The sequence below is a fragment of the Streptomyces sp. NPDC048664 genome (genome assembly GCF_040650555.1).
Classification (GTDB): domain Bacteria; phylum Actinomycetota; class Actinomycetes; order Streptomycetales; family Streptomycetaceae; genus Streptomyces.
Genome location: NZ_JBEZHK010000008.1, coordinates 1 through 113,508, shown reverse-complemented (window position 1 = coordinate 113,508; position 113,508 = coordinate 1). Strand labels below are relative to the sequence as shown.

Below are 113,508 nucleotides of genomic sequence, written 5' to 3'. Positions count from 1 at the left end.
TGACCTGCGGCTGCTCGCCGCTAGCGCGGCGGCGCTGACGGCCGGGGCGCCCTACCGGGCCGAGCAGCTTCTGGACCAGGTGTCGCCGGATCACGGGGTGCCCGCTCTCGACGCCCACGCGCAGCGGTTGCGCGGCCTGATCGCCGTCATGCTCGGCCGGGGGAACGCCGTGGGCAGGCTGCTGGCCGCCGCCCGCATCCTGGCCCCGACGGATCCGCCGGCCACCCGCGACACCCTGCTGGAGGCCGTGGACGCCGCGTGCGTGGCTGAGCGGGCCGAGACCGGGGCGGGCGCGCTGGAGGTGGCCCGCGCCGCGCTCGACGCGCCGCCCGTGCCGGGCGAGCCGGGCGTGGCGGACCTGCTGCTGGCCGGGCACGCCCGGCTGATCGCCGTCGGCCATCCGGCCGCGGCGCCGCTCCTGTGCGACGCGCTCCTCGCCATGCGGGCGGACCGGGCCGAGTTCGGCGACGCCGCCCGGTGGATCCTGCTGGGGATGATCAGCGCGATCGAGCTGTGGGACCTGGATGCCCTGGGCGCCTGCGCCCGCCGTTACGCGCACGCGGCACGCGGTCAGGGCGCCCTGCGGATGCTCCAGGTCGCGGCCCACGCCTCGGCGACCTGGGAGACGTTCCGGGGGAATCTCGGCGCCGCCGAGGAGCACTTCGCCGAGTTCAAGGACGTGTCGGAGGCGACCGGCGCCGACCCGCGCCGCTCCCATCCCAGCGATGTCATGCTGCACGCCTGGCGGGGCGACGAGGAGCGGACGCGGGCTGCGGTGGCGGCCCAGGCGGGGCCCGGGGCCGACCGCCCCGGCGGCATCCAGGCCGAGTTGGCGCGGGCCGCGCTGGCCCTGCTCGAACTCGGCCGCTGCCGCTACCGTGAGGCGCAGGCGGCGGCGCAGACGGTGTTCGAGCAGGACCCGCCGCACTTCGGCGGGCTCGCCCTGCCCGACCTGGTCGAGGCCGCCGTGCGCAACGACGACCGGGACATGGCCGGGCGGGCCCTGGACCGGCTCGCCGAACGGGCGGTGGCGAGCGGGACGCCCTGGGCGCTGGGGGTGCTGGCCCGCAGCCGGGCGCTGCTCGCGTCCGACGAGGCGGCCGAGGAGCTGTTCACGCGGGCTCTCGGCCATCTGACCCCCGGTGGCCCGGCCACGGAGGTGGCGCGGACCCGTCTGGTGTACGGGGAGTGGTTGCGTCGCCGTCGCCGGCGGCAGGAGGCCCGGGACCAGTTGTCGCAGGCCCATGAGCTGTTCACCGGGATGGGCGCGGCGGCTTTCGCCGAGCGGGCCCGGGTGGAGCTGACCGCGACGGGCGGCCGCCCCCACCCGCGGGCCCCCGGGGCCGGTCACGGGCTGACGCCGCAGGAGGCTCGGGTGGCCCGGCTGGCCGCCGAGGGCGCCACCAACCAGGAGATAGCCGCCGCCCTGTTCCTCAGCGCGAGCACGGTGGAGTACCACATGGCCAAGGTGTTCCGGAAGCTCGGCATCGGCTCCCGGCGCAGTCTGCGCCAGGTGCTGCCCCGGTGACGGCGGGGGCGGCGGTCAGTGGTCGCCGCCCGCGTGCGGTTCGGCGACGTAGCCGCCCGGGAACCTCACCATGGCGGTGGAGCGGCCTTCGGTGGGGCCCGTCGGGCTGTCGGCGCACCGTCGTTTTCTCCTCAGTGCACGGGCGGATCGTGCGCGGTGAGGACAACTCGCGTGCGTTCGCGGGCAATCGGGGTGCCCCTGCCGCGGCTAGCGTGACGCGCGACCACCGCACTCCGGGAATTTTCGTCGGGTCCTGCTCGATGAGACTGCCGAGTGCCTGATGTCCTTCGATCCAGCAGGAGTTGCACATGTCCGACGCGTTCACGCCGGTGGAGCCGGTACTGGAGCCCGCCGCCGCGGCGTTCGCCGCGGCGACCGCCAACCCCCCGTATCTGTTCGACCTGTCGCCGGCGGAGGGACGCAAGGCGGTCGACGACGTGCAGTCGGGCGACATCGACAAGCCGGCGGTCGACGAGGAGTGGGTCACCGTCCAGGGCGGCCCCACGGGAAATGTCCGGGCGCGGATCGTCAAGCCCGCGGGCGCCACCGGGACGCTTCCGGTCATCGTCTACATCCACGGCGCCGGCTGGGTGTTCGGCAACGCGCACACCCACGACCGCCTGGTGCGTGAGCTGGCGGTCGGCGCGGACGCCGCGGTCGTCTTCCCGGAGTACGACCTCTCCCCCGAGGTCCGCTACCCGGTCGCGATCGAGCAGAACTACACGGTCGCCCGGTGGGTCCTGGACGAGGGCGCCGCCCACGGCCTGGACGCCACGCGGCTGGCGGTGGCCGGTGACTCGGTGGGCGGCAACATGACGGCCGCGCTGACCCTGATGGCCAAGGAGCGCGGCGGCATGCCGATCGCGCAGCAGGTGCTGTTCTACCCGGTCACGGACGCGAACTTCGACACCAACTCCTACCGCCAGTTCGCCACCGGGTACTTCCTGCGCCAGGACGGCATGCGCTGGTTCTGGGACCAGTACACGACGGACGAGGCCGAGCGCGCCCGGGTCACCGCCTCCCCGCTGCGTGCGAGCGTCGAGCAACTGCGTGATCTGCCCCCCGCGTTGGTCATCACCGCCGAGGCCGACGTGCTGCGTGACGAGGGCGAGGCGTACGCCAACAAGCTGCGCGAGGCCGAGGTGCCCGTCACCGCCGTGCGCTTCCAGGGCGTCATCCACGACTTCGTGATGCTGAACGCCCTGCGCGGCACTCACGCGGCCGAGGCCGCCATCTCCCTGGCCGTGCGCACGCTGCACGCGGCCCTGCACACCGCCTGACCGCGTCCGGACCGCCCTGCCCGGCGGGGCGGTCCTGCCCGGCGGGGCACGCGGGCCCGGGTCAGCTCCAGGTCATGGTGATCTCGCGCCCGAACTCGACGTACCCGGCGCGCCGGAACGCCCTCGCCATCGGCACGTTGCCGAGATCGGTGGCGGCCCGGACGCGGGGGACGTCCTGCTCGGCCAGGAGGCGGGTGCCGTGGGCGAGGAGGGCGTCGATGTGCCCCTTGCCCCGGTGGGCGGGCAGGACCGCGATGTAGGCGATGACCGGGTTGTACCCGTTGTGGGCCGGGATGACGAAGCCGACCGGCTCCTTGTCGGGGAGGGTGGCGACGCACCACCAGTCACGCGGGCTGGTGAAGCGGGCGAGTTCGTCCTCGTAGTGCCGCACGGCCGCCTGCCGGGCGGACATCCGGGTCAGGTCGTCGCGGCCGTGGGCGTCGAGTGTCCCGGTGAGGGCCGAGGTCATCAGGTCGATCAGTTCCCCGGTGCCGTCGACCGGCCGGAACGCGAGGTGCCCGGCGGGAGCGGGAAGGGGTGAGGCCCCGGGGCGCCACTCCAGGCGCAGCCGTTCCACGAACAGCTCGGCGCCGGTGCGCCGCAGGATCGCCATGCGGTCCTGGACCGTTCGTGCGGATGCCGGGGTGTCCCGCCAGTCGGGGGCCACGAACCGGCCGTACTCGGGGGGCGTCGAGCCGGCGGGGAGGACGGCGCTCATCGCGGTGCGCAGCAGCAGCTCGCCGACGTCCAGGCGGTCCGGTCCCGGGGCGCCGCCTCGCCGGGCGTCGTCGCCGCCGTCCAGGACGTCGAGGATGTCCAGGCGGTCCGGCACCAAGTCGCCCGGCCGGCTCCACCAGGCGACGCGGGCCAGGACGCGGTCGCCGCGCCGGGCGATCCACATCCATTCCGGGCGTCGGCGGCGCTCGGCGAGGTCGTCGGCGAGTTCGTGGTCGAGGACGTAGGGCAGTTCGCGGAAGAGGTCGAGTTCTTCGGGCCCGGTGATCGGGCGGATGGTCAGGTCGTTCGGCGTGAAGGGCACAGCACACTCCCGTGGGTGGTCGCGCGCCACGTCTATCCGACGGCCGAACCGAGCCGCAATCAGGTTTTCGGCAACCGCCCTCCCCAGCACCGGAGATCACGTCGCGTACGGTGGGTGCATGGTTGAGCATCGAATGGTTGACGTGAACGGCATTCGGCTCCACGTGGCGGAGCAGGGCAGCGGTCCCCTTGTGGTGCTCCTGCACGGCTTCCCCGAGTCATGGCACTCCTGGCACCGCCAGTTCGGCCCGCTGGCCGAGGCCGGCTACCGCGTGGTGGCTCCCGACCAGCGCGGCTACGGGAGCAGCGACCATCCCGAGGACGTGGACGCGTACAGCATCTTCCATCTGGTCGGGGACGTCGTCGGCCTGATCCGGGCCCTGGGCGAGGAGAAGGCGTACGTCGTCGGGCACGACTGGGGCGCGCCGGTCGCCTGGCACACCGCGCTGCTGCGGCCGGACATGGTGCGCGGCGTGGCCGGGCTGAGCGTGCCGCCGCCGACCCGGCCGAAGGAGCCGCCGCTCGTCACGATGGAGGAGCGGTTCGGCGGCCGTTTCTACTGGAACTACTTCAACCGCCCCGGTGTCGCCGACGCCGAGTTCGCCCGGGACACCCGCACCACCCTGCGGAAGTTCTTCTACTCGGCCTCCGGCGACGCCGCCCGCTCCGGCGAGGTCAAGCAGCCGCTGGTGGACCCGGACAAGGGCTGGCTCGACTCCATGCCGGACCCCGAGGTGCTGCCGGAGTGGTTCAGCGAGGCGGACCTGGACGCGCTGACCGAGAGCTTCTCCCGGGGCTTCACCGGCGCCCTCAACTGGTACCGCAACCTGGACCGCAACTGGGAGCTCACCGCCCCCTGGCAGGGCGCCCGGGTCACCACGCCCGCCCTGTACATGTACGGCGACCGGGACGTGGTGCCCGCCTTCCCCGGCACACCCGAACTGATCCGGAAGCTCCCCGCCCTGATGCCCAACCTGTGGCGTGATCCCGTGGAGCTGGCGGGCTGCGGGCACTGGACCCAGCAGGAGCGCCCCGAGGAAGTGACCTCCACGCTCATCGAGTTCTTCAGGGCCTGCGCCTGAGCACGGTGCGACGGGTGCCGGAGGGCACTCAGCGGCGGGCCAGCGGGTTGGGCAGGGGCAGATAGCGGGCGTCCGCTCCGTCGGCGCCCGTCCAGCGCAGCAGCAGGTTCGTCTTGCCGGGCAGGGTGGGCGAGGCGAGCAGGCCCGGGACCTCGGGGACGGGGTGCCGGGCCAGCTCCGCGCGGGCGGCGGGCCAGGGGTCCCAGCCGGGGCGGTGTTCGCCCAGCAGCGCGGCCACTTCCGTCAGGTTGTTGACGACCAGGCAGTACACGAGCCGCTCCCAGCCCGCCTCGCGGGACACGTCGGCGAGGAGCTTGAGCCCTTCCGCGTCGCGGAACAGCGCCTGCACCGGAAGACCGCCGGCGGCCACGGCGACCAGGGTGTTCTGCAGGTGCGCCTCCAGGACGACACCGTGCTCCTCGAACGCCTCCAGGACGGGGGGCACGACCTGGCGCAGGTACGCCTCCCACCACGGGGCGGGGTCGGCCGTCGCGGTGAGCGGACTGCCCTCGAATCCCTCCACGAGGGCCGCGGCCAGAAGCGGTGTGGCACCGGGCAGGACGTGCGGGCGCAGCCCGTCGCGGACCAGAACGGCGAGTTCCTCGAAGGCGAAGTCGGCCGTGCGGTAGCCCCGGTCGCTCAGCCAGGCCGCCGGGCCCTGGCCCCGCGAAGCCCCGCCCCGCGACGCCCGGTCCCGCGACGCCCGGAACGCGTGGACCGCCGCCGCGTCCTTGCGGCGCAGGGCGAGCAGGTCGTGGCGCCACAGCCGGCGGATGTCGTTGGTGATCCGCACCTCCAGGCTGAACTTGAGGAACAGGTCGTCGTCGGGGGCGTAGACCGTGCGGATCGCGGCCGTGGGAACGACGGGGCCCGCGCTCTCGCCCAGCCGCAGCAGCCGCCCGTCCTCGAACGCCGCCCTGATGTCGGGGCGGCCGGAGACCAGGTCCAGCTGCCAGGGGTGCGCGGGCAGCAGCCGGTAGCCGCGCGGGGCGGTGCCGAGCGCGTCGAGCGCCGTCAGGTCGCCCTCCTCCACGACCACGTCCTCACGCACGCCCAGGAGGGTGAGCGGGAAGCGGGCGTACGCCTCCGGAGCGTACGGCAGCCAGCTGGTGACCGGGCCGCCGCCGCGCGCCTTGGGGGCGGGATGGCAGGGGTGCCCGGTGATCAGTGACTGCTCGGAGCGCAGGTACAGGTCGTCGGGCGGCGTCGCGCGGGCCCGGGCGGCCAGGATCGCCGCCACCGCGTCCCTGCTGTCGAGCATCTCGACGGGCAGTTCGGGATTGGACAGTCCGGTCGCGGCACGCAGCTCGTCGGCGATGATTTTGACCAGTTCGGCGTGGGTGAGCGGCTGCCAGGCGCCGTCGGCGCGCACCTCCGGGTCGCGGGGCCGGCGGCCCCCGCGTACGCGCAGCAGTACGCCGCTCGCGCGCAGGCGGTGGACGCCGGGCTCGCCGGTGGGGTCCGCCGCCTCGCGCAGCAGGCAGGTGAGCAGGGGGGCCGCCGCGTAGGCGTCGGCCTGCTCGGGGACCTCGTCCCTGGGGTGCATGGGGTACCCGCGATCCCTTCGTTCCGTACGGTGCACTGGCATCCAGTATGTCCGTGGTGATCTTCCACCAGGCGATCTGGTGATCTGGTGATCTTTCACTACGATCCACTCCGTGAGGAGCCCGACCGTGTATCCATCCTGCTCCGCCGAGGCACAGCTCGCCCAGGAACTCGATGCCCTTCGGCCGAGCCTCGCCGCGTCGTACGCGGCCGCGCTCTCCGGCGCGCGCGCCGCCGTGCTGACGCGCCTGTGGCGGGCGCTGGCGCACGAGCCCCTGCCGTGGATCGCCCGCCGGGAGGCGGTGGCCGACGGGCTCGTCCTGCGCCTGGTGGACGGCCGGCGCCTGCACGGCCCGGCGTGCGACCCGTTCGCCACCACCGCGTACGTCACCGAGGTACGGCTTCAGGGGGAGCCCCACGACCGGCCGGCGCGGCTGATGACGGCGCTCGGCGTCCCGCACGGCGCCGACTTCGCCGTCGAACTCGACCACAGTACGGCGTCGTTGGCCCTGTCCCGGGCCGGGCAGCCGGAGCCGGGCGCGGCCGTGCCGACATCGAGCGGGGAGTGGGAGCAGCGGGTGGTGGACGGGCATCCGTACCACCCGGGCTGCCGTTCACGGCCGGGTTTCTCCGTGGCCGAGCAGTTCGCGTACGGTCCCGAGCACCGGCCCGTCGTACGGCTCGGGCTGCTGCCGGTCGACGACTGCCTCGTACGGGGCGAATGGCCCAAGTGGCTCCGGGACGGGGAGCGTCCGCTGGTCCCGGTACACCCCTGGCAGACGGAGCACGTGCTCGGTGTGACGGCGCAGGACGGGCCCGACGCGCGCCCGCTGATGTCGCTGCGGACCCTCGCCCTGCCCTACGGCGGCCTGTACGAGGGCCTGCATGTGAAGACGTCGGTCAGCGCGCGGCTGACGTCCTCCGTGCGGGACGTCTCGGTCGGCTCGGTCGAGACCGCGCTCGCGGTGTCCGCTTTCGCGGAGTCGATCGCGGCGCGCACCGACGGCCTGCTGCACGTCACCCGCACCCTGGGGGCCGCGAGCGCCCACTCCCCCGACCTGGCGGCGGTCCTGCGGGAGCCGCCGGAGGTGTACGCGGACACGGCGGCCGGGGAGCGTGTCGTCCCCGTGGCCGCCCTGCCCCTGACCGGACTGCCCGACTCCCCGGCCTGGTCGGCCGACTTCGCACGGCTGGCGCTCACCGTGGGCCTGCGGCTGCTGGAGACGGGGGTGGCGCTGGAGGCGCACGGCCAGAACCTGCTGGTGGTGCTCGCGCCCGACGGTTCACCGCGCCGGCTGGTCTACCGCGACCTCGCCGACATCCGGGTGAGCCCGGCCCGCCTCGCCCGACACGGCGTGACCGCCCCGGAGTTGCCCGCCCGGATCGTCACGGACGACGAAACGGCCCTGCGCCGCAAGCTGTTCGGTTCGCTCGTGGCGGGGGCGCTGGCGTCCACGGCGGGTTCGGCCGAGGCTCTGCGGGCGGCGCTCGCGGGGGCCGCCGGGGATCTGCCGCGCACCCCCGACGCGGCGGCGCTGCGCGAAGCCCCGCTGCCCACCAAGGCGTTGACCCTCATGCGGCTGTCGCCCCGGCAGCCGGGAGACCAGTGGACCCTGCTGCCGAACCCCCTGGCCTGAGGCGCACATGTGACCACCGGTTTTGGAGCCCGCCCCTCCGGTCAATAAGATCCGCCGATGATCACAAGTAAACGGCTGGCTGTCGGGGTCTGCGCCCTGCTCGCCGCCCTGGCGGCCGGGATGGCGGTCCCCGCGGGCGCCGTCGCCGACGAGACGACCGCCCAGGACGCGCCCAAGGTCGATCTCGTTCTCGACGTCAGCGGTTCCATGCGGGCCAAGGACATCGACGGTGGCTCCCGCATGGACGCGGCCAAGCAGGCCTTCAACGAGGTCGTGGACTCGACGCCGCAGGAGGTGCAGCTCGGCATCCGGACGCTGGGGGCCAACTACCCGGGCAACGACCGCCAGACGGGCTGCAAGGACACCGCGCAGCTCTACCCGGTGGGGCCGCTCAACCGTGACCAGGCCAAGTCGGCCGTGGCCACGCTGCAGCCCACCGGCTGGACACCGATCGGACCCGCCCTGCTGAAGGCGGCCGGCGACCTGGGCGGCGGCAACGGCACGCGCCGTATCGTCCTGATCAGCGACGGCGAGGACACCTGCGCTCCGCTGGACCCCTGCGAGGTGGCCCGGGAGATAGCCGCCAAGGGCATCGGGCTCACCATCGACACGCTGGGCCTGGTCCCGGACGCCAAGCTGAACAAGCAGCTGAGCTGCATCGCCGAGGCCACCGGCGGCACCTACACCTCGGTACAGCACAAGGAGCAGCTCTCCGACAAGGTCAACCAGTTGGTGGACCGGACGGCGCACAAGGTGGTCACCCCGGTCGCCGTGGACGGCACCGCGCAGTGCGCCACGGCCCCCACCCTCAAGTCCGGTCTGTTCACGGACCGCGAGGAGTTCGCGCAGCACCGCTTCTACCGGGTCGAGGTGAAGCCCGGTCAGGAACTGCGCGCCTCGGTGAGCGTCTCGGACGACCGGCAGGTCAACCCGGACTACGGGGTGACGATGCGGGCGCTGACCACGCACGGGCGTGAGATCGTGCGCGGCGAGTCGACGGGCTCCGGCCGCACCGACGCGATGTCGACGGGGCTGCGCTACCCGAAGGCGGAGAGCGACGACGAGGACGCGCCCGCCGAGACGGTCTGCCTCCAGGTCGCCAACTCCTTCTCCCCGGCGGCCGGTGTGAAGACCACGCCGGGTCTGCCGATGGAGCTGACGGTCGACGTCGTCGACGGTCCCGACCAGGCGGCGGACGTGGCGTCCTTCGGTCTCGGACGCGGCTGGTGGCTGCTCGGCACGCTGGTCCTCATCGGATTCCTCGCGGGTCTGGTGTGGGGCTGGGTGTCGCGCTGGCGGATCGCGGTCTGGAGGACCAACTGATGGGTGGCCGACTGATGGGTGACCGACTGATGTACGACCGTCCGGCGGGTGAGCGGCCGCGGGGTGTCTCGCGGCTCGGGCGGGCCGTGACCGCGGCCGCCCTGCTGGCGGGCGCCGCGCTCGCCGTCGCCGCCTCCCCGGCCGCCGCCGACGACCCCTCGCCCTCCGCGAGCCCGTCGGGCGACAGCGCCGCGCCGACCTCGGCCGGTACGTCGTTCCGTACGGCGACGGAGATCACGCAGGGGCAGCAGGCCACGGCGAACGCCTCCACCGGCGACTACCTGTACTGGTCGTTCCCGGCGGACTCCGGTCAACGGCCCACCGTGAAGGCGACGGTGAAGCTGCCGTCGACGTCGCGCGGCGGCACGCAGACCTGGCAGGTGGACGTGTACGACGGTCTGCGGCGCCGTCAGGCCTGCCAGTACGGCGTGCAGACCCGCACCGCCGCCCAGGACGCGACGTCCGTCGACCTGTCCTGCACGCTGCGCACGGTCCGTTCCTGGGCCGAGCCGTGGGACGACGCCCCGCTGCCGGGCACGTACTACATCCGGCTGACGGCCGTGGACCTCGGCTCGGCCGACCTGGGACAGCCCGCGAACGCCCAGGTCCAGGTGGACTCCAAGGACATGGGTGGCGCGGCGGCGGTGGACGGTTCGCTGTCCCAGCCGGTGGTGCCGGGCATCGCGACCACCTCGCAGGACTCCGACGGCAAGAAGTCGGCCAAGCTGTTCTCGCTCAAGCCCGACGACGGCTGGGCCTCCGGCTGGTGGTCGGACCGCTGGGTGTGGACCGCGCTCGGCGGCGTCCTCGCGGCGCTGGCCGGGATCGGCGGCTACGCGCTGACGCGCGGCTCGGGACGGCCCCACCGGCTACCGCCGGGCGCCTGACCCGCCCCCGCCCCCCGCGAGAGGCCCGCCGTAACCGTCCGGTACGGCGGGCCTTCGCACAACTTGGCGCGGCTCGATACGACTTGACTCGACTCGCCCCGACTGGGTCGGCTCAGCTCGCGGACGTGGGCGCGGCGGGGAGCGGTCGCCCGCGCAGCGCGTCGGCGAGGGCACCCTCCCCCGCCATCACCACCATGCCGTCCAGCACGGCCTGATCGAGCGTCAGATCCCCGCCACCGAGCCGCGCACACGTGTCCATGTCGAGGTCCAGACGGAGGTCGGGCTCACGCGGCGCGGCGCCGTCGCCGTACGCCGCCCCCTCCCCGGCGCCCACCCACAGGTGGAACACCCCTTCGTCCAGACGGACTTCGACGAGCCCTTGCTGCCCGCGCCCCGCGTTCCCCTCGATCAGGCGCAGCAGCGGCAGCGCGAGCCAGTGCGCGCGCACCGCGTCCGTCGGGCTGCGCTCGGCCGGCACGGCCGCTCCCCAGCCCCCGAGCGCCTGGAGCACCGGCAGCAGGTCCCGTCCGCGCGGGGTGAGTTCATACACGGAGGCCGCCGCGGGCGGGGGAAGCCGGCGGCGCGTGGCGATCCCGTCGCGCTCCATGTCCTTCAGCCGGGACGCCAGGACGTCCGTGCTCACCCCGGGCAGGTCCGCGTGCAGGTCGGTGTAGCGGCGCGGTCCCGCCAGCAGCTCCCGGACGATCAGAAGGGTCCAGCGGTCACCGACGGCGTCCAGCGCGCGGGCCGTGGAGCAGTGCTGGTCGTAGCTTCGGCGAGGTGACATGGGACGCAGTCTAGACGCGTTGTTGGACTTTCCAAGCTGCCACTTGGTAAAACCAAGCATCAACGGTCGGCGGAGGGGAAGCGTCTCATGGAGTTCCGGCAGTCGAGCAAGCTCAGCGAGGTCTGCTACGAGATCCGGGGCCCGGTGATCGAGCACGCCGACGCGCTGGAGAAGGCGGGCCACAGCGTGCTGCGCCTGAACACCGGCAACCCCGCGCTCTTCGGCTTCGAGCCGCCCGAGGAGATCCTCCAGGACATGATCCGGATGCTCCCCCAGGCACACGGCTACACGGACTCCCGCGGCATCCTCTCCGCCCGCCGCGCCGTGGCCCAGCGCTACCAGGAGCGGGGCATCGACGTCGGCGTGGACGACGTCTTCCTCGGCAACGGCGTCTCCGAACTCGTCTCGATGGCGGTGCAGGCGCTGGTGGAGGACAGCGACGAGATCCTCATCCCGGCCCCCGACTACCCCCTGTGGACGGCGGTGACGACCTTCGCCGGGGGCCGCGCGGTGCACTACCGCTGCGACGAACAGGCCGACTGGTACCCGGACCTGGACGACATGGCGTCGAAGATCACGGACCGCACGAAGGCCGTGGTCATCATCAACCCCAACAACCCCACGGGCGCGGTCTACCCGAAGGAGGTCCTGGAGGGCATCCTCGACCTCGCCCGCAGGCACGGCCTGATGGTCTTCGCCGACGAGATCTACGACCAGATCCTCTACGACGACGCCCTGCACCACTCGGCCGCCGCCCTCGCCCCCGACCTCGTCGTCCTCACCTTCTGCGGCCTGTCGAAGACCCACCGGGTGGCGGGCTTCCGCTCCGGCTGGCTGGTGGTGAGCGGCCCGAAGCAGCACGCGCGCGACTACGTGGAGGGCCTGACGATGCTGGCCTCCATGCGGCTGTGCGCCAACGCCCCCGCGCAGTACGCGATCCAGGCCGCACTGGGAGGCCGCCAGACCATCGGCGAGCTGACCGCGCCGGGCGGCCGGCTGCGCGAACAGCGCGACCGCGCCTGGGAGAAGCTCAACGAGATCCCCGGCGTCACCTGCGTCAAGCCGAAGGGCGCGCTGTACGCGTTCCCGCGCATCGACCCGAAGGTGCACCCGATCCACGACGACGAGAAGTTCGTCCTGGACCTCCTTCTGCGCGAGAAGATCCAGGTCGTCCAGGGCACCGGCTTCAACTGGCCGACGCCCGACCACTTCCGCATCCTGACCCTGCCCCACGCGGACGACCTGGAGGCGGCCATCGGCCGCATCGGCCGCTTCCTGAGCGGGTACCGCCAGTAGGCCGCTAGTCGAGGGCGATCTCGCACCAGACGGTCTTGGTGTAGGGGTCCGAGCTGGTCGCCCCCCAGTGGGTGGCCAGCGCCTCGACGACGAGGAGTCCCCGACCTCCCTCCCTGTCGGCTGCGACCGGCGTCAGGTTCCCCGGGCCGGGCGGTCGGCGGCCGGGGCGCGCGTCCGTCACCTCGACACGGAGCGTGGCGCTCTCGGGGTAGAGGGTCAGACGCAACCGGAAGTCCCGCCCCACCACCCTGCCGTGCCGTACGGCGTTCGAGGCGAGCTCCGAGACGAGCAGGGTGACGGTGTCGTTGGCCCCGGTGCCGTACGGCCGTCCCCACTTGTCCAGTTGCTCCGCGGCCAGGTGACGCGCGAGGCGCGCGCCTCTGGGGGTGGCCGAGAGGCTGATGGTGAAGTGGCGTGCGGGGGCGGAGGGGTCGGGGCGCGCCGCCGGGGCGGAGGCGATGTCTGCGTTCACATCACCCAGCGTGGCCACCCGACCCTACTCTGGCCAGTAGCGACGGCAGTACTCAGTGTGAAGTGTCCGGTTGCTGTCCGGTGTTGTCCGGGCTACGACGCGTTACACGGCGGGCATGGAGGAGTTGAGTACGGGCAGCACGAGGAGGTGCGGCGCATGGGCGCTATGGGGCAGGGGTCGTCACCGGCCGACGACGGTACGGAGCCGTACGACTGGGACGAGGAGTCCTCGGGGGTACTGCGGGCCGTCGGCAAGGTCATCAAGATGTACCGCGAGCGGGTGGGCATGACCCAGGCCGACCTCGGGTCGGCCATCGGGTACAGCGAGGAGCAGGTGTCCTCGGTGGAACGGGGGCGGAGGGCCCCGAAGGCCGTCTTCCTGGAGCGGGCGGACCAGGTACTGCAGGCGGGCGGGATGATCACGGCCCTGAAGAGGGACGTGGAGGAGGCGAAGTACCCGAAGAAGGTTCGGGATCTGGCGAAGGTGGAGGAGGGGGCGGTTGAGATCTGCGCGTACGACAACTCTGTCGTCCACGGCCTGCTACAGACGCCGGAGCATGCCAGGGCACTGTACGAGACGCGCCGTCCACCTCTCTCCGAGGACAAGGTGGAACAGCTCGTCGCCGCGCGACTGGCACGCCAAGGCCTGTTTGACCGGCCATCGGCCCCCGTCTTCAACTTCGTTCAGGAAGAGGCGACGCTGCGTCGCCCCATCGGGGGGAAGATGGTGATGCGGAGGCAGCTTGAGCACATGCTGGAGATGGGCCAGCGACGGAATGTGGGGATCCAGGTGATGCCCACGAATCGCGAAGAGCACGCGGGTCTCGCGGGGTCGTTCAAACTGCTGCGACTCAAGGAGGGAAGGACTGTGGCGCACAACGAAGTCCAGCTCGTCAGTCGTCTCATCTCCAACCCCAAGGAGATCGCGGTCCTTGAGATCCGCTATGGCATCATCCGTTCTCAGGCCCTCACTCCGCGCGAGTCGCTGGGCTTCATCGAGGACATCCTTGGAGAGACATGAGCGTGCACGCCTCGGCTGGTCACGGATCCGAGTTGAACTGGTTCAAGAGCAGCTACAGCACCAACGATGGCCCGGACTGCGTAGAGGTGGCCATCACCCCGAAGACGATCCACGTCCGCGACTCCAAGAACCTGACCGGACCACAGCTCACCTTCGACGCCACCGGCTGGGCAGCATTCGTCTCGTACACCACCAAGCACTGACGCGCAGCAGGCTGGAGGGAGCACGGTGACGGCTCTGGAGTGGTTCAAGAGCAGCTACAGCTCGAACGACGGCCCGGAGTGCGTGGAAGTGGCCGTCACCCCGAAGACGATCCACGTCCGCGACTCCAAGAACCTGACCGGACCGCGGCTCGCCTTCGACGCCACCGAGTGGGCGGCGTTCGTCTCCTACGCCACCGAGCGCTGACCGGAGGCGGGGCGCGGCCGTCTGGCTCAGTCCGGGCTGCGCCCCGCCTCCGGTCGTGTCACCGTGCTGGGGAGCGGACCTGGAGGCGAGGGCAGGGAGCAGGCGTGGGCGATCTCCTTCTCGTGCGGCATGGCGAGACCGAATGGTCGCTGTCCGGGCGGCACACGGGCTGGACCGACATCGCGCTGACCGACAACGGCCGCGAGCAGGCGCGCCGGCTCGCCCCGCTGATCGCGCGGCACCACATCGCGGCGGCGTTCGTCAGCCCGGCTCAGCGTGCCGTCGAGACGGCGCGGCTGGCCGGGATCGGCGGGGCGCGGATCGACGCGGACCTGGCGGAGTGGGACTACGGGGGCTACGAGGGGATCACGACCGTCGAGATCCACCGGACCCAGCCGGACTGGTTCCTGTTCCGGGACGGGGTCGCGCCCGGGCCGCCGGAACATCCCGGCGAGAGCGCCGAGGAGGTCGGGGAGCGTGCGGAGAGGGTGCTCGCGAAGGTCGACGCGGCGCTCGGTGACGCGGAGGGCAGCGTGGTCGTCGTGTCGCACGGGCACTTCCTGCGCGTGCTGACGGCCCGGCGGCTCGGGCTGCCCGCGTCGGCGGGGGCCCTGTTCCAGTTGTCCACCGGGACGATCAGCCGTCTGGGGACGGAGCATCGCCGCCATGTCGTGTCCGGCTGGAACGTACGGCCCGAGGCCTGTTCCGACGGCCACTGACCGACGGGGTCCGGATCTTCCGCGAGGGGACGCCTACGCCCGTGTGGGATCGAGGGCCTTGGCCATGACCAGTTCCCTGCGCACGCCGTCCGGCAGCAGGTCGCCCGGTTCTCCGGTGTCCCTGAAGCCGTGGCGCTCGTAGAGCGCGATGGCCGCGCGGTTGTCCGGCATCACCGACAGCCGCAGGCTGGTGGCGTTCCCGTCGGCGGCAGCCCACCGCGCGATCTCGCCGACGAGGAGGTCTCCCACCCCGTGGCCCCGGGCCTCGGGACCGACCCACATCGAGATCACCTCGGCGGCGCCCGGACGCTCGTCGGGGACCCCGCTGGCCATCCCGAGCGCCCGGCCGCCCGCACCGACCGCGACGACGTTGTACGAACCGGGGATGGCCAGCCGGGCCCGCCACCGCTCCTCCCGGTCGTTCTCCCCCTGCCATTCGGCGAGCGTCGACCCGAAGGCGTACGGCGCCTCGGCGAGCGCGGCGAGCCGCAGCTCACGCCACACCGGCCACTCGTCGGGACTGAGAGAGCGCAGTTCGATCACAGGACGACGATGCCCTCGGGCGCCACCGGCCCGCAACGGGGTTTCTTCGTCGGGCGCGGCCGACGCGGGCGGCGTTGTCGGACCTCGGCCGTAGCCTTCGATCGACGGGGAAGGGGAGGCGGGATGACGGGACGACCGAGTGCGGCGCAGCGACGCGTGATCGAGGCCGCGGATCCGGTCACGGGCCGGCTGCGCGGTACGGAGGCGCAGTTGGCGGCGCTGGTGAAAGGGGGCCTGGCCTTCCGGCATCCGCGCCCGCCCCACGCGTACTTCCTGACGCCGGCGGGCCACCGCATACGGGAGTCGCCCACGGAGGACACCCGCGCGGACGCGAGCGCGACCATGGACACCGACTCCGACTCCGGTTCCGGCTCCGGCTCCGGCTCCGGCTCCGGCTCCGGCGTGTTCACCGCGCGTGTGGGCGGCGAGGAGTCGGACGACACGAGCCCCGCCCGCCGGCGCGACGTGCGTACGGCCTGGGAGGGTCTGGTGGAGCTGCGTCGCATGACCAACCCGGACGCCGCCACGGACCGCCCGTGCGCCTGGGAGCGCACGAACCTGGTACGGGCCGCCGCTTTGGCCCTGGAGGCCGCGGGCCACCGCCCGGCGACCGGAGAGGCGCCGGGCGACGGCTACCGCGTCCGCGCGACCCCGCAGCCGGAGGCGGTGGCGATCCACGAGAGGGAGGCGGCGGGGCTCCGGGCCTGCGCGGCGACCCTGGACAAGGCAGGCTGGCAGGTGAGCGAACACACGGACCCGAGGACAGGCACGAGATACGCCCTGGCCTCACCACGCCGCGCGTGAGCCCCGCGGGGCGGGCAGGTCGGCCCGCCCCGTCCGGTCTCACCTCACCGGCGTCGCCGGCCGGGAGTAGGACAGGATCCCGGAGAGCAGGATGCGCAGCACCTCGCGCAGTTCGATGTGGAGCGGGACGCGGGGTTCCGGGCTCTGGGACCAGCGGTAGAGCAGGCCCAGATAGGAGTCGCGCAGGATGTTGCCGACCCGCATGGGGTCGATGTCGACGGCGATCTCTCCACGCTCGCGCCCCAGCTCGATGATGGTCGCGAACACCTGCCCCGCGTAGGGCTCCTCCAGCAGCGGGCGCCCCGCCTTCACCCAGGCCTGGAGCATCGCGGACGTGATCTCCCGCTCCGTCTCGTTGAACTCGGCCAGGGCCAGCATGCAGCGTTCCAGATGGACCGTGACGCCGTCGTCGCGGGCGTGCAGGGACGCCTCCATGCACGCTTCCAGACGCTGTTTGCGGGCCTCCGCCCAGGCGGTGACCAGGTCTTCCTTACGCTGGAAGTAGTTGAAGAAGGTCCCGCGCGCCACGTCCGCGTGCTCGGCGATCTGGTCGATCGTCGTGCCGTCGTAGCCCTGCTCGGCGAACAGGGTGAGTGCGGAGGTGTAGATGCGGTCCCTGATCCGCTGCTTGCTGCGTTCACGGCGCCCGAGGGGGGTCGGTTCGACGGTCATGTGCTCCTCACTTCTCACGGCTCTGTGAGATCCCCCGGCCTCAAAATTTATACCACAGTACATGAATGCATCAGAGGCTACATACCACCGTGGCCACGGAGGCCGCGATGTCCCCGACCGGCTCGGGCCCGAGCAGCCGCCGGGCCGTGACGTCCACGCCGAGGTACTGGTGCAGCCGTGTCCTGAGCTCCGCGGCCAGCAGCGAGTCCAGGCCCAGGCTGCGCAGCGACCGGCGCGCGTCCAGTCGCGAGGACGGGACGCCGAGCACGGTCGCCGCGTGCCGCAGCACGTCGGCGTCGGAGACCTCCCGCGCCCGGGGCTGGGACGGCACGGCGGCCGCGGGGCCGGTGTGGGCGTGCCGCGTACGGGGCTGGTGGGGCACGTCGTGCGCGAGCGCGCCACGGGTGGCCGGTGACCGGCCCGTGGCGGTGTGGGCTGCTCCGCCCCGGACGGCGCGGCGACCGGGGACGGCGGGCGCCTCCGCGACCGGGCCTGCGGTGCCCCCGTGCCCGCTCCCGGCCGGCCGGCCCGCGGCACCGGCCGCCTCCCGCGCCCGCGACGCCGTGCGCGGCGGGAGCGGGCGCAGGCGGATGCCGAGGAACTCGGCTATCAGCCGCCCGTCCGGCGCGAGGAGCCGGACGTCGCAGTGCGCCTCGCCACCCCCGGGAGCGGGGGTGCGGCGGGCCAGGACCCAGTGGTCGTCGCCCAGCGCTCCGGCGTCGGCGACGTGGACCCGGCCGAAGGACACCGGCAGGAAGGAGCCGGACGGGCCCGCGGCGGCAGCCCCCGGCCAGGTGGCCGTCATCGTCAGCAGGGCCGCCTCCAGCGCCGCGGCGGTGCCGGAGCCGGGGACCCGCCCGGTCGCTCCGCGCATCCGGGTGACGCTCTCGCCGTCGGCGAGCCACAGCTGGGCGGCCGTGCGCAGCGCGTCGTCGACCGCCAGGCCCCGGGCCCGGACGCGCCGGTAGAACTCGGTGGCGGGCACGTACTCCCCGCACCGGGTCAGCGCGTCGTCGAGCGCCTCCCGGCCCCGTCCGCGCTCGGCCTCGCCGTCCGGCGCCGGCCCACTCGCCGTCAGGAGCCGTCCGGTCAGCAGGACGTCGCCGTCCCGGCCGTCCTCGGTGCGCGCGGCGGTGACGGTGAAGGCGAACTCCCCCTGGCCGGGCAGGGCGGTGAGGTCCACCCGCACGGCGGCGTTCCGCGCGCGCTCCAGGTCCAGCGGCCGGGAGGCGAACTCGACGTCGGCGAGCGCGCAGTCCCGGCCGCCGACGGCGTCGTGGGCGGCCCGGCGCGCCGCCTCCAGGTACAGCACCGCGGGCACCGAGGCCCCGTCCGCGCCGCGCACCGCGGCCCCCATCGCGGGCAGCCCGAGGTCGAGAAGGGGGAACTCGTGCGCGGGACGGGCGGACGGGGCGGTCGCGGCCGGGGCGCGGCGGAACCGCTCGATGTCCCAGGCGTACGTGGGCAGCGGAACGAAGGCCTCCGGGTCCTGGCCGCCGCTTCCGTAGCAGCGGTCCCGGTCGACGCGTCCGCCCCGCGCGAAGATCCGGCCCAGCGCGCGCAGCAGGCTCTCGGGTTCGGGCTGGCCGCGCTTGAGCGTCGCCACGGCGGACGGCTGCCCGCCGCGTTCGTCCAGGACGTCGTCGACGGCCTGGGTGAGCAGGGGATGGGGGCTGATCTCCACGAAGACGGTGTCCTGCGGCCCGGCGGCCTCCCGGACGGCGTCCACGAAGCGCACGGGTTCGCGCAGGTTGGCGGCCCAGTAGTCGGCGTCCAGCTCGGTGCCGTCGACCGGCGCGCACCGGACGGTGGACAGCATCTCCACCGTGCCGCGGCGGGGCGTGAGGCCGGGGAGGGCGGTGCGCAGATCCGCCAGCACCTCGTCCATCAGCGGGGAGTGGGAGGCGACGTCGACCTTCACGCGACGGCACGGGACGTCGTCCCGCTCCAGCCGGGCGGCCAGGCGCGTCAGTTCCTCGGACTCACCGGCGAGGACCGTGGAACGGGGGGCGTTGCGGGCGGCCACCGACACGGCGCCGGCATGGGGCGCGGCGGCACGGGCGGCCTCGTCCGCGTCGAGGTCGACGACGAGCATCGCCCCACGCCCGGCGAGCCGGGCCATCAGGGCGCTGCGCCGGCAGATCACCGCCGCCGCGTCCCGCGTCGACAGCGCGCCCGTCGTCCGAGCGGCCGCCACCTCGCCCATGCTGTGGCCGAGGCAGAGGGCGGGCTCGACCCCCTTGGCGCGCAGTGCCGCCGCCAGCGAGACCTGGACGGCCCACAGCAGCGGTTGGACGACGGCCACGTCCCGCCAGGGCTCCGCGCCGTCCCCGCCGCCCTCACCAGCCTCACCGGCCTCACCGCGCTCACCGGCCTCACCGCGCTCACCGGTCAGGACCTCGATCACGGACCAGCCCCGTTCCGCGCGGACGGCGGCGTCGCACTCGGCCATGGTCCGGCGGAAGTCCGCGTCCTGCTCCAGCAGGCGACGCGCCATGCCCCGCCACTGCGCGCCCTGCCCGGGGAAGACGAAGGCGACGCGGCGGTCCCCGTCGAAGGGCGCCTCGCCGAAGCCGCCGTCGGCGCTCTCCTCACCGCGCGCCAGGGCGCGCAGGGTGGCGGCGAGTTCCTCGTGGGTGGCGCCGACGGCCCACAGGCGGTGCGGGTGGACGTCGCGGCGGGTGGCGGCGGCGCGGCACAGGGCGTCCAGTCGGTGGGCGTGCCCGGCGCCCCCGGGCTCCAGGTGGGCCGCGTAGCGTTCCGCGAGTCGGCGCAGCGAGTCGGGGGTGCGGGCGCTGAGCAGGAGCAAGCGGGGCTCCTCCGCGTCCCGTCGCCGTGCGGGACGGCTCGTCCGCGGGGCCCGGCCCGGGGCTGTCTCGGGGTGACCGCCCACGATCACCTGCGCGTTGGTGCCCGACAGGCCGAAGGAGGACACGCCGAGGACGGCGGCCTCGCCGGCCGGCTCCAGCGGGGTGTTGCGCGGGACGGCCGCGAGCGGCACGCCCGGCTCGGCGAGGACCGGGTGCGGTGAACGCTGGTGCAGTGAGGCGGGGATCACGCCGTGCCGGGTGATCAGGACGGCCTTGATCAGGCCGGCGATCCCGGCGGCGGCCTCGGTGTGTCCGATGTTGGTCTTCACCGAGCCGACGCGCAGCGGACGGCGGGCCGTCGGGTCCTCGCGCAGCACGTCGGCGAGGGCCCGCAGCTCCACCGCGTCGCCGACGCGGGTGCCGGTGCCGTGGGCCTCCAGGTAGTCGAGCCGGCCGGGGGTGATGCCCGCGCTGCGGCAGGCGGCGTCCAGCATGCGGGTCTGGCCCGGCACGGCGGGCTGGAGCAGGAGGCCGCTGCCGGCGCCGTCGTTGGTGACGGCGCTGCCGCGCAGCACGGCGAGCACCGGATCGCCGTCGCGCAGGGCGTCGTCCAGCCGCTTGAGGATCACGGCGCCGACGCCCTCGCTGCGCACGAAGCCGTCACCGGAGGCGTCGGCGAACTTGCAGCGGCCGTCGGGGGCGAGCATCCCCCCGCGGGAGTAGGTGACCGCGTCGTCGGGCGACATGATCAGGTTCACCCCGGCGGCGACGGCCAGGTCGCTCTCGCCGCTGAGCAGGCTCTGCCGGGCCAGGTGCACCGCCACCAGGGAGGAGGAGCAGGCGGTGTCCACGACCAGGCTGGGGCCCCGCAGGTCCAGCGCGAACGACACCCGGCCCGCGGTGACGGCGCGCAGCCGGGCGCCCGCCATGCCGTGCACGTCCACGGGCGCGTCGCCGGCCTGTTCCCCGTACTCGGCGGTCGCCTGCCCCACGAACACCCCGGTGGAGCTGCCCGCCAGCGAGGAGGGGCGCACTCCCGCGTTCTCCAGCGCCTCCCACACGACGTGCAGGAGGAGCCGCTGCTGCGGGTCCATGGCGAGCGCTTCGCGCGGGGCGATGCCGAAGAAGGCGGCGTCGAAGCCGAAGGGGTCGTCGAGGAAGCCGCCGTGCGGGGAGTCGGCGCGGGCTGACGGCGCCGCCTCGGGTCCCTGCGGGCCGGTCGGGTCGAACCGGTCCGCGGGTACGGGCGTGACGGCGTCGGTGTTGTCCAGGAGAAGCCGCCAGTAGGCCTCGACGTCGTCGGCTCCCGGGAACCGGCACCCCATCCCGATGACCGCTGTCTGTGCCGTGCCACTCACACGCATCGCCCCCGTCGCTAGCTGGTTCGGCATCCAAAAATATACTGGAGACTATCGATCTGTCGGGGGATTATCGGTGGCCGACGATCTTCGGCCGGGAGACGACCCCTCCGACTCGGAGCGGACACGAGTAAACAGGAACATCAGTGAGAAATCGACCACGGCATCGATGCAGCGTGCAACAAAAATTCGCGCTAACGTAACGTCAAAAGTGGCTTCGGATACATGAATGAACTGATACACATGCTTGGGTTACTCGTTCGGCCACCGGACAAGGAGGAATGACCATGATCGCCAGAGTGCTCGGACCACTCCGGGTCACGGTGAACGGCAGTTCGGTGGTCCCGACCGCGGTGAAGGCGAAGAAGCTGATGGCGATGCTCGTCCTCAGCCGCGGGCGGGTGGTGCAACGCGCCACGATCGAACGCGAGCTGTGGGACCTGGACGCTCCCAGGAGCGCCTCCACCGGCATCCAGAACTGCGTCATGTGGATCCGCAAGGGCATCGGGCGCGCCCAACTCGGCGACGCCGACCGTGCCGCGAAGCAGACCCTGGTCACCGAACCGACCGGCTACCGGCTGGACGTGCCGGGAGACCAGTTCGACGTGGTCCGGCACCACGGTCTCGTCGCCCAGGCGGGCGCCGCCGAGGCCCAGGGGGACTTCACCGAGGCTTCCGCCCTGCTGAACGCCGCGCTCAACCTGTGGCGCGACGCCCCCCTGGCGGACGTGCCGGCGGGCCCCGTCCTGCAGGCCCATGTCCGGCGCCTGGAGGAGGACCGCAAGACCGCGCTCACCCAGCGTCTCGCCCTGGATCTGCGGCTGCACCGCTACGCCGAGGTCGTCGGCGAACTCCACGCGCTGGTCGCCCTGGACCCCTACGACGAGGTGCTCTACGAGTATCTGATGCTCGCGCTGTACCTCTCGGGCCGCCGCAACGACGCGCTCACCGCCTACCAGCGGGCCCGCGCCGCGCTCGCCGACGGGGTGGGCCTGGAACCCTCGCACCGGCTGCGGGGCCTGCAGGAGCGCATTCTCGCCAGCGACGAGGCTCCGGCCGACGTGCTGCCGGGCCGACCGAAGCTCATGGCGGAGTCCGTCAGGAGGTGAGTCCCGCCCGGGGGCCGGCCGGCCGGAGGCGGAGGAACGCCCCGACCTCCTCCAGCACGGCCTCCTGGCCGGCCGCCGTGAACGGAAGGAAGTGGCCGGCCTCGATCACCCGCGACCGGAACGCGCCACCGGTCAGCCGGGCCCAGAGCGGCAGTACGGCCGACGGGACGAGCGGGTCCTGATCGCCCGCCAGCGCGGTCAGCGCCACGTCGGCGCGCAGCCCGTCCACGGCGATCAGCGCCTCCTGGGCGAGGGCCAGGTCATGGGCGAGGGCGCTGCGTCCTGGGGACAGCGAGGGGTCGTCCAGGGCGTCCGGGGACAGCCCGTGCCGCGCCAGAACCGCCGACAGACCCTCGCGACCGCCCAGGAGTTCCGGCCGCGGGAAGGCCCGGCGGCCGGGCATCGAACAGGACACCACCAGCGCGTCGCAGCGCACCCGTCCCGCGTGCGCGACGAGGAGGGCCAGCAGCGCGCCCAGGCTGTGGCCGTAGAGAACGGTGGGCCGCTCGGCGGCCGTCCGGGGCTCCGTCGGCTCCGCCAGCTCCGCCGTGAGGTCGGCGACGACCCGGGCGAGCGTCGTGCGGGGCGCGAGAGCCGCGCGGTGCTCCCGGCCGGGCAGGGTGACGCCGACGATCTCGACCTCGGGCGGGAGCGGCGCCAGCACCTCCCGGTAGCGGAGCGCGCCGCCCCCGGCGTGCGGGAATACGACGACGCGCGGGCCCGGGCCGGCCGCGGGACGCAGCACGCTCGTCAGGCGGTGCGCGGGGGCCGCCGTGCGGGGCGTGCCCCCGTCCGCGCGGCCCGTGCTCCCGTCCCTCACAAGCCCATGCCCAGTCCGCCGCTGACGGGGAGGACGGCGCCGGTGATGTAGCCGGCCTCCGCGCTGGCCAGGAAGCGGACCGCGGCCACCACGTCGTCCACGGTGCCGGGCCGGCCGAGCGGGGTCATCCCCATGACGCCGCTCATCCGCCGGTCGGACAGGCCCGCGGTCATGTCCGTGGCGATGATGCCGGGCGCGACCACGTTCACGGTGATGCCCCGGTCCCCGAGCTCCCAGGCCAGGGAACGGGCGAGGCCCGGCAGAGCCGCCTTGGAGGCGGCGTAGTTGGTCTGGCCGGGAGCGCCGAGGAACCCCAGCACCGAGGAGACCAGGACGATCCGGCCGCGCCGCGCGGGCAGCATGCCGCGCACCGCGGCCCGCACGGCGGTGAACGTTCCGGTCAGATTGGTGCGCAGCACGTCGTCGAAGTCGTCGTCCGACATCCGCAGCATCGGCCGGTCGCGGGTGATGCCGGCGTTGGCCACCAGGACCTCGACGGGGCCGTGCGCGGCCTCCGCCTCCCGCATCGCGCGTTCCAGCGCGTCCGGCTCGGTGACGTCCGCCTCGACGCCGAGCACACCCTCCGGCGGGCTCCCTGTCCGGTGGCTGACGGCCACCTTGTCGCCGTCGTCGGCGAAGGCCCGGGCGACGGCGTGGCCGATGCCGCGGTTGCCGCCGGTGACGAAGACCGAGCGGTTCATCGTTGTCTCCTTGTCTGCTTGTCTCCTGATGGTGGGTCAGGCCGCGGTGAAGACCAGCGCGGCGTTGTGGCCGCCGAAGCCGAGCGAGGTGCTGACCGCCACGTCCACGCGGGTCGTGCGGGGTTCACCGGCGACCAGGTCCAGGTCGAGGGCCGGGTCGGGGTTCTTGAGGTTGGCCGTGGGCGGGATGGTCCCGTGCTGCACGGCCAGGACGGTGTACGCGGCCTCGATCGCGCCGGCCGCGGCCAGGGCGTGGCCGGTGACCCCCTTGGTGGACGTCACCGCCGCCGCACCGCCGACGACCCGCCCGAGCATGGTGCCCTCGACGAGGTCGTTCATCGGTGTGGCCGTGCCGTGCGCGTTGACGTGCCGCACCTGCGACGGTGCGACGTCGGCGTCCGCGAGCGCCGCCCGCAACGCCCGCTCGATGCCCTCGCCCCCTGGATGGGGAGCCGTCGCGTGGTGCGCGTCGGAGGAGGCGCCGTAGCCGCTGACCAGCGACCGGATCCGGGCACCGCGGGCCCGGGCGTCGGCGGCGCGCTCCAGCACCAGGACACCGGCGGCCTCGGCGGCCACGAACCCGTCCCGCTCCGCGTCGAACGGCCTGCCGGCGTACTCGGGTTCCCGCCCGGACTTCGCCAGGGCGCCCATGCGGCACAGCCCGGCCATCACCGTCGGGGTGAGCGCCGACTCGCTGGCGCCGGCCAGCACGATGTCGCAGGCGCCCGCGCGCAGCAGGTCCCGGGCCGTGCCGACGGCCGTGGCACCCGAGGCGCAGGCGGTGGTGGTCACCAGGCTGGGGCCGCGGGCCCCGCAGTCGATCGCCACGTACCCGGCGAGCATGTTCGGCATGTACCTGGTCACGAGCAACGGCGAGACCCGGCCCGGCCCTTCGTCCGCGAGCGTGCGGTGCTGCTCCTCCAGGGTGGCCGCTCCGCCCAGGGAGTTGCCGAGCACGACACCGACGCGGGTGCCGTCCCAGCTCTCGGGGTCCAGCCCGGCGTCCTGGACGGCCATGCGGGAGGCGACGAGAGCGAGTTGGACGAACCGCTCCAGCTGCCAGGAAACGAACCCGCCCAGCAGTTCCTGCGCGTCGAAGCCGGGCACCCGGCAGGAGAAGTCGGCCGACAGGTCGCCGAGGGTGTCGTCGCGGGTGGCGCGGGAGCGGCCGGCCAGGACCCGCTCCCAGTTCTCCTCGACGCCGATCCCCGCCGGGGTGACCAGCCCCAGGCCGGTGACGGCTATGTCATGACTCCCGGCCGCCATCAGAGAGACGCTCCCTTGGCGGCCAGCAGGTCGACGACGTCGTCCAGCGTCTGCTCCTCGGTGAGCTCCCCGTCCTCTGTCCGGACCCCGAACTCCTTGTCCAGGACGAGTCCGAGCTCGATGAGGACCAGCGAGTCGAAGGACAGCTCGCCCAGGGTCACGCCCGGGGTGATCGCCTCCGGCTTGACCTTGAAGTGGCCCGACAGGAGCGCCGAGACGCGCTGTACGACGGGCTGCGAGGCGTTGGATTCCTGGATGTCCTGCATGCGGTGCACTCCTGAGGGTGGGAAGGCGTCCGGCCGTACGGCGGCCGCCGTGTCGTGGAAAAGCGTCGCGGGAAAACGTCGGGGAGACCGAGGTGGGAAACCGACGTGGAAAAAAAAGGGGGGTGACGCGGTCGGGAGGCGGGGGTCAGGGCGGGAAGACCTCGGGCCACACCAGGCCCACCGATCCCCAGGTCAGGCCGCCGCCGAAGCCGCCGAGCACGACCCGCTGGCCGGGCAGCAGGCTTCCGTCCGTGAGCGCGTCGGCGAGCACCAGCGGGACGGAGGCGGCGACCGTGTTGCCGACCCGTCCGATGTTGGACGGGAACCGCTCGGGCGGCACACCGACCCGTTCGGCGACCGCCGCGAGGATCCGGGCGTTGGCCTGGTGCAGCACGATCCGGTCGAGGTCCGCGGCCGTCCCGCCCAGCGCGGCGGCCGTCACCTCCACGGACCGGGCCATGTGCCGTACGGCCTCGGCGAAGACCGGGCGGCCCTGCATCGTGAAGTAGGTGTCCGCCTCCTCGGCGGGCGATCCGGTGGACCGCTGCCGGGAGCCGCCCGCCGCGACCTGGATGAGGTCGCTGCGCGTGCCGTCACTGCCCAGGTGCAGCCCGCGCAGCGCCCCGGGCTCGTCCGGCTCCCCGGCCCGCAGCACCACGGCGCCGGCCCCGTCGCCGAAGATCGCCCGGGTGGTGCGGTCCGCCGGGTCGAGAATGGTGGAGAACGTGTCCGCGCCGATGACCAGCACCGTCCGGGCGAACCCGGACGCCACCAGCCCCGCGGACACCCCGAGGGCGTAGACGAACCCGGTGCACACCGCGGCGACGTCGAAGGCGCAGACCCCGCTCAGCCCCAGGCGGCTCGCCACTTCGGGCGCGGTCGCCGGGCAGGGGCGGTCCGGGGTGCTGGTGGCGAGCACCACCGCGTCGACGGCGTCCGTCCCGGCGGACTTCAGCGCCCGGCGTCCGGCCTCGACGGCGAGGTCACCGGTGGCCGTGCCGGGATCCACCACGTGCCGGGTCGCGATCCCGGTACGGCTGCGGATCCACTCGTCGGACGTGTCCAACTGCCGGGCCAGTGCGTCGTTGGTGACCGCGGTCGGCGGCACCCAGGCGCCGATCCCGCAGACCACGGCCGCGCGACCGCTCCCGCTCATCCGGGCCCTCCGTCACAGCCGCCCGGCCGCAGCCGGGTGCCGTCGGCCCTCAGGCCCTCGCCTGCCCTAGCCATCACTGCGCACTTCCTCTCCACTCCATGCCGTGCCGTGCCGTGCCGTGCCGTCCGCCGGTCGGTCGGCCGGCCGGTCTCGGCTCGGTGATCCACCGGCGACGTTCACTGTGGCAACGGCCTCTCCGCTTCCGCTCACCGCCGGCCCACGCACCGCTCACGTCGGCCGTGAGCGCCACATGAGTCCCGGGGGAGCCCCCGCTGCCACGATGGTGACGGCACAGGCCGCCAACCCGCCGACCGTGGAAGCCCGTTGAGGCGCCCCCGAGTGCGGCGGAGGGTCGGCCACCGGTTCACGAACGCGTACGAGGAGACACACCAGTGCGGCAACGCAGGATTGGCACGGACGGCCCGTCGGTCTCGGCCATCGGCCTCGGCTGTATGGGCATGTCGGAGTTCTACGGCCCCACCGACGAGGCGCAGAGCCTGCGGACGCTCCAGGCGGCGCTGGATCTGGGCGTCACGTTCCTCGACACCGCCGACATGTACGGCAAGGGCCACAACGAACGGCTCGTCGGGCGCGCGCTCGCCGGCCGCCGGGACCAGGCGGTCCTCGCCACCAAGTTCGGTATCCGGCGCGACGAGAGCGACCCCCGTACGGGCCGCCAGGTCGACTCCAGCCCCGAGTACTGCCGGCACGCCATCGACGCGTCGCTGCAGCGGCTCGGCGTGGACCACGTCGACCTGTACTACCTGCACCGGCGCAGCCCCGACATCCCGATCGAGGAGACCGTCGGCGCCATGGCGGAACTGGTGGCCGCCGGCAAGGTCCGCCACCTCGGTCTGTCGGAGGTCAACGCCGACACCCTGCGCCGGGCGCACGCCGTGCACCCGATCGCGGCGCTGCAGACCGAGTACTCGCTGTGGACCCGGGAGGTCGAGCACGAGGTCCTGCCCACCGCGCGGGACCTCGGGACCACGCTCGTGGCCTACTCCCCCATCGGCCGGGGCTTCCTGACGGGCGCCATCACCCGCCCCGAGGACCTCGACCCCTCCGACTTCCGGCACTCGCACCCGCGCTTCCAGGAACAGCACCTGGAGCAGAACACCCGGATGGTGGAGCGGCTGCGCGAGGTCGCCCGCGACGCCGGCTGCACACCCGTCCAACTCGCCCTGGCCTGGCTGCTGTCCCGGGGTGAGGACATCGTGCCCATCCCCGGCACCCGCCGCGAGACCTATCTGCGGGAGAACCTCGCCGCGGCCGGCGTCGAGCTCTCCGCCGCGCATTCGGCCGCCGTCGAGGCCGCCGTACCGCCGGGCGCCGTGTCCGGTGAGCGGTACGACCCCGCGGGCATGGCCACCGTCGGCCACTGACCGCCCGCACCACCCGCGCCACCCCCGACGTACGCCCCCTCATCCACACCCAGGAACGGAAGCACCCGTGGTAGACAAGCTCCAGCAGCTCAAGCTGGCCGCCGTCAACATCGACGGCGTCCTGCTCAACGACACGTTCAGCCCCGTCATCCACAACTTCATCGTCAGCCGCGGCGGCACCTACACCGCCGACGTCGAGCGCAGCATCTTCTCCCAGCCCCAACTGGTCGGCGGCCAGGGCATGGCCAACGCGGCCCGGATGCCCTGGACCGCGCAGGAGGCCATCGACGTCTACTTCAAGGAACGCGACGCGTACGTCCAGGACCACCCGGTCCGGCTGCTCGACGGGGCCGTCGAACTGCTGCGCCGGCTGCGCGCGCTCGGCCTGCGCACGGTGAGCTACGGCGGCCTGGACGCCTCCCACTTCGACCGCTACCTGGGCGAGCACGCCGACCTGTTCGACGAGCCCCGCTACGTCTGCACCAACGACTTCCGGCCGGGGCTGCGCGAGATCACCACGGAGGTGTTCGGCCTGGAGTACGACCAGGTCCTCTTCATCGACGACGTGGCCCGGGTCGCGGAGGTCGCCCGCGCCCTCGGCATCCCCTTCATCGGGCACCCCAGCTCCTTCGAGCACAGCTTCCAGCCGCAGCTGATGCGCGAGGCGGGCACCCGGCACATCGTCGACTCGCTGAACGCCATCGACGAGGACCTGCTGCGCACCCTGGACGCCGAGGCCGCCGCGCACTCCGTCTGGCGCGACTGAGCCCTCCCCGACGTACCGGCCCGGCCCTCCCCCGTGTCGGGCCGGTACCCCCTCCCCACCCAGAAGGAGCCACTCCGTGGACGGCGACACCCCCGCGCACACCCTGCTGCTGGACTTCGACGGTGTGCTGAGCCTCAACGCCTCCAGCCTGCTGCTGCGTGCCCTGCACGAGGGCATCAACCGCCACACCGACCTTCCCCGCGACGCCACCACCGCCCAGTTCAAGGCCATCAGCACCTTTCCGCAGCGCGACAGCCTGCGCGTGCTGTTCGCCGGGCTCGGCATCGAACAGCACCTGGCCGCCGAGATCGCGGCGCTGCGCGCCCTCACCGCCGTCGACGGCGTCGCGCTCGCGCTCGGCGACGGAGCCGAGGAGTTCTGCGCCGAACAGCGCGCCCACGGTGTGCGCCTGCGGGTCTTCTCCACCATGGACCGCGCGACCGCCCGCCGCGCCCTGCTCGACGGCCTCTTCGAGGACCGGGACTTCGTCCCCCTCGACCACGCCTCCAAGGCCGACCCCGACACCTACACCGCGCTGCTCGTGGCGGAGAACGAGACGCACCCGGAACGCTGGCTGCTCGTCGACGACTCCCCGCTGGCGCTGCGGGCCGCCAAGATCGCCGGGCTGCGCACCGTCCTCATGCGCGGAGAGGTCTTCACCGACGCCGACGTGGCGCCGTTCGACTCGTTCATCGACGCGCGGGTCGCCTCCTTCGCCGAACTCGGCGACGTGCTGCGGCCCGCAAGGGCCGCGCTGCCCGCCTGACCACGCCCCCCTCCCCCGCCCCCCAGCACCGACCCAGGAGGCCTCCCGATGTCCCCCACTCCTGCCGAAGCACAGCAGGCGGCCGTACCGGCCGCCGACCGGGTGGAACCGGCCGCCGCGGACGCCGCCGCGCCCGCCGTCGGCTCCACCCGCGTCCTGACGGCGATCGCCCTGGCGGCCGTCATGCTCCCCATCTCCGTGACCGGGCCCGGGGTGGCGCTCGCCGACATGTCCGGCGCGCTGCACGCCTCGGCCGCGTCCACCCAGTGGGTGCTCAACGCCTACAACGTCGCCTTCACCGCGTTCATGCTGGCCGCCGGGTCGGCCGCCGACCTGTACGGGCGGCGCCGCATGTTCCTGACCGGCACCACCGTCTTCGCGCTGGCCTCCCTGGTGGCCGGCATAGCCCCCGCCATCGCGCTCGTGGACGCCGCACGGTTCGTCCAGGGCATGGGCGCCGCGGCCGTCCTCACCAGCGGGTCGACGCTGCTCGCGCACACCTTCACCGGGGCCGCCCGGGCCCGGGCCTTCGGCATCTTCGGCGCCTCGATCGGATTCGGCCTCGCCATGGGCCCCTTCCTCTCCGGCCTGCTCGTGGGCGCGGCGTCCTGGCACGCCGTCTTCCTCGTCAACGTCGTCCTCGGCGCCGTGGTCCTGGTGCTGGCGCGGCCCCTGCCCGAGTCCCGCAACCCCGAGGCCCGACGCATCGACAAACCGGGCGTCGTCACCTTCACGCTCGCCCTGCTCCTGCTCGCCCTCGCCTTCGTCGAAGGGCCCTCGCGGGGCTGGACCGGCCTGGTGACGCTCGGCTCGTTCGCGGGTGCCGCGCTCTTCCTCGCCGCGTTCGTCGCGGTCGAACTGCGCAGCGGCCAGCCGATGTTCGACCTGAGCCTGCTGCGCCGGCCCACCTTCGTCGCCATCATCTGGCAGCCCGTCAGCATCGTGTTCGCGTTCGCCGCGCTGCTGGTCTACCTGCCGCCGTACTTCCAGGGGGCGGGCGGGGCGGGCTCCACGATGTCCGGAGCCATGCTGCTGCCTCTGACCCTGCCGGTGTTCGTGCTGCCGCTGCTGTCCGGGACGCTCGTCAAACTGCTGTCGGTGCGCACCCTGCTGGCCGTCGGCCCCGCCGTGCTCGCCGTGGCGCTGCTGCTGATGACCCTCACCGACCCGGTCACCTCGCGGACCGCCCTGTACGGCACGCTGCTGCTCGCGGGCATCGGCATCGGTCTCGCGTTCGGCGTGATGGACAACGCGGCGGTCAGCGTCGTGGAGCCGGAGCGCGCGGGCATGGCGTCGGGCATGTTCAACACCCTGCGCGTGGCGGGCGAGACGATCGGCGTGGCCTGCGTCGGCGGACTGCTGCTCACCGCCACGCGGCAGCGGCTGTCGGGCGCGGGCGGAGCGGGCGGCGGCTCGATGGCCGACGACGTGGTGCAGGGCCGGCTGTCCTCGGTGCGCCGCGAGGGAGGAGAGGGCCTGGTGGACCGGGCGGTGCAGGGTCTCGAACACGGCTGGGGCGTGGTGTACGTGGTCCTGGCCTGCGTCGCCCTCGCCGGGGCGGTCGCCATCTTCGCCCTGGTCCGCGACCGCGACCTGGAGGCGGCGACCACGGACGCCTGAACGCCCGCCAGACCCGCGACCCACCGATCCCCGACCGCCGGCCGGACCGCCCGTGTCCGCCCCGGCGGTCGCTCGCTTCCTCACCGGACACCGACCGGCACCGGCTCCACCCCCGACACACACCGGGCATCCGGCGGTCAAGCACACGCCCCATCCACCGGATGCCCCCGTCCCGACGCCCGTCGGCCGGCACCCGGTGATCCGCCTCGGGGCGCTCGTGCCGAGGCGCCCCCGTGCCCGCGGTCGTACCGCGCGTCATGGGCACGGGGGCGGCGCGCCTCGGTGGCCGCCGGGGCGGGGCCGGGGCCCTCACTCCGGGGCGCCCGCCTCCGCTCGCTCCAGGACGAAGGCGGCCTGTGCCACGGCGCGGCCGTCCTGCTCGAAGTCGATCCGGACGTGCCGCCGCCCCTCCCCCTCCTGCGGCTCCGGTCGGTGGGCCCGCACGGTCAGCGGCGCGTCGAGCTCGGCGTACGCGCCGAACGACGCGCGCAGCCCCGCGACACCCCACCGCCGCGCACCCTCACCGGTGAACGTCCCGGCCGACAGCAGGGCCGCCTGGCGCCCCGCCTCCATGAGCACCATGCCCGGCACATGGTCCTGCGGGTGGTCGAACAGGCTCGGATGCCCGCCCGCCACGCGCAGCCGGCTGGTCACCGCGTCCCCGCCGCGCACCGGGTCGAGCAGCACCACGTTCTCCGGCCGCGCGCGCCCGACGCTCCCCGGCGCCACGAGCCCCGTGCTCCGAGCCCCGCGATAGGACTCCGACGTCGGCGCGGTGCCGGCGGCGCGGCCGCGGAGTTTCGCGTAGACGCCGTCGGACACGTACTGCACCCGCATGGCGACGTCGCACAGGGGCTGGCCCGACGACGACACGCGCATGCGGTATCCCAGTCCGCGCAGGGTTCCGGCGACCCATTGGGGGTTCTGCGTCGTGGCTTCGACGGTCACCGGCACCGGGCCCGTGGCCACCGGCGTGCGCGCCGCGTCCGCCACGGTCATCGACCACTCCCGCAGAACGAACTTCGTGCCCAGCGGGGCGCCGAAGTGCGCGTGCACGGCGTGGGTCTCCGCCTGGCGGCAGCATTCGAGCAGCAGCAGCGGATCGGGGCGCCCCGCGGTGAGGTGATCGGTGTAGTAGGCGTGGGACGGGGGCAGTTGGGCGGCCGCGACGAAGTGGTCCTCGTCCAGGCGCACGCTGTCCGTGAGGAACACCTCGGACAGGGCGTGCCGGTGGACGAGGCCGCGCGGCACCGTACGCTCGAACGTGAGCGCGACCGGCGCCGTCTCGGCGGCGGCTGATTCGACCGGTGCGGTCTCTACGGTCATCCGGCTCCCCTTTCGCTGGAACTCACCCGGACTCGCCGGGCGGTCACGAGGCCCCCGGCGTCCGCCACGCTCCCAGCCGCGTCTAACACCCGCCTCACAGCCCCGTCATGCGGGCACCGGTAGGGTCGGCCGTATGGGCGTCGAACCTGAGGAACCGCGGTGGAGTGCGACGCGCGCCTGGGTGGAGAAGGTGCTGCCCGAGGGGGAACACGTCGACGGGGTGGGCCTGTTGCGCGGCGGCTGGTCCTCGGTGATGCGCCGTCTGGAGGTCCGGGGGCCGGGCGGTGGACGCTCGCTGGTGCTGCGGTCGTTCGTCAAGCCCTTCTATCTGCGGGCCGCCCAGGGGCTGTTGACGCGTGAGGCGGCCGTCCTGAACCTGCTCGCCGACGAGGACGTGCCGGCGGCCGGGCTGGTGGACGTGGACGCGGCGGCGGAGTACTGCGACCATCCGTCCCTGCTGATGACCCTGCTGCCGGGCTCGGTGCGCCTGGAGGAGGAGGACGCCGATCCGCGGGCCGAGTTGCTGGCCCGCCAGCTGCTGCGCATCCATCGGGTGCCGGTGGACGACGGGTCGCGGCCTCGCGGGTACGAGGCGTGGGCCTCGCCCGAGCGGGTGCGGATCCCCGACGCCACGCAGCGTCCCGAGCTGTGGCGGCGCGCGGTCGACGTCATCCGCCGCGAGCCGCCCGGGTACGAGGGGCGGTTCCTGCACCGGGACTTCCACCCCGGCAACGTGCTGTTCCTGGGCGAGGGCGAGGGGCTGCGGATCAGCGGCGTGGTGGACTGGGTGGAGACCTCCTGGGGTCCCGCCGACCTGGACGTGGCCCACTGCTCCACGGCTCTGGCACTGCTGCACGGCGTCCCCGCCGGCATGCGCTTCGCGGACCGCTACCTCGCCGCCGGAGGCACGCTCGCCGAGGAGCCCGCAGCGCATCTGTACTGGCGGCTGCTGGACGCCCTGGCCTTCGCCCCCGACGCCGAGAAGGTGGCCGTGCCCTGGCACGAGCTGGGCCGCACCGATCTCACCCCGGCCCTGCTGGCCGGACGCCTGGAGGGCTACCTCCAGGCCCTGTTCGACCGCTACGCCTGACCGTCCTCGTACCGGGAGCGGACGCGTGAGGCGGGCTGGTAGCGGACGCCGGCGGTCTCGTCCACGCGCGTGAGCAGCAGTGTGCACGGGGGCTCGAAGCGGGTGGCGAACGCGCGGGCCGCCGGCTCGCCGAGGAGCCGCCAGGGCAGGGCGGTCCGCTCGTCGGTGAGGTCCTCGATCCGCTGGCGCAGCCGCAGGCCCGCCGGGAGCACCCGCCCGTCGGCCGCGAGACCCTTGCGGGTGAGCGACTCCCAGCCCTCGGCGATCTCGTCCGCCGAGTGCCCGCGGGACCGGCTGAGCCAGTCGTCGTCGTAGCGCAGCCACTCGTTGTGCAGGACGGACGCCTCGGGCGCGGTGAGTCCGGCCGCCGCCACCAGCGCCCAGTGCGTGTCGCCCCGCCACTCGCGCAGCAGGTTGACCGCGTGCCAGCCCGCCAGGAGCGGGGACCTCGGGCGCGGCATGGCCAGGGTCGCGCCGAACAGCGGGCGTCCGAGCAGGGGGAGTCGATCGACCACCTCCCACAGCGCGGGGCCCGTCTCGCACAGCGGGGCGACGATCTGGGGCGCGTGGCGGCGCAGGCCCTCCTCGACCGCCTCGTCCCGCGCGTCCCGGAAGTCACGGAACGCCTCCGGCCTTGTGAGCAGGTCGAAGGTCAGTCGGATCCCCGCGGCGCTGATGGTGCCGAACGCGGCGATCACCGCCTGCGCTCCCGCCGGGGCCAGGGGCGCGCCCCGGGACGCGATGTACCCGAGGGGCCCCGCCACGGTGCTGTCCAGCCCCAGGGTCTCGTAGCGCGCCACCGCGCCCGGATCCCAGAAGATCCAGCCCACGGTGGTCTGCACCGACCGCGCGTTGCGTCGGCTGATCTCGTGCCACCTCTCCTCGGCCTCCTGACCGAAGTGCGGCTCGCCCTCCATCTGCCCCACGCCTCCCGCCCCATGTCGCGGATCCGCCGGTTCGCCGGTCCGGCGGTCCGCCGGTTCGGGTTCGCATCATGGGGCGTCGCGGCGACGGCGTCCAGGCCCGGTACCGCCGACCCGGCTGGAACGCGCCGTGGTGCGCCTCCGGGGCACGTGTGTCCTCACGTGCCCCGGAGGTGGATGCCGTGGCCCCCGCTCGGGTCCACGGCGCCCGGCCGCGAGCCGTCCCTCCCGGCCGGAGTCCGGGCCGGGCTCAGCCGGCGATGGTGGCCAGGCGCCGGGCCTGTTCGCGGGTGGAGCGGGCGATGGCGTCCTCGTCCACCCGCAGCAGCCGGCCGTTCTCCACCACCGGTACGCCGTTCACCAGGGAGAGCGTGACCGGAGCGGGCGCGCCGAGGACGAGGGCGGCGACGGGGTCGGCGATCGAGGCGTGGGCCAGCGTGTCGAGCTTCCACAGCACCAGGTCGGCGAGCTTGCCCGGTTCCAGGGAACCGATCTCGGCGGAGCGGCCCAGTACCTGGGCGCCGCCGTAGGTGCCCAGGCGCAGGGCCTGGCGGGCGGTCAGGGCGGCCTCGCGGTGGGCGCCCAGGCGGTTGATCAGCAGGGCGTTGCGCAGTTCGGTGTGCAGTTCGCCGGACTCGTTGGACGCGGTGCCGTCCACGCCGAGGCCGACCGGAACGCCCGCCGCGAGCATGTCGGGGACCCGGGCGATCCCGGCCGCGAGGCGGGCGTTGGAGGACGGGCAGTGCGCGACACCGGTCCGCGTGCGGGCGAAGGCGGCGATGTCGGAGTCGTTCATGTGGACGCAGTGCGCCATCCACACGTCCTCGCCGAGCCAGCCGGTCGACTCGAAGTAGTCGGTCGGGCCCATGCCGAACAGCTCGTGGCAGAACTTCTCCTCCTCCACGGTCTCCGAGCCGTGTGTGTGCAGCCGTACGCCCTTGCGCCGGGCCAGTTCGGCGCCCTGGCGCAGGAGTTCGGTGGAGACCGAGAAGGGGGAGCAGGGGGCGACGGCGATCTGGGTCATGGCGTCGGGCGAGGCGTCGTGGTGCTCGTCCACGGTCGCCTCGGTCGCCTCGAGCGCGCCCTGGAGGGTCTCGACCGCGAAGTCGGGCGGCAGCCCGCCGTCCTTCTCGCTGCGGTCCATGGAGCCGCGGGCGAGCGTGAACCGTACGCCCAGCTCGCGGGCGGCCCCGATGATCGCGCCGGACAGGTCGCCGGAGCCCTTCGGGAAGACGTAGTGGTGGTCCATCGCGGTGGTCACTCCCCCGCGCGCCATCATCGCCAGCGACCCCTCGGCCGCCGCCCGCGCCATCGGCTCGTCGATGCGGGCCCAGGTCGGGTACAGCGCGACCAGCCAGTCGAACAGGTTGTGGTCGGTGGCCAGGCCCCGGGTGATCCACTGGTAGAAGTGGTGGTGGGTGTTGACCAGGCCCGGGGTGATCAGGTGCCCCGAGGCGTCGACGCGTCGCACGACGTTCTCCAGGCCCTCGGGGGCCCTGCCCGCACCGAGCGCCTCGATGCGGTTCCCGCTGACGACGACGTGTCCCGAGGCGTACTCGGTGTCGTGGGCGTCCACCGTCGCGACGGCGCAGTTCTCGATGACGATGCGCTGGGCTGCTGCCATGGTCGGTCGGTCCTCTTTTCGTTCCGCGGTCAGAGGTTGGTGAGGTCCGCGGGGATCCGCGCCTCGGCGCCCTCGCGCAGCACGGTGGCCTCGATCAGGCCGTAGGGCCGGTCGGCGGCGACGTACACCTCGTTCTCGTTCTTCAGCCCGAACGGTTCCAGGTCCACCAGGAAGTGGTGCTTGTTCGGGAGCGAGAAGCGGACCTCGTCGATCCCGTCGAGGTGGTCGATGACGCGTGCGCCCATCCGGTACAGCGTCTGCTGCAGGGACAGGGAGTAGGTCTCGGCGAACGCCCGGAGCACGTGTGTCCTGGCCTGCTCGTAGGACGCGTCCCAGTCGGGGGCCTCCTGGGCGTCGTCGCTCCAGGTGTGGCGCCAGCGGCCGGAGACCTCCGTGGCCAGGATGCGGTCGTAGGCCTCCGGGAGCGTCGTGTACCTGTCCTTGACGTAGCCCCAGAACTCGGAGTCGGTCGAGTTCAGGACCGTGAGGTCCTTCAGGCCCGAGAGGACCTCCCAGGACGAGCCGTCGTAGGTGATCTGCGCGAGCCTGGTCTCCTGGCCCTTGCGGACGAAGGAGTGCGCGCCGCGTCCCTCGTGCTCGATCCGCTCCCAGGAGTACTCCTCGATCCGGATCCGGGCCCGGTGGATGGCCTCCTGGGACGTCACGAAGTGCCGGGCGAGGTGGATGCCGAACTGCTCGGCCGACGCGATGCCGCGCTCCTTGGCGAAGGCGTACACCGTGTTCTTGGTGGTGTCGGTCGGCAGGACGCTGGCGTTCGAGCCGGAGTGGTGGACCTCGTCCATGGCGCCGGAGAGGGCGACCGAGACGTTCAGGTCCTTGATGTGGTGGGTGGCGCCGTCCCGCCTGATCGTGACGACCCGGTTCTCGGCCTTGCCGTACTGGTTCTGTCCCAGGATGGGCATGTCTGCTAGCTCCCTCGGTATACGGAGTAGCCGAACGGGCTGAGCAGCAGCGGTACGTGGTGGTGCTCGCCCGGCACGACGGCGAACGTGACCGCCACCTCCGGGAAGAACACCGCGCCCGCACCGCTGTCCCGGTTCGCGGGGGCGTCCTGCTGCGCATCGGCCGGCTTCTGCTCGGACCTTGCGAAGTACTCCTCGACGGCGAAGTCGAGCCGTACGTGGGTGGTCCCCTCCGGCAGCTCCGGAAGGTCCTTGCACCGGCCGTCCGCGTCGGTGGCGGAGTCGCCGAGTGCCTGCCAGGGGGCGGCGCGGCCCGGGCGGGCCGAGAGACGGACGGCGACCGACGCGGCGGGGCGGCCGGCGCTGGTGTCCAGGATGTGTGTGGACACGGAGGCGGTGGTCTCGGTGCTCATGCGGGTGCCTCTTCGCGGGGTCGGGCGGTCGGCTCGCGGCGGTCAGTCGTCCTCGGCGAGCCGGACCAGGCGGATACGGTTGATCTTGCCCAGTTCGGTGCGGACGATCTCCCTCTCGCGCTCCGGCGCGTTGCCGATCCGCTCCCTGACCGCGTCGCGCATCCGCTCCCCGGTCAGGCCGGTGGCGCAGATCAGGAAGACATGGCCGAACTTCTCCTGGTAGGCCAGGTTCAGTTCGAGCATCTGGGCCCTGAGTTCCTCACCCGCGCCCGCCATTCCGCGCTGTTCCCGGGCCGAGGTGGGGTCCCCGGGCCGGGGGCGGCCGATCGGCGGATGCCCGGCCATCGCCTCCTCCAGGTCGGCCGCGGTCAGGTCGGCCATGGCCGCGTCGCTCGCGGCGCACAGGGTCTCGACGCTGTCGTAGGGGCGCCCGGCGAGCAGCCGCCTCGCCCATGCCGTGGACGCGCACGCTTCGAGGAGGGCGGCGAGAGCCGCCGGCTCCTGCAGTGCGTTGAACCGGGCAAGGCCCGGCGGCGGCACGGATGTCGACGTCACAGGAGCCTCCGAGACGGGCCGGGATGCTGTTCGGGCTGCGCCCCAGCTAACGCCCTCACGCACAGCAACGTCAACACTTTGTTGAAAGATTCCCCCGCCGAGGCACTACCCCTGGAGGAACCGGCTGCCCGCTCGAAGGTTCTCGACGACCGCGGCGGGGGCCTTCCACGGCGCGCCCGCGTCGTACGGCGGCCGGGGGTCGTACTCGACGGCCAGCTGGACGGCCTGCGCGTGCTCGTCCCCGGCGATCCTGCCGACCAGGGTGAGGCCCATGTCGATCCCGGCGGAGACTCCCGCCGCGGTGACGAACTTGCCGTCCATGACGACGCGTTCGCCGGTCGGCTCGGCGCCGTACGCGGCGAGGGCGTCCAGCGCCAGCCAGTGCGAGGTGGCCCGGCGGCCCTTCAGCAGCCCGGCCGCGCCGAGCAGGAGCGATCCCGTGCAGACGGAGGTCGTCCAGGTGCTGGCGGCGTCGGCGGCGCGCAGCCAGTCGAGCAGCGCCGTGTTCCGCATCTGGGCGGTCTGCCCAGGGCCGCCGGGCACCAGGACGATCCCGGGAGCCGGTACCTGCCCGAACGCCTTGTCCGCGACGAGCACGAGGTCACCGCGGTCGTTGGCCACCGGGCCCGGACGCTCGGCGACGAAGACCGTCTCGGCGCCGGGCAGCCGGCACAGCATCTCGTAGGGGCCGACCACGTCCAGCGCGGTGAAGCGGTCGTAGAGGAGGATCGCGATCTGCGTGGTGTCCGTCGGGTTCATCGGATGCCTCTCAGTGGGTGGGTTCGTGCGGCGTCGCCCCCCGTCAGGCCCCCTTGTCGCGGTTGAGGTAGTTGTAGACGGTGAAGCGGCTCACCCCGAGGGCGCTCGCGACGGTCTCCACGCCATGGCGTACGGCGAAGGCGCCCCGGGCCTCCAGTGTCCGCACGATCTCCTGCTTGGCCTTGCGGTCCAGTTCGGCCAGGGGCCTGCCGCGCGCCCGTTCCATCGCGGCCAGGATGTGGTCGAGGGACGCGGCGAGCTGGGGCAGGCGGACCGCGACGACGTCCGCGCCCTGCCAGGCCAGGACGACGTCGTCGGGACCGGCGTCGCCCGGGGGCAGCAGCTCCCCGCCCATGGCGTCGACCAGCGGTCGGACCGCCGCGACGAACGGGCCCGCGGGCCCTTCCTCCGCGCTCCTCCCGACTCCCCCGGGGGTGGTCACTCGCCCTCCCCGATCACGTTGACCTGGAGCGAGATCCGGGTGGCGCCGGCCGCCAGCGTCCTGCGCAGCAGCGCGTCCACGGCGGTGAGCATCGCGTCGGCACCGCCTTCGGCGGTGTTGCCGAACGGGCCCACGTCGACGGCGTCCAGGTCGGCGGCCTCGATGACCTCGCGGGCGACCACCGCGTGCCCGGGCGCCTCGTCGAGATCGAAGGGCTCGGTCGTGAACTCGACTCTCAATCGCACAGTGCCCCCTCGGCATCGCTGCGACCCGCCCGTCCGGGGCACGTCCGACACGACCTTAACGGACCGCCCCGCGGCGATCGGCGCGGATGCGGCACGCGAAGAGGTGCCCCGTGCACGGGCGCCCGGCCGCTGCGGCCACCCCCTCGACAGGCGGCGCCGCGGAACGACACGCTTCCCTCGTCTTCCATTAAGCGACATTCTTTTTCCGCGATACGGAATCAAGGCTCAAGGGGGCGCCCGATGGGGTTCGCCGACCAGCGTTACACCGTCAACCTGTCGATCCTCTTCACCCATCTCCCGCTGCTGGAGCGCCCGGCGGCCGCCGCCCGGGCGGCCTTCGGCGCGGTCGAACTGTGGTGGCCCTGGGCCGACTCCCCCGTCCCCGAGCCGTCCCGGCTCGCCGCTCTGCGCGGCGCCATCGAGGACGCGGGCGTACGGCTCACCGGGCTCAACTTCTACGCGGGCCGCCTGCCGGGACCGGACCGGGGCGCCCTGTCGCTCCCGGGCGAGGAGTCGGACCGCTTCCGGGCCAACGTCGACGTCGCCGCGGACTTCGCCGCGACCCTGGGCTGCCGGGCGCTCAACGCGCTGTACGGCAACCGCCGCGACGGCACCGCCCCGGCCGCACAGGACGCGCTCGCCCTGGAGAACCTGGCCCTGGCGGCCCGCGCGGCCGACCGGATCGGCGCGATCCTGCTCGTCGAGGCGCTGAACCGCGCCGAGTCACCGTCGTACCCGCTGGTGAGCGCCCCGGCCGCGGTCGCGGTCGCGGACCGGGGCGACCGGGCTCGGCAACGCGCGCTTCCTGATGGACCTCTACCACCTGTCCATGAACGGCGAGGACCTGCCGTCGGCCATCGCGCGCCACGGCGCCCGCGCCGGGCATGTGCAGATCGCCGACGACCCGGGCCGCGGAGCCCCCGGCACGGGGGCGCTGCCGCTCGGGGACCTGCTCGGACTTCTGCGGGAGACCGGCTACGACGGATGGGTCGGGCTGGAGTACAAGGGGGGCGGGCCGTCCGACGCGGAGGCCTTCGACTGGCTGCCCCGCCCCTCGCGCGCCGCCCGGTGACACGGGCCGTGCCGGGCCTCTCCCCCGGACGCCGAACAGGCCGACCGTCCGCCGCCGTCAGAGACGGTATCCCCATGAGCGACACCCTTCCCAAGATCGCCTGGATCGGGCTCGGCATCATGGGTTCTCCCATGTCGGAGAACCTGATCAGGGCGGGCTACGACGTCACCGGACACACCCTGGAACAGGCGAAACTGGACCGGCTGACGGCCGCCGGGGGCACGGCCGCCCCCTCGGTCGCCGAGGCCGTGCGGGGCGCCGACGTGGTGATCACGATGGTGCCCGCCTCCCCTCAGGTCGAGGCGGTCGCCTACGGCCCGGACGGGATCCTGGAGAACGCCCGGCCCGGCACCCTGCTCATCGACATGTCCTCCATCACCCCGGCGACCTCCGTCGCCCTCGCCAGCGCCGCCGCGGACAAGGGCCTACGCGTGCTGGACGCGCCGGTCTCCGGTGGGGAGGCCGGTGCCGTCGAGGGCGTGCTGTCCGTCATGGTCGGGGGCGAGCAGGCCGACTTCGACGCGGCGCGGCCCGTCTTCGAGGCGCTGGGCGGGACGATCGCGCTCTGCGGTCCGCACGGCTCGGGCCAGACGGTGAAGGCCGCCAACCAGCTGATCGTCGCCATGAACATCCAGGCGTGCGCCGAGGCCGTGGTCTTCCTCCGGAAGTCGGGCGTGGACCTGGGGGCCGCCCTCGACGTCCTCGGCGGCGGGCTGGCCGGCTCCACCGTGCTGGCGCGCAAGAAGGAGAACTTCCTGCGCCGCGACTTCACGCCGGGCTTCCGTATCGACCTGCACCACAAGGACATGGGCATCGTCACGGACGCGGCCCGCGCGGTGGGCGCGGCACTGCCGGCGGGCGCCGTGGTCGCCCAACTGGTCGCCGCCCTGCGCGCACAGGGGGACGGCGGGCTCGACCACTCCGCGCTGCTGCGGGCCGTGGAACGGCTCTCCGGCGGCGATCACGCCCTCACCTGACCCCTCCACCCACCCCCGGACCCCGGGTCGTGGCCGGCGCCGACACCTGTCCTGTCGCGCCCAGGCGCCGCCACGGCCCGGCCCTCTCCGCCTGCGCCGCGCTCCCCCGCCGGGCCCGGGGCGGCTCCCGGCCGTGCCGGGGTGCGGATCCGGTGAAGTCGCAGGAGGCTGAAGTCATGGAACAGCAGACTGCGGGGCATCCGCACATCGTGGTGCACCCTCCGGCGCTGGACGGATCGCGGCGCGTCACGGCGGGCGACCAGCCGCTCGGGATCGCCAGCCATCTGGACGACGTCGTGGAGATCCTGCGCATGGCCGACCTGGACCGGATCGAGGTGGAGCAGGACGACCTCATCGAGTGGCAGGGCGGTGGGCCCGACGTATGGCCGGGGCTGACGGAGCCGGACACCTGGTGAGCGCCACCCGCACGACGCCGTCCGAGCCGTCGGGCGCGCGTTCCCGACGGTAACCTCAAATGTTCCTCTGAAGAGCGCACGCGCCCTTCAACTCCCCTACGCCGGGGCGCATTCTCGTCCTGTGGAGCCCGCCGACACGGGGGTGCACGGGGGTGGCGGGCTCCACGAACGCGCGTCGCGCTCAGACCTTGAGCGTCCTGATCGCGGTGGGCGCGTGGCCCGGCTCGGTGGCGGTCTCCTCGAACTCCACCACCGCGCCGATGTCGTCGGTCACCGACATCGGGATGTCGGTGACCCGTTCCAGGATCACCTCCACGACGACGGGCACCCGGAGCCGTGCGGCCGTCCTCTTCGCCTCCTCGAAGGCGGCGCCCAGGTCGTTCGGGTCCGACACCCTCAGCGCCCGGCAGCCGAGCCCCTCGGCGACCGAGCCACCTCTTCCGTATTACGGAAACTCTTTTCTGCTATCTGGAAGGAATGTAGGTGTCGGGGCCGGACCGGTCAAGAAGAGGAACGGTCCGTCGGGTGCCCGCTGGATGAAGCGGAGGACAAGCGGGCACAGGGAAGAGCACGATGGGACCGCATCCCGGCTTTCCCCGATCCCCGTCCCGACGCGATGTCCTGGAGTGGGCCATGCCCGAGAGCGTGCCGGTGCGCTGTCCGGCCTGCCGCCGCGCGCACATCTACACCGCGCCCTCCTACCCGTGCGTGTGCGGCGCGCCGGTCACCCCGTCGCTCGACCGGCTGCGCGGGCCCCTTGTCGTCACCCGTCGCACCGAAGAGGAGGCCTGGGTGACGGTGCGCTGCGCGTCCTGCGAGCGCGAGGACCAGTGGCCGCATCCGGAACTGGGCTGCCCGTGCGGCACGGTCATGCGGATCCCGGTGCGCGCGCCGGGATCCCCGCGGGAACCGGGTCCCGGCGGCCCGGGGCCGGCGGAGGCGTCGGACGGCCCGAGCGCCGGTGAGCGTCGAACCGGCTCGGCGGCGTGGGACGACCGGGTCCGGCGGGAGGCCCCGGGCGCGTCGGACGGGCCGGAGCCGTGGGACCTCCCGGGAGGGTGGGACGACGCACCGGCCGCGGACGGCGCGTCCGGACCCGCGGACGCCACGTCCGGTCCGCCGCGCGGGCCCGCCCCGGGCGGCGACGCCCCGCACCTGCCGCGCCCGCCCGCCTTCCGGCCCCTCGCCATCCGCACCACCCGGGACGCCGTCACCGACGCGGCGCTCTATCTGCGCTGGCTCGGCTACCGCGACATCCGCCGCGCCGACCAGAGGCAGCCGCACGGCGTCGGGCTCGCGGCACGCGGCGTCCTCGCGCAGGTGGACCCGACGGTGGGCCCCGTCTCCCTGCGGGACGTGGAGTGCCTGTGGCTGACGGCCATGTCGGAGTCCGCCCGCTGCGTGTACTTCGCGCTCGCCGGCTACTCGGACGCCGCCCGGCTCGCCGCGGACCGCCTCGCCGTCCCGCTCTTCGTGCTCGACCTGACGGGCGTACCGCGGCCCGCGAACGGGCCGGCCGACGAACTGGCCGCCGGCCGGCCCTGACGCCGCCGCGCGCTACGCCGTGCCGGAGCCCGGCGCCGGCTCGACGTGCGTCTGGCGCAGCTCGACCTTGCGCACCTTGCCGGACACCGTCATGGGGAACGCGTCCAGGACGCTGAGCCTGCTCGGGATCTTGTAGTGGGCGAGCCGGTCCGCGCAGAAGGCGCGCAGCTCCTCCAGGGTCGGCGGGTCCGCCGGTTCCCGGGGGATGACGCAGGCGAGCACCTCCTCGCCGTACCGGGCGTGGGGAACCCCGACCACCTGGACGTCGGCGACCTTCGGATGGGCGTGCAGGAACTCCTCGATCTCGCGCGGGTAGATGTTCTCCCCGCCACGGATGATCATGTCCTTGATGCGGCCGACGATCTCGACATAGCCGTCCTCGCGCATCACCGCGAGGTCGCCGGTGTGCATCCAGCCGTCGGCGTCGACGGCCTCCGCGGTCCTCTCGGGCTCCTCCCAGTACCCGAGCATGACGCTGTACCCCCGGGTGCACAGCTCGCCCGCCGTGCCGCGCGGCAGGGTCGCCCCGGCCGCGTCCGCCACCTTGACCTCGATGTGCGGCAGCACCCGGCCGACGGTGCCGGTGCGGTGCTCCAGGTCGTCGTCCCGGCGCGTCTGGAGCGACACGGGCGAGGTCTCCGTCATGCCGTAGCAGATGGACACCTCCTCCATGTGCATCTCGGCGACCACCCGCTTCATCACCTCGACGGGGCACGGCGAGCCCGCCATGATGCCGGTGCGCAGGGAGGAGAGGTCGTAGGCGGCGAAGTCGGGGAGGTTCAGCTCCGCGATGAACATGGTCGGGACCCCGTACAGCGAGGTGCAGCGTTCCTGCCGCACGGCCTCCAGGGTGGCCCTCGGGTCGAAGGAGGGCGCCGGGACGACCACGCAGGCGCCGTGCGAGGTCGCCGCGAGATTACCCATCACCATGCCGAAGCAGTGGTAGAACGGCACGGGGACGCAGACGCGGTCCCGCTCGGTGTAGGCGATCGACTCGCCCACGAAGTAGCCGTTGTTGAGGATGTTGCGGTGGGAGAGCGTGGCTCCCTTGGGGAAGCCCGTCGTCCCCGAGGTGTACTGGATGTTGACGGGGTCGTCGCAGGACAGCTCGGCGGCCCGCGCGGCCAGTTCCTCCCGCCGCTCGGGGGCCCCGCGCCGCAGCAGCGCGTCCCAGCTCGGGTCGCCGAAGTGGACCGTCTCGCGCAGCTCGGGACAGGCGGACCGCACCCCGGCGACCATCGCCCGGTAGTCGCTGCCCTTGTGGCCGAGCGAGGCGAACAGCAGGCTGACCCCCGCCTGGTTGAGGACGTACTCGACCTCGTGCGTCCGGTAGGCCGGATTGATGGTGACCATGATCGCGCCGATGCGGGCGGTGGCGTACTGGACCAGTACCCACTCAGCGCAGTTGACGGCCCAGATGCCGACGCGGTCGCCCTTGGCCACCCCGCTCGCCAGCAGCGCGTACGCGAGCCGGTCCACGTCCGCGGCGAACGCGCCGTAGGTCCAGCGCCGCCCGGACGCGACCTCCACGAGCGCCTCGCGGTCCGGCCAGGCGGCCACGGCGCGGGCCAGGTCGGCCCCGATCGTGTCCTCCAGCAACGCCGTCCCGCTCGTCCCGTGCGCGTACGACAGTTCCGTCATCGGCAGTCCCTTCCGCAGTCGCGTGCCCTGAGCACCTGATCCATTTCAGGCCATGGACCGCGGCTTTGGAAGAGGGGCGCGTCAGTTGACGTCCCGCCCACGCCCCGCCCAGTACGGCTCCCTCAGCTTGAACTTCTGGATCTTGCCCGTGGCCGTGCGCGGGATCTCGTCCCGGAACTCCACGCTCGTCGGAGCCTTGTAGCCCGCCATCCGCTCCTTGCAGTACGCGATGATCTCCGCCTCGCTCACCGCGGCGCCCTCGGCGCGCACCACCAGCGCCTTGATCGTCTCGCCCCACTTCTCGTCGGGAACCCCGATCACGGCCACCTCCGCCACCGCCGGATGGCTGAAGACGGTGTCCTCGACCTCGATGGACGACACGTTCTCGCCACCGGTGATGATCACGTCCTTCTTGCGGTCGGAGATCGTCAGATGGCCGTCCGCCGCGTCCAGCCGGCCGCCGTCGCCGGTGTGGAACCAGCCATTCTCCAGCACCGCCGCCGTCTCCTCCGGCTTCTCCCAGTAGCCGTCCAGGACGACGTTCGAGCGGGCCAGCACCTCGCCGGAGTCCGCGATCCGCAGCCGCACGCCGAGCGCCGGCAGACCGGCCCGGGACAGCCTGCGGGCCCGCTCCGCGGCGGGCAGGCCGTCGTCCTGCGGCCGCCCGCGGTTGAAGGTGAGCACCGGGGAGGTCTCCGTCAGGCCGTAGATCTGTGTGAACTCCCAGCCGAGCTCCTCCTCCACCCGCTGGATGGTCCGGCTCGGCGGCGGCGCCCCCGCGCACACGATCCGCACCGTGTCCCGCCCGGGGATCTCGCCCTCCCAGCCGGCGGCCGCGTCCAGCACGGCGTTCCACACCGCGGGCGCGCCGCACATCAGCGTCACCCCGTGCTCCTCCACCCGGCGCAGGATCTCCGCCCCGTCGACCTTGCGCAGCACCACCTGTTTGACACCGAGCCCGGCCATCACGAAGGGCATGCCCCAGCCGTTGCAGTGGAACATGGGAAGGGTGTGCAGGTAGACGTCGCGCTCCCAGGCCCGCGTGTGCAGGCCGAAGGTCAGGCCGTTCACCCAGATGTTGCGGTGGGTGAGCTGAACCCCCTTGGGGCGTGCGGTCGTTCCGGAGGTGTAGTTGATCGTGGCGGTGGCGTCCTCGTCCGGGTGCGACCAGGGGCGGGGCTCGACCCCGTACCGCATCAGCTCGGCCTCCGTCTGCTCCCCGAGCACGAACCGGCGCGCCGGCGCGACGTCCGTGGCCAGGTCCGCGGTCGCCTTGTGCACCTCCGGGTCGACCAGCAGCACGGAGGCGCCGCTCTGCCGGACCACGTACTCGATCTCCTCCGCCCTCAGCCGGAAGTTGACCGGCACGCAGATCCGGCCGCTCATCGGCACCGCGAACAGCAGCTCCAGCAGGCGGGCGGAGTTGTGGCTGACGACCGCCACGCGCTCCCCCTCCGCCACGCCCAGCGCGTCCAGCCCCGCCTGCCAGGCCCGCACCCGCTCACCGAGGCGGCCGTACGTCGACACGGGCACCGGCGGTGCGGGCTGGTCCGGCTCGTCGATCACTCCGGGGCTGTGGGCGAAGCCCAGTTCCGCCCGGTCCAGGAAGTCGGCGATGGTCATCGGAACGCGCATCGTTGTGCCCTACACCTTCTTCGGGTCCTGTGTGCCGCCCACCATCACGCCGCACCCCTCGTCCCCCACGCAATACCCCGATCCCGACCACTTCGACGCGCACCTCCGGCGGAGCCGCCGCACCGACATCCCATTCATCACCCATGTCCACATTCGACATGTCTACGGACAGAATGTCGACTCTCCCTTCGCCCCTCACGGCCGAGACCGAATTCCGCTGCACGTCCCCCTTGTTATTTCCCTCACCCTGCTGTCTGTCCGAATTTCAAAGACTGGTTGCCTAATATTGGCCCGAACACGACACACGGAGGGGAGCGGTCACCGTGCGACGCGACTTCAATGAGCCTGCGAGACCCCGCCCCGACCTGGTCATCGGCCGGGAGGAACTGCTCGCGGGGGCGCGCGAGCAGCTGGCCGCCGGAGGCAGCGTGCTGGTGCACGGCCCGGCGGGAATTGGAAAGTCGACCGTCCTGCGCGCGCTGGCCGCGGAATACGGCGAAACCGCGCGCACCGTCCTGCGCTGTTCGGCGACCGAGTCGGAATCCCACCTGCCCTTCCTGGCGCTGGCCGACCTGCTCGGGCTGGTCGTGGACGAGGTCGCCCACCAGCTGCCCGTCCCGCAGCGCACCGCCCTGGAGTCCGCGCTCACCGGCCGCGGCGAGTCCACGCTGCAACGGGACGGGCTCGCGCTGCGGCTCGCGGTGCTGTCCACACTGCGCGCGCTCGCCGCCCGCGGCCCCGTGCTGATCGTCGCGGACGACCAGCAGTGGCTGGATCCCGCCAGCGCCGAGCTCCTCGGCTTCGCCGCGCGACGCCTGGGCGGTACGCCCGTGCAGATGCTGTGCGCGGTCCGCACCCACACCGAACCGCAGGGCCAGGAGCACGACCGCTATCTGAGCGCGTCCCCGCCGGACACGCTCGCCGTCAAGGTCGGCGCCCTCTCCCGCACCGAGGTCGCGGAGCTCCTCGACCAGCGCGGGTTCGGCGGCCTGCCCCGCTCCACGGTCCGGGACATCCACCGCACCAGCGGCGGCAACCCGCTGTTCGCACTGGAACTGGGCCGGGCCCTCTTCGAGAGCAGCACCCCGCCGAGCCCCGGTGAGCCGCTGCCCGTGCCGACCTCGCTGCGCGCGCTCGTGCTGAACCGGCTGGAGGCGCTGTCCCCCGAGGCACGCCGCACGCTGCTCGTGGCCAGCGCCGGCGCGCGGCCCACGCCGGCCCTGCTGCACGCGGCCGGCCGGGAGAACGCGGAGGCCGAGACCGCGCGGGCCGCCGAGCTCGGACTGCTGATGACGGAACGGGACGCCCCCTACATACGGTTCGCGCATCCGCTGATATCGGCCGCCCTCTACGCCCAGGCCGACACCCAGGAGCGGCGGGCGGTGCACGCCGCGCTGTCCACGGCTGCCTCCGACCCGATCGAACGGGCCCGGCATCTCGCGCTGGCGACCACCGGCACGGACCTCGGCGTCGCCGCCCGGCTCGCCGAGGCCGCCGCCGTGGCACGGGACCGGGGCGCGCCCTCGGTCGCGGCCAACCTCGGGCTCCTCGCGGCCCGGCACACCCCCCAGGACGCCGTCCCCGGTCCGGACGCACGGCGCTCGCAGGCCGCCGAGGACGCGCTGACCGCCGGGGAGACCGACTTCGCCCGGGACATCGCCCAGGAGGTGCTGGCCCAGGCGACCGAGCCCGCGGACCGGGTGCGCGCCTGGATGGTCGTGATCGACGCCGCCGGGCACGCGATGGCCGAGGTGGACGCGGTCTTCCCGCAGGCGCTCGCGGACGCCGGGGACGACCCCCGGCTGCTCGCCCTGGTGCACTACCAGCTCGCCTGGCGGGCGCTGCTCGTGGAGGGCGACTTCGACCGGGCGCGGGAGGAGGGCGCGCTCGCCGCGGACCTGGCGGCGCGGGCCGGCGACCGGCGCAACGAACTGCTGTCCCTGGCCTTCCAGGCCCAGACCGAGACGCTGATGGGGCACCCGGACGCTCCCGCGACCATCAAGCGGGCGCTGAGGGAGCCGCAGGATCCGCGCGTGGCGTGCGACCACAACGGCGCGGGGGCCGCCCGGTTCCGCTGGCTGATCATGAGCGACCAGCTCCCGGAGGCGCGCAAGACGGTCAGCTCGCTGCTGCGCGAGGCACGTCGGCGCGGCATGGTCGAGGCCGAGGTGCACTTCCTGCGCGGACTCGCCGAGACCGAGCTGCGGGCCGGTCACTGCGGCCGGGCCCTCGACCTCGCGCGGGAGAGTCTGCGGCTGGCACGGGACACCGGCATCGGTGAGGCGGCGAGCGCGACGCTGACCTCGCTGGCCGAAGCCGCGGGCGGCGAGGTGGAGCGGGCCCTCGCGCTCGCCCAGGAGGCCGTGCGGCGCGCCGAGGAGGACGGCGACGTGCTCTACCAGTCGCGCGCCCTGGCCGCGCTCGGACACGCCCAGCTGGTGGCCGGGGACGCGCCCGGAACGGTGCGGTCGCTGCGCCGGGTACGGGAGTTGGAGGGCGGCCTCGGGGTCACCGACCCGGCGCGGGGGCGCTGGCAGGGCGACCTCGCCGAGGCTCTGGTGCGCATCGGGGAGACCGCGGAGGCGCAGGACGTCGTGGACGCGACGCGCGGACACGCGCAGCGGCTCGGCCGCAGCAGCGTGCTCGCGACCTTGGACCGGGCGGAGGCCCTGATCCGGGCGGGCCGCGGCGAAGTTGAGTCCGCTGAAAGGCAGTTGGCGTCGGCACAGGAGCACCTCGGGCAGTTCGGCTACGCGCTGGAGGAGGCGCGGGCGGCCTACGCGCTGGCCGGGCTGCGCGCCCGGCGGCACTCTCCGGCGGCGTACGAGGAGGCGACCCGCCTCTTCCGCCGCTGCCGTGCGATGCCGTGGCTGCGGCAGGTGGAGACGGCCTCGGCCACGGGACCGGTGCGGCAGCCGCTGGCGGCGGCCGCGTTGGACACCCTGGCCGCGACGGAGCGGCAGGTGGCCGCGCTGGTGATGGAGGGCTCGACCAACCGCGAGATCGCCGCCCGCCTGTTCATCAGCGTCAAGACCGTGGAGGCGACGCTGACACGGGTCTACCGCAAGCTGGGGATACGGTCCCGGGTCGACATCGTGCGGCTCGCGGCGGGGCACCACCCGGGCTGAGGTCCCGCGCCGTCGGGCGCTGCGGGCGTGGCGCGCGGCGGCGGCGCCGCGGGCGCACCCCGCGGCAAGGGTTATCCCTGCCCCACTCCCCCTAGGGGGTTCCCTCATTGGGGAGTGGGGCGGCCGGCTCCTAGCCTGAGGGCGTGCCTTCCGCACCCGGCACACAAGGGGTCCCTCCGCCCCGTGCACCATCGAGCACGTCGAGCTTCCCCCACCGGCCCGAGGAGACCTCACGCGAACTCCTGCCAGGACGACAGCGGCGGTCCCCCGTGCACCGGGGGCGTCCTGGCAGGTAGCACCTTCCGCGACACCCTGAAGGTTCCTGAGCACCGCTCAGGCACGAGCCGGGGGGCGTTGCGGGCCTCCACGAGCGGCCCGCAACGCCCCCTCACCAATGCGGCGGCCGTCGGGACCGATCGCGAGGAACCGTCCGCCGTGCGGCGCGTACCATCGCGGTATGTCCTGCACACCCGGCTCCGTGACCACAGGGGCCCGCCTCGACACGGGAGGCGGCGGCGATGGCCGAGCGACGCGCCCGACCGGGTGACGGGAACGGCAGGAAGGCCGCCTGGCGCCGCGCCCTGTCCCCCACCCCCTCACCCCGGCCCGAGGACCCCTCTCACGACGGGCGCCCGGGAGCGGAGGCCGGGGCGGAACCGGCGGACTCCGCCAGCATCGTCCAGGCCGCGCTCTACCGGGACGGCGTCCGCGTCTCCTCGCCGCCCACGCCGGCCGACACCTTCCGCGAGCTGCGGGATCAGCCGGACGGCATGGCGTGGATCGGTCTCGCCCGCCCCACCGAGGCCGAACTCCTCTCCCTGGCCGCCGAGTTCGACCTGCATCCGCTCGCGGTCGAGGACGCGATGGAGGCGCACCAGCGGCCGAAGCTGGAGCGGTACGGCGAGACCCTGTTCGTGGTGCTGCGCGCCGCCCGCTATCTGGACGCGCCGGAGGAGGTCGACTTCGGCGAGCTGCACGTGTTCGTCGGACCGGACTTCGTCATCACGGTCCGCCATGGCGCCGCCCCCGACCTGTCGGCCGTACGACGCCGTATGGAGGCGAGCCCCGAACTGCTGGGGCTCGGACCGGAGGCCGTGCTCTACGCGATCCTGGACGCGCTGGTCGACGGGTACGCGCCCGTGGTCGCCGGGGTGCAGAACGACATCGACGAGATCGAGACCCAGGTCTTCGGCGGCGACCCGGCCGTCTCCCGGCGCATCTACGAACTGTCCCGGAAGATGGTCGAGTTCCAGCGCGCCACCAGTCCCACTCTCGCGTTCGTTATAAGCTCTAACGCAAGCGATGGAGGGTGTCAACGTGGTTCTCGTCCTGCTGGAGCGCGTCACCCCGCTCCCCGTCGAGCGGGCCTGGTCGCGCCTGACGGACTGGGCACGGCACGCCGACGTCGTGCCGTTGACCCGGATCTCGGTGGTCACCGCGCCGCCGACCGGCCCCGGCACCGTGTTCGTGGCACGCACCGGCATCGGACCGGTCGGCTTCGACGACCCGATGGAGGTCGAGGTGTGGCGGCCGCCCGCGCTGTGCCGGATCGTCAAGCGGGGGCGGCTCGTGACCGGCTGGGCGGAGATCGAGGTGCACCCGCACGGGGACGGGGGCTCGCGGGTGGTGTGGCGGGAGGAACTGGGCGTGCGGGCGCTGCCCGCGCTGTTCGACACGCCGCTCGACTGGGCCGCACGGCGGATGTTCGGGCGCGCGGTCGACGGGCTGCTGGGAGCCGGACCGGGGCCTGCGGCCGATGCGGGGGGCTGAGGCCTGTCCCGTGATCCCCGGCGGCAGGAGCGACCGGGGGTCCCGATCAGGCGACCGAACCGATCCGGCCCGCCGGCACCGACGCCGCGTCGTGGTGGATCGGGGTGTGGGCGCCCGTCAGCGGGACCCCGCTGCCGCCGCGGCGGCCGGCGACGATCTCCGCGGCGATGGACAGGGCCGTCTCCTCGGGCGTACGGGCGCCGAGGTCGAGGCCGATCGGGGAGTGCAGGCGGGCGAGTTCGAGTTCGGTGACACCGACCTCGCGCAGCCGGGCGTCGCGGTCCAGATGGGTGCGGCGCGAACCCATCGCGCCGACGTACGCCACCGGGAGGCGCAGGGCCAGCCGCAGCAGCGGGACGTCGAACTTGGCGTCGTGCGTGAGCACGCACAGGACGGTGCGGCCGTCGGTCCGCGTCCGCTCCAGGTAGCGGTGCGGCCACTCGACGACGATCTCGTCGGCGTCCGGGAAGCGGGTGCGGGTGGCGAAGACGGGGCGGGCGTCGCACACGGTGACGTGGTAGCCGAGGAACTTGCCGATCCGGACGACCGCGGCGGCGAAGTCGATCGCACCGAACACGATCATGCGGGGCGGGGGGACGGAGGACTCGACCAGAACCGTGAGCGGTGCTCCGCAGCGAGAGCCCCGCTCTCCGATCTCCACGGCGCCGGTGCGCCCCGCGGCCAGCAGGGCGCGCGCCTCGGCCACCACCGTGCGGTCGAGCTCCGGGTGGGCGCCGAAGCCGCCCTCGTGGGGCCCGTCGGGACGCACGAGCAGGGCCCGGCCGAGCAGGTCGGCCGGGCCGCTCACGACACGCGCCACCGCCGCCGTCCGCCCCTGTGCGGCGGCGGCCAGCGCCTTGGCCAGCACCGGGCGGACCGGGTCGCCCACCCGCACCGGCACGACGAGGATGTCGATGACGCCGCCGCAGGTCAGGCCGACCGCGAAGGCGTCCTCGTCGCTGTACCCGAAGCGCTCCACGACGCTTTCGCCGTCCGTGAGCGCCTGCACGCACAGCTCGTAGACCGCGCCCTCCACACAACCGCCGGAGACCGAGCCGATCGCCGTGCCGTCGGCGTCCACCGCGAGGGCGGCGCCGGGCTGGCGGGGACCGCTGCCCGAGACGGCCACCACCGTGGCGACGGCGAAGTCACGGCCCTGCCCGACCCACCGGTGCAGCTCCTCGGCGATGTCCAGCATCTCGGTCTCCCTCACGACGTTGACGACTACGGCGTTGACGGCGTTCACGTAGGGCGTGCGCGGCGCTAGCGCACGCCCAGCCAGGTCTCGATGGGGTGGAGGGCGAAGTAGACCAGGAAGATCACGGTCAGCCCCCACATGAAGGCGCCGATCTCGCGCGCCTTGCCCTGGGCCGCCCTGATGGCGACGTGGGAGACGACGCCCGCGGCCACGCCCGTGGTGATCGTGTAGGTGAACGGCATCAGGACCACGGTCAGGAACACCGGGATCGCGGTGGCGCGGTCGGACCAGTCCACGTGGCGGGCGTTCATCAGCATCATGGCGCCGATGACGACCAGGGCGGCGGAGGCGACCTCCTGGGGGACGATCGCGGTCAGCGGGGTGAAGAACAGGCAGGCCGCGAAGAACAGGCCGGTCACGGCGGAGGCGAGGCCCGTGCGCGCGCCCTCGCCGACCCCGGTGGCCGACTCGATGAACACCGTCTGCCCCGAGCCGCCCGCCAGGCCGCCGACCGCGCCGCCCGCACCGTCGATGAACAGCGCCTTGGACAGGCCCGGCATCCGGCCCTGGTCGTCGGCGAGCCCGGCCTCGGTCCCCACGCCGATGATGGTGGCCATCGCGTCGAAGAAGCCCGCGAGCACCAGCGTGAAGACGATCATGCCGACGGTCATCGCGCCGACCTTGTCCCAGCCGCCGAACTCGACCTGGCCGAAGAGCGAGAAGTCGGGCATCGACACGGCGCTGCCGTGCAGTTCGGGGGCCGTCCCGCTCGCCCAGGCACCGGCCTTGACGACTCCCGCGGCGTTCAGGGCGGCGGCGACCGCGGTGCCGCTGACGATGCCGACCAGTATCGCGCCGGGGATGCCGCGGGCCTGGAGCATGAAGATCAGCAGCAGGGTCCCGGCGAAGAGCAGCACGGGCCAGCCCGACAGCTCCCCCGCCGGGCCGAGGCTCAGCGGGGTGGCCTTGCCCTGGTGGACGAAGCCGGACTTGTAGAAGCCGATGAGCGCGATGAACAGGCCGATGCCCATGGTGATGCCGTGCTTGAGCGGCAGCGGGATCGCGTTCATCACCATCTCGCGCAGCCCCGTGACGACCAGGAGCATGATGACCACACCGTAGATCACGCACATGCCCATGGCCTGCGGCCAGGTCATCTGCGGCGCGACCTGCGAGGACACCACTCCGGAGACGGACAGGCCGGCGGCGAGGGCGAGCGGCACCTTGCCGACGAACCCCATCAGGAGGGTGGTGAAGGCCGCCGCGAACGCGGTCGCGGTGATCACCGCCTTCTGGGCGAGCGTGTCCCCCGCCGCATCCTTGCCGGACAGGATCAGGGGGTTGAGCAGCAGGATGTACGCCATCGCCATGAAGGTGGTGATGCCGCCGCGCACTTCGCGCGCGAGTGTGGAGTCCCGCTGGGATATGTGGAAGTACCGGTCGAGCCAGGACCGGCCGGCCGGGACGCGGGTGCCCGCACCCGCGTCCTCGCCCGTGGTCCTGGACTCCACTGACTGCTGGGTCATGGCGCCATCTCCCAAGGTTCATAGGGGCACCCGTGCGACCGCGCGCGCGGTCACGGGATTTGGGATGTGTCACGACCCGGGGGACGGCCCGAGGCGCTGGATGCCGCTAGGCCGTTCCGGTGAGGTGCTCCGGACGGACCGGCGTGCGGTTGAGCTCCAACCCCGTGGCGGCGCGGATCGCCGCCAGGACGGCCGGGGTCGAGGACAGGGTGGGGGCCTCGCCGATGCCGCGCAGCCCGTACGGCGCGTGGTCGTCGGCGAGTTCGAGCACGTCGACCGGGATCGTCGGCGTGTCGAGGATGGTGGGGATGAGGTAGTCGGTGAAGGAGGGGTTGCGCACCTTCGCCGTCTTCGGGTCCACGACGATCTCCTCCATGACCGCGATGCCGAGGCCCTGGACGGTGCCACCCTGGATCTGGCCGACGACGGACAGCGGGTTGAGGGCCTTGCCCACGTCCTGGGCGCAGGCGAGTTCGATCACCTTGACCAGGCCCAGTTCGGTGTCGACCTCCACGACGGCGCGGTGCGCGGCGAAGGTGTACTGCACATGGCCGTTGCCCTGGCCGGTGCGCAGGTCGAAGGGCTCGGTGGGCCGGTGGCGCCACTCGCGCTCGATCTCGACGGACTCCTCCCCGAGCACGTCCACGAGGTCGGCGAGGACCTCACCGCCGTCGGTGACGACCTTGCCGCCCTCCAGGAGGAGTTCGGCGGTGGCCCAGGCGGGGTGGTAGGAGCCGAACCTGCGGCGGCCCAGCTCCAGGACGCGTTCCCGCAGGAGTTCGCAGGCGTTCTTCACGGCGCCGCCGGTGACGTACGTCTGCCGGGAGGCCGAGGTCGAACCCGCCGACCCCACCCGGGTGTCGGCGGGCTGGATGGTCACCTGGGCGACGCCGAGTTCGGTGCGGGCGATCTGCGCGTGGACGGTGACGCCGCCCTGGCCGACCTCCGCCATGGCCGTGTGCACCGTGGCCACGGGAACGCCCGCGATGACCTCCATGCGCACCTTGGCGGTCGAGTAGTCGTCGAACCCCTCGGAGAAGCCGACGTTCTTGATGCCGACGGCGTAGCCGACGCCCCGCACGACACCCTCGCCGTGGGTGGTGTTGGACAGGCCGCCGGGCAGCTGGCGTACGTCCGCGCCCTCGGAGCTCTCCCACTGGCGCTCGGGCGGCATGGGCATCGCCTTGACGCGGCGCAGGAGTTCGGCGACCGGCGCCGGGGAGTCGACGCGCTGGCCGGTCGGCATGACGGTGCCCTGCTCCATGGCGTTCAGCCGCCGGAACTCCACCGGGTCCATGCCCAGTTCCCTGGCCACCTTGTCCATCTGGGCCTCGTAGGCGAAGCACGCCTGGACCGCGCCGAAGCCGCGCATGGCGCCGCAGGGCGGGTTGTTGGTGTACAGGGCGATGGCCTCGATGTCGACGTCGTCCACGACGTAGGGGCCGATGCCGAGCGAGGAGGCGTTGCCGACGACGGCCGGCGACGCGGAGGCGTACGCGCCGCCGTCGAGGACGATCCGGCACTTCACATGGGTGAGCTTGCCGTCACGGGTGGCGCCGTGCTCGTAGGTCAGCCGCGCGGGGTGGCGGTGGACGTGCCCGAAGAAGGACTCGAAGCGGTTGTAGACGATCTTGACGGGTTTGCCGGTGCGCAGCGCCAGCAGGCAGCCGTGGATCTGCATGGAGAGGTCCTCGCGCCCGCCGAAGGCGCCGCCGACCCCGGACAGCGTCATCCGGACCTTGTCCGGGGGCAGTCCGAGCACGGGTGCGATCTGCCGCAGGTCGGAGTGGAGCCACTGGGTGGCGACGTACAGGTCGACGCCGCCGTCCTCGGCGGGTACCGCGAGGCCGGACTCCGGGCCGAGGAAGGCCTGGTCCTGCATGCCGAAGTGGTATTCGCCCCTGACGATCACGTCGGCCCGCGCCGCCGCGCCCGCGGCGTCTCCGCGCACGATCGGCTGGCGGTGGACGATGTTCGGGTGCGGGACGTGCCCGATGTGGTGGTCGGTGCGGTGCTCGTGGACGAGGACCGCGTCCGGCGCGGTCGCGGACGCCTCGTCGGTGATGAGCGGCAGCTCGCGGTACTCGACCTTGATCTTGGCGGCGGCGCGGCGCGCGGTCTCCGGGTGGTCGGCGGCGACGATGGCGACCGGCTCGCCGTGGTGGCGGACCTTGCCGTGGGCGAGGACCGGGGTGTCCTGGATCTCCAGGCCGTAGGTGCGCACCTCGGTGGGCAGATCGTCGTACGTCATGACGGCGTGGACGCCGGGCAGGGCGAGGGCCTCGGAGGTGTCGATGGACACGATCTCCGCGTGCGCGACCGTGGACCGCAGGATCTGGCCCCAGAGCATGTCCTCGTGCCACATGTCGGAGGAGTACGCGAACTCTCCGGTGACCTTGAGGACGCCGTCCGGGCGGAGCGTGGACTCCCCGATGCCGCCCCTGGTCCGGGAGCCCTGCGTGATCTTGGTGGGAGCGCCGTTGGGCATGCTCAGACCCCCTCGGACCGGCGGGCGGCCGCGAGCCGGACCGCGTCCATGATCTTCTCGTAGCCGGTGCAGCGGCACAGGTTGCCGGACAGGGCCTCGCGGATGTCCGCGTCGGACGGGTTCGGATGGTGCTCCAGCATCTCGTCGGCGGCGACGAGCAGTCCCGGGGTGCAGAAGCCGCACTGGACGGCGCCGGCGTCGATGAACGCCTGCTGGATCGGCGAGAGTTCCGTGCCCTCGCCGGTCCGGGAGTCGGTGCCCTCGGCCTGCCAGGTCCTGGCCTCGTCCAGGGGGGTACCGCCGGTCGCGGCGCCGTGGGAGCGCTGCCTGGCGAAGTCCGCGAGCCCCTCGACCGTGACGATCTCGCGGCCCTCCGCCTGCCCGGCGGCGACCAGGCAGGAGCACACCGGCACACCGTCCAGGCGGACCGTGCACGAGCCGCACTCGCCCTGTTCGCAGGCGTTCTTGGAGCCGGGCAGGCCCAGGCGCTCGCGCAGGACGTAGAGCAGGCTCTCGCCCTCCCAGACGTCGTCGGCCTCCTGCGGACGTCCGTTGACCGTGAGGTTGACGCGCATCAGGCAGCTCCCTTCGAGGTGCGGGCGGTGCCGCGGTACGACTCCCAGGCCCACGTCAGCGTGCGGCGGGCCATCACGCCGACGGCGTGCCGCCGGTAGCTCGCGGTGCCCCGTACGTCGTCGATCGGGTTGCAGGCGGCGGCGCACAGGTCCGCGAACTGCTGGGCGATCGACGGGGTGACGATCTTCCCGTTGTCCCAGAAGCCGCCCTCCGCCAGCGCCGCGGCGAGGAACTCCTCGGCGACCTGGGCGCGCACGGGGGTCGGGGCCGCCGAGCCGATGCCGGTGCGGACCGTGCGGGTGTCCGGGTGCAGGGCGAGGCCGAAGGCGCACACGGCGATGACCATGGCGTTGCGGGTGCCGACCTTCGCGTACTGCTGGGGGCCGTCGGCCTTCTTGACCCGGACCGCGCGGATCAGCTCGTCGGGGGCGAGCGCGTTGCGCTTGACGCCCGTGTAGAACGCGTCGATCGGGATGAGGCGGGTGCCGCGCACCGACTCGGCCTCGACCTCGGCACCGGCCGCGAGCAGGGCGGGGTGCGCGTCGCCCGCCGGGGAGGCGGTGCCGAGGTTGCCGCCGACGCCGCCGCGGTTGCGGATCTGCGGGGAGGCGACCGTGTGGGAGGCGAGCGCCAGACCCGGCAGCGGGGTGCGCAGCTGCTCCATGATCTTCGTGTACGGGACCGAGGCGCCGAGTCGGACGGTGTCCTCGCCGACCTCCCACTCCCCCAGTTCGCCGATGCGGTTCAGGTCCATCAGGTACTCGGGCCGGCGGTGATCGAAGTTGATCTCGACCATCACGTCGGTGCCCCCCGCGATCGGTACGGCGGTGGGGTGCGCTGCCTTGGCGGCGAGCGCCTCCTCCCAGCTTGCGGGGCGAAGGAAGTCCATGACCGGCTCTCTTCTTCGTCTGGTCCTACGATCATCCGGATCGAGCCGCCGGTGCGGCGAACCGGCTCGTTCTGCTGGTGTCTTCGGCTGTTCTCCCTGCGCGCTCAACACGAAGTGGAGCCCAGTAGACCGTCGTGCTGCCCGTCGGGGTCAGTCACCGAAACCATGAAGGAATTGGCTGACCACAAGGCCCATCTTGTAGATTCATATGAAGAAAGGCCCTCGGTAACCTCACTGTTTTCCTCTGGAAACACGGCAGACCGTCGGAGGAGGGCGCGGGCACGGCCTCGGGACACCGGGGCCGGCGCCCTGGTCGATCGAACATGGATTTCCGGACAGGAACGGCGGCGACGAGACATGCGGCTGCGCGCACTGCTGAACACCGACGCGCTGGGGCTGCGGCTGCTCGGCGGCGAGGACGAGCTGGACCGCACCGTGCGCGGTGTGATGACCACGGATCTCAAGGACCCCAGCCGGTATCTCTCCGGCGGTGAGCTGGTCCTCACGGGCCTGGCGTGGCGGCACGAGGCGGCCGACTCCGAGCCCTTCGTCCGTATTCTCGCAGCCGCCGGGGTCGCCGCGCTCGCCGCGGGCGAGGCGGAGCTGGGGGACGTCCCCGACGACCTGATCACGGCCTGCGCCCGGCACCGGCTGCCGCTGTTCGCCGTCCACGAGTCGGTCGCGTTCGCGACGATCACGGAACACGTCGTGCGGCAGGTCTCCGGTGAGCGGGCCGGGGACCTGGCGGCCGTCGTGGACCGCCATCGGCGGATGATGACCGCGGGCCCGGCCGGCGGCGGCCCGGACGTCGTCCTCGACCTGCTCGGCTCCGACCTCGACCTGCGCGCCTGGGTGCTGTCCCCCACCGGCCGCCCGATCGCGGGCCCCACCCCGGGACTCGCTCCGGACGTCTGCGCCAGGCTGGCCGCGGAGCACCTGGCGGCGGCGCGCGGCGGGCGCCGGGGGCCGCACCGGGTGGCGGCCGGCGGGACGACGTACTCGCTCTTCCCGGTCCGCGGCGGGGGCCACCGGCCGGGCGAGGCGGCGCCGGGGCGGCCCGGCGAGGGCCCGCGAGGGGCGCGCGACGGGCGGGACGCACGCGAGACACGGGACCCGCGTGGCGCGCGGGAGGGCCGGGACGGTCAGGACGCGCGGGAGACGATCCTCTCCGACTGGCTGCTCGCCGTCGAGGCGGACGCCGGGGACTGGCCCGAGGAGCGGCTCGACCTGCTCCAGGGCGTCACCCAGCTGATCGCGGTCGAGCGGGACCGGCGGGACGCGGCGCGCGGCGTGCGCAGGCGCCTCGCCCAGGAGGTCCTGGAGCTGGTGCAGTCCGGCGCCGCGCCCGCCGAGATCGCGGCCCGGCTGCGGGTGGCGGCCCCCGTGCTGCTGCCCGGCCTCGGCACGGCGCCGCACTGGCAGGTGGTCGTGGCCCGGATCGACTGGCAGGGCGCGGACGGCGAGGCGGCCGGGGGCGGGCCGGTCACCCAGTCGCTCCTGGAGGAGATCCTGGTCGATCCCCGGTCGGCGGGACCCGAGCACTCCGACCGGATCGCGGTGGCCCACGCGGGCGACGAGGCGATCGCGCTGGTGCCGCTCCCCTCCGCCGCCTCGGCCGACGGGGAGTCCGAGGGCGCCTCGGGCACCGGGACGGGCATCCAGGCGGAGTCCCTGCTGGCCGCGGTGCGCGGCCCGCTGTCCGCGGGGCTGGACGAGGACGGGCGTCTCACGCTCGGCGTCAGCGCCGCCGTGCACTCCGCCGAGGGACTGCGCGGCGCGCTGGAGGAGGCTCGGCACGCCCGCCGGGTCGCCGCGGCGCGCACCGGCCGGGTCTGCGCGGCCGGGCACCAGGAGCTGGCGTCGCACGTCCTGCTGCTGCCGTTCGTGCCGGACGACGTGCGCCGCGCCTTCACGGCGAGGCTGTTGGACCCCCTGCGCGAGTACGACAACCGGCATCGTGCGGAGCTGATCCCGACCCTGGAGGCGTTCCTGGCGTCCGACGGTTCCTGGACGCGCTGCGCGAGCCGGCTGCATCTGCACGTCAACACGCTGCGCTACCGGGTCGGCCGTATCGAGCAGTTGACGGGCCGTGACCTCTCACGCCTCGAGGACAAGCTCGACTTCTTCCTCGCGCTGCGCATGAGCTGAGCCGACGAGGGCGCGTCCGCCTCGGCGGGCGCCGCCGGGGCCGCCGTCGCGCCGCCTGCGCGACACGCGACTTTGTGAAATCCTTCACCCGCCCCCTTGGCCCGGTGCCGCGATTGGTGCTGGAATGCCGCCACCACTCAAAGCTCGACGGCGCGCTCGGGGAGGGCAACGTGGCGCATCCCGCCATGTCTGGTTCCGGAACGACCTCAGGTGACGATCCCGTCCAGACCGCGGTATGGCGGCTGCGCTCGCGCGCCTGCTGGACGGACGCGGCGGCACTGTTGCGGGAGGAGACGGCCGAGGCCTCGCTGCAGCGGGCGGCGCTGCTCGTGGAGAGGTGCCTGTACACGGAGCGGGGCTGGGAGGACGCCGAGGACGCGCTGCGCGCGGCGGAGGCGCGGGCGCACAGCGACGAGGAGCGCGGCGCGGCCGCCTGCGAGCGCGGCCAGCTGGCGTACACGGCCACGCTGCACGGTGTGCGGGACCGCGCGGACGAGGCGCGGTCGGCGCTCGGCCGGGCCGCCGCGCTGATCCCGCCGGGCTCTCCGGGCCGGGCGCGGCTGGACTTCCGGCGGGGGCTGATCGCCGAGAACCTCGCCGACGCCCCGCAGGCCGCCCAGGCCGCCTACCGGCGCGCCCACGCGAACGCCTCCGCGCACGGCGACGCGCTGCTGCTCTCGTTCACCTGGCGCCATCTGGCCGGTCTCGCGCTGCGGGAGGGCGAGCTGGCCGAGGCCCGGCGGGGCTTCGCCGAGTCGCTGCGGATCCGGGAGGAGCTGGGCTACCTGGTCGGGACGGCACCGGCGCTGGTGTCGCTCGCGGACACCGAGACCGAGCCCGAGGCGTCCCGGCTGCGTGGCGAGGCGACCCGGCTGTTCCGCCTCCTGGGCGGCGTGCCGACCTGGCTCTCCCGCCATCTGCCCGCCGCCCGACCGGAGGCGGACCCGGCGGCGTCGTAGCCGGGCTCGGGCACCGCCGCCCGGCCGCGCCCGCCGGGCGTGGGGCCCACGGCCTGTGGTGGGCGGCCTGTTCAGGGGGAACCGGTGAAGTGGGCCTGTGCCAGGGTGCGGACCAGCGGCAGGTCCTTCGCCGTCAGGGCGTCCAGCAGGGCCGTGTGTTCGGCCGCGTCGGCGGCGAGGTCGGCGCCGCCGGGGGGTGTGCCGCCCGCCGGGGGCCACTGGGAACGGCGGTGCAGGTCCTCCGCGAGCCGTACCAGTTGCTCGTTGCCCGCGAGCGCGAGGACCGCGCGGTGGAAGGCCCGGTCGGACTCGGCGTAGGCCGACCAGCAGCCCGAGGACGCGGCCCGCCCGGTGGCCTCGGCGAGCGGGCGCAGCTCCGCCCAGCGGTCGCCGGGCACCGTACGGGCCAGCCGCAGCAGCACCGGGATCTCGATCAGGGAGCGGATCTCGGCGAGTTCGGCGAGCTCCCGGGCACCGCGCAGGGCCACGCGGAAGCCCCGGTTCGGTACGGCCTCGACGGCGCCCTCCAGCGCGAGTTGCTGCATCGCCTCGCGCACCGGGGTCGCGGACACCCCGAAGCGCTCGCCGAGCGCCGGCGCCGAGTACACCTCACCGGGCGTCAGGTCACCCTCCACCAGTGCGGCGCGCAGGGCGTCGAGGATCTGTCCGCGCACCGAGACCCGCCGCACGGCCGTGCGCGGGGCGTCCACCACGCGGGGGCGCGGGATCGGCGGCTCGCCGTGCGTGTGCTCGCCTCGCGCGTGGCCCGGCGCGTCGGCCCGCACGCGGGCACCGGGACTCTCCGCCCGCGCGGACTCCCGCGCACGGCGGGACGGGGCCTGCTCCACGGGCTCCTCCTGCGGTGTTCCTGACAGTGCTGGACGTTTGCGCACCACAGGCACCTTACGCTCCGGTTCCCCCGGTGAGGATTTAAAGTAAGGTTAGGCTTACCTAGCAAGCGATTCGGAAAGGGGGGTCCCCGCATGCCCCTGCTCGCCACGCCCAGGCCCACCCCCCTGGTCACGCCCCCCGCGCCCGTGTCCCCCTTCGAGGACGCGTACGCTCGGCTGACCGCGGCGTTCCCCGGCCTGAGCGTCACGGAGCTCGGCCCCGAGGAGCCCGATCCCGAGGGGGACGGCTGGACGCCGGCCGCCGCGCTCGCGCGGGGCGACGACACCGTGGAGGCGTTCCTCGCCTGGGACGAGGCGCAGATCCTGCGCGACTACGGGCAGCGGGCCCGTCCCGACGTCGTGGCGAGCTTCGGCCTGCACCGCTACGCCTGGCCCGCCTGCCTGCTGATCACCATGCCGTGGTTCCTGCACCGCCGGGTGCCGCGACTGCCCGTGGGGTCCGTCACCTACCACCGCGCCCTCGGCCGCATGGCGGTCCGGATCGACACCTTCGCCTGCCTGCCCGACGACCCGGCCGCCGCACTTCCCGGCGCCCGGGTGGTGACCGACGAGGAGGCCCTGCGCACCGAGGTGCGCGAGGCCGTGGCCGAGCATCTGGGCCCGATCCTGGCCGGTTTCGGACCCCGGGCGCGGCGGCGCGGGCGCGCCCTGTGGGGCATGGCGACGGACGAGGTGGTCGAGGGGCTCTGGTACGTGGCCGGACAGCTCGGCCAGGAGCACCGGGCGGTGTCCGAGCTGGAACTGCTGCTGCCGGGCACGACCAAGCCGTACGCCGGTGCGGCCGCGTTCCGCGAGGCCCCCGACCCGGACGGCGCCTCGCAGTGCACCCGCGACCGGGTGAGCTGCTGCATGTTCTACACGCTGCGCCCGCAGGACGTCTGCGCCACCTGCCCGCGCACCGCGCGGGGCGCGGGCAGGGCCGCCCGCAGGACGGTCGACGCGACCGGCTGACACGCGCGGCCCCGTCCCCCGCATTCGAACTCAACCCGCCCTCATCAAGCGACAGTTCGAGCAGAACGTCACCCCGGGCGACCCCTTGCGCATCCTTGGCGGCCTCTTGCCCCGAAACCCTCCTCGGGCCCGGCGGGATTGGCCACTATGGCGGCGTCACGCCGTATCCCCAGGCAAGGGACCTCACATGAGAATGACCGACATATCGCTGAACTGGCTGCTTCCGGGCGCCGTCCTGCTCCTGGGCCTGCTGGCGGCGGTTGCGGTGCTCGCGCGGGGCAGGCGGTCCAAGGAGCACACGAGCGCCGACGACTCGTGGGAACGCAGCGAGGAGCGCCGCAGGCGCAAGGAGGCCGTCTACGGCACCGCCTCCTATGTGCTCCTCTTCTGCTGCGCGGCCGTGGCCGCCGCGCTCTCCTTCCACGGCCTGGTCGGTTTCGGCCAGCAGAACCTCGGGCTCACCGGCGGCTGGGAGTACCTGGTCCCGTTCGGCCTCGACGGCGCGGCCATGTTCTGCTCGGTGCTCGCGGTGCGCGAGGCCAGCCACGGCGACGCGGCGCTCGGCTCCCGCATCCTCGTATGGGCGTTCGCGGGTGCCGCCGCCTGGTTCAACTGGGTGCACGCCCCCCGGGGCATCGCCCACGCGGGCGCCCCGCAGTTCTTCGCGGGCATGTCCCTGTCGGCGGCGGTCCTCTTCGACCGCGCGCTGAAGCAGACCCGCCGCGCCGCGCTGCGCGAGCAGGGCCTCGTGCCGCGCCCGCTGCCGCAGATCCGTATCGTCCGCTGGCTGCGGGCACCCCGGGAGACGTTCCGGGCGTGGTCGCTGATGCTGCTGGAGGGGGTGCGCAGCCTGGACGAGGCCGTGGACGAGGTGCGTGAGGACCGGCGCCAGAAGGAGCACGACCGGGCGCGGCGGCGTGAGCAGCACCGCGTCGAGCGGGCGCGACTCAAGGCGATCAGCCGCGGCCATCGCGCGCTGACCGGTGGGAACGGCGGACGGCAGAGCGAGCTGCCGGCCGCGGAACGGGCCGGCGCCCCGGGCTCCCCGGAGCCTGCCATAGCGGCGCCGGAGCGTGCGGGGCGGGCGCGCGCCTCTCTTCAGCCGGTGCGGAACCCCTCCGCCGACCAGGTGACGGTCGACCTCACCGCCGAGGACGACACCATGGCCCTGCCCCGGCTCGACTCCCTGGAGCGCAAGCTCACGGAGATGGAGCGGCAGTTCGGCTGAGACCGGTCGTCACGGCAGGGGGCACGGCGCGACACCGTGCCCCCTCCTCGCGTTCCCCCGATGCCGCCCCCTGCCCTCAGCCGCTCGACACTCCCGCGGCACCCGCCTCCAGTTCGAACCAGACCGCCTTCCCCACCCCGTGCGCCCGCACTCCCCAGGCGTCCGCGAGGGACTCGACGAGGATCAGGCCTCGGCCGTGCGTGCCGTCGTCGATGTCCGGCCTACGGGGCCTCGGTCTGCGGGCCACGAAGTCCCGGACCTCCACCCGCAGGCCGTGCGCCGACACGGTCGCCGTGAGGACCGCGTCCCGATCGGTGTGGATGACGGCGTTGGTGACCAGCTCGCTGGTCAGCAGTTCCGCGATCTCGGACTTCCCCGGTCGCCCCCACTGACTCAGCAGTTCCCGCAACGCCCTGCGGGCCTCGGGCACCGCCCGTAGGTCGGCCCGCCCCAACCGGCGCTTGAGCTGCACCGACTTCTTCGCCGAACGGGCCCCGACCACGACGGGACCGCCCCCTCTGGCTTGCCTCTTCATGATCCCCGCCCGTACCTGGATGCCGATTCCCCCTGCTCGAACATGTCCACCGGGATCCATGCCCCGCCCCACGGGAGCCAGTCATGTCGAATCGTCAACTACCGCCCAGACATGGCCAAATCCATGCGGTCCACCACGCCGCCCGACGCCCTCGCGAGACCCGTGTATCGGCGCCCGGGTGCCCTCCGGCGCCGCCTGGGCGCGCTGACCGGCCGTCAGGCCCTCATGCCGTTATTACTCCAAAAGGAGTTTTCTTCATATTGTCAGCATGTCTGACATGACGGATTTGGTGATCGTCTGTACGTTCAATCTCGCATCGGCTTCCAGCCGACGTCTCTCAGACAGGAGAAGTGACATGGCAACGCGTTCCACCGCTGTTACCGCCGCCGCCGCGGCGGCCGCGGCCCTGGTGGCCACGGGCATCACCTACGCCTCCGCGGCCTCCGAGCCCGCGCAGGCGGCTCCGGTCGCCCAGCAGGTCGCGGCCGCCCCCCTTGGTGGCAGCAACAACAACGACAACGGCAAGGGCAACGAGGGCGGCGACCACGGCGACAACAACAACTACAGCTACCACGACTACGGCCGCATCCACATCAACGAGCGCGACTACTCCGCCGCGCCGGGTGGCTGCATCACCGTGGTCAGCGGTCTTGGCGCCAGGAGCCTCAACGTCCGCAACGACAGCTGGAAGACCGTCGAGGTCTTCAACGGCGCCACCTGCGACAACGGTGCGCCGATCGCCACGGTCGGTCCCCACAGCTCCAGCAACGGCCTGTACCCCCGCCACGTCCGCGGCGGTGTGAAGGTCAAGCACGGTGTGGTGGGCAGCTTCCGCGTCGTCCGCGACCACTGGGGTCACGGTGGCGGTAACGACAACGACAACGACCACGGCGGCGGCTACAGCGGCGGCAAGTGACCGAGTCGTAGGCGCCTGACATGGAGTACGAGAACCCCGGCCCGCCGGAATCGGGCCGGGGTTCCGGTCTGTGCGGGTGCCGTGCGGCACCGGTCCGTGGGGCGCCGCGTGGCGCCGAGGTCCCCCTGCTGCGGTCCTGCCGTGGCGTCCGGCCGGCGGTCAGGGGCGTGGCATGTTGCGCAGATTGGAACGAGCCATCTGGAGCATGCGGCCCACCCCGCCGTCCAGCACGATCTTCGAGGCGGAGAGCGCGAAGCCCGTCACCATCTCCTTGCTGATCTTCGGCGGGATGGACAGCGCGTTCGGGTCGGTGACGACGTCGACGAGCGCGGGGCCCTTGTGCCGGAAGGCCTCCTTGAGTGCGCCCGCCAGCTGCTTGGGCTTCTCGACCCGGACGCCGAAGGCGCCGCACGCGCGGGCCACGGCCGCGAAGTCGGGGTTCTTGTTGGTCGTACCGTACGACGGCAGTCCCGCCACCAGCATCTCCAGTTCGACCATGCCGAGGGCGGAGTTGTCGAACAGCACCACCTTCACCGGCAGGTCGTACTGCACCAGGGTGAGGAAGTCGCCCATCAGCATGGAGAACCCGCCGTCGCCGGACATCGACACCACCTGCCGGTTCCGGTCGGTGAACTGCGCGCCGATCGCCATGGGCAGCGCGTTGGCCATCGAGCCGTGGGAGAACGAGCCGATGACGCGCCGTCGCCCGTTCGGGGACAGGTACCGGGCGGCCCAGACGTTGCACATGCCGGTGTCGACGGTGAAGACCGCCTCCGGGTCGGCGAGCTCGTCCAGGACCGAGGCCACGTACTCGGGGTGGATCGGGACGTGCTTGTCCACCTTCCGGGTGTACGCCTTGACCACTCCCTCCAGCGCGTCCGCGTGCTTCCTGAGCATCTTGTCGAGGAAGCGCCGGTCCTGCTTCGTCCTCACCCGCGGGATCAGACAGCGCAGGGTCTCGCGCACGTCGCCCCACACCGCGAGGTCCAGGAGGGAGCGGCGCCCCAGGTTCTCCGGCCGCACATCGATCTGGGCGATCTTCACATCGTCCGGGAGGAAGGCGTTGTACGGGAAGTCGGTGCCGAGCAGGATCAGCAGATCGCACTCGTGGGTGGCCTCGTACGCGGCGCCGTAGCCGAGCAGTCCGCTCATGCCGACGTCGTACGGATTGTCGTACTGGATCCACTCCTTGCCCCGCAGCGCGTGCCCGACCGGGGACTTGATCTTCCCGGCGAACTCCATGACCTCGGCGTGGGCGCCCGCGGTGCCACTGCCGCAGAAGAGCGTCACCCGGTCCGCGGCGTCGATCATCCGTACGAGTTGCTCGATCTCCTGGTCACCCGGCCGCACGGTGGGGCGCGAGGTGACGAGTGCCGTGGTGGCGGACCCGGCGGGGGCGGGCTGGTCGGCGATGTCGCCGGGCAGGGAGACGACGCTCACTCCGCCGCGGCCGATCGCGTTCTGGATCGCCGTGTTGAGCAGGCGGGGCATCTGGCGGGGGTTGGATATGAGTTCGCTGTAGTGGCTGCACTCACGGAAGAGCTGGTCCGGGTGCGTCTCCTGGAAGTAGCCGAGGCCTATCTCGCTGGAGGGTATCTGCGAGGCGAGGGCGAGGACCGGGGCCATGGAGCGGTGGGCGTCGTACAGGCCGTTGATGAGGTGCAGATTGCCGGGGCCGCAGGATCCGGCGCAGGCGGTCAGCCGGCCGGTTATCTGGGCCTCGGCTCCCGCCGCGAAGGCGGCGGTCTCCTCGTGCCGCACATGCACCCAGTCCAGGGCGGAGTTGCGGCGGACGGCGTCCACGACCGGATTCAGGCTGTCACCGACCACACCGTACAGACGTTTGACTCCGGCGCGGGCCAGGATGTCCACGAACTGATCGGCGACGTTCTGCTTGGCCATGGATCCACGCACCCTTTCGGTTGCCTGGGTCCATCAATCCACAGCGACGGCGATCACGCCTCCCAAACCGCGGCGGCCGTGCGGTCGTCGGCGTAGCCCTTCACCCGCACCGCCGTGTCGCCGAGAAAGGCGGCGAGACCTGGTGGTTCGCCCGTCGACCAGCGGTCGGTGAGGTGGAGGGCGAGCCGCGGTTCCCCGCGCAGCGGCTCCGCGAGACCACCCGTGCACAGCAGCAGGGTGTCACCCGGGCGGCCGACGGAGGCACGGAACCGGAAGGGGGCGCGCGGCGGCCCGGGGGCGGGCTCGGGGGCCGCCGGACCCTCGGACGGCGTCGACCCGGCGACCCGCGGTTCGATGTCCTGCCACTCACCGTCCCGCAGCCGGAACAGCCCGCCCGCGCCCACCCCGAAGAACACCCGGGTACGGCACGCGGGGTCGGCCGGGAGCAGCAGACAGCGCAGCGTGGCGGTGCCCTCCTCCGGGTCGGCGCCCTGCTCCGCGGCACCGGCGCGCAACCTGCCCAGACAGCGGTCGGTGAGCCGTTGCAGCCCCGCCTTCAGCTCGCCGCGCCGCGCGGCCCGGATGTCCTCGCCGAGCCGGAGGTGACTGCGGCCGACGGCCCGGCCGATCCAGCGGCACGCCTCGGCGGCGGCCCGGTGCGCGCCGGGCGTGGCCCGGGCGCCGGTCGCCATGGCCACCAGCACGAGCGCCTGGTCGCCGGTGCCGAAGCGGGCGGTCAGCAGCGAGTCCCGGCGCGGTTCGCCGCGGTAGCGCGCCGAGTCGCCGCGCAGGGACACCGCGCGCAGCGTGCAGGCACCGTAGCGGGCGCCGTCCAGCACCGTGTCGGCGACGAGGTCGTCCAGCTCGTCCGGGTCGGCGAGCGGAAGGGCCCGGGGCTCGGCGTCGTAGGTGGGCGGCCCGGAGCCGACGTAGTCGCGCGGGACGGACGGGGCGGGCACATCCCGCGCGGACCGGGGCACCTCATGGCCGACCGGCGGCTCGACGGTCACCGGACCGTCGGGCACGGTGGGGTCACCGTCCGCCCTCAACGCGTCGACAACACCACCCGCCCCCGCGACAACAGCCCGACCACCGGGCTCGCCCGGAACGTGGGGGACGCTCGCGGGACCGGGAACCGTTGAAGCATCAGGAACGGCCGACACCCCGGGCCCCGCCGGAAGGTCGGGGACGGTCATGGGTCCGGGAGCCGGTGAAGCGTCAGGGGACCCCGGCGCCCCAGCCCCCACCGGAACGTCGGGAACGGTGGCGGGGCCAGAAACCGAGGAAGTCCCGGGAGCCGTCGGAGCATCAGGGGCGGCTGGTGCCCCTGGCCCTGCCGCCAGGTCGGAAGCGGTCGTGGGTTCGGGCGTCGGCGGGGTGTCGAGAGTGGGTGGGGGCCCGGGGGCCGCCGGGGAGGCCGGAGGCGCTGGTGGTTCGGGGGACGGGGCGGGCTCCGGTCCAGGTGGAGGGGCGGGGGCTGACGGGGTATCCGGGGTGGCCCGGGGGGCCTGTGCGGGTGAGGCCTGGGACTTCGGGGCCTCTCGGGCGCCGGGCTCCCCCACCGTTCCCGACGCGGAGACGAAGCGGTCGTCGAGGGTGTCGGCCGCGGGTGCCGGACCCGTGTCGCCGGCGGCGGCGTCGTACAACTGGCCCCACCAGTCGTCGTCGTGAGCGGTGGCCCTCTCCCCCTGCTGACTCATGCTCCCGATTGTTCACCGCCCCGGGCACGGGAAGACGTGGCATCCGGAAAATCAGGCAGGATGACCGGTCGCGACCCGCGTCGCGGGTGACATGTCGAACTCATGTACGCGCAACGGGTCGCCGGACGGTTCGGCCCCCCAGGGAGAACCGTCCGGCGACACCACCGCGACGGAGCCGGCACGCCTCCGGCATTCCGCCACGTCCGTCGTCGCTGGTCACACCCGCGACCGCGGTGACGTCACCTTGGCAGAGCCCAGGGGGGTACGGCGATGATGTGCCGAGGCGGGTTTGCGCCGTGGCCGTTTTCCGCCATGGCACCCGCCCGACTGTCCTGATCTCGGGGAGGAACGACGGTTGATGCTGGCTGCGATAGGACTGGACGAGGCCCATGAGTCGGCGTACCGGGCGCTGGTGACGGTGGGCGCCGCCGATGTGCCCGATCTCGCGCGACGCCTGACCCTCGGTGAGTACGACACCGAGCGCGCCCTGCGCCGGCTGGAGCGGCACGGACTCGCGGCCCAGTCGTCGTCCCGCCCCGGCCGCTGGGTCGCGGCGCCGCCCGGCGTGGCCCTGGGGGCGCTGCTCACCCAGCAGCGGCACGAGCTGGAGAAGGCCGAGCTGGCGGCGGCGCTGCTGGCCGAGGAGTACCGGGCGGCGGCCACCGAGCCCGCCGTGCACGACCTGGTGGAGGTGGTGATCGGCGCGGCCGCGGTCGCCCAGCGCTTCCTGCAGCTCCAACTCGGTGCGACCCACGAGGTGTGCGCGCTGGTCACCGGCAACCCGGTCGCCGTGTCGGCCCTGGAGAACGTCGCCGAGGAGCAGGCGGCCCGACGCGGCGTCCAGTACCGGGTCGTGGTCGAACAGGCGGTGCTCGACCTGCCCGACGGGATCACCGAGCTGACCGCCGCCCTCAGCCGTGACGAGGAGGTGCGGGTCATCGAGACGGTGCCGACCAAGCTGGTCGTCGCCGACCGCTCGCTGGCCATGGTGCCGCTCACCTCGCGCACCGCCGAGCCGGCCGCGCTCGTCGTGCACGCCAGCGGACTGCTGGAGCTGCTGTCCGGACTGTTCGAGTCGGTGTGGCGGGAGGCGCTGCCGCTGCGGCTCACGGCGTCCGGGATCGCCGAGGCGCGAGCGGGCGGCCCGGACGGCACCGACCTGGAGGTGCTGTCCCTGCTGCTCGCCGGCCTCACCGACGCCAGCGTGGCCAAACAGCTGGGACTCGGGCTACGGACGGTGCAGCGCCGGGTGAAGCGGCTGATGGAGCTGACGGGCGTGACGACCCGGCTGCAACTCGGCTGGCACGCGTACGCACGGGGCTGGGTGGCCCGGGACTGAGCCACCGACCGCCCGACCGCAGGTCATCGCAGGAGGTCGGTCAGGTCGATGGAGTCGGCCAGCGCCTTCGCGCCCGCGTCGTCGAAGTGGAGGTGGTCGCCGGGGTCGTAGGCCGGAAGGATGCGGTCGGGGTGTGCCGGGTCGCGGACGACCGCGTCGAAGTCCGCCACCGCGTCGAAGGGCCCGTTCCGGATGAAGCCGTTGATCTCCTGCCGCAGGTCCTCGCGCGCCGGGGTCCAGTCCCGGTATCCGGCGAACGGGGTGAGCGTGGCGCCGATGACCCGGATGCCGAGGGTGTGCGCACGCGCGACCAGCCGGCGGTACCCCCGTGCGAAGGCGCCCGCGTCGGTCTCGGGCGGCTTGCCCTTGAGGTCGTTGACGCCTTCCAGCACGATCACCGTGCGCACCCCGTCGCGGAGCGTGGCGTCGGCGTCGAACCGGGTCAGCGCGCTCGGTCCCGCGCCCTCACGCAGCAGCCGGTTGCCGGAGATCCCGGCGTTCAGCACGCCCGGCCTGCGCTGCGGGGGCAGCCCGCGCAGCCGGGCCGAGAGCAGGTCGGGCCAGCGGTGGTCGGTGTCCGGGGTCGACCCCGTGCCGTCGGTGAGGGAGTCGCCGAAGGCCACCACGCTGCCCGCGCCGCCGGGGCGCAGGACGTCGACGCCGGTCACGTAGTACCAGTGGGAGACGGTGGCGGTGTAGGCGGCCGCGTCGACGTCGGCGGCCCGGTTGCCGTGCTCGGCCAGATAGCTGGTCCGGAAGGCGTCGCGGTGGTAGGTCGCCCGCCCGGCGTCGCGCGGGGTGTGCACGCTGACCAGCAGGTCGGCGTCGGCCGGCACCGCCAGTTCCACGGCGTCACCGACGCGGTCCTCGCCCGCGGGCACCGTCACGGAGGTGGCGCCGCCGAAGGTGACGGTACGCAGGGAGCCCGGGGCGGCCGCGGCTCCTGGCCGCACACCCGAGCGTCTCAACGCCACGGTGACGGTGTCGAGTCGGAGCGGGTCGGCGCCCAACCGGTTGGACACGCGGACCCGCACGGCACGGCCGCCGACGCTGAGGTGCACGACGTTGCGGATCGTCGCGTCGGAGGGGACCTTCGCCGTCCCGGACGGCGCGGTCTCCCACGTGCCGGTCCACCGCGGGGCCGGCTCCGCGGTGGACGGCGCGGGGAGGGCGGCGGCCGTCGTCAGGAGGGTGAGGGCCGCGACGGCGAGGCAGCGGCGCCGCACTCCCGCCGCACGGGTCAGCTGGTCCACCATGACGCGCCCTCTCCTCGCCGGGGCCCGGGGCCCGGGGCCTGAAAGCCGAAGCCGCTGAGCGCTCCATGACTTCCCGTGCCACACCGAGGAGCTAACACACCGTCACACGATCGACGGACCCCCCGCACACGCTGCCGCCCGCGTCACGCGCACCCCTACGCCAGCGCCCCCTCCAGCTCCAGCAACCGCACCTTGCGTTCCAGTCCGCCCGCGTACCCGGTGAGAGCCCCGTCCGACCCGATCACCCGGTGACAGGCCCGGACGACGAGCAGCGGATTCGCCCCGATCGCGCCTCCGACGGCGCGTACGGCCGCCCGTGGCGCCCCGATACGGGCCGCGATGGCGCCGTAGGTCGTCGTCTCCCCGTACGGCACCGCGTCCAGCGCCGCCCACACCCGCTCCCGGAACTCCGTGCCCTGGGTGCGCAACTCCAACTGGAAATCGCGGAGTTCGCCGGCGAAGTAGGCGGTGAACTGCTGCTCGGCCGCCGTGAAGAGGCCGGGCGTGTGCCGCCAGCCGGGCTGGAGCGTCCGGCCGCCCTTCTGCCCCGGAACGGACACCGAGGTCAGCGCCCCCGATCCGTCGGCGGTGAGCAGCAACTCACCGAGGGGGCTGTCGAGGATCGTGTAGTGCACGTCGTCCTGCTGAACCATGATCAGTACGCTTCCCGTTCTACCTGTACGTCGTGCTCTGCCTGCTCTTCGTGCTCTTCCCGTGCCGTCCGTAGATGCCGAAGGGCGTACGAGCGCCAGGGGCGCCACGCCTCGGGAACGTCCTCGCCCACGGGTGCCGCGTCGGGGTCGCCGAGCGCCCGGGTACGGATGGCCGCCACGGTGCGCGGGTCCATGCCCGGCAGCGAGAGCAGCACGGCCTGGGCCTCGTCGCGGTCGGCGCCAGGGTCGAGCCGGAGGCTTCCCTCGGCGAGGGCGCGGAGCAGGGCGGCGGCGGTACCGTCCAGATCGGCTCCGAGGAGCAGGTCCGGCCCGGGGAAGACATGGGTGAGGCTGCCGTACGGCGCGTCGAGCGTCTTCCCGTGGCGACGGACGAGGTCGGCCGCCCGGTGGCGCCCGACGAGCGCGCGCACCGCGTACTCCTCCGGGTCGGCCGCGCCCGGCGAGCGCAGCCCGGGCCGGGCCGCCACCAGGGGGGCGAGCCGGGCGTCGGCGGCGAGCCGTTCGTCCACCGCGTACGGGTCGGCGTCGAGGTCGAGGAGACGGCGCAGGCGCTGGACCGCGGTGGTGAGGTCACGGGGGTCGGTGAGGTGGAGCCGGGCGTCCAACCAGCCGCCGGTGTGCCCGGCCGAGGACGCCGGACGGCCGGTCCGCTCGTCGACGGCGACGACGGCGGTGCCGTACGGCAGCCCGAGCGTGCGCCGGTAGGTACGGCGGCCGCGGGCCCCCTCCACCTCCTCGACCCCCTCCAGCGCCTCGCGGGCGAGCACGTCGAACAGCGCCGTGGACTGGTAGGGGCCCCGGTGGGCGAGCCGCAGCGGGATCCCGGCGGACACGGCGGCCCGGCGACGCGCGGTGTTCCGGGGGGCGGTGTGCCGGGAACGGGACGCGGCCTCGCGCAGCTCGCTCGGCGTGGCGGCGTACACCGCCCTGACCGTGTCGTTGAACTGCCGCACACTGGCGAACCCGGCGGCGAAGGCGATCTCCGTGACCGGCAGCTCGGTGCTCTGCAGCAGGACACGGGCGGTGTGGGCGCGCTGCGCCCGGGCGAGCGCCACGGGCCCCGCGCCCAGTTCCACGGTGAGCTGCCGCTGCACCTGGCGGGTGCTGTAGCCGAGGCGCAGGGCCAGTCCGCCGACGCCTTCGCGGTCGACCACGCCGTCCTTGATCAGACGCATGGCGCGGCCCACGACGTCCGCGCGGACGTTCCACTGCGCGGAGCCGGGCACGGCGTCCGGACGGCACCGCCGGCAGGCCCGGAACCCGGCGCTCTGCGCGGCGGCGGCCGTCGGATAGAACCGCACGTTGTGCCGCTTCGGCGTCACGGCGGGGCAGCTGGGGCGGCAGTAGATCCCGGTCGTCTCGACGGCGAAGAAGAACTCGCCGTCGAACCGGCCGTCACGGCTGCGCACCGCCTCGTACCTGGTGTCTTCCTGGCTCACGCCTCCCAGTGTCCGCCAGGAGCGGTGCGGGGACCGGCGGAAATCGGACATCACACCGGTCACCCCCCGCTCCCCCGCCGCCCGGGTCCGGTGGCCCGGGCCGCTCAGCCCCGGTGCCCCCGCTTGGCCTCCATGGCCGCACGGCCCTCCGCGCCCCTGCGCTTCCACTCGCGCCGCCGGTCGGCCCGCAACCGGGCGTCGGTCTTGGCGACGATCCATGCGTTCTCGCGCTGCAACTTGCGGTAGCTGTCCAGGCGCCGCCCGGGCAGTTCGCCACTCTCGACGGCCTCGCGCACCGCGCAGCCGGGCTCCGCCTCGTGCGCGCAGTCGTGGAAGCGGCACCCCTGCGCGAGTTCCTCGATCTCCGCGAAGACCCGGCCGACACCGGTCTCGGCGTCCCAGAGGCCCACCCCGCGCAGGCCGGGCGTGTCGATGAGGACCCCGCCGCCGGGCAGCACGAGCAGATTGCGGGTGGTCGTGGTGTGGCGCCCCTTTCCGTCCATGTCCCTGGTGGCCTGGACCTCCATGGCGTCCCGACCGAGCAGGACGTTCGCGAGGGTGGACTTTCCCGCGCCGGACTCCCCGAGCAGCACGGAGGTGCCGCCGGCGAGGACCGCCTCCAGGACGTCGAGCCCCTCGCCCCGCTGCGCGCTGACCGACAGCACGGGAACGCCGGGCGCCGCCGCCTCCACGTCCTGGAGGAGATGCGCGAGCGTCGCGGCCTCGGGCACCAGGTCGGCCTTGGTCAGCACCACGACGGGCAGGGCTCCGGACTCCCAGGCGAGGGCGAGGAACCGTTCGACACGGCCGAGGTCCAGTTCCCTCGCCAGGGAGACGGCGACGACCGCGTGGTCGACGTTGGCGGCGAGGATCTGCCCCTCGGACCGCTTGGAGGAGGTGGACCGCACGAACGCGGTACGGCGGGTCAGCAGCGAGCGTACGTACCGGGGATCGCCGCCCGCCGGATCGACCGCGACCCAGTCCCCCGTGCACACGACCTTCATCGGGTCACGGGGGACGACGAACTCGGTGTCGGCCCGGACGACGCCGTCCGGGGTGACGACGTCGCACAGGCCGCGGTCGACCCGCACGACGCGGCCGGGCAGGAGACCCTGCTCGGCATGGGGAGCGAACTCCGACTCCCGGTCCGCGTCCCAGCCGTAGGGGGCGAGCGGACACGACGAAGCCGAGATCGAGAGAGAGGAGGAAGACAAGGGGTGACCCTTCACATGGGCGGCCCCGGCATCGCGTACTCGGACGCGGAAAGAACAGGTGAGGTCAGCCGGCGGCCACGGAGGTGGACTCGAGGAACTTCCGGATGCGGGCAACGCCCATCGCGACGACAGCCATCGGTCAACACCTCCCAGGTCACACACACGGAACAGCGGCGGCTCGAAGCAGCCGCAGGAACGAACACGAACCTAGCCACCCGCTCGCCGACGCACCAGCGAATTTTCCCCGCACGGCCTCGCGACGTCCTGCCGGCACGAGCGAACCGATGGACAGCGGCCCCCGTTTCGGCGATAAATGATCGATGAGGCCGGTGGCGGACGCAGGGTAGAATGTCATGCCCATACCAACCCCATCCACCCAGCGCCGGCCGCCTTGGCGAGGGGGAGCGCGAGCGTGGTCTTCGTCCGGTGGCAGTGGGCCGACCCGGGGGGAGCGGGGATGAACGACAGGGAACTACGCCGCCACTGTGCCGATCTGGTCCGGCAACTCGACCTCCCGAAGCCGTTCGACATCAACGCCCTCATCGACCAGATGGAGGAACGCCGCGGACGGCCCATCTCGCTCGTACCGATGCCGCTGCCCGCCGACCGAGGCCTGTGCGGCATGTGGGTCGCCACCGAGGACGTGGACTACGTCGTCTACCAGGCGAAGGCCAGAAAGGCGCACCAGGGCCACATCGTCCTCCACGAGATCGGCCACATGCTCTGCGAGCACGAGTCCACGCCGGCCGAGCAGGAGGAGATCTCCCGGCTCCTGCTGCCGACCATCGACCCCGCTCTCGTACGCACCGTCCTCGGCCGCACCGGCTACGACCGGAGCGAGGAGAAGGCCGCCGAGCTGGTCGCCTCGCTGATCCCCCTGCAGGCCACCAACGCCACCCCCCGGCCGGCGACAAGCCTTCCGGAAGACGTGGTCGACCTCGTCAGCCATCTCGAGCGCTCCCTGGGGCGCGGTTCCACACCAAGGACATAGCCGCGTGTTGTTCAACGTCGTGTACGGAATGCTCTCCTTGATCACGTGGAGCGCGTTCGCCTTCAAACTGAGAGACCTGGCCCGCGACTGGCGCAACAAGGAGTTGCAGCGGCTGTGCCTCGCGATCGCCACGTTCGCCGCGCCGTTCGGCTTCGCCATCCCCGCGGTGTACGTACGGGTCGACGCGCTGTTCGGCGCGCCCAACATCTCCTCGCTGATCATCTACACCACCGTGGAGGTCTGCCTCACCTCGTTCCTGGCCCTCCTCGTCAGCTGGTCGTCCGCGCAGTCGACCGTCCGGCTCCGCCACCGGCTGATCCTCGGATACGCGCTCGCCACGGTCGCCACGAACTGGGTGCTGTTCTTCCTGGGGGACGCCACCGACACGTCGCACGCCCTCGACTTCGACGTCCACTACGCGAGGACCGCGTACATCTGGGAGTTCCTGCTCGTCCACCAGACCCTGTTCACGGTCAGCATGGTCGGCCTGATCCGGCTCTGCTGGCGCTACGCGAAGATCGTCGGCCAGCCCTGGCTGCGTCGCGGCCTGCGCACCGTCACCGTGGGAGCGGTCGCCGGCCTGGGCTACTGCCTGCCCAAGGCCCTCTCCCTCGTCTGGGACAAGCTCGGCATCTCACCCCTCGGCTTCCTCAACTCCGTGGTCGCCCCCATGTTCGCCAGCGTCGCGGCCGCTCTCTTCGCCGTGGGGTTCACCATGCCGGCCTGGGGCGTCGGCCTCGGCAGGGCCCTGTCATGGATGTCCGACTACCGCACCTTCCACCGGCGCTACCCGCTCTGGCAGGCGATCACCCGCGCCTTCCCCGAGGTCGTCCTCCTTCCCCCGCCGACCTCTCGCAGGGAGCTGGCACGCGACCTCCGGTTCTTCCTCGGCCGCCAGGTGATCGAGATGCTCGACGGCGAGATGAGACTTCGCCCCCACCACGACGCGGACATCAGTCGCATGACACGGGACCTGGCAGCCACCCACCACCTCACCGGTGACGAGGCGGACGCCGTGACAGAGGCCGCGCACATCGCCGCGGCCCTTCAGGCCCGGTCCACCGGCCATGGGGTGCCGGAGGGACACGGCACGGACTTCGACGACGCCGCGGGCGGCGACCTCAACGAGGAAGGTGCCCGTCTGACCCGGGTCGCCGACGCCTTCCGCACCTCCCCCGTCATCCCCGCCGTCCTCGAACGGCTCCAGTCGGCGAAGGCGGACGCATGAGCAGCACCGAACCGACCGGCGGTGTCCCGTCACTGCTCGGTGACGCACTCGTCGCCGACCCCCATGGCGCCTACGCCCGGCTCCGGGCAGCCGCCCCGGTCCACCGCACCACCACTCCCGACGGCGAACCCGTGTGGCTGATCACCCGGTACGCCGAGGCCCGCGCGGCTCTGGCGGACCCCCGGCTCTCCCTGAACAAGGCGAACGCCCGGACCAGCGGCGAGTACACCTCGTCCATGCCGCCCGAGCTCGACGCCCACCTGCTCAACATGGATCCGCCCGACCACACTCGCCTGCGCCGCCTCGTCGCCAAGGCGTTCACTCCCCGTCGCGTCGAGGGCCTGCGCACGCGCGTCCAGAAGCTGACCGACGAACTCCTCACCCCGTTGTCCGGCCGACGCGTGGACCTCGTCCACGCCCTGGCCGTCCCCCTGCCGATGGGTGTCATCTGCGAACTGCTCGGCATCCCGGAGACGGCACAGCACGACTTCCGGGCCTGGACCGACACGCTCTTCTCCCCGACGCCGGGAGCGGCGACGGAGTCACGCACGGCGATGGGCCAGATGCACCAGTTCCTCAAAGGTGTCATCGAGGACAAGCGCAACAGCCCGACCGAGGACCTCCTGTCCGCCCTCGTCCACGCACGCGACGACCGCGACGCGCTCACCGAGCCCGAACTCGTCTCCCTGGCGTTCCTCACGCTGTTCGCCGGCTACGACAACGCCGTCCATCTCATCGGCAACACGGCGCTGAGTCTGCTGCTGCACCCCCGACTGCTGACGGCGGTGCGGGAGGGCGCCGTCCCGATACGGTCGGTGGTCGAGGAGACTCTGCGCTGGAACCCGCCCTTCGCACTGGCCGTGCGCCGCTTCGCCCTTGAGGACGTCAGCATCGGAAACGCCCTCATTCCCGCCGGCAGCCGCGTGTGGGTCTCCCTCGCCTCGGCGAACCGGGACGGGCGGGAGTTCGCGTCCCCCGACGTGTTCGACCCGGGCCGTGCACCGACCCATCTGGCGTTCGGCCACGGAGTGCACTACTGCCTCGGCGCCCCGCTCGCACGGATGGAAGCGGAGATCGCCGTAGGGTCCCTCGTGGAACGGTTCCCCGCACTCGAACTGGCCGCAGCGGCCGATGAGCTGGAGTGGTGGCCGACGTTCCACAAGAGGGGGCTGCGCAGTCTCCCTGTCACGACCGACTGACGCGACTCCCGCGCGCCGTCGGGCCGGTGGCTGCCGCTGACTGCCGGTCTGCGAGTGACTCCGCGCAGACCTGGGCCAGGACGACATCGTCCGGCTGTGACCTCATCGACCCGGCTGTCCCCTCGAACTGGCCTATGGCTCCGAGGCGATGCTCTCACCGGGCCGGTGGAGGCAGGGTCGCCGAGGTGAGGTGGTCCAGGACGTTGGTGATGTCGAGCATGCGGTTCAGGAAGTCGGGCCGGTTGTCCAGGTGCAGCAGCACGTCGGTGGCGACGGCGCGGCGGTGGATCATGAGCAGGGCCGACAGCCCCGAGGAGTCGATCCACTGCAGGTCCCGGAAGTCCAGGCGCACCTCGTGGAGCGCGGGGCGTCGGGCGAGGTGGTCGGTGACGGTGTCGAGGAACTCGTCGCTGGTGTCGTAGTCGAGTTCGCCGGTCACCCGCACGGTCAGCGTGGACGTCCCACGGTGGGCGGTGACGGTGAACTCGGTGGGGTGCGGGTCGGTGGCGTGCGGGTCGGTGGCGTGCGGGTCGGTCATATGCGGGTGCCCGTGTCGGGGACGAGGTGGGTGGGGCGGTCGCCGAGGGCGTCGGCGCCCCGGTGGATGAGGCCGAGGGCGCGGGGGAAGTCGTGCAGTTGGGCCGCGAGGAGGTCCAGTCCCGCGAGGAGGGAGCGGGCGGGGACGTGGCGGGCCTGGAGGATGTCGGCGGTCCAGGTCGCGAACGTGGTGAAGAGGTCGGGGTCGTCGACGTACAGGGCGGTGGCGAGGAAGTCGACGATGTGGGCGATGTCCTCCGCGGTGCGTTCGCGCTGGGCGTCGGTGTAGGCGCGCAGGGGCGGGAAGCGGTTCTCCAGGTCGACCAGGGTCTGCTTCACCAGCTGGGCCCGCGATCGGACGAGCATGGTGTATTCCTGGTCGGCCAGGTGCGGGAGGTCGTCGACGACCTGGCGCATGGCCGAGGGGGCCGGCCGCGGGATCCCCGCGTCGAGTGCGTGGGCCGCGTCGCGCGCGTCGCGGGCCCACCGGTCGGCGCCGAGCGAGCGGGCGTGGCGTCCGTCGGCGCCGAAGGCGCGGCCGCCGGCCATGACGGGCACGCCTATGGCCTGGCAGGCGGTGATGGCGGCGTGCGCGGTCGGCAGGTGGGTGGGCATCGAACCGGACAGCAGGACCGCGTCGGGGTTGGTCTGGTGCAGATGGGCGATCAGGTGCGGGGTGGGGGTCTGGGCACCGAGGTAGTCGACCTGCCAGCCGCGCAGATGCAGGATCTCGGCGACCAGGCGGGCGGGGAACGCGTGCCACTCGCCGTCGACGCAGCTCACCGTCACCCGGCCGCGCCGCGCAGGGCGTGGCGTGTCGTGCCGGCGGTGCGCGAGGGCGGCCATGGCGCGTTCGTTGATGGCGGTGGCGGCGTGTTCCTGGGCCACCGTGAGGCGGTCGGCGGCCCACTCGACGCCGACCTTCTCCTGGACCGGCGCGATCACGTCCAGGAGCAGTGACTCCTGGTCCAGGCCCGCGGCCAGCGCGTCGTGCAGCACGCCGACGGCCGCGTACTCCTCGCCGGCGACCAGGGCCCGCCACAACAGGTCTCGCGCCGTGGCGGACATCATCGGTTCCTCACGTCGTGCTCGTCGCGGCCGTCGGCCGGCGTCCGGGGCCCGGATCTGGGCGCGCTGATCGCGACGAGGGCCATGTCGTCGTGGCGGCCGGAGCCGAGCCACTGGGCGGCGAGCATCTGCACCCGTTCCACGACCGCCTCCGCGGGCAGTCCCGCGCACTCGGCCAGTGACCTTCGCAGGCGACGTTCCTCGAACATCTCGTCGCCGAGGGGGCCGCCGCGGGCCTCGGTGATGCCGTCGGTGTAGAGGAGGCAGGTCTCGCCGGGGGCGAGCACCGTCCGCGCGGTGCGCACGGTCACGGTCGGCAGGGCGCCGACCAGGGTGCCGCTGGTGGGGGCCTCTTCCACGGTGCCGTCGGTGCGGACGATGAGCGGGGGCAGGTGGCCGGCGCTGGTCAGCCGCAGATGGACGCGGTCGTCGTGGTGGCGCACCGAGGCCAGGACGAGGGTGGCGAAACGGGTGTGATGGGAGCTGAGGAGTGCCCCGTTGAGCAGGTCGAGCACCCGCTGGTGGTCGTCGGCCAGGGGAAGCAGGGCGTGCAGGGTGTTGCGGATCTTGCCGGTCAGGACCGCCGCGTCCAGTCCCTTTCCCGCGACGTCTCCGAGGACGACCAGGGTCTCCCCCGTGGCGTCGGGCCCCGGATGGACGTCGTAGAAGTCACCGCCGACCCGCCCATGGTCCTTGGCGGCCCGGTAGCTGCCGGCGTAGTCCACCCCGTGCACCCGGTGCAGCGAGGGCGGCAGCAGCTCCCGCATCAGGGTGGCGGTGACACCGGCCTGTTCCGCGTACAGGCGGGCGGCGGAGAGGGCGGCCCCGGCCCGGGCGGCGAACAGCCGGGCGAAGACCTCCTCGCCGTCGGTGAACGCCTGCTCGGTGCTGGAGCGCAGCAGGATCAGTGCCCCGGCGGGGACTCCGTGACCCGGGAGAGGCGTGACGATGACGGAGCCGACGGGGCCGGCGAACCCGTCGGGGATCACCCAGTCGGGGATGTCGCCGGGGTCGATCCAGCGGGCGGGGACGGGGGGAAAGCCCTGGAGAGCCTCGGTCAGTCCGGGCACGCTCCGGGTGTCGATCTTCTGCGTGACCTGGGTGACCGGTCCGCCGCGGCGGGCGTGGGTCAGGGGGTGGCGCCGGCCCTGCGCCGGGGCGACGAGCACCGCGGCCTCGGCGAGATGCTCCACGGCCATGGACGCGGCCACCTCCATGCAGCGCGGCACGTTCAGGGTCGACAGTAGCGTCGACGACACGTCGGACAGGACGTCGGTGCGCGCCCGCGCCTGGTGCAGCGCCGTCTCGGCCAGACGGCGGTCGGTGTCGTCGACCAGCCACCACACCGTGTCCCCGTCGGTCAGGACGGTGGGGTGCGCCTCGAAGTACCGGTCGTCGATGTGCCCCGCGCGCGGGCGGGGACCTTCGTCGCCCTGCGGGTCGGCGACGGGTCGATGTGCGTCGGTCAACCAGGAGAGCGGCGTGTCGCGCAGCCCGTCCCCGATCCCCGCCGTCGGCAGCAGGGCACTGGCGGCCTCGTTGAAGTGCGCGAGCGTGCCGTGCCGGTCGACGACCAGCACGGGGTAGGGGGCGTCACTCCACGTGGCGCCCACTCGGGTGTCGACGCCGCGCGGGCGGGCGGACGGACCGCGGGAAGCAGACAAAAGCGGGGGTACGCCTTGCGCACCCCACCACCTTCCTACCCTGGAGAACAGATGTCGTCCGGCAACAGTCCCGCATCCCCTTCGCCGATGCAACCCACCCCGGGGACCCGCAGGGGTGTCGCGAGGCCGAGGTGGGCCGTGACCTGCTTGCCGACGCCCAGCGCCATGGTGTGTATCCGCCCGCACAGGCGGGAGACCAGGTACAGGCCGTGTCCGCCGATACGGTGCGCGTCGGGCTCGTGCACGACGGGTGGGTGCGGTGAGCTGTCCCGTACGGCGATCCGCAGGCGGGTGGCGTCGGACGTCAGCTCCAGCAGGAGAGCTCCCGGTCCCGGCGCGTGCCGGATCGCGTTGGTGACCATCTCACTGACCACGAGCTGGGCGTCCTGGCTCGGCCGGTGGTCGGGATGGTGTCCGGCCCGGGCCAGCAGGGCGCGCACCGCGTGCCGGGCATCGGCGATGGACGCCCCGCCCCTGTCCCAGTCCATGCGGTACCGCAGGCGTGCCGTCTTGTGCTCGTCCCTCGCCGGCCTTCTCACCGGGATGGCCATGAAGTGCCTCCGTCGCTGGTTCGCCCATACCCCTGGTCACAGAACGTCGTTGGCCTACGGTTCTCGGCTACCCGTCGTGATCCCCTTCATGATGACCGCTGCTCACCGCTTCCGTGGCTGGGGCCGGTGTCGGCGATCCTGAAGTGATCGATCATCCCACTGATGGTCAACAGCCGTCGCAGGGCGGGCTGCAGGGGGCCGAGCAGGACCAGGGTCCGACCGTCGGCCTCGTGGCGCCGCCTGGCGTCGATGAGAGCGTTGAGGAGCATGCTGTCGGCGAAGGAGACCCGGGACAGGTCCACCGCCGTGACGGGCAGCGCTTCCCGGTCGGCCTCGTCCCACGCCGCTTCGAGGTCCTCGGCGTCGTCCTCGTCCACCTCGCCGCACAGCGTGATCACAAGGGTCTCCCCGTAGTGGGTGACGTGCACTTTCATCTCAGGGACCCGATGCATGGCGCCATCTTCACACCCCAGCGCTCGGCAGTACCAGCCAGGATCCCGGCCAGGACCGGTGCCCGTGAACGCGCGGCCGGCGTGAGGGTTTCGCGGCCGAAGGCCGGGTAGGCACGGGGGAGTCGGGGGCGGGAGCGGCCGCGCGCGACGGAACCCGCGCGACCTCCCGCCGCGTCCCCGCCCCCGGCCTCACCGGACCGCCCGCCCGGCCTCCACCCGGGTCGGGCCGGATGCCATGATGTCGGCCGCCACCCCGTGGTGGCTTTCGTGTGCGCCGACGAGAGGTCCCGGTATGGCCCGAGTGTTCCGTGTGAGCGGCGACATCGTCGTCGACGTCCCTCCCGACGCCGTCTACCGGGCCGTGAGCCGTCCCGCCGACATGGGCCGCTGGAGTCCGGAGAACCTGGGCACCGCGGAGGGCACCGGGAGCGGACCCGCCGAGGTGGGCACGAGCTTCGTCGGGCGCAACCGGCGCGGACGGTTCCGCTGGGTGACGCGGTGCACCGTCGTGGCCGCCGATCCGGGCCGCCGCTTCGCCTTCCGGGTCCACTCCATCGGGGTCAGGCGACCGTTCCTGCGCGTCCCCATCGCCGGCTGGGAGTACCGCTTCGAGCCGGTCGGCCCCGGCACGCGGGTGACGGAGACGTGGACCGACGACCGGCGCGCCTGGCCCGACGCCCTGACCCGCGCCTTCGACCGGGTCGCGACGGGAGGCAGCACCTTCGCCGACTTCCAGCGGCGCAACATCGCCACGACCCTGCGGAACCTCAAGCGGGAACTGGAGGCGACCCGGAAGGAGCCGTGGTGATCGACTACACCCCGGGCTTCGTGGTACGCTTGCCAAAGTTGCAGTTGTGGTACCCATGAACCTATGTGCGCCTGACGGGAACGTTAGGCGCACTGTTTGTTATCCGGCATCTCCGGATGGGGCCTCTGCCTACAGAAAGAGAATGTCATGGCACAGGGAACCGTGAAGTGGTTCAACTCCGAAAAGGGTTTCGGCTTCATTGAGCAGGACGGCGGCGGCCCCGACGTCTTCGCCCACTACTCGAACATCGCGACCCAGGGCTTCCGTGAGCTCCAGGAGGGCCAGCGGGTCAGCTTCGACGTGACGCAGGGCCAGAAGGGCCCGCAGGCGGAGAACATCGTCCCCGCCTGATCGCCGGACGCGTATCCGCTCACCGGGGTCCGCACCGTCATGGTGCGGACCCCGGTTTGTGCTGTTTCCAGGAAGGCAAGAACCGCATGTCCCGCAGGCCGCAGAAGTCGAACCGGCGCCCCTCGTCATCCCCGTCCCCAGTCTCGTCTCCGCAGGAGTTCCGGCTGCCGGAGAACGGGACCCCCGCACTTCCCGCCGTGGAGGACTTCGCCGCCCTGGACATGCCCGCAGGGCTGCTGAAGACGCTCACCGCGCAAGGGGTGACCAGCCCTTTTCCCATCCAGGCCGCCACGCTGCCGAACTCGCTCGCCGGCCGCGACCTGCTGGGGCGGGGACGCACCGGCTCCGGCAAGACCCTCGCGTTCGGGCTGGCGCTGCTCGCCCGCACCGCCGGACTGCGCGCGGAGTCCAAGGCTCCCCTCGCCCTGGTGCTGGTGCCCACCCGTGAACTCGCCCAGCAGGTGACGGACGCGCTCACCCCCTACGCCACGGCGGTGAACCTCCGGCTGGCCACGGTGGTCGGCGGGCTGTCCGTCACCAAGCAGGCCGCCACCCTCCGGCGCGGCGCCGAGGTGGTCGTGGCCACCCCCGGCAGGCTCAACGACCTGGTGGCCCAGGGCGACTGCGTGCTCGCCGACGTCCGCATCACGGTGCTGGACGAGGCCGACCAGATGACCGACATGGGCTTCCTGCCGCAGATCACCAAGCTGATCCAGCAGGTGCGTCCCGACGGGCAGCGCATGCTGTTCTCGGCCACCCTGGACCGCAACATCGACCGCCTGGTGCAGCGGTTCCTGACCGACCCCGTGGTGCACTCCGTGGACCCGTCGGCGGGCGCGGTGACCACCATGGAGCACCACGTGCTCCATGTGGCGGACGAGACCGACAAGAAGGCCGTCACCGCGCGTATCGCGGCCCGTGACGGCCGGGTCATCCTCTTCCTCGACACCAAGAGGTCCGCCGACCGGCTCGCCAAGCGGCTCCTCGCCGTCGGTGTCCGCGCGGCGGCCCTGCACGGCGGCCGCTCCCAGCCGCAGCGCAACCGCACCCTGGAACAGTTCAAGAACGGCCAGGTCACCGCCCTGGTCGCGACGAACGTCGCGGCCCGGGGCATACATGTCGACAACCTCGACCTCGTCGTGAACGTCGATCCCCCGACCGACCACAAGGACTACCTGCACCGCGGCGGCCGCACGGCACGCGCCGGCGGCTCGGGCAGCGTGGTCACGCTGGTCCTGCCCGACCAGAAGCGGGACGTCACCCAGCTCATGTCGCACGCGGGCATCCGCCCCCGTACGGCCCGCATCACGTCGACCGACGCGGAACTGGCCACCCTCACCGGCGCCCGCGAGCCCTCGGGCGTGCCCGTCACCATCGAGGTTCCCCAGCCGGCGGCATCCGCGGCCTCCCGCCAGGACCGGGAGCCCGGCACGGGCCGGCCCGGCGGGCGCTCCGGCCGCCGGCGCCGCAGCGGCGGCGGCTCCGGTGCGACGGCGGCGGGCGCGGCCCCCGCGAAGGGGGGCCGGAGCACGGACCGCCGGTCCGCGTCCGGGACGGCGGCCACCGGCGGCACCACCGCGACCGGTGGGCGTGGCGGCGCTCGTCGGCCGGAAGCGGGCGGCGCCAAGCAGGGCGCCGCCGCGGGCCGCGGCTCCGACCGCCGGGCCGGAACGGGAGCCGGCTCGGCGCAGGCCGGCCGCGGCTCCGGGCGGCGCTCGGCGAACGGATCGGGCACGGGCAACACGTCCGGCGGCGGGGGCCGCGGCTCCGACCGCCGCGGCGGTCGCCGTACCCCCGCCTCCTAGAGCCTGTCGCCGTATCGCCCGGAAGCCCTCGTACGTCCCGTACGAGGGCTTCCGGGCGATACGGCGAGTGGGGTTCCCCCCTGCTCGCAGAGTTCGGGGGCACGTGCCGGGCGTCGCGCGGCAGACGCCACTTTCGCGACAGGTCCCAGGGCGGCACGTCCGGGCCGAGGCCCGATCAGGCCCTGAGGGGGCGCGTGCGCCCCCTCAGGCAGGACCTCAGGCGCGCGAAGCGGCCCCGGTCCCTTCCCCGGCCCCGGTGGCTTCCTCGGCCCCGGCCGCCTCGACGGCGGGCAGGCTGTCCATGAAGGAGCTGACCGAGAAGACCGCGTTGCCCGGGCCGGGCGGGCCGTAGCCGGGCGGCGAGGAGAGGCCGAAGTCGTCCATGGTGGCGCGGTAGGCCTCCAGCAGACGGATGTGGTACTCCAGCGGCGCGCCCTGCGGGTTGGCCTTGCCGAGCGGGGTCGTCGGCTCCGGGCACCAGGTGGTGAAGCGGGGCGTGATGCCGTGCGACATGAAGAAGCGCAGGCCCTCGGTGGTGGACGCGATGGCCTCGTCCACCGTGGCGAAGCCGAAGGGCTCGGCCATCTCCACGCCCGCCACGAAGTTCGGGATCACGTTGCGCGCGCCGAAGACGTCGGCCGAGTCCAGGATGCGCCGGTGCCACTCGTCGCGGCCGACGTAGCGCTCCTTGCCGGGGCAGTACAGCTCGAACAGGCGCCGGTCCCACACCTCGAAGTTGGGGTGGTAGATCTGCACGCCGTAGTCCTTGAACCGCTGCACGTCGCCCTTCGGCAGCGCCTGTGCGACGACCTTGCCGATCCAGCGGCCCGGGAAGCGGTCCTCGATGGCCTTGGCGTAGTGGCCGTAGAAGTCGGCCTCGTCCCGCCCGGCGACCGTCTTGGTGATCGCGCCGCCGGTGAGGGTGTAGGCGGTGGACGCCTTGGCGGTGTCGTAGCGGTCGATGATCTCCAGGGCTTCGAGGACCTCCTCGACGTCCTTCACCCCGGTGTAGGGCCGGCCCGCCGCCTTGTGCTGGCGCCAGTTGTGGTTGATGTCGCAGTACTGGCATTCCTCCTTGGCGCCGAAGTACTGGCACACCCGGAAGACGGTGAGGTAGATGAGGTAGCCCCACTGGATGGTGGGCGCCACCTCCATCACGGACTTCCCGTTGGAGAGGGTGTGCCGGTAGTACTCGGGCATGGGCGGCACGCCCACGTCGGCGATCCGGCGCCCGTCGAGGTAGAGCCCGAGCAGCCCGTGCTCGTCGGCGGCCACGCGGTAGGGCGAGGCCGGGTTGACGCGCACGGAGACGACCGTGCGGCGCAGGTCGTACGGGCCGCCGGTGAGGATGATCTCCTCCGGGGGCCGCCGCAGCGCCGCCTCGCCCAGCTCGGGCAGCGTGCCGTGGTCGAAGGAGAAGATGAAGTACGACTTCGGCTTGACGTCCCCGCCCTCGTTGTCGCTGAGCGCGGACCGGTCGAAGGCGACACCGCCGCGCAGCAGGTCCTCCTTGAAGACGGCTTCCCGCGGTACGTGCGGGAACCGCTCCATCAGGTCCTCGACCAGCGCGGTGCGACTGTCGTCCATCCCGTTCTCCTCGCTCCCTGCGTATGTGCTCGGCTCCTCACGGTATGCCCCCGCCCGCGCGCCGGACGTGCCGGGTCCCCGCACGGCGGCGCGACACGGTCCAGGACGGGGCCGAGCCGGCGCCACGGTGCGGGTCAACCTCGACCACGGCCAGCACGGCATCGGCTCGCAGTCCTGCGGCCCCGGCCCGCTGCCGCGCCATGTCCTGCGCGCGGAGCCCGCCGCGTTCGCGTTCCTCTCCTCAGCGACCCGCCGACCCGCCGGCCGGACTCCCCTCGGCGGGTTCCGCCCGCCGCGCGATGCCCCGGGGGTGCGAGGGCTCCCGGGGGTCCACGGCCCCGTCGGCCCGGCCCGCGGCCTCCGGGTGGCGGGCGCGCACCGGGGTGAGCAGGCCCACGAGCGCGATGGCCACGGTGCCGGCGCCCGCCGCCGCGGCCACCGGCGCCGTGCCGTGATGCTGCGCCGCCCAGGTGATGACGGCCGCGCCGAACGGGGCCGCCGCGTAGTGGAGCGTCCAGAACGCGGAGGTGACCCGGCCCAGCAGGTGCTCGGGGGTCACCTGCTGGCGCAGGGACATGGAGCAGGCTCCCGAGATGGCGGCGCCGGTGAGCAGCAGCGCGGCCAGGACCGCGACCGACGGCAGGTTCCGGGCCCAGCCGATCCCGGAGATGGCGCAGCCGCAGACCGCCATCGCGGCGGCCCAGGTGGGGCCGAAGCCCAGCCGGCGCCGGATCCGGGCCACCAGCAGCGACCCGGTGATACCGCCCAGCGCGGCGACGGCCAGGACGGTTCCCACCGCGCCGTCGTTCTGCCCCAGGTCGTGCTTGAGGTGGTAGATGACCAGGTCGGTCAGGCCCAGTTCCAGGAAGCAGAACACGGTCAGCAGCCCGGTCAGCGCGCGCAGCACCGGGTGGCGCATCAGGAAGGCCACCCCGGTGAGCAGGTCGCGCCACAGCCCCGTGGCGCCCGTCGCCCCCGCCGTCTCGCCTTCCGTCCCGCTCCCGGGCCGGGCGGTCGGCGTGAACCGCAGGAAGGTGAGGCACAGCGCCGACACCCCGAAGCTCACCGCGTCCACGGCGACGGCCATGGCGGGACCGGCCACGGCCGCCACGAACCCCGCGCACACGGGGCCGGCGACCCCGGCCGCCGCCGCGGTGGCGTTCAGCCGGCCGTTGGCCGCGGTGATCCGCTCGGTGTCGACCAGGGAGCGCACGGCGGTGACGTAGGCGACGGAGAACAGCATGCCGACGGCCTCGCACAGGGGCAGGACCAGGTACAGCAGCCAGATCCTGGGGCCCGCGAGCCAGACCAGCGGGATCAGGCCGTAGAGCGCCATCCTCGCCAGATCGCAGGCGATCAGCAGCCTGCGGCGGTCCACGCGGTCGACCACCACGCCCGCGAAGACGGCGGCCAGCACGGACGCGGCCCCGCCGACCGCGGTCAGCAGCCCCATCCGGGCGACGGACCCGGTGGCCTCCAGGACGAGCAGCGGCAGCGCGATCAGCGCGAAGGAGTCCCCGAGCATCGAGAGGGTCTGCGCGGTCCAGAAGATCCCGAAATCGCGGCCCCATCCCGAGGCGCGTGTGTCCGACACCGGTGCGTCTCCCCCTGTCCTGCCCCCCTGCCAGGGCGGCCGAAGGGGTCACCGTACGGGGGCCGGATGGGCTCGCGCGAGGGGTTTTCCCTTCGCCGACTGCGCCGTTCGGCTGGTTGGCCGGGTCACCGGTGGGCCGTGCCGCCCGACCTTCGCCGACGCGTGCGCTACTGGGCGCATGAAGGCACCGACACTGTTCAAGGCGCTCACGGGCGTACGGGCCGGCCGCGGGTGGAGGCCCGTCGTCGCCGCGACCGCGCTCGCGCTCCTGCTGGGGCAGAGCGCCGCCGTGGCCGCGGGTCACGAGGCGCTCCCGCCGCGCTGCCCCGTCGTACCCCGGCCGCCGCACGGGGCGGTCAGGGTGCCGGCGACGACCGGACCGGCCCGGCTTCCCGGCGCGACGCGCCTGGTCGACACCGGGGTGTGCGTGCGCCGTGCGGTGGGGGTGACGGCGACGGGCCTGATCGGCGCCGGGACCCGCACGGACGTCGGCCCCGACGGCGACGCCGGGCGCGCCGGACCGCGCTTCGCCCTGCCCGGGGCACGGCGCTGGTCGCTGCTGGGCCGTGTCGGGCACGGGCCCTGGCGGTTCGTCGGCGCGGGACCGACGGTGCTGACGGGCGACGGTGAGCTGTATCTGGCCGTGAACGACGACTTCTACCGCGACAACAGCGGGTCCTTCACCGCGAGGGTCTCCCGGTGCACCTGCGGGAGCCGGTGCGCGCTGTTCGAGACCGACCTCGCGGACGACAGCCTGGCGGGTCTGGAGTCGACCTGCTTCGACCGGGGCGTGCCGGCGCGCCGGCACCGGCCCGGGCAGCCGCGGCCCTGACGGCACGGGCTGCCGCCCTTTCGGAATGCCCGCTCGGACGTGGCCCGGCATCGCGGTTCGCCGGGCCCGTCGTGCGTCCGCGGCCGCGTCGTGGCCGGTCGCGCAGTTCCCCGCGCCCCTCTGGGGCGCGCCGTGGGCACCGTGATCCGACATCGGTATCCCCGCCAAGCCCGCCCGGCCGTGCTGTCGGCGCCGCCGCGCGCTGGCACCGTCACGTGGTGTGACCAGGCCTGGGACGCCCCGGTTCCGGTCGGGACGCCCCAGGGTCTGGTGGCCGGGGTCCCGCATGCCTGGCACGCGCAACTCCCGTGGGAGGGGCCACGGTTGAAGCGGAAGACCCTCCGGTGTCAGATCTTGCGTCAACAGCGCTCCGGGCACCAGCCCCGCGTACCCGGCCAAAGGGTGCGGGGCCTGTCGGCATGGGGCGGGCGGGATCTTTACGCGAACAATTGGTTGCCGCACGGCAACTGAGTTAGTCTGCGACGTATTTTGTCATCCGGCCGAAGCGTGAACTGCGCAAACGCCGGGTGGCGAGCGGGACCGTTCGCGGGCCCGGTGCGGTTCCGAGCCCTCGGTGCGGGGGCTCTCCGGGAGCGGAACGAGGGTGCGCATGACCACCAGGACGACCGGGTCCGCCCAGCGGGCACCCCGTGAGCAGGAACTGCGGCAACTGCTGGCCGGACTGACCGCCGTGCGTGACGGCGACTTCGGCACCCGGCTGCCCGCCGACGGCGAGGGACTGCTCGGCGACATCGCCACGGTCTTCAACGGCATGGTGGACCAGCTGTCGGTGTTCACCTCCGAGGTGACCCGCGTGGCCCGCGAGGTCGGCACCGAGGGGACGCTGGGCGGACAGGCCGAGGTGCCGGGGGTCTCCGGCACGTGGGCGGACCTGACCGACTCGGTCAACGCCATGGCGGGCAACCTGACCACACAGGTGCGTGACATCGCGCAGGTGGCGACCGCCGTGGCCAAGGGCGATCTGTCGCAGAAGATCGACGTGCCCGCGCGCGGGGAGATCCTTCAGCTGAAGGAGACCGTCAACACGATGGTCGACCAGCTCTCCGCCTTCGCCGACGAGGTCACCCGCGTCGCCCGCGAGGTCGGCAGCGAGGGCCGGCTCGGCGGCCAGGCACAGGTGCCCGGGGTCGGCGGCGTCTGGCGCGATCTGACCGACTCGGTGAACTTCATGGCGGGCAACCTGACCTCGCAGGTCCGCAACATCGCGCAGGTGACGACCGCGGTGGCGCAGGGAGACCTCTCCCAGAAGATCACCGTGGACGCCCGCGGCGAGATCCTCGAACTCAAGAACACCATCAACACCATGGTCGACCAGCTCTCCGCCTTCGCCGACGAGGTCACCCGCGTCGCCCGCGAGGTCGGCACCGAGGGGCGCCTGGGCGGACAGGCGGACGTCAAGGGGGTGAAGGGCACCTGGCGCGACCTGACGGACTCCGTCAACTTCATGGCGGGCAACCTCACCGCCCAGGTCCGCAACGTCGCGCAGGTGGCCACCGCGGTGGCGCAGGGAGACCTCTCCCAGAAGATCACCGTGGACGCCCGCGGCGAGATCCTCGAACTCAAGAACACCATCAACACCATGGTCGACCAGCTGTCCGCCTTCGCCGACGAGGTCACCCGCGTCGCCCGCGAGGTCGGCACCGAGGGCAACCTGGGCGGACAGGCCATCGCCCGGGGCGTGTCGGGCACCTGGAAGGACCTCACCGACAACGTCAACGTGATGGCGTCGAACCTGACCGGGCAGGTCCGCTCGATCGCCCAGGTCGCCACGGCCGTCGCGCGCGGCGACCTGTCGCAGAAGATCACGGTGGAGGCGAAGGGCGAGGTCGCGGCCCTCGCGGACGTGATCAACACGATGGTCGACACGCTGTCCGCCTTCGCCGACGAGGTCACCCGCGTCGCCCGCGAGGTCGGCACCGAGGGGCGCCTGGGCGGACAGGCGCACGTCCCGAACGTGGCGGGCACCTGGAAGGACCTCACCGACAACGTCAACTCGATGGCCAACAACCTCACCGGCCAGGTGCGCAACATCGCGCTGGTGACGACCGCGGTGGCCAACGGAGACCTGTCCAAGAAGATCGACGTCGACGCCCGCGGCGAGATCCTGGAGCTGAAGACCACCATCAACACGATGGTGGACCAGCTCTCGTCGTTCGCCGCCGAGGTCACCCGCGTGGCGCGGGAGGTCGGCAGCGAGGGGCGGCTCGGCGGCCAGGCCGAGGTGGAGGGTGTCTCCGGCACCTGGAAGCGGCTGACGGAGAACGTCAACGAGCTGGCGGGCAACCTCACCCGGCAGGTGCGCGCCATCGCCGAGGTCGCGAGCGCCGTCGCCGAGGGCGACCTGACGCGCTCCATCAACGTGGAGGCGTCGGGCGAGGTCGCCGAGCTCAAGGACAACATCAACTCCATGGTCGAGTCCCTGCGCGAGACCACGCGGGCCAACCAGGAGCAGGACTGGCTCAAGACCAATCTCGCCCGGATCTCCGGGCTGATGCAGGGCCACCGGGACCTGCCCGTGGTCGCCGAGCTGATCATGGACGAGCTGGTGCCGCTGGTGTCGGCCCAGTACGGCGCCTTCTACCTCGCCGAGGACACCGAGCGCGGCCCCGAACTGCGGCTGGTGGGCGCCTACGGCCTCCCCGACGACGACCGGCCCACCCGCATCCCCGTCGGCCGCTCCCTGGTGGGGCAGGCGGCGCGCAGCCGCCGCGCCATCACCGTGAAGGAGCTGCCGCCCGGCTATGTGACCGTCTCCTCGGGGCTCGGCCACGCCGTGCCGAGCGCCCTGACCGTGCTGCCGATCGTGGTGGAGGACCAGGTCCTCGGCGTGATCGAACTGGCCTCGGTCTCCCGGTTCACCCAGACCCACCAGGACTTCCTGGGCCCGCTGATGGAGGCCATCGGCGTCAACGTCAACACCATCGTGGCCAACGCCCGCACCGACGAGCTGCTGGAGGAGTCCCAGCGGCTGACCGCCGAACTCCAGTCCCGTTCGGAGGAGTTGCAGGTCCAGCAGGACGAACTTCAGCGCTCCAACGGCGAGTTGGAGGAGAAGGCGTCCCTGCTCGTCTCGCAGAACCGCGACATCGAGGCCAAGAACCTCCAGATCGAGCAGGCGCGGCAGGAGCTGGAGACCCGCGCCCAGGAGCTGGCGCTGGCCTCGAAGTACAAGTCGGAGTTCCTGGCGAACATGAGCCACGAACTGCGCACGCCGCTCAACAGCCTTCTGATCCTGGCCCAGTTGCTGGCGCAGAACCCCTCGCGCAACCTCACCCCGAAGCAGGTCGAGTACGCGGGCATCATCCACTCCGCGGGCTCCGACCTGCTCCAGCTGATCAACGACATCCTCGATCTGTCGAAGGTCGAGGCGGGCAAGATGGACGTCAGCCCCGAGCGGGTGCCGCTGCGGCAGCTCCTGGAGTACGTCGAGGCCACGTTCCGGCCGATGACCACGCAGAAGAGCCTGGACTTCACGGTGACCACCGCGCCGGGTGCCCCGGGCGACCTGCTCACCGACGACACCCGGCTGCGGCAGATCCTGCGCAACCTGCTGTCGAACGCGGTGAAGTTCACCGAGCGGGGCAGCGTCGAACTGCACATCGAGCCCGCCGCCGACCGCGAGGTACCCGGGGGCGTGCACCGCGGGGGCACCGTCGTGGCCTTCCGGGTCAAGGACACCGGCATCGGCATCCCGCAGCAGCAACTGGAGACGATCTTCGGGGCGTTCCAGCAGGCCGACGGGACGACGAGCCGCAAGTACGGCGGCACCGGCCTGGGCCTGTCGATCACCCGGGAGATCGCGCATCTGCTGGGCGGCGCCGTCACGGTCGACAGCACCCCGGGCCAGGGCAGCACGTTCACGCTCTTTCTGCCCGTGGCGCGCCCCGACTTCGAGGAGCTGCTCGACGGCAGTGGCCGGGCGGCCCTCACCTCCGGGCTCGTGCTCGCCGAGCAGGTGGGGCAGTCCGGGGCGGCGCCGACCGCCGAGGTGGTGCCGGCACCCCGCCAGGAGGCCGCCCTCGCACCGGCGCCCCCCGGACAGCGCAGACGCAGGCTGCTGGTCGTGGAGGAGCGGCCGCGCGGTCTGCTGACGCTGGTCGCGGAGAGCGCGGTCGCGGACATCGCGCACGCTCACGATCCGTCCGATCCGCGGGGCGCCGTGGACATCATCACCGTCGTGGGAGCGCAGGAGGCGGCGAGCGCGCTGGCGGCCGAACCCTGCCACTGCGTCGTCCTGGAACTCGGCATGCCCGACGACGAGGGTGCCCGCTTCCTGGAGGCGATGCGAGGCGACTCCGCGCTCTCCAGCGTCCCGGTGCTGGTCCACAGCGGGCATCGCGTGGACCTCGAACAGGAGCAGGCGATGCGGTCCCGCTCCGGCGGGCGCCCGCTGGACTTCCTGTCCAGCCTGGACGAACTGCGCGAGCACATCACGCTGCACCTGTCGGCGGAGGAGCCGGGGGACGTGCTGTCCCTGGTCCGCATCGACGAACCCCAGCAGACCGCGGCGCAGCCCATGGACGACGCGCTCCTCGGCACCACGGTGCTCGTCGTGGACGACGACGCGCGCAACCTCTTCGCGCTCAGCGGGATCCTGGAGCTGCACGGCTTCAAGGTCCTGCACGCCGACAACGGCCGCCAGGGCATCGAGACGCTGCTGGACCACCCCGACATCGCGGTGGTCCTGATGGATGTGATGATGCCGGAGATGGACGGCTACGCCGCCACCGCCGAGATCCGCACCATGCCCCAGTACGCGAACCTGCCCATCATCGCCGTCACCGCGAAGGCGATGCCCGGGGACCAGGAGAAGAGCCTGGCCTCGGGGGCGAACGACTACGTCACCAAGCCCGTCGACACCAACGACCTCATCGCCCGCGTACGACGCTGGCTGCCCGTCTGAGCAGGGGGCCGCGAGCCATGAGCGACACACAGCGACCGCCGGCGGCCTTCGACGCCGGCGTCCCCGGGCACCGGCCCGGGCAGGACGCGGAGGAGGCGGCCTGGTCCGCCTCCCCCGTCGGCAGGCTCGCCGCCACGGTGGACCGGCTGCGCCGCGAGGTGCGGGCGGCGCACGCCGAGGCGGACGGGCGGGCCCTGATCGAACTGGCCAAGGGCATCCTGGTGGAGCGGCTGGGCTGCGGCCCGGCCCAGGCCGCCCGGCAGCTGGCCGAACTCACCGACCAGGCGGGCGTCACGCCGCTGGAGTTCGCGGTGGAGGTCATCAACCAGGCCTCGCGCGACCGGCTCACCGAGGTGACCAGCGCGTTCCTGGCGGTCGCCGCGGGTTCGGCGGGCGACGGGGGCGGCACCGCGGACGCCGGCCGGCCCACGGGCCGCTCGTCGGCGGTGCGGCTGCGGTCCGCCGAGAGCGGCGCGCTGGCCGCCGACGACACCCAGGCCGTCGCCGACTCCCTGCTGGAGCACGCGCTCGCCCCGCTCGGCGCGGTGGCCGTGGCCATCTGGGCCGTGGGCTCCGACGGCTCCCTCACCCTCGCGGGCAGCGCCGGGTTCCCGCCCGCCGAGGCCGGCCGCTGGCGCTACGTCCCCCCGGGCGTGACGACGGTGGCGCGTACGGGGCTCGCCGACCGGGCCGGGCACTGGGTCGGCTCCCTCGCCGAGAGCGGCCTGCCGTCGATCGGCCAGCACCACCACCCCGACGGCGGCCGGGTCGCCGTCCCCGCCGGAGCGGGCGGACGCATCCACGGGGTGCTGGAGATCGTCTGGCCGCAGCCGCTGGCCCCGCAGCCTCCGCAGATCGTGCGCCAGGTCGAGGCCCTGGCCGAACTGTGCGCGCACACCCTGGAGACGTACGCGCTGCGGCACCCCGACGGTGACCCCGGGCCCCGGCTCCTGCCGGACGTCGCGGAGCTGATCAACCTCGCCGACGGGTTGCACGACCCGGCCCTGGTGCTCGTACCGCATCTGGACGGCGACGGGCATCTGGTCGACTTCCGCATCCACCACGTCAACGGGCGCTTCCTGGATCCGGCGGGCCGGCCGCGCGGCGTGGTCAGCGGGGCCCTGCTGCTGGAGGCCTATCCGATGGTCGCCGGCCAGAGCGAGCTGTTCGAGCGGATCGAGCGGGTCTACGCCACCGGGGAGCCGTTCCGCGCCCATCGCATGAGGCTCACCGCCCTCGTGGACGACGTGCCGCTCGCGGCGGTGGCCGACATCAACATCAGCCGGCACGCGGGGAGCATCCTGCTGATCTGGCGCATAGAGGACGAGACGGCGCGTCTGGCCAGCCTGCTCCAGCACGCACAGCGCCTCGGCCGGATCGGCGGCTTCGAGGAGAACCTGCTCACCGGGGAGATCACCTGGAACGGGCAGCTGTTCGACCTGTACGGCCGGCCGCTGTCCGCTCCCCCGGTGCCCCTGGAGGAGCTGGCCGCCCACGCCCACGCCGACGACGCTGTGGCCATCGGCCGGTTCCTGCGGACCCTGCTGCACCAGCGGCGCCCCGCGTCCACCGCGTTCCGGCTCCAGCGTCCCGACGGGGTGACCCGGCACATCCGGGTGGTGGCGGAACCCGCGCTCGACTCCGACGGCCGGCTGTTCGTCGTGCGCGGCGCCTACCAGGACATCTCCGCCCAGCACTGGACGGAGGTCGCGCTGGCCGCCACCCGGGACCAGCTCGCCCACACCGAGCAGCAGGCCAGCGAACGCAACCGGCTCACCCTCCAGCTCCAGCACGCCATCATGCCCCCGGCCCAGGCCCCGCTGCTGGCGCCCGGGATCCGGGTGGCGGTGCGCTACCGGCCGGCGGAGACGGAGCAGTTGGTCGGCGGCGACTGGTACGACGCGGTCGTGCTGCCGTCGGGACTGACCCTGCTGTGCGTGGGCGATGTCGCGGGGCACGGCATCGAGGCGGCCACCAGCATGGTCGTCCTGCGCAACGCGCTGCGCGGGCTGGCGGTGACGGGCGCGGGACCGGGCCAGCTGCTGTCCTGGCTCAACATGGTGGCCCACCATCTGACGGGCGCCGTCACCGCCACGGCGGTCTGCGGGCTGTACGACCCCGAGAGCCGCAGGCTGCGCTGGGCGCGGGCCGGGCATCTGCCGCCGGTGCTGGTGCGCGACGCCGACGCGGCGGCGCTGCCCCTGGTCAAGGGGCTGCTGCTGGGCGCGGTGCCCGAGGCGGTCTACGAGGAGCACGAGATGCAGCTCGCCGCGGAGGACACGCTGCTGATGTACACCGACGGTCTGATCGAGCGCCGGGACCGTTCCGTGGAGGAGTCCCTCGCGCAGCTGCTGACGGCCGCGCGCACGGTGCCGCCGACGCTGGACCAGCAGCTCGACCGGCTGCTCACCTACAGCAGGTCGGACACCGACGACGACACCTGCATCGTGGGGATCCGCGTGTCGTAGCGGGCCACCGGGACTACCGTCGAGGCATGAGGCGCGCACCCGCTCTCGCCGAGGCCCTGGCCGCCGGGCCGCTCGTCCTGGACGGCGGGCTGTCGAACCAGTTGGAGGCCGCCGGGCACGATCTGAGCGACGAACTGTGGTCGGCACGGCTGCTGCTGGAGCGGCCCGAGGCCGTCGTCCGGGCGCATCTGGCGTACTTCCGGGCGGGCGCCGATGTCGCGATCACCGCCGGCTACCAGGCCACGTTCGAGGGCTTCGCGCGGCGGGGCGTCGGCCGGGGGCGGGCGGCGGAGCTGCTCGGGCTGAGTGTGGACCTGGCCCGGCAGGCCGCCGCGCGGGCGGGCACGTCGCGGCCCCTGTGGGTGGCGGCGTCCGTGGGCCCCTACGGCGCGATGCTCGCCGACGGCTCCGAGTACCGGGGCCGCTACGGCCTCACCGTCGCCGAGCTGGAGGCCTTCCACCGGCCGCGTCTGGAGGTGCTGGCGGCGGCCGGTCCCGACGTGCTGGCGCTGGAGACGGTCCCGGACACGGACGAGGCGGCGGCGCTGCTGCGGGCGGTGCGCGGGCTGGGGGTGCCGGCCTGGTTGTCCTACAGCGTGGCCGGCGACCGTACGCGGGCGGGGCAGCCGCTGGCGGAGGCGTTCGGGTTGGCGGCCGACGCGGAGGAGGTCGTCGCGGTGGGCGTCAACTGCTGCGCCCCCGAGGACGTGAGCGGGGCGGTGCGGACGGCGGTGCGGGTGACGGGGAAGCCGGTGGTGGTGTACCCGAACAGCGGGGAGGGGTGGGACGCGCGGGCCCGTGCGTGGGACGGGCGCGCCACGTTCACCGCGGGGGAGGCGGGGCGGTGGGGGGCGCGGTGGTGTGCGCAGGGGGTACGGGGGGTCGGGGGGTGCTGTCGGGTGGGGACGGATGTGGTGGCTGCCCTCCGGGCGGGGGTGGATGCGGGTGCGGGTGGGTGGGGCGTTTTGCGCAGTTCCCCGCGCCCCTGAAGGCGGGGCGCGCCGGTGTGTGGGTGGGGTGGTCCTTTGGGGGGTGTAGGCGTTTCACCGCTGCGAGAGTGGGGTGCGCGGGGGTGACGCCGTGGTCCACAGGGACATCTCCGTGTCCCGGGGGCCGTGGACGACCCGTTCGCCGCCGCCTCCGAAGACGCGTACCGGATGGGTCGCGTCCCAGCGCGGCCAGCCGGGGTCGCCGTCCTTCGCGAAGGCGACCCACGCCGCGTGCATCTCGTGGGCCAGGCTCCGGGGCGCGCCCGGACCGGCGAGTCTCGCCGCCTCCGGCACCTCCGCGCTGTCGAAGACGAAGCCCAGTTCCAGGGCGTGGCAGGCGCCGAGGCCGGGGATGCCCGAGCGCCACGCGAACTCGTAGACGTACGTGGCCGCCCGCCCGGTGCGGGAGTCGGCGAGGCGGTGCAGCGGGCGGCGGAGCAGGAAGTCCGTGACCATCTGGCCCACCAGGTCGCAGACGGAGGCGTCCGGGTGGGCGTTGCGGTAGCCGCGCGGGACGTCGGGGCCGCAGTGGCAGCGGGCCATCGCACCGGCCACGGCGACCGCGCCGAGCCGGTCGATCCGCTCGATCAGCCCGGTCGGCGCCAGCCACAGCCGGTGCTCCTCACTGGTCCAGCCCACCAGCAGCGGCACCTCCCGGGCGGCGCCGTCGAGGAGCGCCTCCAGCGGGTCGCGCGGCACGAGGTCGCCGTCCTCCACGATCCCGAACGCGGGTCCGCCGAGGAGGGGACCCGCCCGGCGCCCCACCTCCGCCTGGACGTCGGCCAGCAGCGCGCGGTCCACCTGGGCGAACGCCGCCGCGGTCGCCGGCACCCGCAGCTTCGCGGCCATGCGCCGCACCAGGCGCCGTACCCGGTCCCGCTCGGTGGACTCGGGAGGCCCGCTCTGCAGTGCCGCCCGGTGGAACAGGCCCCGGGCGCGCGGGCTCGCCAGCAGCGCGCCGATGCTGATGGCGCCGGCGGACTCGCCGAAGACGGTCACCCGGTCCGGGTCGCCGCCGAACGCGCCGATCGCCTCGCGCACCCACTCCAGCGCGGCGAGCTGGTCGCGCAGCCCCGGGTTGGCCGGGGCGTCCGGGAACAGACCGTAGCCCTCCACACCCAGACGGTAGTTGAACGAGACGAGGACGACGCCGTCGCGGGCGAAGGCGCTGCCGTCGTAGACGGGCACGGCGGAGGAGCCGCGGGTCAGGGCGCCGCCGTGGATCCACACCATGACCGGCAGCCGGGCCCCCGGATCGGGCCGCGGGGTCCAGACGTTGAGGTTGAGGCAGTCGTCGCCGGGGATCACCGGGTCGGACAGATAGCGCGCGAAGGCGTCGGAGTAGGGCGGCTTGGGCGGGGTCGGCCCGAAGGCGCCCGCGTCCCTGACCCCGTCCCACGGCTCGGGCGCGACGGGCGGGCGGAACCGGCGCGGGCCGAAGGGCGGGGCGGCGAAGGGGATGCCGCGGAAGACGGCCACCCCCTGCTCGTACCGGCCGCGCACGGCCCCGTGCGGGGTACGGACCACGGGAGGGGAGAGCGTCTCGTCCTGCGCACAGCCCGCACGGTCCATCAGACCCTCTCCTCGCCCTCGCCGACCGACCACCTCCACCGCATCACATGACTACCCCGGCGCCCGGCGCGGCAGGTCCCCTCACTCCACCGGATGCTGGTGGTCCTCACTCTTCCGTGGGCGCGGATGACGCAGGCGCGAGGTGACGTCCTCCGGCGGCAGGAACCGCGACCACCGCTCGGGGAACTCGGACGGCATGTCCGGATCGTCCGGGTCCCCGGCCCGCGCAGCGGCCGCGCGGGCGACGTACTCCGCCGCCTGCTCCTCCCGCAACCGCTCGTTCGCGGCGCGCGCCGCGGCCGTGGCCGCCGCCGGCCACACGCGGTCGATGGCCGCGTTGACGGCCGCGCCCACCAGCACGGCGAACGCGGACACCCCGATCCACAGCAGCACCGCCACCGGCGCCGCGAGCGACCCGTAGATCGTCGGCCCCTCGATGGTGTGCGTGAGGTAGATACGCAGGAGGAAGCTGCCCAGCACCCACATGGCGAGGGCCACCAGCGAGCCCGGCACGTCCTCCACCCAGGGTGAGCGCACGGGTACGGAGACGTGGTAGAGCGTCGTCAGGAAGACCACCGACAGGACGATCACCACGGGCCAGTAGAGGACCTGGACGGCCGTCGCCGACCACGGGACGAGGCCCACCACCGTGTCGGGGCCCGCCACCATCAGCGGCAGCGCGACCGAGCCGATCAGCAGGGCGACGATGAACAGGAAGAACGACAGCAGCCGGGTGCGCACGACGCCCCGGGTGCCGTCGAGCCCGTACATCACGGTGATCGTGTCGATGAAGACGTTCACGGCCCGCGAGCCCGACCACAGGGCGAACAGGAAGCCGATGGAGATGACGTCGGGACGTCCGCCCCGCATCACGTCGCTCAGGATCGGCTGCGCGATCTGTGTGACCCCCTTGTCGGACAGGACCGTGCGGGAGGCCTCCAGGAGGTTGTTCTCCAGGCTGTGGATGGTGTCGGCGCCGGTCCAGGCGTCGACGTAGCCCAGCAGCCCGATCAGACTCAGCAGCAGGGGCGGCACGGACAGCAGCGTGAAGAACGCCGCCTCGGCCGCCAGCCCGAGGATCCGGTACTCCATGCAGGAGTCGACCGTGTCCTTCAGCAGGAGCCAGGCGGTCCTGCGTTTGGAGACGTTTCTGTATAGGACACGCACCCGGTGGAGCCGGCCCGACGGCGGCTCGGGGTTCTCTCTTCCTGCTGACTGCACCTCCTCACGGTATCCGGCGTCGACCTCCGGCTTCATCTCCTGACGGTGCCGCCCGCTCCCGGGCCCGTCCGGTGGGGGGGGCGATCCGGGTGACCCGGAGCGTACTGAGGAGTAGGTTCGCTGTCATGGCAGCCACCACGCACATCGTCACCAACCAGCCGCCGCCGCTGGCCGGATACGACGTCTTCACCGCCGACCGCGCCCTCGTGGAAGCGGTCGAACGGCATCTGGACCCCGCGCTCCTCGGCGAGGCGCGCGAGGAGTTGTCCGAGCTCGGCGTCGGTGCCGGCTCGGCCCAGGCGCAGGAGTGGGGGGCGCAGGCGAACGAGAACCCGCCGAAGCTGCGCACCCACGACCGGTACGGCAACCGGATCGACGAGGTCGACTTCCATCCCGCCTGGCACCGGCTGCTCGGCAAGGGCGTGGCCGCCGGGCTGACCGCGGCCTGGGCCCGGCCCGGCGGGCATGTGCGGCGCGCGGCCGGTTTCGTGGTCTGGTCGCAGGTCGAGGCGGGCCACGGCTGCCCGCTGTCGATGACCCACGCCGCGGTGCCCGCGCTGCGCACGGACCCGGCGCTGGCCGCGGAGTGGGAGCCCCGGCTGACCTCCACGGTCTACGACCGGGAGCTGCGTCCGGCGGCGGGGAAGGCCGGCGTGATCTTCGGCATGGGGATGACGGAGAAGCAGGGCGGCAGCGACGTGCGCGCCAACACCACGTCGGCCCGGACCCTGGCCGAGGAGGGGACGTACGAGCTGACGGGCCACAAGTGGTTCTGCTCGGCGCCGATGTCGGACGGGTTCCTGGTGCTGGCGCAGGCACCGGGGGGTCTGACCTGCTTCCTGGTGCCGCGCGTCCTGGAGGACGGCGCCCGCAACGTGTTCCGGATCCAGCGGCTCAAGGACAAGCTGGGCAACCGCTCGAACGCCTCCAGCGAGGTCGAGTTCGACGGCACCTGGGCGCGCCGGGTCGGTGAGGAGGGGCGCGGGGTGCGCACCATCATCGAGATGGTCGCGGCCACCCGCCTCGACTGCGTGCTCGGTTCGGCGTCGCTGATGCGGCAGGCGGTGGCGCAGGCGATCCATCACTGCACCTACCGCGAGGCGTTCGGCGGCAAGCTCGTCGACAAGCCCCTGATGCGCAACGTCCTCGCCGATCTGGCCCTGGAGTCGGAGGCGGCGACGACGCTGGCGCTGCGGCTCGCGGCGGCGTACGACGACGGCGGCGAGCAGGAGCGCGCCCTGCTCAGGCTCGCGGTGCCCGCAGCGAAGTACTGGGTGACCAAGCGCTGCACCCCGATGGTGGTGGAGGCCTCGGAGTGCCTGGGCGGCAACGGCTACGTGGAGGAGTCGGGCATGCCCCGGCTGCTGCGCGAGTCCCCGCTGAACTCCGTGTGGGAGGGCGCCGGCAACGTGCAGGCGCTCGACGTGCTGCGGGCGCTGCAACGCGAGCCGGGGGCTCTGGACGCGTTCCTCCAGGAGGTCGGGCGGGCGCGCGGCGCCGATCACCGCCTGGACGGCGCCATCAAGGACCTGCTCACCGAACTCGCGGACCTGGACGGCATCGAGGCGCGTGCCCGCCGCGTGGTGGAGCGGATCGCGCTGGTGCTCCAGGGCTCGCTGCTCGTGCGGTACGCGCCGCCGCAGGTCGCGGACGCCTTCTGCGCCTCGCGGCTCGGCGGCGACTGGGGTTCGGCCTTCGGCACGCTGCCGCACAGCCTGGACCTGGCCTCGGTGGTGGAGCGGGCACGACCGCTCGTGTGACGGCCCCCGCCCGCGGGCCCCTGGCCCGGTGGGCGTGCCACACGGGGGTGGTGCTGCGCCGACACGGCACCACCCCCGCTCTCCTGGCCCCCTACAAGGACCGCGGACGCCACCGGAGCGGCGTTGCACAAGTTTCAACCACCGCGTGTCCGTCCGCCAGGGTTGCAAGGGGTTGCAACCTGGTGCGCCCTGTTCCCGGAGTGTGCCCTTCCGCCGCCGGGAGGACGGCAGTATGAGAACCACCGTCGACGCGGGGCCGGGGGGCCACGGGGCCGGGGGACGAACCTGGGGGAGGTTCCAGTGGGGCACTCGGAGAGGGCTGCCGGACGGCTCGCCGCGTACGACACCGCGCAGGCGGCGCGGCTGCTCAGCGAGGTGCGCAGTGCCACCCTCGCGGGCCGGCGCGCCCCGGTGCCGCCGCGCCCGGTGATCGAGGCGTCGTGGGAGCGGGTGCTGCGCGGCGGTGTCGATCCCGAGCAGGGCGCGCCGGCGGACGTGCTGGGCCGCGACGAGATCGAGCGGCGCCGGCAGGACTCGCCGCTGCGGCAGGTGCTGCCGGTGCTGCGCGAAGGTCTGCTGTCGGTGGCCGACGCGGCGCGGCACATCATGGTCGTCGCGGACGCCGACGGGCGGGTGCTGTGGCGCGAGGGCTCCTCGTCGGTGCTGCGCCGGGCGGACGGCCTCGGCTTCGCCCCGGGCGCCGACTGGGGCGAACTGGCCGTCGGCACCAACGGGGTGGGCACCGCGGTGGCCACCCGGCGCCCCGTGCAGGTCTTCGCGTCCGAGCACTTCGTCCGGTCCCACACCTCCTGGACGTGTACGGGCGCCCCGATCACGGACCCGCGGGACGGCCGGCTGCTGGGCGTCGTGGACGTCAGCGGCCCGCTGGAGACGCTGCACCCGGCGACGCTCTCCTGGGTGGAGGCCGTGGCGAAGCTGGCCGAGGCACGGCTGCGTGAGGCGCATCTGGCATCGGTGGAGCGGTTGCGCGCGGTGGCCGCCCCCCTGTTGGCGAGGCTCGGCGGGAGAGCGCTGGCCGTGGACACCGACGGCTGGACCGCGGCGGTGACCGGGATGCCGTACACGGGCCGGATCGCCCTGCCCCCGGCGCCGCTGCCGGGGGTGTGCGTGCTGCCGACACTGGGGGTCTGCACGGTGGAGCCGCTGCCGGGCGGCTGGCTGATCCGCGGGGCCGAGGCGCCGGCGCCCGCGGGTGCCAGCCGCATCGTGCTGGATGTGGCGCACCCGCGCCACTGGACGGTGACGGTGTCGGGCGAGATGGGCTCCTGGTCCCACGAACTGAGTCCCCGGCACGCCGAGTTGCTGTATCTGCTGGCGGTGAACCGGGCCGGGCGCACGGCGTCGGCGCTGGCCTTCGACCTGTTCGGCGACCCGGCCCGCACGGTGACGGTCCGCGCCGAGATGTCCCGGGTCCGCAGATATCTCGGGGCGCTGCTGGACCACCGGCCCTACCGCTTCCGCGAGTCGGCGCAGGTGGAGCTGCTGCGCCCCGCCGATCCCCGCGACCTGCTGCCGCACTCGCTGGCACCGGACGTGGCCCGGGCCCGGCGGGGCGCGCCCCCGCACCCCTCGGCGGGACCACCCCTCACGCTCCCCCTGGTCCCGCGCGCCACCGCCCCGGACGGGCGGCGCGGCCCCTGACGTCCCACCGCCCCGCGGGCAAGGGGCGTTCACCCCCACGGTGGGGATATCCCTGCATTTCCCGGGTCCTCGACCGGGTTCGCTCCCGGCTGCCGTAGCATCCCCCTGCAGGCCGACCCGACCGCTCCTCGCGCCAATACCCGGATCGTGAGGATCAGTTGGCCCACGCCGGGAGGTTGTGATGAAGCACCGGGGCAGGCACCGCCGCAGGCACAGGGGGCGCGCGCTGCGGGCCGCGCTGGCCGGCACCGCGCTGGCGCTCACCGCCGCCGCCACCCTGATCAGCACCTCCCAGGCTGCGGGCGGCGACAACCCGGGCGGCGTCGCCCGGGTCACGGCCGCCGCCGAGACCGCGAAGTTCCGTCTGCACGAGGACCTCGTCGACCGCTCCACCCTGGACACGCTCACCCAGGCGACGGGCGGCGCCGTCGGCGTCCACGACGTGCTCGCCTCGGCCGACCGCGTCATGCGCGACCGGTCCGACTGCGACGCCGCCGAGACCGCCGCGCTGCCCGTGAAGCCCTCGGCCACGCGCGCGTACTGCTGGGACCGCCAGGACGCGACGACCGCGCGCTGGCTGCCCCGCTCCGTCACCACCTCCGGCGACGCCGACGACCGCGGCCGCTGGGGTCGGGACCGGGTCATCCTGTCGGGCTGGACCCACAACGACGACGACCTGGCCGAGCCGGCCGGCGACCGGGGCCTGGCCAGGGTCGCCTTCGTCGACGCGAACGACCCGGCGAACCTCCCCTACCGCTGGGCCCTGCTGGTCGCGCCGAGCGCCGGCGGCCGGGACTTCACCGCCGTGCGCTCCGGCGTCTCGGGCATGGTCTGGTTCCAGGACAAGCTCTTCGTCACCGACCGGGACGCGCTGCGGGTCTTCGACCTGCGCCGCATCCTGCGCGCGGGCGTGGACAGCCCGCTGATCGGCCGGACCCGCGACGGCTACGCCGCGCACGGCTACCGCTACGTGCTGCCCGAGGTCGGCTCCTACCGGCTGACCACCGGCCCCTGCTCGTCGTCCGACGACGGCGCGGCGCCCTGCTTCTCCGCCCTCTCCCTGGACCGCACCTCGACCCCGCCCAGCCTGGTGGCGAGCGAGTGGTTCCGGCCGGGCGGCGGGGGCCATCCGGCCCGGGTGTGGCGCTACCCGTTCAGCACCCTGCCCGGTCACCGCGGCCTGCTGGCCACCGACGCGCACGGCGACGTCCGGGCCGACGAGGCCCTGCGGACGGACGCGACCGGGGTGCAGGGCGTGCTGTCGTTCCGGCACCGGGGCGCCTCGGAACCCGACTGGTACGTGGACCGGGCGCCCACCGTGGGCGGGCGGCACGGCACGCTGTGGCGGCAGGACGCCTCCGGGGCGAGCGCGGCCGTCTGCTCGGCCGACGAGAGCCGCGCCTGCTGGGGCCGCCACACCGCCTCCCTGTCGTACTGGCGTCAGAGCGGCGAGCTGTGGACGCTGACGGAGGGCGCCACGAGCGGCGACGACGCCCGGGGTGCCGGGACGGCGGGCGGACGGGTGCTGTACGCGGTGCCGCTTGACTCGGTGGACGACGCGCTGGAGTAGGGCCCCGGGACACCCCGTTATGGGGCCGGGCGCGAGGAGGCGGGACACTTTTGTCGTACCGCGCGTCCCCGTGGTTCTCTGACCGTATGAGCACCCTCACCGTGACCACCTGGTCCCTGGAGCAGACCTCCCCCGCGGACCTGCTGCCCGCGACGGCCCCCGAGGGCGACGTCCGTGTCGTCCGCGCGCAGGTGCCCTCGCCGGAGTTCAGCCGCTTCCTGTACGCGTCGGTCGGCGGGGACATCCGGTGGATCGACCGGCTCGGCTGGTCCTACGCGCGGTGGCGGGAGTACCTGGAGCGGCCGGGCGTGGAGACCTGGGTCGCCTACGACCGGGGGACCCCGGCCGGATACGTGGAGCTGGACCCGGGAGCCGAGGGGGTCGTGGAGATCGCGTACTTCGGACTCCTCCCCGCCTTCCGCGGCCGGCGCATCGGCGGCCATCTGCTGGCGCACGGCACGGCCCGCGCCTGGGATCTCGCGGAGCGCTGGCCGGGGCGGGCGCCGACGAAGCGGGTGTGGCTGCACACCTGCAGCAAGGACGGCGCGCACGCGATGGACAACTACCTGCGCCGGGGCTTCAGGCTCTTCGACACCAAGGTCGAGCAGGAGCACGCGACCCCCACGCCGGGCCCCTGGCCCGGCGCCTGAGACCCCCCTGTGTGACCCCGGACACCCCTGTCTCGTGCAGCGAGACAGGGGTGTCCGCATCATGGACAAAGCTGGACTGGGTCCAGACTGCCGTGCCAGGCTTCCGTCATGCCTGGAACTGGAATTGCCTTGGTGAGTCGGCGGCACGTCGACCTCGGCCGCATGTCCAGCGCCATCTGTCCGGCGAGCTGACCGCTCCAGCCACTCCCGGAACCCCCCTCTCTTTCGCCGTCGCGCACTGCCGCGCGCTTCTCTCGCGTACCCGTATGCGCAGGTCAGAGACGCATCCTGCCTGTCCCGAAGGACGTACCCACCATGGCTGCCACCCCGCAGAACCCCGCCACGCCCCGCCGCAAGGTGAGCCGTCACCGTGGCGAGGGCCAGTGGGCCGTGGGCCACTTCACCCCGCTCAACGGCAACGAGCAGTTCAAGAAGGACGACGACGGTCTCAACGTGCGGACACGCATTGAGACGATCTACTCCCGGCGCGGATTCGACTCCATCGACCCGAACGACCTGCGCGGCCGGATGCGCTGGTGGGGCCTGTACACCCAGCGCAAGCCCGGGATCGACGGGGGCAAGACCGCGATCCTGGAGCCGGAGGAGCTGGACGACGAGTACTTCATGCTGCGGGTCCGCATCGACGGCGGCCGGCTGACCACCGCGCAGCTGCGCGTGATCGGCGAGGTCTCGCAGGAGTTCGCGCGCGGCACCGCCGACATCACCGACCGGCAGAACATCCAGTACCACTGGATCCGGATCGAGGACGTGCCCGAGATCTGGAACCGGCTGGAGGCCGTCGGCCTGTCCACCACCGAGGCCTGCGGCGACACGCCCCGGGTCATCCTCGGCTCGCCCGTCGCGGGGATCGCCGAGGACGAGATCATCGACGGCACCCCGGCGATCGAGGAGATCCAGCGCCGGGTCGTCGGCAACAAGGACTTCTCCAACCTGCCGCGCAAGTTCAAGTCCGCGATCTCCGGCTCCCCCCTCCTCGACGTGGCGCACGAGATCAACGACATCGCCTTCGTGGGCGTCGAGCACCCCGAGCACGGCCCCGGCTTCGACCTGTGGGTGGGCGGCGGCCTGTCCACCAACCCGAAGATCGGTGTGCGCCTCGGCGCCTGGGTGCCGCTGGAGGAGGTGCCGGACGTCTACGAGGGCGTCATCTCCATCTTCCGCGACTACGGCTACCGGCGGCTGCGCAACCGCGCCCGGCTCAAGTTCCTGGTCGCCGACTGGGGTGCGGAGAAGTTCCGCCAGGTCCTCCAGGACGAGTACCTGGGACGCGAACTGACCGACGGCCCCGCACCCGCGCAGCCCGTGCAGCACTGGCGCGACCACGTCGGGGTGCACCGGCAGAAGGACGGCCGCTTCTACGTCGGCTTCGCCCCGCGGGTGGGCCGGGTGGACGGCGCGACCCTCACGAAGATCGCCGAGCTGGCCGAGACACACGGCTCGGGCCGGATCCGCACCACCGCCGAGCAGAAGATGATCGTCCTGGACGTCGAGGAGGGCCGGGTCGACTCCCTGGTCGAGGGGCTCCAGGCGCTGGACCTCACCGCGACGCCCTCCCCCTTCCGGCGCGGCACCATGGCGTGCACCGGCATCGAGTTCTGCAAGCTCGCCATCGTCGAGACCAAGGCGCGCGGCTCCGCACTGATCGACGAACTGGAGCGCCGCATCCCGGACTTCGACGAACCGATCACCATCAACCTCAACGGCTGCCCGAACGCCTGCGCCCGCATCCAGGTCGCGGACATCGGCCTCAAGGGCCAGCTGGTCCTCGACGACCGGGGCGAGCAGGTCGAGGGCTACCAGGTGCACCTGGGCGGCGCGCTCGGCCTCAAGGCCGGCTTCGGCCGCAAGGTGCGGGGTCTGAAGGTGACCTCCGACGAGCTGCCGGACTACATCGAGCGGGTACTCAAGCGCTTCCAGGCGGAGCGCGAGGAGGGCGAGCGGTTCGCCGCCTGGGCGGCCCGGGCCGACGAGGAGGCGCTGTCATGAGCGAGCGTGCGGCGCCCTTCCACTGCCCCTACTGCGGGGACGAGGACCTGCGCCCCAGCGAGGAGGGCCACGGCGCGTGGGAGTGCGCGGCGTGCAACCGGGCGTTCCGGCTGAAGTTCCTGGGGCTGCTGGCCCGGGGGCTGCGGCAGGCAGACAGCGGAGGGGAAGGGACATGACCACGACGCGGCAAGAGCGTGGCACCGAGGAGTTGAGGGAACTCGCCGAGCGGGCGGGCCGTGAGCTGGAGGACGCCTCCGCGCTGGAGATCCTCCGGTGGGCGGCCGCCACCTTCAAGGACCGCTTCTGCGTGACCTCGTCCATGGAGGACGCGGTGGTCGCCCACCTCGCCTCCCGGGCGATGCCCGGCGTCGACGTCGTCTTCCTCGACACCGGCTACCACTTCCCGGAGACCATCGGCACCCGCGACGCGGTCGAGGCCGTGATGGACGTCAACGTCATCACCCTCACCCCGCGCCGGTCGGTCGCCGAACAGGACGCCGAGTACGGGCCGAGGCTGCACGACCGCGACCCCGACCTGTGCTGCAAGCTGCGCAAGGTCCAGCCCCTGGAGGAGGGGCTCGCGGGCTACGACGCCTGGGCGACGGGCCTGCGCCGCGAGGAGTCCCCGACCCGGGCGGACACCCCGGTCGTGGGCTGGGACGAGGGACGCCGCAAGGTCAAGGTCTCCCCGATCGCCCGCTGGAGCCAGGAGGACGTGGAGGCGTACATCGCCGAACACGGCGTGCTGACCAACCCCCTCCTCATGGACGGCTACGCCTCCGTGGGCTGCGCCCCCTGCACCCGTCGCGTCCTCGCCGGCGAGGACGCGCGGGCCGGCCGCTGGGCGGGCCGGACGAAGACCGAGTGCGGGCTGCACGGCTGACCATGACGACGATTCAGGAGACACACGTGAGAACCGGAGCCACCGTCTGGCTCACGGGTCTGCCGAGCGCCGGCAAGACCACCATCGCCCACGAACTCGCCGGGCTGCTGCGCGAGGAGGGCCGCCGCGTGGAGGTGCTCGACGGCGACGAGATCCGCGAATTCCTCTCGGCGGGCCTCGGCTTCAGCCGCGCGGACCGGCACACCAACGTGCAGCGCGTCGGCTTCCTCGCCGATCTGCTCGCCCGCAACGGCGTGACGGCGCTGGTCCCGGTGATCGCGCCGTACGCGGACAGCCGCGCGGCGGTGCGCAGGCGCCACGCGGACAGCGGGACACCGTACGTCGAGGTGCATGTGGCGACCCCCCTGGAGGTGTGCGCGGTGCGCGACGTGAAGGGCCTGTACGCCAAGCAGGCCGCGGGCGAACTGACGGGCCTGACCGGGGTGGACGACCCCTACGAGGTGCCCGAGTCCCCCGATCTGCGGATCGAGTCCCAGAACCAGACCGTGCGGGAGTCCGCGGCGGCCGTGTACGCGCTGCTCAGCGAGAGGGGACTGGTATGACGATCGTCGCCGGCACCGGCCAGGGCGGGGAGAGCACGGACAGCCCGTACGCCCTCTCCCACCTGGACGCTCTGGAGTCCGAGGCGGTGCACATCTTCCGCGAGGTGGCGGGCGAGTTCGAGCAGCCGGTGGTCCTCTTCTCCGGCGGCAAGGACTCCATCGTCATGCTGCATCTGGCGCTGAAGGCGTTCGCCCCCGCGCCGGTGCCCTTCTCGCTGCTGCACGTGGACACCGGGCACAACTTCCCCGAGGTCATCGAGTACCGCGACCGCACGGTGGCCGAGCACGGGCTGCGGCTGCACGTGGCGTCGGTGCAGGACTACATCGACCGCGGGGTGCTCAAGGAGCGCCCGGACGGCACCCGCAACCCCCTGCAGACCCGGCCGCTCACCGAGAAGATCCAGAGCGAGCGGTTCGACGCGGTGTTCGGCGGTGGGCGCCGCGACGAGGAGAAGGCCCGGGCCAAGGAGCGGGTGTTCTCGCTGCGGGACGAGTTCTCGCAGTGGGACCCGCGCCGTCAGCGCCCCGAGCTGTGGAACCTCTACAACGGACGGCACGCTCCGGGCGAGCACGTGCGGGTGTTCCCGCTCAGCAACTGGACCGAGCTGGACGTGTGGCAGTACATCGCCCGCGAGGGCATCGAGCTGCCGCAGATCTACTTCGCCCACGAGCGCGACGTGTTCCAGCGCGGCGGCATGTGGCTGACGGCCGGCGAGTGGGGCGGCCCGAGGGACGGCGAGCGGGTCGAGAAGCGGCTCGTCCGCTACCGGACCGTCGGCGACATGTCCTGCACGGGCGCCGTCGACTCGGACGCGGTCACGCTGGAGCAGGTCATCACCGAGATCGCCGCCTCCCGGCTCACCGAGCGCGGCGCCACGCGTGCCGACGACAAGCTCTCCGAGGCCGCGATGGAGGACCGCAAGCGGGAGGGGTACTTCTAACCATGACCACGATCACGACCGAGGAGCTCTCGGCCACCACCCTGCTGCGGTTCGCCACCGCCGGCTCGGTCGACGACGGCAAGTCCACCCTCGTGGGCAGGCTGCTGCACGACTCCAAGTCGGTGCTGGCCGACCAGCTGGAGGCCGTCGAGCACGCCTCCCGCAAGCGCGGCCAGGAGGCGCCCGACCTGGCCCTGCTGACGGACGGCCTGCGCGCCGAGCGTGAGCAGGGCATCACGATCGACGTGGCCTACCGCTACTTCGCCACTCCCCGGCGCCGGTTCATCCTGGCCGACACACCGGGCCATGTGCAGTACACCCGCAACATGGTGACGGGCGCGTCCACGGCCGAACTGACGGTGGTCCTCGTCGACGCCCGCAACGGCGTCGTGGAGCAGACCCGCCGGCACGCCGCCATCGCCGCCCTGCTCCGGGTCCCGCACGTGGTCCTCGCCGTCAACAAGATGGACCTCGTCGGGTACGAGGAGAAGGTGTTCGCCGCGATAGCCGAGGAGTTCACGGCGTACGCCACCGAGCTGGGCGTCCCCGAGGTCACCGCGATCCCGATCTCCGCGCTCGCCGGCGACAACGTCGTGGAGCCGTCCGCGACGATGGACTGGTACGGCGGCCCGACGGTCCTGGAGCATCTGGAGACGGTGCCGGTCAGCCATGACCTGCGCCACTGCCACGCGCGGCTGCCCGTGCAGTACGTGATCCGGCCGCAGAGCGCCGAACTCCCCGACTACCGGGGCTACGCCGGTCAGATCGCCGCCGGTTCCTTCCACGTCGGCGAGGAGGTCACCGTCCTGCCCTCCGGCCGGACGTCGAGGATCTCCGGCATCGACCTGCTGGGCGAGCCGGTCGACGTCGCCTGGACCACCCAGTCGGTGACCGTGCTGCTCGAGGACGACATCGACGTCTCGCGCGGCGATCTGATCGTGCCCAGCAAGGACGCGCCCGCGACGACGCAGGACATCGAGGCGACCGTCTGCCATGTCGCCGACCAGCCGCTGGCGGTCGGCCACCGGGTGCTCCTCAAGCACGGCACCCGCACGGTGAAGGCGATCGTCAAGGACATCCCCTCCCGGCTGACGCTGTCCGACCTGTCGCTGCATCCGCACCCGGGGCAGCTCGCCGCCAACGACATCGGCCGGGTGAAGATCCGCACCGCCGAGCCGCTGCCGGTGGACGCGTACGCGGACTCCCGGCGCACGGGCTCGTTCATCCTGATCGACCCCTCGGACGGCACGACCCTGACCGCGGGCATGGTCGGCGAGTCGTTCGCGCGGCCCGAGCCGGTCAGGGACGCGGCCGACGACGACGGCTGGGACTTCTGACCATGGCCGGCGGATGCGTCTACGTGACGTTCGCGAAGGAGGGCGGCCGGGTCGGCAGCGGAGCCCTCGGGAGCGGGCAGGGCGGGGTGGCGCGATGTGCGTGATGGCGTACGCGCACCGCACGCGCGCCCTGCCGTCCGCATGCCGGCGCCACCGGAAGCGACGAAGACTCCCCGCCGACCTCCCGGCCACCGTCTGACAGACCGTGACCGCCGGGCCAACGAGAGGAACACCTCCCGTGCCTGCCACCCGCCCACCGCTTCGCCGGGCCGTCCCCGTCCTCGCCGCGCTCCCCCTGCTGGCGCTCGCCGCCTGCGGCTACGGCTCCCAGGCCCGCAGCGACCCGTCCGCCCAGCAGCCTGTCGCCGGGGCGAAGAAGATCGGCGGACTCGACTCGGTGAAGATCGGGTACTTCGGCAACCTGACCCACGCGACCGCGCTCGTGGGCGCGCAGAAGGGCTTCTTCCAGAAGGAACTCGGCGGGACCCGGGCCACCTACCAGGTCTTCAACGCGGGCCCCTCCGAGATCGAGGCCCTGAACTCCGGGTCGATCGACATCGGCTGGATCGGCCCCTCCCCCGCGATCAACGGCTACACCAAGTCGAACGGCAAGAACCTGCGCATCATCGGGGGCTCGGCCTCCGGCGGGGTCAAGCTCGTCGTCGACCCCAAGAAGATCACCTCCCTCAAGGACGTCAAGGGCAAGCGGATCGCGACACCCCAACTCGGCAACACCCAGGACGTCGCCCTGCTCAACTGGATCTCCGAACAGGGCTGGAAGGTCGACCCCCAGAGCGGCCAGGGCGACGTGTCCGTCGTCCGCACCGACAACAAGGTCACCCCCGACGCCTTCAAAGCCCACTCCATCGACGGCGCCTGGGTACCGGAACCCACCGC

Annotated in this window: 96 protein-coding genes and 3 pseudogenes (1 of these 99 only partly in view); 53 read left to right on the top strand and 46 right to left on the bottom strand. The window is 73.2% G+C overall.

Features of this window, described 5'->3' with window-relative positions; all coding sequences use genetic code 11:
• A protein-coding gene (locus tag AB0C59_RS11350; RefSeq protein ID WP_363003045.1) for a LuxR C-terminal-related transcriptional regulator crosses the window boundary here: on the top strand, positions 1 to 1,528 show its 3' portion. 1,217 nt of this gene lie to the left of the window's left edge; 1,528 of the gene's 2,745 nt are visible here — the last part of the coding sequence; its start codon lies beyond the left edge, outside the window; it ends in the stop codon at positions 1,526 to 1,528.
• A gap of 308 nt (positions 1,529 to 1,836) precedes the next feature.
• Complete coding sequence (locus tag AB0C59_RS11345; protein ID WP_363003043.1) at positions 1,837 to 2,808, top strand: alpha/beta hydrolase; 972 nt, start codon at positions 1,837 to 1,839, stop codon at positions 2,806 to 2,808.
• 61 nt (positions 2,809 to 2,869) lie between these two features.
• Here AB0C59_RS11345 and AB0C59_RS11340 read toward each other — a convergent pair whose 3' ends face one another.
• A complete protein-coding gene (locus tag AB0C59_RS11340; protein ID WP_363003041.1) occupies positions 2,870 to 3,847 on the bottom strand; it encodes a GNAT family N-acetyltransferase in 978 nt (325 codons plus the stop codon).
• A 118-nt stretch (positions 3,848 to 3,965) separates the two neighbouring features.
• On the opposite strand from AB0C59_RS11340, the gene AB0C59_RS11335 reads away from it, so the two are divergent.
• Positions 3,966 to 4,928: an alpha/beta hydrolase gene (locus AB0C59_RS11335; protein WP_363003039.1), complete on the top strand. Its 963-nt coding sequence runs from the start codon at positions 3,966 to 3,968 to the stop codon at positions 4,926 to 4,928.
• A 28-nt stretch (positions 4,929 to 4,956) separates the two neighbouring features.
• Here the strand turns inward: AB0C59_RS11335 and AB0C59_RS11330 are convergent, their stop codons facing one another.
• Positions 4,957 to 6,474, bottom strand: a complete 1,518-nt coding sequence (locus AB0C59_RS11330; RefSeq protein WP_363003037.1) for an IucA/IucC family protein — start codon at positions 6,472 to 6,474, stop codon at positions 4,957 to 4,959.
• Positions 6,475 to 6,601: 127 nt separating this feature from the next.
• On the opposite strand from AB0C59_RS11330, the gene AB0C59_RS11325 reads away from it, so the two are divergent.
• Genes AB0C59_RS11325 through AB0C59_RS11315 form a run of 3 tightly spaced genes read left to right on the top strand, consistent with a single transcriptional unit; the run spans position 6,602 to position 10,320 of the window.
• A complete protein-coding gene (locus AB0C59_RS11325) occupies positions 6,602 to 8,110 on the top strand; it encodes an IucA/IucC family siderophore biosynthesis protein (RefSeq protein WP_363003035.1) in 1,509 nt (502 codons plus the stop codon).
• Between the two features lie 57 nt (positions 8,111 to 8,167).
• The gene (locus tag AB0C59_RS11320; protein WP_363003033.1) at positions 8,168 to 9,433 is read left to right on the top strand and encodes a VWA domain-containing protein; all 1,266 of its coding nucleotides are present in this window, start codon (positions 8,168 to 8,170) and stop codon (positions 9,431 to 9,433) included.
• Positions 9,433 to 10,320 (top strand): hypothetical protein, encoded by an 888-nt coding sequence (locus tag AB0C59_RS11315; protein WP_363003031.1) that lies wholly within the window; start codon positions 9,433 to 9,435, stop codon positions 10,318 to 10,320. The genes AB0C59_RS11320 and AB0C59_RS11315 overlap by 1 nt, the downstream gene beginning before the upstream one ends.
• A 112-nt stretch (positions 10,321 to 10,432) precedes the next feature.
• Here the strand turns inward: AB0C59_RS11315 and AB0C59_RS11310 are convergent, their stop codons facing one another.
• Positions 10,433 to 11,107 carry a helix-turn-helix domain-containing protein gene (locus AB0C59_RS11310; protein WP_363003029.1) on the bottom strand — a complete coding sequence of 225 codons (675 nt, stop codon included), beginning with the start codon at positions 11,105 to 11,107 and terminating at the stop codon, positions 10,433 to 10,435.
• 87 nt (positions 11,108 to 11,194) lie between these two features.
• Here AB0C59_RS11310 and AB0C59_RS11305 point away from each other — a divergent pair, with 87 nt between their 5' ends.
• Entirely contained in the window at positions 11,195 to 12,403 is a 1,209-nt protein-coding gene (locus tag AB0C59_RS11305) for a pyridoxal phosphate-dependent aminotransferase (protein WP_363003027.1), read from the top strand.
• 4 nt (positions 12,404 to 12,407) lie between these two features.
• Here AB0C59_RS11305 and AB0C59_RS11300 read toward each other — a convergent pair whose 3' ends face one another.
• Entirely contained in the window at positions 12,408 to 12,875 is a 468-nt protein-coding gene (locus tag AB0C59_RS11300) for an ATP-binding protein (protein ID WP_363003025.1), read from the bottom strand.
• Positions 12,876 to 13,031: 156 nt separating this feature from the next.
• On the opposite strand from AB0C59_RS11300, the gene AB0C59_RS11295 reads away from it, so the two are divergent.
• The 4 genes from AB0C59_RS11295 to AB0C59_RS11280 all read left to right on the top strand — a co-directional run bounded on the left by AB0C59_RS11295 (position 13,032) and on the right by AB0C59_RS11280 (position 15,022).
• A complete protein-coding gene (locus AB0C59_RS11295) occupies positions 13,032 to 13,895 on the top strand; it encodes a helix-turn-helix transcriptional regulator (protein ID WP_363003023.1) in 864 nt (287 codons plus the stop codon).
• A complete protein-coding gene (locus tag AB0C59_RS11290) occupies positions 13,892 to 14,098 on the top strand; it encodes a DUF397 domain-containing protein (RefSeq protein WP_363003021.1) in 207 nt (68 codons plus the stop codon). The genes AB0C59_RS11295 and AB0C59_RS11290 overlap by 4 nt, the downstream gene beginning before the upstream one ends.
• A 25-nt stretch (positions 14,099 to 14,123) precedes the next feature.
• On the top strand, positions 14,124 to 14,303 hold the full coding sequence (locus AB0C59_RS11285) for a DUF397 domain-containing protein (protein WP_363003019.1): 180 nt from the start codon (positions 14,124 to 14,126) through the stop codon (positions 14,301 to 14,303).
• Positions 14,304 to 14,407: 104 nt separating this feature from the next.
• Complete coding sequence (locus tag AB0C59_RS11280; RefSeq protein ID WP_363003017.1) at positions 14,408 to 15,022, top strand: histidine phosphatase family protein; 615 nt, start codon at positions 14,408 to 14,410, stop codon at positions 15,020 to 15,022.
• A 33-nt stretch (positions 15,023 to 15,055) separates the two neighbouring features.
• On the opposite strand, the gene AB0C59_RS11275 is transcribed toward AB0C59_RS11280, so the two are convergent.
• Positions 15,056 to 15,565: a GNAT family N-acetyltransferase gene (locus AB0C59_RS11275; RefSeq protein WP_363003015.1), complete on the bottom strand. Its 510-nt coding sequence runs from the start codon at positions 15,563 to 15,565 to the stop codon at positions 15,056 to 15,058.
• Between the two features lie 123 nt (positions 15,566 to 15,688).
• On the opposite strand from AB0C59_RS11275, the gene AB0C59_RS11270 reads away from it, so the two are divergent.
• On the top strand, positions 15,689 to 16,369 hold the full coding sequence (locus tag AB0C59_RS11270) for a hypothetical protein (RefSeq protein ID WP_363003013.1): 681 nt from the start codon (positions 15,689 to 15,691) through the stop codon (positions 16,367 to 16,369).
• Between the two features lie 39 nt (positions 16,370 to 16,408).
• Here AB0C59_RS11270 and AB0C59_RS11265 read toward each other — a convergent pair whose 3' ends face one another.
• Entirely contained in the window at positions 16,409 to 17,041 is a 633-nt protein-coding gene (locus AB0C59_RS11265; RefSeq protein ID WP_363003011.1) for a TetR/AcrR family transcriptional regulator, read from the bottom strand.
• Between the two features lie 70 nt (positions 17,042 to 17,111).
• Positions 17,112 to 21,209 carry a beta-ketoacyl synthase N-terminal-like domain-containing protein gene (locus tag AB0C59_RS11260; protein WP_363003009.1) on the bottom strand — a complete coding sequence of 1,366 codons (4,098 nt, stop codon included), beginning with the start codon at positions 21,207 to 21,209 and terminating at the stop codon, positions 17,112 to 17,114.
• A gap of 287 nt (positions 21,210 to 21,496) precedes the next feature.
• On the opposite strand from AB0C59_RS11260, the gene AB0C59_RS11255 reads away from it, so the two are divergent.
• A complete protein-coding gene (locus AB0C59_RS11255; RefSeq protein ID WP_363003007.1) occupies positions 21,497 to 22,318 on the top strand; it encodes an AfsR/SARP family transcriptional regulator in 822 nt (273 codons plus the stop codon).
• Here the strand turns inward: AB0C59_RS11255 and AB0C59_RS11250 are convergent.
• From AB0C59_RS11250 to AB0C59_RS11230, 5 genes are all read right to left on the bottom strand, one after another.
• Complete coding sequence (locus tag AB0C59_RS11250; protein WP_363003006.1) at positions 22,308 to 23,138, bottom strand: alpha/beta fold hydrolase; 831 nt, start codon at positions 23,136 to 23,138, stop codon at positions 22,308 to 22,310. The two genes, AB0C59_RS11255 and AB0C59_RS11250, sit on opposite strands and share 11 nt — an antisense overlap.
• Positions 23,135 to 23,839, bottom strand: a complete 705-nt coding sequence (gene fabG, locus AB0C59_RS11245; protein WP_363003004.1) for a 3-oxoacyl-ACP reductase FabG — start codon at positions 23,837 to 23,839, stop codon at positions 23,135 to 23,137. The genes AB0C59_RS11250 and fabG overlap by 4 nt, the downstream gene beginning before the upstream one ends.
• Before the next feature lie 36 nt (positions 23,840 to 23,875).
• Positions 23,876 to 25,105 (bottom strand): beta-ketoacyl-[acyl-carrier-protein] synthase family protein, encoded by a 1,230-nt coding sequence (locus tag AB0C59_RS11240; RefSeq protein WP_363003002.1) that lies wholly within the window; start codon positions 25,103 to 25,105, stop codon positions 23,876 to 23,878.
• On the bottom strand, positions 25,105 to 25,371 hold the full coding sequence (locus AB0C59_RS11235; RefSeq protein ID WP_363003000.1) for an acyl carrier protein: 267 nt from the start codon (positions 25,369 to 25,371) through the stop codon (positions 25,105 to 25,107). The genes AB0C59_RS11240 and AB0C59_RS11235 overlap by 1 nt, the downstream gene beginning before the upstream one ends.
• Positions 25,372 to 25,516: 145 nt before the next feature.
• On the bottom strand, positions 25,517 to 26,527 hold the full coding sequence (locus AB0C59_RS11230) for a beta-ketoacyl-ACP synthase III (protein ID WP_363002998.1): 1,011 nt from the start codon (positions 26,525 to 26,527) through the stop codon (positions 25,517 to 25,519).
• Between the two features lie 392 nt (positions 26,528 to 26,919).
• Here AB0C59_RS11230 and AB0C59_RS11225 point away from each other — a divergent pair, with 392 nt between their 5' ends.
• The 4 genes from AB0C59_RS11225 (at position 26,920) to AB0C59_RS11210 (ending at position 31,064) form a co-directional block, all read left to right on the top strand.
• A complete protein-coding gene (locus AB0C59_RS11225; protein WP_363002996.1) occupies positions 26,920 to 27,912 on the top strand; it encodes an aldo/keto reductase in 993 nt (330 codons plus the stop codon).
• A gap of 67 nt (positions 27,913 to 27,979) precedes the next feature.
• Positions 27,980 to 28,678 carry an HAD family phosphatase gene (locus tag AB0C59_RS11220; RefSeq protein WP_363002994.1) on the top strand — a complete coding sequence of 233 codons (699 nt, stop codon included), beginning with the start codon at positions 27,980 to 27,982 and terminating at the stop codon, positions 28,676 to 28,678.
• A 76-nt stretch (positions 28,679 to 28,754) separates the two neighbouring features.
• Positions 28,755 to 29,444, top strand: coding sequence for an HAD-IA family hydrolase (locus tag AB0C59_RS11215; protein WP_363002992.1), 690 nt, complete (start codon positions 28,755 to 28,757; stop codon positions 29,442 to 29,444).
• Between the two features lie 48 nt (positions 29,445 to 29,492).
• Positions 29,493 to 31,064, top strand: coding sequence for an MFS transporter (locus AB0C59_RS11210; protein WP_363002990.1), 1,572 nt, complete (start codon positions 29,493 to 29,495; stop codon positions 31,062 to 31,064).
• A gap of 309 nt (positions 31,065 to 31,373) precedes the next feature.
• On the opposite strand, the gene AB0C59_RS11205 is transcribed toward AB0C59_RS11210, so the two are convergent.
• The gene (locus AB0C59_RS11205) at positions 31,374 to 32,390 is read right to left on the bottom strand and encodes a ScbA/BarX family gamma-butyrolactone biosynthesis protein (protein ID WP_363002988.1); all 1,017 of its coding nucleotides are present in this window, start codon (positions 32,388 to 32,390) and stop codon (positions 31,374 to 31,376) included.
• 133 nt (positions 32,391 to 32,523) lie between these two features.
• Here AB0C59_RS11205 and AB0C59_RS11200 point away from each other — a divergent pair, with 133 nt between their 5' ends.
• Positions 32,524 to 33,480 (top strand): aminoglycoside phosphotransferase family protein, encoded by a 957-nt coding sequence (locus AB0C59_RS11200; RefSeq protein WP_363002986.1) that lies wholly within the window; start codon positions 32,524 to 32,526, stop codon positions 33,478 to 33,480.
• Here the strand turns inward: AB0C59_RS11200 and AB0C59_RS11195 are convergent.
• The 8 genes from AB0C59_RS11195 to AB0C59_RS11160 all read right to left on the bottom strand — a co-directional run bounded on the left by AB0C59_RS11195 (position 33,471) and on the right by AB0C59_RS11160 (position 39,364).
• The gene (locus tag AB0C59_RS11195) at positions 33,471 to 34,406 is read right to left on the bottom strand and encodes a hypothetical protein (protein WP_363002984.1); all 936 of its coding nucleotides are present in this window, start codon (positions 34,404 to 34,406) and stop codon (positions 33,471 to 33,473) included. The genes AB0C59_RS11200 and AB0C59_RS11195 overlap by 10 nt on opposite strands.
• A gap of 247 nt (positions 34,407 to 34,653) precedes the next feature.
• Positions 34,654 to 36,027 carry an 8-oxoguanine deaminase gene (locus tag AB0C59_RS11190; RefSeq protein ID WP_363002982.1) on the bottom strand — a complete coding sequence of 458 codons (1,374 nt, stop codon included), beginning with the start codon at positions 36,025 to 36,027 and terminating at the stop codon, positions 34,654 to 34,656.
• A gap of 29 nt (positions 36,028 to 36,056) precedes the next feature.
• The gene (gene pucL, locus AB0C59_RS11185; RefSeq protein ID WP_363002980.1) at positions 36,057 to 36,950 is read right to left on the bottom strand and encodes a factor-independent urate hydroxylase; all 894 of its coding nucleotides are present in this window, start codon (positions 36,948 to 36,950) and stop codon (positions 36,057 to 36,059) included.
• A gap of 5 nt (positions 36,951 to 36,955) precedes the next feature.
• A complete protein-coding gene (gene uraH / locus AB0C59_RS11180) occupies positions 36,956 to 37,363 on the bottom strand; it encodes a hydroxyisourate hydrolase (protein WP_363002978.1) in 408 nt (135 codons plus the stop codon).
• 42 nt (positions 37,364 to 37,405) lie between these two features.
• Positions 37,406 to 37,918, bottom strand: coding sequence for a 2-oxo-4-hydroxy-4-carboxy-5-ureidoimidazoline decarboxylase (gene uraD, locus AB0C59_RS11175; protein WP_363002976.1), 513 nt, complete (start codon positions 37,916 to 37,918; stop codon positions 37,406 to 37,408).
• A 105-nt stretch (positions 37,919 to 38,023) separates the two neighbouring features.
• Positions 38,024 to 38,677, bottom strand: coding sequence for a DJ-1/PfpI family protein (locus AB0C59_RS11170; protein ID WP_363002974.1), 654 nt, complete (start codon positions 38,675 to 38,677; stop codon positions 38,024 to 38,026).
• Between the two features lie 43 nt (positions 38,678 to 38,720).
• The gene (locus AB0C59_RS11165; RefSeq protein ID WP_363003316.1) at positions 38,721 to 39,032 is read right to left on the bottom strand and encodes a helix-turn-helix domain-containing protein; all 312 of its coding nucleotides are present in this window, start codon (positions 39,030 to 39,032) and stop codon (positions 38,721 to 38,723) included.
• 83 nt (positions 39,033 to 39,115) lie between these two features.
• Positions 39,116 to 39,364 (bottom strand): hypothetical protein, encoded by a 249-nt coding sequence (locus AB0C59_RS11160; RefSeq protein WP_363002972.1) that lies wholly within the window; start codon positions 39,362 to 39,364, stop codon positions 39,116 to 39,118.
• Positions 39,365 to 39,604: 240 nt separating this feature from the next.
• Between AB0C59_RS11160 and AB0C59_RS11155 the strand changes: the two are divergent.
• From AB0C59_RS11155 to AB0C59_RS11145, 3 genes and pseudogenes are all read left to right on the top strand, one after another.
• A pseudogene (locus AB0C59_RS11155) lies at positions 39,605 to 40,436 on the top strand (TIM barrel protein).
• Between the two features lie 74 nt (positions 40,437 to 40,510).
• The gene (locus tag AB0C59_RS11150; RefSeq protein WP_363002970.1) at positions 40,511 to 41,413 is read left to right on the top strand and encodes a 2-hydroxy-3-oxopropionate reductase; all 903 of its coding nucleotides are present in this window, start codon (positions 40,511 to 40,513) and stop codon (positions 41,411 to 41,413) included.
• Between the two features lie 176 nt (positions 41,414 to 41,589).
• Positions 41,590 to 41,829 carry a hypothetical protein gene (locus tag AB0C59_RS11145; protein ID WP_363002968.1) on the top strand — a complete coding sequence of 80 codons (240 nt, stop codon included), beginning with the start codon at positions 41,590 to 41,592 and terminating at the stop codon, positions 41,827 to 41,829.
• Between the two features lie 181 nt (positions 41,830 to 42,010).
• On the opposite strand, the pseudogene AB0C59_RS11140 reads toward AB0C59_RS11145, so the two are convergent.
• Positions 42,011 to 42,256: pseudogene (locus AB0C59_RS11140) on the bottom strand (glyoxylate carboligase); the annotation flags it as partial.
• A 206-nt stretch (positions 42,257 to 42,462) separates the two neighbouring features.
• Here AB0C59_RS11140 and AB0C59_RS11135 point away from each other — a divergent pair.
• Complete coding sequence (locus tag AB0C59_RS11135; protein WP_363002966.1) at positions 42,463 to 43,374, top strand: hypothetical protein; 912 nt, start codon at positions 42,463 to 42,465, stop codon at positions 43,372 to 43,374.
• 12 nt (positions 43,375 to 43,386) lie between these two features.
• Here the strand turns inward: AB0C59_RS11135 and AB0C59_RS11130 are convergent, their stop codons facing one another.
• Together AB0C59_RS11130 and AB0C59_RS11125 are read right to left on the bottom strand one after the other, a co-directional pair.
• Positions 43,387 to 45,015, bottom strand: a complete 1,629-nt coding sequence (locus tag AB0C59_RS11130; RefSeq protein ID WP_363002964.1) for an AMP-binding protein — start codon at positions 45,013 to 45,015, stop codon at positions 43,387 to 43,389.
• An 81-nt stretch (positions 45,016 to 45,096) separates the two neighbouring features.
• On the bottom strand, positions 45,097 to 46,650 hold the full coding sequence (locus AB0C59_RS11125; RefSeq protein ID WP_363002962.1) for an AMP-binding protein: 1,554 nt from the start codon (positions 46,648 to 46,650) through the stop codon (positions 45,097 to 45,099).
• Between the two features lie 323 nt (positions 46,651 to 46,973).
• On the opposite strand from AB0C59_RS11125, the gene AB0C59_RS11120 reads away from it, so the two are divergent.
• The 3 genes and pseudogenes from AB0C59_RS11120 (at position 46,974) to AB0C59_RS11110 (ending at position 51,548) form a co-directional block, all read left to right on the top strand.
• Complete coding sequence (locus tag AB0C59_RS11120) at positions 46,974 to 49,778, top strand: AAA family ATPase (protein WP_363002960.1); 2,805 nt, start codon at positions 46,974 to 46,976, stop codon at positions 49,776 to 49,778.
• 518 nt (positions 49,779 to 50,296) lie between these two features.
• Positions 50,297 to 51,040 (top strand): annotated as a pseudogene (locus AB0C59_RS11115) (CorA family divalent cation transporter); the annotation flags it as partial.
• A gap of 55 nt (positions 51,041 to 51,095) precedes the next feature.
• On the top strand, positions 51,096 to 51,548 hold the full coding sequence (locus AB0C59_RS11110; protein ID WP_363002958.1) for an SRPBCC family protein: 453 nt from the start codon (positions 51,096 to 51,098) through the stop codon (positions 51,546 to 51,548).
• A 46-nt stretch (positions 51,549 to 51,594) separates the two neighbouring features.
• Here the strand turns inward: AB0C59_RS11110 and AB0C59_RS11105 are convergent, their stop codons facing one another.
• The 5 genes from AB0C59_RS11105 to AB0C59_RS11085 all read right to left on the bottom strand — a co-directional run bounded on the left by AB0C59_RS11105 (position 51,595) and on the right by AB0C59_RS11085 (position 58,225).
• On the bottom strand, positions 51,595 to 52,746 hold the full coding sequence (locus AB0C59_RS11105; RefSeq protein ID WP_363003314.1) for an XdhC/CoxI family protein: 1,152 nt from the start codon (positions 52,744 to 52,746) through the stop codon (positions 51,595 to 51,597).
• A 65-nt stretch (positions 52,747 to 52,811) separates the two neighbouring features.
• Positions 52,812 to 54,272 (bottom strand): NCS2 family permease, encoded by a 1,461-nt coding sequence (locus tag AB0C59_RS11100; protein WP_363002956.1) that lies wholly within the window; start codon positions 54,270 to 54,272, stop codon positions 52,812 to 52,814.
• 106 nt (positions 54,273 to 54,378) lie between these two features.
• Positions 54,379 to 56,760: a molybdopterin cofactor-binding domain-containing protein gene (locus tag AB0C59_RS11095; protein ID WP_363002954.1), complete on the bottom strand. Its 2,382-nt coding sequence runs from the start codon at positions 56,758 to 56,760 to the stop codon at positions 54,379 to 54,381.
• A 2-nt stretch (positions 56,761 to 56,762) separates the two neighbouring features.
• The gene (locus AB0C59_RS11090) at positions 56,763 to 57,335 is read right to left on the bottom strand and encodes a (2Fe-2S)-binding protein (RefSeq protein ID WP_363002952.1); all 573 of its coding nucleotides are present in this window, start codon (positions 57,333 to 57,335) and stop codon (positions 56,763 to 56,765) included.
• Entirely contained in the window at positions 57,335 to 58,225 is an 891-nt protein-coding gene (locus AB0C59_RS11085; protein WP_363002950.1) for an FAD binding domain-containing protein, read from the bottom strand. The genes AB0C59_RS11090 and AB0C59_RS11085 overlap by 1 nt, the downstream gene beginning before the upstream one ends.
• Before the next feature lie 357 nt (positions 58,226 to 58,582).
• Here AB0C59_RS11085 and AB0C59_RS11080 point away from each other — a divergent pair, with 357 nt between their 5' ends.
• On the top strand, positions 58,583 to 60,373 hold the full coding sequence (locus AB0C59_RS11080; protein ID WP_363002948.1) for a PucR family transcriptional regulator ligand-binding domain-containing protein: 1,791 nt from the start codon (positions 58,583 to 58,585) through the stop codon (positions 60,371 to 60,373).
• Between the two features lie 185 nt (positions 60,374 to 60,558).
• Positions 60,559 to 61,332: a hypothetical protein gene (locus AB0C59_RS11075; RefSeq protein ID WP_363002946.1), complete on the top strand. Its 774-nt coding sequence runs from the start codon at positions 60,559 to 60,561 to the stop codon at positions 61,330 to 61,332.
• Positions 61,333 to 61,403: 71 nt separating this feature from the next.
• On the opposite strand, the gene AB0C59_RS11070 is transcribed toward AB0C59_RS11075, so the two are convergent.
• Complete coding sequence (locus tag AB0C59_RS11070) at positions 61,404 to 62,180, bottom strand: GntR family transcriptional regulator (RefSeq protein WP_363002944.1); 777 nt, start codon at positions 62,178 to 62,180, stop codon at positions 61,404 to 61,406.
• 135 nt (positions 62,181 to 62,315) lie between these two features.
• On the opposite strand from AB0C59_RS11070, the gene AB0C59_RS11065 reads away from it, so the two are divergent.
• Positions 62,316 to 63,194, top strand: coding sequence for a (2Fe-2S)-binding protein (locus tag AB0C59_RS11065; RefSeq protein ID WP_363002942.1), 879 nt, complete (start codon positions 62,316 to 62,318; stop codon positions 63,192 to 63,194).
• 187 nt (positions 63,195 to 63,381) lie between these two features.
• Positions 63,382 to 64,422 (top strand): DUF2637 domain-containing protein, encoded by a 1,041-nt coding sequence (locus AB0C59_RS11060; RefSeq protein WP_363002940.1) that lies wholly within the window; start codon positions 63,382 to 63,384, stop codon positions 64,420 to 64,422.
• Positions 64,423 to 64,498: 76 nt separating this feature from the next.
• On the opposite strand, the gene AB0C59_RS11055 is transcribed toward AB0C59_RS11060, so the two are convergent.
• Complete coding sequence (locus tag AB0C59_RS11055) at positions 64,499 to 64,957, bottom strand: ATP-binding protein (protein WP_363002938.1); 459 nt, start codon at positions 64,955 to 64,957, stop codon at positions 64,499 to 64,501.
• A 355-nt stretch (positions 64,958 to 65,312) separates the two neighbouring features.
• Here AB0C59_RS11055 and AB0C59_RS11050 point away from each other — a divergent pair, with 355 nt between their 5' ends.
• Positions 65,313 to 65,873, top strand: a complete 561-nt coding sequence (locus AB0C59_RS11050) for a hypothetical protein (protein ID WP_363002936.1) — start codon at positions 65,313 to 65,315, stop codon at positions 65,871 to 65,873.
• Between the two features lie 159 nt (positions 65,874 to 66,032).
• On the opposite strand, the gene AB0C59_RS11045 is transcribed toward AB0C59_RS11050, so the two are convergent.
• Positions 66,033 to 67,775, bottom strand: a complete 1,743-nt coding sequence (locus AB0C59_RS11045) for a pyruvate dehydrogenase (RefSeq protein ID WP_363002934.1) — start codon at positions 67,773 to 67,775, stop codon at positions 66,033 to 66,035.
• A 53-nt stretch (positions 67,776 to 67,828) separates the two neighbouring features.
• Positions 67,829 to 69,475, bottom strand: a complete 1,647-nt coding sequence (locus AB0C59_RS11040) for a protein phosphatase 2C domain-containing protein (protein ID WP_363002932.1) — start codon at positions 69,473 to 69,475, stop codon at positions 67,829 to 67,831.
• Positions 69,476 to 69,833: 358 nt separating this feature from the next.
• On the opposite strand from AB0C59_RS11040, the gene AB0C59_RS11035 reads away from it, so the two are divergent.
• Complete coding sequence (locus AB0C59_RS11035; RefSeq protein ID WP_363002930.1) at positions 69,834 to 70,814, top strand: helix-turn-helix domain-containing protein; 981 nt, start codon at positions 69,834 to 69,836, stop codon at positions 70,812 to 70,814.
• A 23-nt stretch (positions 70,815 to 70,837) separates the two neighbouring features.
• Here the strand turns inward: AB0C59_RS11035 and AB0C59_RS11030 are convergent, their stop codons facing one another.
• The 4 genes from AB0C59_RS11030 to rsgA all read right to left on the bottom strand — a co-directional run bounded on the left by AB0C59_RS11030 (position 70,838) and on the right by rsgA (position 75,397).
• Positions 70,838 to 72,070 carry an SGNH/GDSL hydrolase family protein gene (locus AB0C59_RS11030; protein WP_363002928.1) on the bottom strand — a complete coding sequence of 411 codons (1,233 nt, stop codon included), beginning with the start codon at positions 72,068 to 72,070 and terminating at the stop codon, positions 70,838 to 70,840.
• A 155-nt stretch (positions 72,071 to 72,225) separates the two neighbouring features.
• On the bottom strand, positions 72,226 to 72,723 hold the full coding sequence (locus AB0C59_RS11025) for a methylated-DNA--[protein]-cysteine S-methyltransferase (protein ID WP_363002926.1): 498 nt from the start codon (positions 72,721 to 72,723) through the stop codon (positions 72,226 to 72,228).
• A gap of 2 nt (positions 72,724 to 72,725) precedes the next feature.
• Complete coding sequence (locus tag AB0C59_RS11020; RefSeq protein ID WP_363002924.1) at positions 72,726 to 74,234, bottom strand: AlkA N-terminal domain-containing protein; 1,509 nt, start codon at positions 74,232 to 74,234, stop codon at positions 72,726 to 72,728.
• 53 nt (positions 74,235 to 74,287) lie between these two features.
• Positions 74,288 to 75,397 carry a ribosome small subunit-dependent GTPase A gene (gene rsgA, locus AB0C59_RS11015; protein WP_363002922.1) on the bottom strand — a complete coding sequence of 370 codons (1,110 nt, stop codon included), beginning with the start codon at positions 75,395 to 75,397 and terminating at the stop codon, positions 74,288 to 74,290.
• 457 nt (positions 75,398 to 75,854) lie between these two features.
• On the opposite strand from rsgA, the gene AB0C59_RS11010 reads away from it, so the two are divergent.
• From AB0C59_RS11010 to AB0C59_RS11000, 3 genes are read left to right on the top strand one after another with little or no spacing between them, the layout of a single operon-like run.
• The gene (locus tag AB0C59_RS11010; protein ID WP_363002920.1) at positions 75,855 to 76,388 is read left to right on the top strand and encodes a hypothetical protein; all 534 of its coding nucleotides are present in this window, start codon (positions 75,855 to 75,857) and stop codon (positions 76,386 to 76,388) included.
• A 4-nt stretch (positions 76,389 to 76,392) separates the two neighbouring features.
• Complete coding sequence (locus AB0C59_RS11005; RefSeq protein ID WP_363002918.1) at positions 76,393 to 77,616, top strand: MAB_1171c family putative transporter; 1,224 nt, start codon at positions 76,393 to 76,395, stop codon at positions 77,614 to 77,616.
• A complete protein-coding gene (locus tag AB0C59_RS11000) occupies positions 77,613 to 78,815 on the top strand; it encodes a cytochrome P450 (protein ID WP_363002916.1) in 1,203 nt (400 codons plus the stop codon). The genes AB0C59_RS11005 and AB0C59_RS11000 overlap by 4 nt, the downstream gene beginning before the upstream one ends.
• A gap of 154 nt (positions 78,816 to 78,969) precedes the next feature.
• On the opposite strand, the gene AB0C59_RS10995 is transcribed toward AB0C59_RS11000, so the two are convergent.
• From AB0C59_RS10995 to AB0C59_RS10975, 5 genes are all read right to left on the bottom strand, one after another.
• A complete protein-coding gene (locus tag AB0C59_RS10995) occupies positions 78,970 to 79,353 on the bottom strand; it encodes an STAS domain-containing protein (protein ID WP_363002914.1) in 384 nt (127 codons plus the stop codon).
• Positions 79,350 to 80,423: a cobalamin-dependent protein gene (locus AB0C59_RS10990; protein WP_363002912.1), complete on the bottom strand. Its 1,074-nt coding sequence runs from the start codon at positions 80,421 to 80,423 to the stop codon at positions 79,350 to 79,352. The genes AB0C59_RS10995 and AB0C59_RS10990 overlap by 4 nt, the downstream gene beginning before the upstream one ends.
• Positions 80,420 to 82,084 (bottom strand): PP2C family protein-serine/threonine phosphatase, encoded by a 1,665-nt coding sequence (locus AB0C59_RS10985; protein WP_363002910.1) that lies wholly within the window; start codon positions 82,082 to 82,084, stop codon positions 80,420 to 80,422. The genes AB0C59_RS10990 and AB0C59_RS10985 overlap by 4 nt, the downstream gene beginning before the upstream one ends.
• Positions 82,085 to 82,119: 35 nt before the next feature.
• Positions 82,120 to 82,635, bottom strand: coding sequence for an ATP-binding protein (locus tag AB0C59_RS10980; RefSeq protein WP_363002908.1), 516 nt, complete (start codon positions 82,633 to 82,635; stop codon positions 82,120 to 82,122).
• Between the two features lie 86 nt (positions 82,636 to 82,721).
• Positions 82,722 to 83,087, bottom strand: coding sequence for an STAS domain-containing protein (locus tag AB0C59_RS10975; RefSeq protein WP_363002907.1), 366 nt, complete (start codon positions 83,085 to 83,087; stop codon positions 82,722 to 82,724).
• 292 nt (positions 83,088 to 83,379) lie between these two features.
• On the opposite strand from AB0C59_RS10975, the gene AB0C59_RS10970 reads away from it, so the two are divergent.
• The 3 genes from AB0C59_RS10970 (at position 83,380) to AB0C59_RS10960 (ending at position 86,051) form a co-directional block, all read left to right on the top strand.
• Positions 83,380 to 83,895: an SRPBCC family protein gene (locus AB0C59_RS10970; RefSeq protein WP_363002905.1), complete on the top strand. Its 516-nt coding sequence runs from the start codon at positions 83,380 to 83,382 to the stop codon at positions 83,893 to 83,895.
• A 147-nt stretch (positions 83,896 to 84,042) separates the two neighbouring features.
• Positions 84,043 to 84,246, top strand: a complete 204-nt coding sequence (locus AB0C59_RS10965) for a cold-shock protein (RefSeq protein WP_007502648.1) — start codon at positions 84,043 to 84,045, stop codon at positions 84,244 to 84,246.
• A gap of 86 nt (positions 84,247 to 84,332) precedes the next feature.
• Entirely contained in the window at positions 84,333 to 86,051 is a 1,719-nt protein-coding gene (locus AB0C59_RS10960) for a DEAD/DEAH box helicase (RefSeq protein WP_363002903.1), read from the top strand.
• Positions 86,052 to 86,267: 216 nt separating this feature from the next.
• On the opposite strand, the gene AB0C59_RS10955 is transcribed toward AB0C59_RS10960, so the two are convergent.
• Entirely contained in the window at positions 86,268 to 87,638 is a 1,371-nt protein-coding gene (locus tag AB0C59_RS10955) for a radical SAM protein (RefSeq protein ID WP_363002901.1), read from the bottom strand.
• Positions 87,639 to 87,879: 241 nt separating this feature from the next.
• Entirely contained in the window at positions 87,880 to 89,232 is a 1,353-nt protein-coding gene (locus tag AB0C59_RS10950) for an MFS transporter (RefSeq protein ID WP_363002899.1), read from the bottom strand.
• A 178-nt stretch (positions 89,233 to 89,410) separates the two neighbouring features.
• Between AB0C59_RS10950 and AB0C59_RS10945 the strand changes: the two genes are divergently transcribed.
• The 4 genes from AB0C59_RS10945 to mmuM all read left to right on the top strand — a co-directional run bounded on the left by AB0C59_RS10945 (position 89,411) and on the right by mmuM (position 98,445).
• Positions 89,411 to 90,064 (top strand): hypothetical protein, encoded by a 654-nt coding sequence (locus tag AB0C59_RS10945; RefSeq protein ID WP_363002897.1) that lies wholly within the window; start codon positions 89,411 to 89,413, stop codon positions 90,062 to 90,064.
• Positions 90,065 to 90,674: 610 nt separating this feature from the next.
• Entirely contained in the window at positions 90,675 to 94,988 is a 4,314-nt protein-coding gene (locus AB0C59_RS10940; RefSeq protein WP_363002895.1) for a HAMP domain-containing protein, read from the top strand.
• A 17-nt stretch (positions 94,989 to 95,005) separates the two neighbouring features.
• Positions 95,006 to 97,456 (top strand): SpoIIE family protein phosphatase, encoded by a 2,451-nt coding sequence (locus AB0C59_RS10935; protein ID WP_363002893.1) that lies wholly within the window; start codon positions 95,006 to 95,008, stop codon positions 97,454 to 97,456.
• Positions 97,457 to 97,482: 26 nt separating this feature from the next.
• Positions 97,483 to 98,445 carry a homocysteine S-methyltransferase gene (gene mmuM / locus AB0C59_RS10930; protein WP_363002891.1) on the top strand — a complete coding sequence of 321 codons (963 nt, stop codon included), beginning with the start codon at positions 97,483 to 97,485 and terminating at the stop codon, positions 98,443 to 98,445.
• Positions 98,446 to 98,499: 54 nt separating this feature from the next.
• Here the strand turns inward: mmuM and AB0C59_RS10925 are convergent, their stop codons facing one another.
• Complete coding sequence (locus AB0C59_RS10925) at positions 98,500 to 100,017, bottom strand: carboxylesterase family protein (RefSeq protein ID WP_363002889.1); 1,518 nt, start codon at positions 100,015 to 100,017, stop codon at positions 98,500 to 98,502.
• A gap of 81 nt (positions 100,018 to 100,098) precedes the next feature.
• Complete coding sequence (locus AB0C59_RS10920; protein WP_363002887.1) at positions 100,099 to 101,274, bottom strand: YihY/virulence factor BrkB family protein; 1,176 nt, start codon at positions 101,272 to 101,274, stop codon at positions 100,099 to 100,101.
• A gap of 89 nt (positions 101,275 to 101,363) precedes the next feature.
• Between AB0C59_RS10920 and AB0C59_RS10915 the strand changes: the two genes are divergently transcribed.
• The 12 genes from AB0C59_RS10915 to AB0C59_RS10860 all read left to right on the top strand — a co-directional run.
• Entirely contained in the window at positions 101,364 to 102,998 is a 1,635-nt protein-coding gene (locus AB0C59_RS10915; protein ID WP_363002885.1) for an acyl-CoA dehydrogenase family protein, read from the top strand.
• A gap of 300 nt (positions 102,999 to 103,298) precedes the next feature.
• Positions 103,299 to 104,660 (top strand): GAF domain-containing protein, encoded by a 1,362-nt coding sequence (locus tag AB0C59_RS10910; protein ID WP_363002883.1) that lies wholly within the window; start codon positions 103,299 to 103,301, stop codon positions 104,658 to 104,660.
• Between the two features lie 181 nt (positions 104,661 to 104,841).
• Positions 104,842 to 106,230, top strand: coding sequence for a hypothetical protein (locus AB0C59_RS10905; RefSeq protein WP_363002881.1), 1,389 nt, complete (start codon positions 104,842 to 104,844; stop codon positions 106,228 to 106,230).
• 86 nt (positions 106,231 to 106,316) lie between these two features.
• Positions 106,317 to 106,880 (top strand): GNAT family N-acetyltransferase, encoded by a 564-nt coding sequence (locus tag AB0C59_RS10900; RefSeq protein ID WP_363002879.1) that lies wholly within the window; start codon positions 106,317 to 106,319, stop codon positions 106,878 to 106,880.
• A 108-nt stretch (positions 106,881 to 106,988) separates the two neighbouring features.
• Positions 106,989 to 107,072 (top strand): putative leader peptide, encoded by an 84-nt coding sequence (locus AB0C59_RS10895; protein ID WP_310739661.1) that lies wholly within the window; start codon positions 106,989 to 106,991, stop codon positions 107,070 to 107,072.
• A 123-nt stretch (positions 107,073 to 107,195) separates the two neighbouring features.
• Positions 107,196 to 108,887, top strand: a complete 1,692-nt coding sequence (locus AB0C59_RS10890; protein WP_363002877.1) for a nitrite/sulfite reductase — start codon at positions 107,196 to 107,198, stop codon at positions 108,885 to 108,887.
• Positions 108,884 to 109,063, top strand: a complete 180-nt coding sequence (locus AB0C59_RS10885; RefSeq protein WP_363002875.1) for a hypothetical protein — start codon at positions 108,884 to 108,886, stop codon at positions 109,061 to 109,063. The genes AB0C59_RS10890 and AB0C59_RS10885 overlap by 4 nt, the downstream gene beginning before the upstream one ends.
• Positions 109,060 to 109,770: a phosphoadenylyl-sulfate reductase gene (locus tag AB0C59_RS10880; RefSeq protein WP_363002873.1), complete on the top strand. Its 711-nt coding sequence runs from the start codon at positions 109,060 to 109,062 to the stop codon at positions 109,768 to 109,770. Before AB0C59_RS10885 ends, AB0C59_RS10880 begins: the two co-directional genes overlap by 4 nt.
• Positions 109,771 to 109,796: 26 nt before the next feature.
• Positions 109,797 to 110,333 (top strand): adenylyl-sulfate kinase, encoded by a 537-nt coding sequence (cysC, locus tag AB0C59_RS10875; protein ID WP_363002871.1) that lies wholly within the window; start codon positions 109,797 to 109,799, stop codon positions 110,331 to 110,333.
• The gene (cysD, locus tag AB0C59_RS10870; RefSeq protein WP_363002869.1) at positions 110,330 to 111,274 is read left to right on the top strand and encodes a sulfate adenylyltransferase subunit CysD; all 945 of its coding nucleotides are present in this window, start codon (positions 110,330 to 110,332) and stop codon (positions 111,272 to 111,274) included. Before cysC ends, cysD begins: the two co-directional genes overlap by 4 nt.
• 2 nt (positions 111,275 to 111,276) lie before the next feature.
• Complete coding sequence (locus tag AB0C59_RS10865; protein ID WP_363002867.1) at positions 111,277 to 112,611, top strand: GTP-binding protein; 1,335 nt, start codon at positions 111,277 to 111,279, stop codon at positions 112,609 to 112,611.
• 238 nt (positions 112,612 to 112,849) lie between these two features.
• Positions 112,850 to 113,508 (top strand): ABC transporter substrate-binding protein (locus AB0C59_RS10860; protein WP_363002865.1); only part of this gene is annotated, 659 nt, incomplete at its 3' end.

Bases quoted from the DNA above. Each gene is read 5' to 3' on its own strand.
- AB0C59_RS11345 (WP_363003043.1), top strand. From the start codon at position 1,837: ATGTCCGACGCGTTCACGCCGGTGGAGCCGGTACTGGAGCCCGCCGCC.
- AB0C59_RS11335 (WP_363003039.1), top strand. From the start codon at position 3,966: ATGGTTGAGCATCGAATGGTTGACGTGAACGGCATTCGGCTCCACGTG.
- AB0C59_RS11330 (WP_363003037.1), bottom strand. From the start codon at position 6,474: ATGCACCCCAGGGACGAGGTCCCCGAGCAGGCCGACGCCTACGCGGCG.
- AB0C59_RS11320 (WP_363003033.1), top strand. From the start codon at position 8,168: ATGATCACAAGTAAACGGCTGGCTGTCGGGGTCTGCGCCCTGCTCGCC.
- AB0C59_RS11315 (WP_363003031.1), top strand. From the start codon at position 9,433: ATGGGTGGCCGACTGATGGGTGACCGACTGATGTACGACCGTCCGGCG.
- AB0C59_RS11310 (WP_363003029.1), bottom strand. From the start codon at position 11,107: ATGTCACCTCGCCGAAGCTACGACCAGCACTGCTCCACGGCCCGCGCG.
- AB0C59_RS11305 (WP_363003027.1), top strand. From the start codon at position 11,195: ATGGAGTTCCGGCAGTCGAGCAAGCTCAGCGAGGTCTGCTACGAGATC.
- AB0C59_RS11295 (WP_363003023.1), top strand. From the start codon at position 13,032: ATGGGCGCTATGGGGCAGGGGTCGTCACCGGCCGACGACGGTACGGAG.
- AB0C59_RS11290 (WP_363003021.1), top strand. From the start codon at position 13,892: ATGAGCGTGCACGCCTCGGCTGGTCACGGATCCGAGTTGAACTGGTTC.
- AB0C59_RS11270 (WP_363003013.1), top strand. From the start codon at position 15,689: ATGACGGGACGACCGAGTGCGGCGCAGCGACGCGTGATCGAGGCCGCG.
- AB0C59_RS11265 (WP_363003011.1), bottom strand. From the start codon at position 17,041: ATGACCGTCGAACCGACCCCCCTCGGGCGCCGTGAACGCAGCAAGCAG.
- AB0C59_RS11255 (WP_363003007.1), top strand. From the start codon at position 21,497: ATGATCGCCAGAGTGCTCGGACCACTCCGGGTCACGGTGAACGGCAGT.
- fabG (WP_363003004.1), bottom strand. From the start codon at position 23,839: ATGAACCGCTCGGTCTTCGTCACCGGCGGCAACCGCGGCATCGGCCAC.
- AB0C59_RS11240 (WP_363003002.1), bottom strand. From the start codon at position 25,105: ATGGCGGCCGGGAGTCATGACATAGCCGTCACCGGCCTGGGGCTGGTC.
- AB0C59_RS11235 (WP_363003000.1), bottom strand. From the start codon at position 25,371: ATGCAGGACATCCAGGAATCCAACGCCTCGCAGCCCGTCGTACAGCGC.
- AB0C59_RS11230 (WP_363002998.1), bottom strand. From the start codon at position 26,527: ATGAGCGGGAGCGGTCGCGCGGCCGTGGTCTGCGGGATCGGCGCCTGG.
- AB0C59_RS11210 (WP_363002990.1), top strand. From the start codon at position 29,493: ATGTCCCCCACTCCTGCCGAAGCACAGCAGGCGGCCGTACCGGCCGCC.
- AB0C59_RS11205 (WP_363002988.1), bottom strand. From the start codon at position 32,390: ATGACCGTAGAGACCGCACCGGTCGAATCAGCCGCCGCCGAGACGGCG.
- AB0C59_RS11200 (WP_363002986.1), top strand. From the start codon at position 32,524: ATGGGCGTCGAACCTGAGGAACCGCGGTGGAGTGCGACGCGCGCCTGG.
- AB0C59_RS11190 (WP_363002982.1), bottom strand. From the start codon at position 36,027: ATGGCAGCAGCCCAGCGCATCGTCATCGAGAACTGCGCCGTCGCGACG.
- pucL (WP_363002980.1), bottom strand. From the start codon at position 36,950: ATGCCCATCCTGGGACAGAACCAGTACGGCAAGGCCGAGAACCGGGTC.
- uraH (WP_363002978.1), bottom strand. From the start codon at position 37,363: ATGAGCACCGAGACCACCGCCTCCGTGTCCACACACATCCTGGACACC.
- AB0C59_RS11170 (WP_363002974.1), bottom strand. From the start codon at position 38,677: ATGAACCCGACGGACACCACGCAGATCGCGATCCTCCTCTACGACCGC.
- AB0C59_RS11165 (WP_363003316.1), bottom strand. From the start codon at position 39,032: ATGGGCGGGGAGCTGCTGCCCCCGGGCGACGCCGGTCCCGACGACGTC.
- AB0C59_RS11150 (WP_363002970.1), top strand. From the start codon at position 40,511: ATGAGCGACACCCTTCCCAAGATCGCCTGGATCGGGCTCGGCATCATG.
- AB0C59_RS11145 (WP_363002968.1), top strand. From the start codon at position 41,590: ATGGAACAGCAGACTGCGGGGCATCCGCACATCGTGGTGCACCCTCCG.
- AB0C59_RS11135 (WP_363002966.1), top strand. From the start codon at position 42,463: ATGCCCGAGAGCGTGCCGGTGCGCTGTCCGGCCTGCCGCCGCGCGCAC.
- AB0C59_RS11130 (WP_363002964.1), bottom strand. From the start codon at position 45,015: ATGACGGAACTGTCGTACGCGCACGGGACGAGCGGGACGGCGTTGCTG.
- AB0C59_RS11125 (WP_363002962.1), bottom strand. From the start codon at position 46,650: ATGCGCGTTCCGATGACCATCGCCGACTTCCTGGACCGGGCGGAACTG.
- AB0C59_RS11105 (WP_363003314.1), bottom strand. From the start codon at position 52,746: ATGCTGGACATCGCCGAGGAGCTGCACCGGTGGGTCGGGCAGGGCCGT.
- AB0C59_RS11100 (WP_363002956.1), bottom strand. From the start codon at position 54,272: ATGACCCAGCAGTCAGTGGAGTCCAGGACCACGGGCGAGGACGCGGGT.
- AB0C59_RS11095 (WP_363002954.1), bottom strand. From the start codon at position 56,760: ATGCCCAACGGCGCTCCCACCAAGATCACGCAGGGCTCCCGGACCAGG.
- AB0C59_RS11090 (WP_363002952.1), bottom strand. From the start codon at position 57,335: ATGCGCGTCAACCTCACGGTCAACGGACGTCCGCAGGAGGCCGACGAC.
- AB0C59_RS11085 (WP_363002950.1), bottom strand. From the start codon at position 58,225: ATGGACTTCCTTCGCCCCGCAAGCTGGGAGGAGGCGCTCGCCGCCAAG.
- AB0C59_RS11080 (WP_363002948.1), top strand. From the start codon at position 58,583: ATGCGGCTGCGCGCACTGCTGAACACCGACGCGCTGGGGCTGCGGCTG.
- AB0C59_RS11075 (WP_363002946.1), top strand. From the start codon at position 60,559: ATGTCTGGTTCCGGAACGACCTCAGGTGACGATCCCGTCCAGACCGCG.
- AB0C59_RS11065 (WP_363002942.1), top strand. From the start codon at position 62,316: ATGCCCCTGCTCGCCACGCCCAGGCCCACCCCCCTGGTCACGCCCCCC.
- AB0C59_RS11060 (WP_363002940.1), top strand. From the start codon at position 63,382: ATGAGAATGACCGACATATCGCTGAACTGGCTGCTTCCGGGCGCCGTC.
- AB0C59_RS11055 (WP_363002938.1), bottom strand. From the start codon at position 64,957: ATGAAGAGGCAAGCCAGAGGGGGCGGTCCCGTCGTGGTCGGGGCCCGT.
- AB0C59_RS11050 (WP_363002936.1), top strand. From the start codon at position 65,313: ATGGCAACGCGTTCCACCGCTGTTACCGCCGCCGCCGCGGCGGCCGCG.
- AB0C59_RS11045 (WP_363002934.1), bottom strand. From the start codon at position 67,775: ATGGCCAAGCAGAACGTCGCCGATCAGTTCGTGGACATCCTGGCCCGC.
- AB0C59_RS11040 (WP_363002932.1), bottom strand. From the start codon at position 69,475: ATGAGTCAGCAGGGGGAGAGGGCCACCGCTCACGACGACGACTGGTGG.
- AB0C59_RS11035 (WP_363002930.1), top strand. From the start codon at position 69,834: ATGCTGGCTGCGATAGGACTGGACGAGGCCCATGAGTCGGCGTACCGG.
- AB0C59_RS11030 (WP_363002928.1), bottom strand. From the start codon at position 72,070: ATGGTGGACCAGCTGACCCGTGCGGCGGGAGTGCGGCGCCGCTGCCTC.
- AB0C59_RS11025 (WP_363002926.1), bottom strand. From the start codon at position 72,723: ATGGTTCAGCAGGACGACGTGCACTACACGATCCTCGACAGCCCCCTC.
- AB0C59_RS11020 (WP_363002924.1), bottom strand. From the start codon at position 74,234: ATGTCCGATTTCCGCCGGTCCCCGCACCGCTCCTGGCGGACACTGGGA.
- AB0C59_RS11010 (WP_363002920.1), top strand. From the start codon at position 75,855: ATGAACGACAGGGAACTACGCCGCCACTGTGCCGATCTGGTCCGGCAA.
- AB0C59_RS11000 (WP_363002916.1), top strand. From the start codon at position 77,613: ATGAGCAGCACCGAACCGACCGGCGGTGTCCCGTCACTGCTCGGTGAC.
- AB0C59_RS10995 (WP_363002914.1), bottom strand. From the start codon at position 79,353: ATGACCGACCCGCACGCCACCGACCCGCACGCCACCGACCCGCACCCC.
- AB0C59_RS10990 (WP_363002912.1), bottom strand. From the start codon at position 80,423: ATGATGTCCGCCACGGCGCGAGACCTGTTGTGGCGGGCCCTGGTCGCC.
- AB0C59_RS10980 (WP_363002908.1), bottom strand. From the start codon at position 82,635: ATGGCCATCCCGGTGAGAAGGCCGGCGAGGGACGAGCACAAGACGGCA.
- AB0C59_RS10975 (WP_363002907.1), bottom strand. From the start codon at position 83,087: ATGCATCGGGTCCCTGAGATGAAAGTGCACGTCACCCACTACGGGGAG.
- AB0C59_RS10970 (WP_363002905.1), top strand. From the start codon at position 83,380: ATGGCCCGAGTGTTCCGTGTGAGCGGCGACATCGTCGTCGACGTCCCT.
- AB0C59_RS10965 (WP_007502648.1), top strand. From the start codon at position 84,043: ATGGCACAGGGAACCGTGAAGTGGTTCAACTCCGAAAAGGGTTTCGGC.
- AB0C59_RS10960 (WP_363002903.1), top strand. From the start codon at position 84,333: ATGTCCCGCAGGCCGCAGAAGTCGAACCGGCGCCCCTCGTCATCCCCG.
- AB0C59_RS10955 (WP_363002901.1), bottom strand. From the start codon at position 87,638: ATGGACGACAGTCGCACCGCGCTGGTCGAGGACCTGATGGAGCGGTTC.
- AB0C59_RS10945 (WP_363002897.1), top strand. From the start codon at position 89,411: ATGAAGGCACCGACACTGTTCAAGGCGCTCACGGGCGTACGGGCCGGC.
- AB0C59_RS10940 (WP_363002895.1), top strand. From the start codon at position 90,675: ATGACCACCAGGACGACCGGGTCCGCCCAGCGGGCACCCCGTGAGCAG.
- AB0C59_RS10935 (WP_363002893.1), top strand. From the start codon at position 95,006: ATGAGCGACACACAGCGACCGCCGGCGGCCTTCGACGCCGGCGTCCCC.
- mmuM (WP_363002891.1), top strand. From the start codon at position 97,483: ATGAGGCGCGCACCCGCTCTCGCCGAGGCCCTGGCCGCCGGGCCGCTC.
- AB0C59_RS10925 (WP_363002889.1), bottom strand. From the start codon at position 100,017: ATGGACCGTGCGGGCTGTGCGCAGGACGAGACGCTCTCCCCTCCCGTG.
- AB0C59_RS10920 (WP_363002887.1), bottom strand. From the start codon at position 101,274: ATGAAGCCGGAGGTCGACGCCGGATACCGTGAGGAGGTGCAGTCAGCA.
- AB0C59_RS10915 (WP_363002885.1), top strand. From the start codon at position 101,364: ATGGCAGCCACCACGCACATCGTCACCAACCAGCCGCCGCCGCTGGCC.
- AB0C59_RS10905 (WP_363002881.1), top strand. From the start codon at position 104,842: ATGAAGCACCGGGGCAGGCACCGCCGCAGGCACAGGGGGCGCGCGCTG.
- AB0C59_RS10900 (WP_363002879.1), top strand. From the start codon at position 106,317: ATGAGCACCCTCACCGTGACCACCTGGTCCCTGGAGCAGACCTCCCCC.
- AB0C59_RS10895 (WP_310739661.1), top strand. From the start codon at position 106,989: ATGCCTGGAACTGGAATTGCCTTGGTGAGTCGGCGGCACGTCGACCTC.
- AB0C59_RS10890 (WP_363002877.1), top strand. From the start codon at position 107,196: ATGGCTGCCACCCCGCAGAACCCCGCCACGCCCCGCCGCAAGGTGAGC.
- AB0C59_RS10885 (WP_363002875.1), top strand. From the start codon at position 108,884: ATGAGCGAGCGTGCGGCGCCCTTCCACTGCCCCTACTGCGGGGACGAG.
- AB0C59_RS10880 (WP_363002873.1), top strand. From the start codon at position 109,060: ATGACCACGACGCGGCAAGAGCGTGGCACCGAGGAGTTGAGGGAACTC.
- cysD (WP_363002869.1), top strand. From the start codon at position 110,330: ATGACGATCGTCGCCGGCACCGGCCAGGGCGGGGAGAGCACGGACAGC.
- AB0C59_RS10865 (WP_363002867.1), top strand. From the start codon at position 111,277: ATGACCACGATCACGACCGAGGAGCTCTCGGCCACCACCCTGCTGCGG.